General features: G+C 70.6%; 111 protein-coding genes, 3 tRNA genes, 1 other RNA gene and 1 pseudogene (1 of these 116 only partly in view). 59 read left to right on the top strand and 57 right to left on the bottom strand.

Translation table 11 applies throughout. The features are described 5' to 3' along the window. A protein-coding gene (locus HHX30_RS21050) for a hypothetical protein (protein ID WP_169983679.1) crosses the window boundary here: on the bottom strand, positions 1-187 show its start. Its footprint begins 752 nt before the window's first position; the window shows 187 of its 939 coding nt (coding positions 1-187); its start codon is at positions 185-187; the stop codon falls past the left edge of the window. Positions 188-411: 224 nt separating this feature from the next. Here HHX30_RS21050 and HHX30_RS21045 point away from each other — a divergent pair, with 224 nt between their 5' ends. The 8 genes from HHX30_RS21045 (at position 412) to HHX30_RS21010 (ending at position 7,432) form a co-directional block, all read left to right on the top strand. Continuing rightward, a complete protein-coding gene (locus tag HHX30_RS21045; RefSeq protein WP_211592294.1) occupies positions 412-1,431 on the top strand; it encodes a sulfate ABC transporter substrate-binding protein in 1,020 nt (339 codons plus the stop codon). 10 nt (positions 1,432-1,441) lie between these two features. Continuing rightward, the gene (gene cysT / locus HHX30_RS21040; protein WP_169983678.1) at positions 1,442-2,236 is read left to right on the top strand and encodes a sulfate ABC transporter permease subunit CysT; all 795 of its coding nucleotides are present in this window, start codon (positions 1,442-1,444) and stop codon (positions 2,234-2,236) included. Beyond that, complete coding sequence (locus HHX30_RS21035; RefSeq protein WP_169983677.1) at positions 2,229-3,026, top strand: sulfate ABC transporter permease; 798 nt, start codon at positions 2,229-2,231, stop codon at positions 3,024-3,026. The genes cysT and HHX30_RS21035 overlap by 8 nt, the downstream gene beginning before the upstream one ends. Then, positions 3,016-3,978 carry a sulfate/molybdate ABC transporter ATP-binding protein gene (locus tag HHX30_RS21030; RefSeq protein WP_169983676.1) on the top strand — a complete coding sequence of 321 codons (963 nt, stop codon included), beginning with the start codon at positions 3,016-3,018 and terminating at the stop codon, positions 3,976-3,978. The genes HHX30_RS21035 and HHX30_RS21030 overlap by 11 nt, the downstream gene beginning before the upstream one ends. A gap of 17 nt (positions 3,979-3,995) precedes the next feature. Continuing rightward, the gene (locus HHX30_RS21025) at positions 3,996-4,388 is read left to right on the top strand and encodes an Rrf2 family transcriptional regulator (protein ID WP_169983675.1); all 393 of its coding nucleotides are present in this window, start codon (positions 3,996-3,998) and stop codon (positions 4,386-4,388) included. A gap of 78 nt (positions 4,389-4,466) precedes the next feature. Then, positions 4,467-5,933 (top strand): serine/threonine-protein kinase, encoded by a 1,467-nt coding sequence (locus HHX30_RS21020; RefSeq protein WP_169983674.1) that lies wholly within the window; start codon positions 4,467-4,469, stop codon positions 5,931-5,933. Positions 5,934-6,017: 84 nt separating this feature from the next. After that, a complete protein-coding gene (locus tag HHX30_RS21015) occupies positions 6,018-6,950 on the top strand; it encodes an ATP-binding protein (RefSeq protein ID WP_169983673.1) in 933 nt (310 codons plus the stop codon). Between the two features lie 95 nt (positions 6,951-7,045). Next, positions 7,046-7,432 carry an SCO5389 family protein gene (locus tag HHX30_RS21010; RefSeq protein WP_169983672.1) on the top strand — a complete coding sequence of 129 codons (387 nt, stop codon included), beginning with the start codon at positions 7,046-7,048 and terminating at the stop codon, positions 7,430-7,432. A 49-nt stretch (positions 7,433-7,481) separates the two neighbouring features. Here the strand turns inward: HHX30_RS21010 and HHX30_RS21005 are convergent, their stop codons facing one another. The 3 genes from HHX30_RS21005 to HHX30_RS20995 form a co-directional block, all read right to left on the bottom strand. Further along, positions 7,482-8,510, bottom strand: a complete 1,029-nt coding sequence (locus HHX30_RS21005) for an LLM class flavin-dependent oxidoreductase (protein ID WP_169983671.1) — start codon at positions 8,508-8,510, stop codon at positions 7,482-7,484. A gap of 16 nt (positions 8,511-8,526) precedes the next feature. Further along, positions 8,527-9,285, bottom strand: coding sequence for a glucose 1-dehydrogenase (locus HHX30_RS21000; protein WP_169983670.1), 759 nt, complete (start codon positions 9,283-9,285; stop codon positions 8,527-8,529). Between the two features lie 281 nt (positions 9,286-9,566). Then, positions 9,567-11,705 (bottom strand): HNH endonuclease signature motif containing protein, encoded by a 2,139-nt coding sequence (locus HHX30_RS20995; RefSeq protein WP_249350284.1) that lies wholly within the window; start codon positions 11,703-11,705, stop codon positions 9,567-9,569. A gap of 530 nt (positions 11,706-12,235) precedes the next feature. Here HHX30_RS20995 and HHX30_RS20990 point away from each other — a divergent pair. Together HHX30_RS20990 and HHX30_RS20985 are read left to right on the top strand one after the other, a co-directional pair. Further along, a complete protein-coding gene (locus tag HHX30_RS20990) occupies positions 12,236-12,586 on the top strand; it encodes a hypothetical protein (protein ID WP_169983668.1) in 351 nt (116 codons plus the stop codon). 136 nt (positions 12,587-12,722) lie between these two features. Next, positions 12,723-13,379 (top strand): GNAT family N-acetyltransferase, encoded by a 657-nt coding sequence (locus HHX30_RS20985; RefSeq protein WP_169983667.1) that lies wholly within the window; start codon positions 12,723-12,725, stop codon positions 13,377-13,379. A gap of 62 nt (positions 13,380-13,441) precedes the next feature. Here the strand turns inward: HHX30_RS20985 and HHX30_RS20980 are convergent, their stop codons facing one another. Further along, a complete protein-coding gene (locus HHX30_RS20980) occupies positions 13,442-13,981 on the bottom strand; it encodes a hypothetical protein (protein WP_169983666.1) in 540 nt (179 codons plus the stop codon). A 225-nt stretch (positions 13,982-14,206) separates the two neighbouring features. Here HHX30_RS20980 and HHX30_RS20975 point away from each other — a divergent pair, with 225 nt between their 5' ends. Continuing rightward, the gene (locus tag HHX30_RS20975) at positions 14,207-17,215 is read left to right on the top strand and encodes an AfsR/SARP family transcriptional regulator (protein WP_169983665.1); all 3,009 of its coding nucleotides are present in this window, start codon (positions 14,207-14,209) and stop codon (positions 17,213-17,215) included. Positions 17,216-17,475: 260 nt separating this feature from the next. Here the strand turns inward: HHX30_RS20975 and HHX30_RS20970 are convergent, their stop codons facing one another. From HHX30_RS20970 to HHX30_RS20960, 3 genes are read right to left on the bottom strand one after another with little or no spacing between them, the layout of a single operon-like run. After that, positions 17,476-18,954: a methyltransferase gene (locus HHX30_RS20970; protein WP_396704779.1), complete on the bottom strand. Its 1,479-nt coding sequence runs from the start codon at positions 18,952-18,954 to the stop codon at positions 17,476-17,478. Then, a complete protein-coding gene (locus tag HHX30_RS20965) occupies positions 18,955-19,545 on the bottom strand; it encodes a TetR/AcrR family transcriptional regulator (protein WP_169983664.1) in 591 nt (196 codons plus the stop codon). Further along, positions 19,542-20,072, bottom strand: coding sequence for a GNAT family N-acetyltransferase (locus HHX30_RS20960; RefSeq protein WP_169983663.1), 531 nt, complete (start codon positions 20,070-20,072; stop codon positions 19,542-19,544). Before HHX30_RS20960 ends, HHX30_RS20965 begins: the two co-directional genes overlap by 4 nt. An 80-nt stretch (positions 20,073-20,152) precedes the next feature. On the opposite strand from HHX30_RS20960, the gene HHX30_RS20955 reads away from it, so the two are divergent. From HHX30_RS20955 to HHX30_RS20945, 3 genes are all read left to right on the top strand, one after another. After that, positions 20,153-20,620, top strand: a complete 468-nt coding sequence (locus tag HHX30_RS20955; RefSeq protein WP_211592293.1) for a helix-turn-helix domain-containing protein — start codon at positions 20,153-20,155, stop codon at positions 20,618-20,620. Between the two features lie 49 nt (positions 20,621-20,669). Further along, positions 20,670-21,455 carry an SURF1 family protein gene (locus tag HHX30_RS20950; protein WP_169983661.1) on the top strand — a complete coding sequence of 262 codons (786 nt, stop codon included), beginning with the start codon at positions 20,670-20,672 and terminating at the stop codon, positions 21,453-21,455. A 69-nt stretch (positions 21,456-21,524) separates the two neighbouring features. Next, positions 21,525-22,721 (top strand): amidohydrolase family protein, encoded by a 1,197-nt coding sequence (locus HHX30_RS20945; protein ID WP_169983660.1) that lies wholly within the window; start codon positions 21,525-21,527, stop codon positions 22,719-22,721. On the opposite strand, the gene HHX30_RS20940 is transcribed toward HHX30_RS20945, so the two are convergent. The 3 genes from HHX30_RS20940 to HHX30_RS20930 all read right to left on the bottom strand — a co-directional run bounded on the left by HHX30_RS20940 (position 22,718) and on the right by HHX30_RS20930 (position 24,805). Beyond that, positions 22,718-23,044, bottom strand: a complete 327-nt coding sequence (locus HHX30_RS20940; protein WP_169983659.1) for a YkvA family protein — start codon at positions 23,042-23,044, stop codon at positions 22,718-22,720. The genes HHX30_RS20945 and HHX30_RS20940 overlap by 4 nt on opposite strands. Before the next feature lie 104 nt (positions 23,045-23,148). Beyond that, positions 23,149-24,084, bottom strand: coding sequence for an LLM class F420-dependent oxidoreductase (locus tag HHX30_RS20935; RefSeq protein WP_211592291.1), 936 nt, complete (start codon positions 24,082-24,084; stop codon positions 23,149-23,151). Positions 24,085-24,157: 73 nt separating this feature from the next. Then, positions 24,158-24,805, bottom strand: a complete 648-nt coding sequence (locus tag HHX30_RS20930) for a TetR family transcriptional regulator (protein WP_311922658.1) — start codon at positions 24,803-24,805, stop codon at positions 24,158-24,160. A gap of 154 nt (positions 24,806-24,959) precedes the next feature. Here HHX30_RS20930 and HHX30_RS20925 point away from each other — a divergent pair, with 154 nt between their 5' ends. Beyond that, on the top strand, positions 24,960-25,565 hold the full coding sequence (locus HHX30_RS20925) for a hypothetical protein (RefSeq protein WP_169983656.1): 606 nt from the start codon (positions 24,960-24,962) through the stop codon (positions 25,563-25,565). A 5-nt stretch (positions 25,566-25,570) separates the two neighbouring features. Here the strand turns inward: HHX30_RS20925 and HHX30_RS20920 are convergent, their stop codons facing one another. From HHX30_RS20920 to ffs, 7 genes are all read right to left on the bottom strand, one after another. After that, positions 25,571-26,638, bottom strand: coding sequence for an aspartate-semialdehyde dehydrogenase (locus HHX30_RS20920; RefSeq protein WP_169983655.1), 1,068 nt, complete (start codon positions 26,636-26,638; stop codon positions 25,571-25,573). Continuing rightward, a complete protein-coding gene (locus HHX30_RS20915) occupies positions 26,635-27,909 on the bottom strand; it encodes an aspartate kinase (RefSeq protein WP_169983654.1) in 1,275 nt (424 codons plus the stop codon). The genes HHX30_RS20920 and HHX30_RS20915 overlap by 4 nt, the downstream gene beginning before the upstream one ends. A gap of 86 nt (positions 27,910-27,995) precedes the next feature. Further along, positions 27,996-28,526, bottom strand: a complete 531-nt coding sequence (locus HHX30_RS20910) for a DUF5063 domain-containing protein (protein ID WP_142573480.1) — start codon at positions 28,524-28,526, stop codon at positions 27,996-27,998. Beyond that, positions 28,519-29,118, bottom strand: coding sequence for a recombination mediator RecR (gene recR / locus HHX30_RS20905; protein WP_169983653.1), 600 nt, complete (start codon positions 29,116-29,118; stop codon positions 28,519-28,521). The genes HHX30_RS20910 and recR overlap by 8 nt, the downstream gene beginning before the upstream one ends. 3 nt (positions 29,119-29,121) lie before the next feature. After that, positions 29,122-29,472, bottom strand: coding sequence for a YbaB/EbfC family nucleoid-associated protein (locus HHX30_RS20900; protein ID WP_079320096.1), 351 nt, complete (start codon positions 29,470-29,472; stop codon positions 29,122-29,124). 187 nt (positions 29,473-29,659) lie between these two features. Next, the gene (locus HHX30_RS20895; RefSeq protein ID WP_169983652.1) at positions 29,660-31,840 is read right to left on the bottom strand and encodes a DNA polymerase III subunit gamma and tau; all 2,181 of its coding nucleotides are present in this window, start codon (positions 31,838-31,840) and stop codon (positions 29,660-29,662) included. Between the two features lie 43 nt (positions 31,841-31,883). Then, an RNA gene (ffs, locus tag HHX30_RS20890) (signal recognition particle sRNA small type) lies at positions 31,884-31,979 on the bottom strand. 84 nt (positions 31,980-32,063) lie between these two features. On the opposite strand from ffs, the gene HHX30_RS20885 reads away from it, so the two are divergent. Next, a tRNA-Ser gene (locus tag HHX30_RS20885) sits at positions 32,064-32,149 on the top strand. 98 nt (positions 32,150-32,247) lie between these two features. Here the strand turns inward: HHX30_RS20885 and HHX30_RS20880 are convergent. Continuing rightward, the gene (locus HHX30_RS20880) at positions 32,248-32,973 is read right to left on the bottom strand and encodes an SDR family oxidoreductase (RefSeq protein WP_169983651.1); all 726 of its coding nucleotides are present in this window, start codon (positions 32,971-32,973) and stop codon (positions 32,248-32,250) included. Positions 32,974-33,078: 105 nt separating this feature from the next. On the opposite strand from HHX30_RS20880, the gene HHX30_RS20875 reads away from it, so the two are divergent. Both HHX30_RS20875 and HHX30_RS20870 read left to right on the top strand, forming a co-directional pair. Further along, positions 33,079-33,927: a LysR family transcriptional regulator gene (locus tag HHX30_RS20875; protein WP_169983650.1), complete on the top strand. Its 849-nt coding sequence runs from the start codon at positions 33,079-33,081 to the stop codon at positions 33,925-33,927. A 200-nt stretch (positions 33,928-34,127) separates the two neighbouring features. Further along, positions 34,128-36,458, top strand: coding sequence for an NACHT domain-containing NTPase (locus HHX30_RS20870; protein WP_169983649.1), 2,331 nt, complete (start codon positions 34,128-34,130; stop codon positions 36,456-36,458). Positions 36,459-36,489: 31 nt separating this feature from the next. On the opposite strand, the gene HHX30_RS20865 is transcribed toward HHX30_RS20870, so the two are convergent. Continuing rightward, positions 36,490-38,028: a phospholipid carrier-dependent glycosyltransferase gene (locus HHX30_RS20865; RefSeq protein ID WP_169983648.1), complete on the bottom strand. Its 1,539-nt coding sequence runs from the start codon at positions 38,026-38,028 to the stop codon at positions 36,490-36,492. Between the two features lie 418 nt (positions 38,029-38,446). Here HHX30_RS20865 and HHX30_RS20860 point away from each other — a divergent pair, with 418 nt between their 5' ends. The 4 genes from HHX30_RS20860 (at position 38,447) to HHX30_RS20845 (ending at position 42,300) form a co-directional block, all read left to right on the top strand. Beyond that, positions 38,447-39,307 carry a neutral zinc metallopeptidase gene (locus HHX30_RS20860; RefSeq protein WP_169983647.1) on the top strand — a complete coding sequence of 287 codons (861 nt, stop codon included), beginning with the start codon at positions 38,447-38,449 and terminating at the stop codon, positions 39,305-39,307. Between the two features lie 57 nt (positions 39,308-39,364). After that, positions 39,365-39,661: a type II toxin-antitoxin system VapB family antitoxin gene (locus HHX30_RS20855; protein ID WP_169983646.1), complete on the top strand. Its 297-nt coding sequence runs from the start codon at positions 39,365-39,367 to the stop codon at positions 39,659-39,661. Positions 39,662-39,745: 84 nt separating this feature from the next. Beyond that, entirely contained in the window at positions 39,746-41,104 is a 1,359-nt protein-coding gene (locus HHX30_RS20850) for an ATP-binding protein (protein WP_169983645.1), read from the top strand. Further along, entirely contained in the window at positions 41,101-42,300 is a 1,200-nt protein-coding gene (locus tag HHX30_RS20845) for a tetratricopeptide repeat protein (protein WP_169983644.1), read from the top strand. Before HHX30_RS20850 ends, HHX30_RS20845 begins: the two co-directional genes overlap by 4 nt. Positions 42,301-42,387: 87 nt before the next feature. On the opposite strand, the gene HHX30_RS20840 is transcribed toward HHX30_RS20845, so the two are convergent. The 4 genes from HHX30_RS20840 to HHX30_RS20825 form a co-directional block, all read right to left on the bottom strand. Continuing rightward, positions 42,388-42,472 (bottom strand) — tRNA-Ser (locus HHX30_RS20840). A 61-nt stretch (positions 42,473-42,533) separates the two neighbouring features. Then, positions 42,534-43,028: a tRNA adenosine(34) deaminase TadA gene (gene tadA / locus HHX30_RS20835; protein ID WP_311922656.1), complete on the bottom strand. Its 495-nt coding sequence runs from the start codon at positions 43,026-43,028 to the stop codon at positions 42,534-42,536. Continuing rightward, positions 43,025-43,507 (bottom strand): tRNA adenosine deaminase-associated protein, encoded by a 483-nt coding sequence (locus HHX30_RS20830; protein WP_169983643.1) that lies wholly within the window; start codon positions 43,505-43,507, stop codon positions 43,025-43,027. The genes tadA and HHX30_RS20830 overlap by 4 nt, the downstream gene beginning before the upstream one ends. 15 nt (positions 43,508-43,522) lie before the next feature. Continuing rightward, entirely contained in the window at positions 43,523-44,011 is a 489-nt protein-coding gene (locus HHX30_RS20825; RefSeq protein WP_169983642.1) for a tRNA adenosine deaminase-associated protein, read from the bottom strand. A gap of 138 nt (positions 44,012-44,149) precedes the next feature. Here HHX30_RS20825 and upp point away from each other — a divergent pair, with 138 nt between their 5' ends. The 6 genes from upp to HHX30_RS20795 all read left to right on the top strand — a co-directional run bounded on the left by upp (position 44,150) and on the right by HHX30_RS20795 (position 48,221). After that, complete coding sequence (gene upp / locus HHX30_RS20820; RefSeq protein ID WP_169983641.1) at positions 44,150-44,788, top strand: uracil phosphoribosyltransferase; 639 nt, start codon at positions 44,150-44,152, stop codon at positions 44,786-44,788. Positions 44,789-44,978: 190 nt separating this feature from the next. Continuing rightward, positions 44,979-45,197 (top strand): hypothetical protein, encoded by a 219-nt coding sequence (locus tag HHX30_RS20815; protein WP_169983640.1) that lies wholly within the window; start codon positions 44,979-44,981, stop codon positions 45,195-45,197. Positions 45,198-45,268: 71 nt separating this feature from the next. Further along, a complete protein-coding gene (locus HHX30_RS20810) occupies positions 45,269-45,445 on the top strand; it encodes a hypothetical protein (protein ID WP_169983590.1) in 177 nt (58 codons plus the stop codon). Continuing rightward, positions 45,442-45,972, top strand: a complete 531-nt coding sequence (locus HHX30_RS20805) for a PH domain-containing protein (protein ID WP_079314254.1) — start codon at positions 45,442-45,444, stop codon at positions 45,970-45,972. Before HHX30_RS20810 ends, HHX30_RS20805 begins: the two co-directional genes overlap by 4 nt. A 183-nt stretch (positions 45,973-46,155) precedes the next feature. After that, positions 46,156-47,433, top strand: a complete 1,278-nt coding sequence (locus HHX30_RS20800) for a helix-turn-helix transcriptional regulator (RefSeq protein WP_249350266.1) — start codon at positions 46,156-46,158, stop codon at positions 47,431-47,433. A 98-nt stretch (positions 47,434-47,531) separates the two neighbouring features. Continuing rightward, complete coding sequence (locus HHX30_RS20795; protein ID WP_169983638.1) at positions 47,532-48,221, top strand: FadR/GntR family transcriptional regulator; 690 nt, start codon at positions 47,532-47,534, stop codon at positions 48,219-48,221. A 104-nt stretch (positions 48,222-48,325) separates the two neighbouring features. Here HHX30_RS20795 and dnaN (HHX30_RS20790) read toward each other — a convergent pair whose 3' ends face one another. The 3 genes from dnaN (HHX30_RS20790) to HHX30_RS20780 all read right to left on the bottom strand — a co-directional run bounded on the left by dnaN (HHX30_RS20790) (position 48,326) and on the right by HHX30_RS20780 (position 51,620). After that, positions 48,326-49,417 carry a DNA polymerase III subunit beta gene (gene dnaN / locus HHX30_RS20790; RefSeq protein WP_169983637.1) on the bottom strand — a complete coding sequence of 364 codons (1,092 nt, stop codon included), beginning with the start codon at positions 49,415-49,417 and terminating at the stop codon, positions 48,326-48,328. Between the two features lie 68 nt (positions 49,418-49,485). Next, on the bottom strand, positions 49,486-50,133 hold the full coding sequence (locus tag HHX30_RS20785) for a response regulator transcription factor (protein WP_169983636.1): 648 nt from the start codon (positions 50,131-50,133) through the stop codon (positions 49,486-49,488). After that, positions 50,124-51,620 carry a sensor histidine kinase gene (locus tag HHX30_RS20780; RefSeq protein WP_169983635.1) on the bottom strand — a complete coding sequence of 499 codons (1,497 nt, stop codon included), beginning with the start codon at positions 51,618-51,620 and terminating at the stop codon, positions 50,124-50,126. Before HHX30_RS20780 ends, HHX30_RS20785 begins: the two co-directional genes overlap by 10 nt. Positions 51,621-51,752: 132 nt before the next feature. Here HHX30_RS20780 and HHX30_RS20775 point away from each other — a divergent pair, with 132 nt between their 5' ends. The 5 genes from HHX30_RS20775 to HHX30_RS20755 all read left to right on the top strand — a co-directional run bounded on the left by HHX30_RS20775 (position 51,753) and on the right by HHX30_RS20755 (position 55,626). Continuing rightward, entirely contained in the window at positions 51,753-52,628 is an 876-nt protein-coding gene (locus HHX30_RS20775; protein ID WP_169983634.1) for an ABC transporter ATP-binding protein, read from the top strand. Continuing rightward, positions 52,625-53,374, top strand: coding sequence for an ABC transporter permease (locus HHX30_RS20770; RefSeq protein ID WP_169983633.1), 750 nt, complete (start codon positions 52,625-52,627; stop codon positions 53,372-53,374). The genes HHX30_RS20775 and HHX30_RS20770 overlap by 4 nt, the downstream gene beginning before the upstream one ends. Before the next feature lie 70 nt (positions 53,375-53,444). Beyond that, entirely contained in the window at positions 53,445-54,227 is a 783-nt protein-coding gene (locus tag HHX30_RS20765; RefSeq protein ID WP_169983632.1) for a helix-turn-helix domain-containing protein, read from the top strand. 95 nt (positions 54,228-54,322) lie between these two features. Continuing rightward, positions 54,323-54,787, top strand: coding sequence for an SRPBCC family protein (locus tag HHX30_RS20760; protein WP_169983631.1), 465 nt, complete (start codon positions 54,323-54,325; stop codon positions 54,785-54,787). A gap of 104 nt (positions 54,788-54,891) precedes the next feature. Continuing rightward, a complete protein-coding gene (locus HHX30_RS20755; protein WP_169983630.1) occupies positions 54,892-55,626 on the top strand; it encodes a metallophosphoesterase in 735 nt (244 codons plus the stop codon). A gap of 7 nt (positions 55,627-55,633) precedes the next feature. On the opposite strand, the gene HHX30_RS20750 is transcribed toward HHX30_RS20755, so the two are convergent. Together HHX30_RS20750 and HHX30_RS20745 are read right to left on the bottom strand one after the other, a co-directional pair. Further along, the gene (locus HHX30_RS20750; RefSeq protein WP_169983629.1) at positions 55,634-56,938 is read right to left on the bottom strand and encodes a carotenoid oxygenase family protein; all 1,305 of its coding nucleotides are present in this window, start codon (positions 56,936-56,938) and stop codon (positions 55,634-55,636) included. A gap of 15 nt (positions 56,939-56,953) precedes the next feature. Then, the gene (locus tag HHX30_RS20745; protein ID WP_169983628.1) at positions 56,954-57,511 is read right to left on the bottom strand and encodes a hypothetical protein; all 558 of its coding nucleotides are present in this window, start codon (positions 57,509-57,511) and stop codon (positions 56,954-56,956) included. A 92-nt stretch (positions 57,512-57,603) separates the two neighbouring features. Here HHX30_RS20745 and HHX30_RS20740 point away from each other — a divergent pair, with 92 nt between their 5' ends. Further along, positions 57,604-58,158, top strand: coding sequence for a PadR family transcriptional regulator (locus tag HHX30_RS20740; protein ID WP_169983627.1), 555 nt, complete (start codon positions 57,604-57,606; stop codon positions 58,156-58,158). Between the two features lie 200 nt (positions 58,159-58,358). On the opposite strand, the gene dnaB is transcribed toward HHX30_RS20740, so the two are convergent. Beyond that, positions 58,359-59,681: a replicative DNA helicase gene (gene dnaB, locus HHX30_RS20735; RefSeq protein ID WP_169983814.1), complete on the bottom strand. Its 1,323-nt coding sequence runs from the start codon at positions 59,679-59,681 to the stop codon at positions 58,359-58,361. A gap of 334 nt (positions 59,682-60,015) precedes the next feature. Here dnaB and HHX30_RS20730 point away from each other — a divergent pair, with 334 nt between their 5' ends. Continuing rightward, complete coding sequence (locus HHX30_RS20730) at positions 60,016-61,344, top strand: MATE family efflux transporter (protein ID WP_169983626.1); 1,329 nt, start codon at positions 60,016-60,018, stop codon at positions 61,342-61,344. Between the two features lie 2 nt (positions 61,345-61,346). Here the strand turns inward: HHX30_RS20730 and HHX30_RS20725 are convergent, their stop codons facing one another. The 7 genes from HHX30_RS20725 to rpsF all read right to left on the bottom strand — a co-directional run bounded on the left by HHX30_RS20725 (position 61,347) and on the right by rpsF (position 65,773). Further along, a complete protein-coding gene (locus HHX30_RS20725) occupies positions 61,347-62,090 on the bottom strand; it encodes an amino acid ABC transporter ATP-binding protein (RefSeq protein WP_211592288.1) in 744 nt (247 codons plus the stop codon). Continuing rightward, the gene (locus HHX30_RS20720) at positions 62,087-62,989 is read right to left on the bottom strand and encodes an amino acid ABC transporter permease (RefSeq protein ID WP_311922651.1); all 903 of its coding nucleotides are present in this window, start codon (positions 62,987-62,989) and stop codon (positions 62,087-62,089) included. The genes HHX30_RS20725 and HHX30_RS20720 overlap by 4 nt, the downstream gene beginning before the upstream one ends. Continuing rightward, positions 62,986-63,867: an ABC transporter substrate-binding protein gene (locus HHX30_RS20715; protein ID WP_169983625.1), complete on the bottom strand. Its 882-nt coding sequence runs from the start codon at positions 63,865-63,867 to the stop codon at positions 62,986-62,988. The genes HHX30_RS20720 and HHX30_RS20715 overlap by 4 nt, the downstream gene beginning before the upstream one ends. A gap of 183 nt (positions 63,868-64,050) precedes the next feature. Then, positions 64,051-64,497: a 50S ribosomal protein L9 gene (gene rplI / locus HHX30_RS20710; RefSeq protein WP_169983624.1), complete on the bottom strand. Its 447-nt coding sequence runs from the start codon at positions 64,495-64,497 to the stop codon at positions 64,051-64,053. 19 nt (positions 64,498-64,516) lie between these two features. Then, complete coding sequence (gene rpsR, locus HHX30_RS20705; protein WP_030508621.1) at positions 64,517-64,753, bottom strand: 30S ribosomal protein S18; 237 nt, start codon at positions 64,751-64,753, stop codon at positions 64,517-64,519. Between the two features lie 84 nt (positions 64,754-64,837). Then, positions 64,838-65,380 (bottom strand): single-stranded DNA-binding protein, encoded by a 543-nt coding sequence (locus HHX30_RS20700; RefSeq protein ID WP_169983623.1) that lies wholly within the window; start codon positions 65,378-65,380, stop codon positions 64,838-64,840. 102 nt (positions 65,381-65,482) lie between these two features. Further along, the gene (rpsF, locus tag HHX30_RS20695) at positions 65,483-65,773 is read right to left on the bottom strand and encodes a 30S ribosomal protein S6 (protein ID WP_030508619.1); all 291 of its coding nucleotides are present in this window, start codon (positions 65,771-65,773) and stop codon (positions 65,483-65,485) included. Positions 65,774-66,041: 268 nt separating this feature from the next. On the opposite strand from rpsF, the gene HHX30_RS20690 reads away from it, so the two are divergent. After that, positions 66,042-66,287 (top strand): hypothetical protein, encoded by a 246-nt coding sequence (locus HHX30_RS20690; protein ID WP_249350265.1) that lies wholly within the window; start codon positions 66,042-66,044, stop codon positions 66,285-66,287. Positions 66,288-66,298: 11 nt separating this feature from the next. On the opposite strand, the gene HHX30_RS20685 is transcribed toward HHX30_RS20690, so the two are convergent. Next, a complete protein-coding gene (locus HHX30_RS20685) occupies positions 66,299-66,475 on the bottom strand; it encodes a hypothetical protein (protein WP_169949047.1) in 177 nt (58 codons plus the stop codon). A gap of 182 nt (positions 66,476-66,657) precedes the next feature. Here HHX30_RS20685 and HHX30_RS20680 point away from each other — a divergent pair, with 182 nt between their 5' ends. Then, a complete protein-coding gene (locus tag HHX30_RS20680) occupies positions 66,658-67,449 on the top strand; it encodes a deoxyribonuclease IV (RefSeq protein WP_169983621.1) in 792 nt (263 codons plus the stop codon). A 43-nt stretch (positions 67,450-67,492) separates the two neighbouring features. Here the strand turns inward: HHX30_RS20680 and HHX30_RS20675 are convergent, their stop codons facing one another. The 4 genes from HHX30_RS20675 to HHX30_RS20660 form a co-directional block, all read right to left on the bottom strand. Further along, positions 67,493-68,743, bottom strand: a complete 1,251-nt coding sequence (locus HHX30_RS20675; RefSeq protein WP_169983620.1) for a glycosyltransferase 87 family protein — start codon at positions 68,741-68,743, stop codon at positions 67,493-67,495. 115 nt (positions 68,744-68,858) lie between these two features. After that, positions 68,859-70,223, bottom strand: a complete 1,365-nt coding sequence (locus HHX30_RS20670) for a glycosyltransferase family 87 protein (protein WP_169983619.1) — start codon at positions 70,221-70,223, stop codon at positions 68,859-68,861. Between the two features lie 103 nt (positions 70,224-70,326). After that, positions 70,327-72,888: a transglycosylase domain-containing protein gene (locus HHX30_RS20665; protein WP_169983618.1), complete on the bottom strand. Its 2,562-nt coding sequence runs from the start codon at positions 72,886-72,888 to the stop codon at positions 70,327-70,329. A 402-nt stretch (positions 72,889-73,290) separates the two neighbouring features. After that, positions 73,291-73,674 carry a DUF5318 family protein gene (locus tag HHX30_RS20660; protein WP_169983617.1) on the bottom strand — a complete coding sequence of 128 codons (384 nt, stop codon included), beginning with the start codon at positions 73,672-73,674 and terminating at the stop codon, positions 73,291-73,293. A gap of 125 nt (positions 73,675-73,799) precedes the next feature. Between HHX30_RS20660 and HHX30_RS20655 the strand changes: the two genes are divergently transcribed. Together HHX30_RS20655 and HHX30_RS20650 are read left to right on the top strand one after the other, a co-directional pair. Continuing rightward, complete coding sequence (locus tag HHX30_RS20655; RefSeq protein ID WP_030508612.1) at positions 73,800-74,438, top strand: PadR family transcriptional regulator; 639 nt, start codon at positions 73,800-73,802, stop codon at positions 74,436-74,438. A 13-nt stretch (positions 74,439-74,451) separates the two neighbouring features. Beyond that, positions 74,452-75,531 carry an inositol-3-phosphate synthase gene (locus HHX30_RS20650; RefSeq protein WP_169983616.1) on the top strand — a complete coding sequence of 360 codons (1,080 nt, stop codon included), beginning with the start codon at positions 74,452-74,454 and terminating at the stop codon, positions 75,529-75,531. Between the two features lie 72 nt (positions 75,532-75,603). Here the strand turns inward: HHX30_RS20650 and idi are convergent, their stop codons facing one another. Beyond that, entirely contained in the window at positions 75,604-76,203 is a 600-nt protein-coding gene (gene idi, locus HHX30_RS20645) for an isopentenyl-diphosphate Delta-isomerase (protein WP_169983615.1), read from the bottom strand. Between the two features lie 100 nt (positions 76,204-76,303). On the opposite strand from idi, the gene HHX30_RS20640 reads away from it, so the two are divergent. Further along, entirely contained in the window at positions 76,304-77,602 is a 1,299-nt protein-coding gene (locus tag HHX30_RS20640) for an MFS transporter (RefSeq protein ID WP_169983614.1), read from the top strand. A 4-nt stretch (positions 77,603-77,606) separates the two neighbouring features. Here the strand turns inward: HHX30_RS20640 and HHX30_RS20635 are convergent, their stop codons facing one another. Further along, positions 77,607-79,043 carry a CCA tRNA nucleotidyltransferase gene (locus HHX30_RS20635; RefSeq protein ID WP_169983613.1) on the bottom strand — a complete coding sequence of 479 codons (1,437 nt, stop codon included), beginning with the start codon at positions 79,041-79,043 and terminating at the stop codon, positions 77,607-77,609. A gap of 143 nt (positions 79,044-79,186) precedes the next feature. On the opposite strand from HHX30_RS20635, the gene HHX30_RS20630 reads away from it, so the two are divergent. The 8 genes from HHX30_RS20630 (at position 79,187) to trxA (ending at position 88,467) form a co-directional block, all read left to right on the top strand. Continuing rightward, on the top strand, positions 79,187-79,723 hold the full coding sequence (locus HHX30_RS20630) for an aminoacyl-tRNA deacylase (protein ID WP_169983612.1): 537 nt from the start codon (positions 79,187-79,189) through the stop codon (positions 79,721-79,723). Between the two features lie 46 nt (positions 79,724-79,769). Further along, a complete protein-coding gene (locus HHX30_RS20625) occupies positions 79,770-82,007 on the top strand; it encodes a hypothetical protein (protein ID WP_169983611.1) in 2,238 nt (745 codons plus the stop codon). Positions 82,008-82,042: 35 nt separating this feature from the next. Then, entirely contained in the window at positions 82,043-83,641 is a 1,599-nt protein-coding gene (gene murJ, locus HHX30_RS20620; protein WP_169983610.1) for a murein biosynthesis integral membrane protein MurJ, read from the top strand. A gap of 279 nt (positions 83,642-83,920) precedes the next feature. Further along, entirely contained in the window at positions 83,921-85,420 is a 1,500-nt protein-coding gene (locus HHX30_RS20615) for a serine/threonine protein kinase (RefSeq protein WP_311922649.1), read from the top strand. 60 nt (positions 85,421-85,480) lie between these two features. After that, positions 85,481-86,071, top strand: a complete 591-nt coding sequence (gene sigM / locus HHX30_RS20610) for an RNA polymerase sigma factor SigM (protein ID WP_169983608.1) — start codon at positions 85,481-85,483, stop codon at positions 86,069-86,071. Beyond that, positions 86,061-86,984, top strand: a complete 924-nt coding sequence (locus tag HHX30_RS20605; protein WP_169983607.1) for an anti-sigma factor — start codon at positions 86,061-86,063, stop codon at positions 86,982-86,984. Before sigM ends, HHX30_RS20605 begins: the two co-directional genes overlap by 11 nt. Before the next feature lie 151 nt (positions 86,985-87,135). Beyond that, positions 87,136-88,065, top strand: a complete 930-nt coding sequence (gene trxB / locus HHX30_RS20600; RefSeq protein WP_169983606.1) for a thioredoxin-disulfide reductase — start codon at positions 87,136-87,138, stop codon at positions 88,063-88,065. Between the two features lie 78 nt (positions 88,066-88,143). Next, on the top strand, positions 88,144-88,467 hold the full coding sequence (trxA, locus tag HHX30_RS20595) for a thioredoxin (RefSeq protein ID WP_310741774.1): 324 nt from the start codon (positions 88,144-88,146) through the stop codon (positions 88,465-88,467). Positions 88,468-88,606: 139 nt separating this feature from the next. Here trxA and HHX30_RS20590 read toward each other — a convergent pair whose 3' ends face one another. Continuing rightward, a complete protein-coding gene (locus HHX30_RS20590) occupies positions 88,607-89,227 on the bottom strand; it encodes a GNAT family N-acetyltransferase (protein WP_142573380.1) in 621 nt (206 codons plus the stop codon). A gap of 353 nt (positions 89,228-89,580) precedes the next feature. Here HHX30_RS20590 and HHX30_RS20585 point away from each other — a divergent pair, with 353 nt between their 5' ends. Together HHX30_RS20585 and HHX30_RS20580 are read left to right on the top strand one after the other, a co-directional pair. After that, positions 89,581-90,813, top strand: coding sequence for a PLP-dependent aminotransferase family protein (locus HHX30_RS20585; RefSeq protein ID WP_169983810.1), 1,233 nt, complete (start codon positions 89,581-89,583; stop codon positions 90,811-90,813). Between the two features lie 294 nt (positions 90,814-91,107). Next, a complete protein-coding gene (locus HHX30_RS20580) occupies positions 91,108-92,058 on the top strand; it encodes a D-alanine--D-alanine ligase (RefSeq protein ID WP_169983605.1) in 951 nt (316 codons plus the stop codon). A gap of 396 nt (positions 92,059-92,454) precedes the next feature. On the opposite strand, the gene HHX30_RS20575 is transcribed toward HHX30_RS20580, so the two are convergent. The 8 genes from HHX30_RS20575 to rpmH all read right to left on the bottom strand — a co-directional run bounded on the left by HHX30_RS20575 (position 92,455) and on the right by rpmH (position 98,147). Further along, a complete protein-coding gene (locus HHX30_RS20575; RefSeq protein WP_169983604.1) occupies positions 92,455-93,441 on the bottom strand; it encodes a ParB/RepB/Spo0J family partition protein in 987 nt (328 codons plus the stop codon). A 388-nt stretch (positions 93,442-93,829) separates the two neighbouring features. Then, positions 93,830-94,603, bottom strand: coding sequence for a ParA family protein (locus tag HHX30_RS20570; RefSeq protein WP_169983603.1), 774 nt, complete (start codon positions 94,601-94,603; stop codon positions 93,830-93,832). A 319-nt stretch (positions 94,604-94,922) separates the two neighbouring features. Beyond that, a complete protein-coding gene (gene rsmG, locus HHX30_RS20565) occupies positions 94,923-95,603 on the bottom strand; it encodes a 16S rRNA (guanine(527)-N(7))-methyltransferase RsmG (RefSeq protein WP_169983602.1) in 681 nt (226 codons plus the stop codon). A 184-nt stretch (positions 95,604-95,787) separates the two neighbouring features. Further along, positions 95,788-96,282 (bottom strand): R3H domain-containing nucleic acid-binding protein, encoded by a 495-nt coding sequence (locus HHX30_RS20560; RefSeq protein ID WP_169983601.1) that lies wholly within the window; start codon positions 96,280-96,282, stop codon positions 95,788-95,790. Positions 96,283-96,300: 18 nt separating this feature from the next. Next, positions 96,301-97,251, bottom strand: coding sequence for a membrane protein insertase YidC (yidC, locus tag HHX30_RS20555; RefSeq protein WP_169983600.1), 951 nt, complete (start codon positions 97,249-97,251; stop codon positions 96,301-96,303). A 4-nt stretch (positions 97,252-97,255) separates the two neighbouring features. Further along, positions 97,256-97,570: a membrane protein insertion efficiency factor YidD gene (gene yidD / locus HHX30_RS20550; RefSeq protein ID WP_169983599.1), complete on the bottom strand. Its 315-nt coding sequence runs from the start codon at positions 97,568-97,570 to the stop codon at positions 97,256-97,258. Then, positions 97,567-97,944 carry a ribonuclease P protein component gene (gene rnpA, locus HHX30_RS20545; RefSeq protein WP_169983598.1) on the bottom strand — a complete coding sequence of 126 codons (378 nt, stop codon included), beginning with the start codon at positions 97,942-97,944 and terminating at the stop codon, positions 97,567-97,569. The genes yidD and rnpA overlap by 4 nt, the downstream gene beginning before the upstream one ends. A gap of 65 nt (positions 97,945-98,009) precedes the next feature. Beyond that, positions 98,010-98,147 (bottom strand): 50S ribosomal protein L34, encoded by a 138-nt coding sequence (rpmH, locus tag HHX30_RS20540; protein ID WP_015772801.1) that lies wholly within the window; start codon positions 98,145-98,147, stop codon positions 98,010-98,012. Between the two features lie 433 nt (positions 98,148-98,580). On the opposite strand from rpmH, the gene dnaA reads away from it, so the two are divergent. The 9 genes from dnaA (at position 98,581) to HHX30_RS20495 (ending at position 110,749) form a co-directional block, all read left to right on the top strand. Further along, complete coding sequence (gene dnaA, locus HHX30_RS20535) at positions 98,581-100,236, top strand: chromosomal replication initiator protein DnaA (RefSeq protein WP_169983597.1); 1,656 nt, start codon at positions 98,581-98,583, stop codon at positions 100,234-100,236. 524 nt (positions 100,237-100,760) lie between these two features. Continuing rightward, positions 100,761-101,900 carry a DNA polymerase III subunit beta gene (gene dnaN, locus HHX30_RS20530; RefSeq protein ID WP_169983596.1) on the top strand — a complete coding sequence of 380 codons (1,140 nt, stop codon included), beginning with the start codon at positions 100,761-100,763 and terminating at the stop codon, positions 101,898-101,900. 50 nt (positions 101,901-101,950) lie between these two features. Next, positions 101,951-102,949, top strand: coding sequence for a phosphogluconate dehydrogenase (NAD(+)-dependent, decarboxylating) (gnd, locus tag HHX30_RS20525; RefSeq protein ID WP_169983595.1), 999 nt, complete (start codon positions 101,951-101,953; stop codon positions 102,947-102,949). A gap of 113 nt (positions 102,950-103,062) precedes the next feature. After that, positions 103,063-104,250 (top strand): DNA replication/repair protein RecF, encoded by a 1,188-nt coding sequence (gene recF, locus HHX30_RS20520; RefSeq protein ID WP_169983594.1) that lies wholly within the window; start codon positions 103,063-103,065, stop codon positions 104,248-104,250. After that, a complete protein-coding gene (locus HHX30_RS20515) occupies positions 104,240-104,773 on the top strand; it encodes a DciA family protein (protein ID WP_311922639.1) in 534 nt (177 codons plus the stop codon). Before recF ends, HHX30_RS20515 begins: the two co-directional genes overlap by 11 nt. A gap of 357 nt (positions 104,774-105,130) precedes the next feature. Continuing rightward, a complete protein-coding gene (gene gyrB, locus HHX30_RS20510; RefSeq protein WP_169983593.1) occupies positions 105,131-107,077 on the top strand; it encodes a DNA topoisomerase (ATP-hydrolyzing) subunit B in 1,947 nt (648 codons plus the stop codon). 28 nt (positions 107,078-107,105) lie between these two features. Next, on the top strand, positions 107,106-109,607 hold the full coding sequence (gene gyrA / locus HHX30_RS20505) for a DNA gyrase subunit A (RefSeq protein WP_169983592.1): 2,502 nt from the start codon (positions 107,106-107,108) through the stop codon (positions 109,605-109,607). Positions 109,608-109,803: 196 nt separating this feature from the next. After that, the gene (locus HHX30_RS41795) at positions 109,804-110,511 is read left to right on the top strand and encodes a DUF3566 domain-containing protein (protein WP_310741776.1); all 708 of its coding nucleotides are present in this window, start codon (positions 109,804-109,806) and stop codon (positions 110,509-110,511) included. Between the two features lie 164 nt (positions 110,512-110,675). After that, positions 110,676-110,749: transfer RNA gene (locus tag HHX30_RS20495), tRNA-Ile, on the top strand. Between the two features lie 84 nt (positions 110,750-110,833). Here HHX30_RS20495 and HHX30_RS20490 read toward each other — a convergent pair. From HHX30_RS20490 to HHX30_RS41790, 4 genes and pseudogenes are all read right to left on the bottom strand, one after another. Then, positions 110,834-111,292 carry a site-specific integrase gene (locus tag HHX30_RS20490; RefSeq protein ID WP_211592356.1) on the bottom strand — a complete coding sequence of 153 codons (459 nt, stop codon included), beginning with the start codon at positions 111,290-111,292 and terminating at the stop codon, positions 110,834-110,836. 112 nt (positions 111,293-111,404) lie between these two features. Further along, a complete protein-coding gene (locus tag HHX30_RS20485; RefSeq protein WP_169983591.1) occupies positions 111,405-112,049 on the bottom strand; it encodes a hypothetical protein in 645 nt (214 codons plus the stop codon). A 574-nt stretch (positions 112,050-112,623) separates the two neighbouring features. After that, positions 112,624-112,869, bottom strand: coding sequence for a tyrosine-type recombinase/integrase (locus tag HHX30_RS20480; protein ID WP_169983806.1), 246 nt, complete (start codon positions 112,867-112,869; stop codon positions 112,624-112,626). A gap of 39 nt (positions 112,870-112,908) precedes the next feature. Further along, positions 112,909-113,070, bottom strand: a pseudogene (locus HHX30_RS41790) (glyoxalase/bleomycin resistance/dioxygenase family protein); the annotation flags it as partial.

The following is a 113,070-nucleotide window of genomic DNA, read 5'->3' as shown; positions in this document are numbered from 1 at the left end:
GGTCCGGCCGCCAGTCCTCCGACAACACGTCGCCCTGGTCTTCCGGCGCGGTGCCGAGAGCCTGGTCGTCGTGCTCCTCGGACCAGAACCGGTCTCCCTCACCGCCATGACGGCCTTCGTCGGTGATGTACGGCCGGCTGAGCGAGCCGTCCTGCTCGTAGGCGTCCTCGGTGGCCGGGTCGCGCATGAAGGTCCTTCCTCGGTGGGCTTTTGGGCCATGTCTCAATAGCGTCCGTTCCTAGCACCGATCGACACGTCCTGTCTGGAAATTTCACAACAATCGCTGGAAGTCGGGTTGTCATCGACGCAACAACCCCGCAAACCCATCGGGCTTGACGGGATTCCTGGAACGGTCTTTAATATCGACTAAACCGACTGACTTGGTAGGAATCTCGGAATAGAGGACACGGCATGAGAGTGCGCAGGCTCGGGGCCATCGCAGCCGCCGTCATGGCGACGACCACCCTGGTCACCGCCTGCGGGGGAGACGGCAACGCCGGCGGGGGCGACGGCGGCGGCGACAAGGTCCAGTTGGCACTGGTCGCCTACTCCACCCCCCAGGCGGCGTTCGAGGACGCGATCAAGGCGTTCCAGAAGACGCCCGAGGGCAAGAACATCACCTTCACCCAGTCGTACGGCGCGTCCGGCGACCAGAGCCGCGCGGTGGCGAACGGCCTCAAGGCGGACATCGTCGAGTTCTCCCTGGAGACCGACATCACCCGGCTCGTCAAGGCCGGCATCGTCGCGGAGGACTGGAACTCCGGCCCCACCGCGGGGATGCTCACGAACTCCGTCGTCGTCATCGGCACCCGCAAGGGCAACCCCAAGGGCCTCAAGACCTGGGACGACCTCGTCAAGCCCGGGATCGAGGTCATCACGCCCAACCCGTTCACCTCCGGCGCCGCCCGCTGGAACCTCCTCGCGGGTTACGGCTACAAGTCGAACAAGGGCGCCGACCAGGCCGCCGGGCTCGCGTACCTCGACTCGCTGCTCAAGAACGTGCCGGTCCAGGACGACAGCGGCCGCAAGGCGCTGCAGACCTTCACCGGCGGCAAGGGCGACGCGCTCCTCACGTACGAGAACGAGGCCATCTTCGCCCAGCAGAACGACCAGGAGCTGGACTACGTCATTCCGGACTCCACGCTCCTGATCGAGAACCCGGTGGCCGTGACCAAGAACAGCGCCCACCCCGCGGAGGCCGCGGCCTTCCTCAAGTACCTCTACTCGGTCGAGGCCCAGACGATCTTCGCCAAGAACGGCTACCGCCCGGTCGTCGACGGCGTGACCGGATTCGACTGGCCCACCCCGCCGCAGCTGTTCACGATCAAGGACCTCGGCGGCTGGGACAAGATCACGACTGAGTTCTTCGACTCGAAGACCGGCAAGGTCGCGGAGATCGAACGCAAGCTCGGCGTGGCGACGGAGAAATGACGACGGAGAGATGACACGGTCACGCGTGGCCGGCGGCACCGCCGCCGGCCTCGGCATCGCGGTCCTGTACCTGAGCCTGATCGTGCTGATCCCGCTGGCCGCCGTGGTCTGGCGCTCGGCGGACGAGGGGCCCGGGTACTTCTGGCGCTCGGTCACCACCCCCGACGCCTGGGCCGCGCTCACCCTGACCATCGGCGCCTCGGCGCTCGTCGCCCTGGTCAACCTGGTCATTGGCACGGTCATCGCCTGGGTGCTGGTCCGCGACCGCTTCCCCGGCCGGGCCGTGCTCGACACGATCATCGACCTGCCGTTCGCGCTGCCGACCATCGTCGCCGGTCTCGTCCTGCTCGCGTTGTACGGCCCGCAGTCCCCGCTCGGGGTCAACCTGGCCTACAGCAGGGCCGGAGTCGTGCTGGCGCTGATGTTCGTGACGCTGCCGTTCGTCGTCCGTACGGTGCAGCCGGTCCTGCTGGAGCTCGACACGGAGATGGAGCAGGCGGCGGCCTCGCTCGGCGCGAAGCCGTTCCAGACCTTCCGCCGGATCATCCTGCCGAACCTGATCCCCGCGATGCTGTCGGGCACCGCCCTCGCCTTCACCCGGGCGATCGCCGAGTTCGGCTCGACCGTGCTCATCTCGGGCAACCTGCCGTTCAAGACGCAGGTCGCGGCGGTGAACCTCTTCAGTCAGATCGAGAGCGACAACATCACGGGCGCGGCCGCGATCTCGACGGTGCTGCTCGTGGTGGCCCTCGTGGCGCTGATCGCGCTCGACGTCCTGCAACGCTGGGGGAGCCGCCGTGGCTAAGCACGTCCTGCGCCTGGTCGCGGTCGTCTACGTCCTGTTCCTGCTGGTCCTGCCCGTAGGGCTGATCGTCTGGCGGACCTTCGGCGACGGGCTCGGGCCGTTCGCCGAGGCGCTGACCTCCCCGTCGGCCCTGCACGCGTTCAAGGTGACGCTCGCGGTCGCCGGCTGGTCTGTCGTGGCCAACACGGTCTTCGGGGTCGGCGCCGCGCTGCTGCTCGTCCGGCACGAGTTCCCCGGCAAGCGGCTGCTGGGGGCGTTCATCGACCTGCCGATGGCCGTCTCGCCGGTCGTCGTCGGCCTCGCGCTCATCCTCGTGTACGGCCGTTTCGCCCCCGTCGGCGGCCTGCTGGAGAGCTGGGGAATCCAGGTGATCTTCTCCACCCCCGGCATGGTGCTGGCCACGGTCTTCGTGGCGCTGCCGCTCGTCGTACGGGCCGTCGTACCGGTCCTGGAGGAGCTCGGCGACGAGCAGGAGCAGGCCGCGCACACGCTGGGCGCCGGCCGCCTCCAGGTGTTCACCCGCATCACGCTGCCCGGCATCCGCTGGGCCCTCGGCTACGGGGTGGTGCTCTGCCTGGCCCGTTCGCTCGGCGAGTACGGCGCGGTCGCGGTGGTCTCCGGCCGCCTCGTGGACCAGACCCAGACGCTGACCCTGTTCGTCGAGGAGCGGTTCCAGAACTTCGACCAGCCGGCCGCGTTCGCCGCCGCCACGGCCCTCGCCCTGATCGCCGTGGTCACCCTGCTGCTCACCAAGCTCCTGCGCCCGAAGGATCGGTCTCATGGCAATTGAGGTACGCGACGTGAACAAGTCGTTCGGGGCCACGCCGGTCCTGCACGACGTGTCGCTGGACGTCGCCGCGGGGTCGCTCACCGCGCTGCTCGGCCCGAGCGGCGGGGGCAAGTCGACGCTGCTGCGGGTGATCGCCGGCCTGGAGCGGCCCGACACCGGCACGGTCCGGATCTCCGGTGCCGACGCCACCCGGTTGTCCCCGCAGCGGCGCAACGTCGGCTTCGTGTTCCAGCACTACGCCGCCTTCAAGCACCTCACGGTCTTCCGCAACGTGGCCTTCGGGCTGGAGATCCGCAAGCGGCCCAAGGACGAGATCCGCAAGCGCGTCATGGAGCTGCTGGAGCTGGTCCACCTGGAGAAACTGGCCGACCGCTACCCGTCCCAGCTGTCGGGTGGCCAGCGCCAGCGCATGGCCCTGGCCCGGGCGCTCGCGGTGGAGCCCCAGGTGCTGCTGCTGGACGAGCCGTTCGGCGCTCTGGACGCGCAGGTGCGCAAGGAGTTGCGGGCGTGGCTGCGCCGGCTGCACGACGAGGTCCACGTCACCACCGTGTTCGTCACCCACGACCAGGAGGAGGCCATCGAGGTCGCCGACACGATCGTGGTGCTGGCCGGGGGCGAGGTCGTGCAGGCCGGCAGCCCCGGCGAGGTGTACGACAACCCGGCCAACCCGTTCGTCATGCGCTTCCTGGGCCCGGTCACCGAGCTCGGCGGCAACCTGGTCCGCCCGCACGACATCGAGATCAGGCAGGACCCCGTCGAGGGCGGCTCGCCCGCCGTGGTCTCCCGCGTCGTACGGCTCGGCTTCGAGGTGCGCGTGGAGGTGGAGATCGCCGGGCAGGACGCGTGGGTCCAGGTGACGCGGGAGCAGGCCGACCGGCTCGGTCTCGGGCCGGGCGACACCGTGCATCTGCGGCCCGCGCCCGGCGCCCGATCTCTGGCCCTCGCCCTGTGACGGACGCTGTGTGAGACATGCGGCTCTCCGTACGGACCCAGTACGCCCTGCGCGCCGCCGCCGAACTGGCCGCGGCGGCGCCGGGGCCGGTTCCGGCCGAGCGGATCGCGGCCGCGCAGCGCATTCCGCGGCGGTTCCTCGACAACATCCTGCTGCAGATGCGGCGGGCCGGTCTCATCAACAGCCAGCGCGGGCCTGACGGCGGCTACTGGCTCGCACGGCCCGCCGAGCAGATCACGCTCGCCGACGTCGTCCTCATCATGGAGGGGGCGCCGCAGGACAGCGAGGGCTTCCACGGCGTCGCCGAACCGCTGGGCGACGTCTGGACGGCGCTGCGCGACCACGAGCAGGCGACGCTCACCGAGGTAACACTCGCCCACATCGCGACGGGTTCACTTCCGCCCCTCTGATCCCGGCACCCCTCTGATCCCGGTTTGTGCAAGACTCCGCTTTCAAGCGGAACGTGCCGGGGCGTAGAGGCAGGCGTGATGGGTACTGCTGGGCAGCTCATCGTGGGGCGATACCGGCTGGTCCGCGCCCTCGGCCACGGCCGCGCCGGGCTGGTGTGGGAGGGCCGCGACACACTGCTCGACCGGCCCGTCGCGATCCGCGAGATCCTGCTGCCTCCCGACCTGGGCGAGACCGCCCGGCTGCGGCTCGTCCAGCGGATCTCCCGCGACGTCCGCCAGGCCGAACGGCTGCGCCACCCCCACATCGCCGCCGTCCACGACGTCGCAGAAGAGGACGACACGCCGTACGTCGTGACGGAACTGGTTCCCTCGCGCTCGCTCGACGGGGTTGTCTCCGGCGAGGGACCCCTGCCCCCCGCCGACGCCGCGCGCATCGCCCGCGCGGTGCTGTCCGCGCTCGCGCACGCCCACGCGGACGGCGTACGGCACGGCGACGTACGGCCGGCCAACGTGCTACTCGCGCACGACGGGCGGGTGCTGCTCGCCGACTTCGGCGTGTCGATCCCGGCCACCGACCCGGCGTTCGCCCGCGCTCCGGAGACCGGCGACCGCGGGCCCCGGACGTACCTCGCCCCGGAACGGGCCGCCGGCGGTCCGCGCACGGTCGCCGCCGACCTGTGGTCGCTGGGCGCCACCCTCCACCTGGCCGTCACCGGCCGGCCGCCGTCGGTCCCTCCGGGATCGCTCGAGGAGACGCCCGAGGAGCTCCGCGCGGTGCTGACCGGGCTGCTGGCCCGGGAGCCCAGGCGGCGGATCGACGCGGAGACCGCCGATCGCCTGCTCGCCGAGGCCGGGCCGCCCGCCCCGGCCCGGCCCGTACGCCGGGGCTCCGGCCGTAGGCGGCTCCTCACCGGGCTGGCGGCGGGCGTCCTGGTCGCGTGCGCCGTAGGGGGGTGGGCGGTGCTGCGGCCCGGCGGCGACGAAAGCCGGGCCGGGACCCGGGCTGTCGCCTCCCCCGCCTCCCCCGCCTCCCCGCCGGCAGCCGCCTCCGCGTCGGCGTCCGTCTCCCCGCCGGCGTCCGCCCGGCGGCTGAAGCTGAAGTGGCACACGTCCGATGCCGGATGGCGGGCCGGCGTGCCCCGCGGCTGGACCCGCGAGGAGGGGCCGTACTCGACCTCGTGGCGCTCGCGGGACGGCGCGACCGCCTTCACGGTCGAGGTGACCGCACAGCGCGGCACCGACCCTCTGGCGGCGCTCAGCGAGGCGGAGGAGATCCTCCGCCCGTCCGCGAAGACCTATCGCCGGCTCCGGCTCGAGGCCGTGACCGGCGAGCACGGTCCCGCCGCCGACTGGGAGTTCACCTGGACCCCGCGTAAGGCGTCCGCCCGGGACCATCTGGCCAAGGGAGTGGAGTATCACCAGTACCGCCGGGTGATCTCCACGGGCACGACGACGAGCGTGCTCACCTGGACCACCCCCGCCGCCGGCTGGGACGCCCTGGAGCCCACGCTCGTCAGGGTGCTCTCGCTTTTCCGACCGGCCTGAAATCCGCCCACGCCGCCTCCTGCTGTGTCATGATGACGCACGAGTGAAAGTGACAACGGTTTTCATTTCGTTTCGGGGGGCCGCATGCGAGTGGCGTTCGTCGGCAAGGGCGGAAGCGGCAAGACCACGCTGTCGTCGCTGTTCGCGAGGTACGCGACGCGGAGGGGCCCGGTCGTCGCCATCGACGCCGACATCAACCAGCACCTCGGGCTGGTCCTGGGGGCGGCCGAGCCACCGCCTCCGCTGGGCGGGATGCTGACCGAGATCAAGGACTACCTGCGCGGCGGCAATCCGCTGATCCGCGACGCGGCGTCCATGGTCAAGACGACCCCGCCGGGGCGCGGCTCCCGGCTGATCCGGCTGGACGACCCGTTCTTCCCGTCCCGCCGCGTCGAGGGCGTCTCGCTCATGGTCACCGGCCCGTTCGAGGAGGACGACCTCGGCGTCGCCTGCTACCACTCCAAGCTCGGCGCGGTCGAGCTCTACCTCAACCACCTGGTCGACGGCCCCGGCGAGTACGTCGTGGTGGACATGACCGCCGGGGCGGACTCCTTCGCCTCCGGGTTGTTCACCCGGTTCGACCTCACGATCCTGGTCGCCGAGCCGACCCGGCAGGGCGTGAGCGTCTACCGGCAGTATCGCGACCACGCCGCCGGGTTCGACGTCGAGATCGCGGTCGTGGGCAACAAGGTCCACTCGCCGGAGGACGTCGGCTTCCTCCGCGAGCACGTCGGCGACGATCTGCTGACCTGGTTCGGCCACTCCCCCGCCATCCGCGGCATGGAGCAGGGCCGGCCGTTCACGCTCGACGACCTGGAGCCCGCCGGCCACCAGGCCCTCGCCACCCTGCTCGACCGGCTCGACGCGCAGCCCAAGGACTGGCCGAAGTTCGGCAGGCAGGCGGCCGAGTTCCACATCAGGAACGCCCACGCGTGGGCGAACCGGGCCACCGGACAGGACCTGGTCGCACAGATCGACCCCGGCTTCGTGTACGGCCCGGCCGTCGCCACCCCATGAACGTGTCGCCTCCGCGCCACATGGAGACCCTCCGCGTTCGAACTACCGTCAACTGCGTCCCGCTCTCTGAGCAGACGCCGAGAGGAGAACAGCCCATGTCGCTGTCCGTGCCCAACGACCTGCTCGACCAGGCCCGCGCCGGTGAGGTGGACGACGCGGCCTTCGTCGCCTGCGTCCGCGACTCGCTGCCGTACGCCTGGGCGACGATCACCGCACTGGTCGACCGGCGGGACCGGTCCGGCGCCGACTTCGCCGACAACCAGGTGCCGCCGCCCGACGAGACCGCCCGCGGTCAGTTGCTGCGCTGCCTGGCCAGCGACGCGATGCGCGGCGCCCTCGAAAGGCACTTCGGCGTACGACTGGCCTTCCAGAACTGCCACCGCGTGGCGGTGTTCCGGCCGGAGGCCACCGAGGCCTACCGCGAGTTCGTCACGCCCCGCGCGCAGATCCTGAACCAGAGCCCGGAACTGGTCGACTGCTGACCTGATGTCCGGCCGGGGGCGGCGGCTCCGGTTCACGCCGCCCCCGGGTTCAAGGACTGTCGGGGTTCAAGGACTCTCGCACCGCCGGAAGCACCTCGGCGCCGAGGCGCGCGATGTTCTCCAGCGTCCGCACGCGGTCCCCGGCGCCCTCCACCATCAGGATGAGGTGCCGCAGCCCGGTCCGCGCCGCCGTCGTGATGATCTTCTCGACACAGTGCTCCGCGGATCCCACGGGATGAATGCGACACAGCAGGTCCACGTACTCCGGAATGTCGCGCCGTGGCGGCGGCCGGCCGTCCACGGGGACGTATCCGGCCAGGCCCGGCCCGAGCCAGCGCGGCAGCGACTCCCGCAGCTCCCGTACGGCCTGCTCGGTCGTGTCCGCCACATGACCGAGCGCGGCCCCGACGTGCGCCGCCGGGGCCGCGTCGCAGGTCGCGTACACGTCGTAGGCGGTGTACGCGTCGTAGGCGGCGACCATCTCCGCCCTCTCCTGGTCGCCGATGTGCATGCCGAGCAGCATGGGCAGCCGCCGTTCGGCGGCGAGCCGGACCGTGCCGTCCGACGTGCAGGCGACGACCGGCGACATCCGGGCCTGCGGAACCATCGAGACCTCCCTGAACCGGAAGAACTCGCCGTCCGCCGCCACCGGGCCGCCGTTCAGGGCCGCGCACAGCAGGTCGAGCGCTTCGGGGAAACCCCGCTCGAACCTCGCCGTGCCGGTGCCGAAGACCTCCAGCTCCAGCCACGGGCCCCCACGCCCGACACCGAGCCGGAACCTGCCGTCCGACACGTGGTGAAGGATCGCCGCCTGCTCCGCCAGCGCGACCGGATGCTGAGCCGACAGCACGCTGACCGCCGTCCCCACCGTGATCCGCGAAGTCCGGCCCAGCGCCACGGCCGCCAGCGTCACCGCCGAGGGGCACACGCCGTACGACATGAAGTGGTGCTCGGCGATCCAGGCGTCGTCGAACCCGGCCCTTTCGGCGGCCTCGATCGCCTCCACTGTGCCGCGCAGCACGTCCCCGGGCGCCCTGCCCGGAAAGCCGGCCGCGACGAGGAAGACCCCGATCCTCATGCCTACGGCCGCGCCCCTACCGCGGGCCGCCGTTGACGTACAGCGTCTGGCCCGTGACGTACGACGCGTCGTCCGAGGCGAAGAACGCCACCACCGACGCGATCTCGGTCGGCTGGGCGACCCGCCGCAACGGCACCGCCTGCGCCATCGTGGCCTGGTGCTCCTCGGGTGTCACGCCGAGCCGCACGGCCGTCGCCTCGGTCATCGGCGTCGCGACGTACCCGGGCGCGACCGCGTTCACCCGGACGCCGAACGGGCCGAGCTCGATCGCCATGGTCGCGGTCAGCCCCTGGATGCCCGCCTTGGCCGCCGAGTAGTTGGCCTGCCCCCGGTTCCCCAGCGCCGACCGGCTCGACAGGTTGACGATCGCTCCCGACCGCTGCTCCACCATGTGCTTCTGCACGGCCCGGCTCATGAGGAAGACGCCCTTCAGGTTCACGTCGACGACCTTGTCCCAGTCTTCCTCCGACATTCGGAACAGCAGGTTGTCGCGGGTCAGCCCGGCGTTGTTCACCAGCACGTCGATCCGCCCGAACTCGGCCATCACCCCCGGCACCAGCGCCTCGACCTGAGCACTGTCGGAGACGTCACAGCCGAACGCGACCGCCCTGCCCCCGGTCACAGTGATCTCGTCCACGATCGAAGCACACCGGTCCGCCGTGAGATCCACGCAGGCCACAGCCGCGCCCTCCGCCGCCAGCCGACGTGCGATCGCCGCACCGATCCCCCGCGCCGCACCGGTGACCACCGCGAACTTCCCGACGAACCGTGACATCGCAAGCCTCCTCACCAGGATCCGATCACAGCAACTTACTCCGAGTCATGCTCCCGGCCACGCCACCGACCGCCGCCATCCCGATCTCGCGACACCGCCACGGCCCTGGCCGGGTCGGTCGGGTCGGTCGGTTCGGTCACCGCCACGATGCTTGGCCCGGTCGGTCACTGCGCCGGAAGGAACCTCCGGTCCTCGCGAAGCCCGCTCCGCTGGGCCTTCGCTGCGGTCCTCGTTCCCTTCCGCTCCGCTCCCTCCAGCCCGGTGGACGTGTGTGCACAGCACTAGATCCGCACCCGCCTGGTCCGGGCCGGGTGGTAGGTGAAGGCCCAGCGGTCTGTGCCGGTCTTGTGGCGGGTGTAGCGGTCGGGGTGCTGGTAGCGGTCGCGGTTGTGGAACTGGCAGGCCGGGCCCAGCAGTTTGAGGTCGGTCAGGCCGCCGCTGCTCCAGTTGTCGGCGTGGTCGATCTGGCACCTGGTGGCCGGCAGCGGGCAGCCGTCGATCCAGCAGGTGGCGTAGCGGGCGTAGATCGCCCGCCGCTGGGCGGGGGTGGCCAATCTGACCTTGCGGCCCATGTCCAGGACCTGCCCGTCGGCGTCCATCACCAGGCGCACCAGGGTGGAGGTGCGGGCCAGCCGGTGCACGCCGGAGACGGGCAGCACCTGCCCGGTCGCCAGCAGCAACCCCGGCGCCGTCCCCAACGCCGTCCCTAGCAGCGCCCCCGGCAGCCCTCCGGCCGCTGCTCCCTGTGGCGACCCCGGCTCTGCTCCCGGTGGCCTCTCCGGCTCTGGTCCCAGCACGCCCTGCGGCGACCCCGGCTCTCCTCCCGATGACGCCTCCGGTTCTGGTCCCAGCACGCCCTGCGGCGACCCCGGCTCTGCTCCCCGCGCGCCGGACGCTCCCGGCGTCCTCGGTGTTTCCGGCGCTGCTGACGAGCACCGCGCCCTACTGCCGCACCCGCACCCGCACGCGCCCTCGCCATGCCGCTGGTGCTCGTGGCCGTCGTCCTCACGCGTGGCCTGCCCATGCCGATCCTCCCCCGCAGGCCGAGGCCCGGCGTGGGCGTGATGGACACAGGTGTCCCCAAGAGGATCAGGCGACTGCCACTCGCCCCACCGCGACTCCCACGAATGCGACTCCTGCCGCTGTGGCGTGCTCCGCTGTGACTCCCTCTGCTGCGACTCCCTGTGCTTCAGCGAGCTGCTCTGCTGTGGCGTGCTCTGCTGTGGCTCCTGCGGCGACTCGCTCCGCTGCCTGCCTTTCGCCTGAACGCGTCCGGTTGCGTGATCGCCGGGCTCCACATCATGGGGTCCGGTCGCCAGCTCGGCGCTCTGGCCGGCGTTTTCGACGGCAGCCTCTGTGGCTACATCGGCACCGGCGCCTACGGCAGAAGCGGCTTCCTCGGCCGCCTCGGCGTCCTGAGTGTTCTCGGGCTCTTCGGTGTCCTCAGGGCCTTCCGGGCCTTCGGAGGACTCGGGGGTCTCGGGGGTCTCGGGGTGGTCGGCGCTCTCTGGCCGGTCGGCGCTCTCGGGGCCGGTGGCGGGGTCGGTGGGGAGGGATTCGGCGTTGACCAGCACCAGAAGCTCGGCCACGATCTTCTCCTCCAGCAACGCCATGAACGCATCCGCCTGACGCACCCTCAATGGCCGGTCATCACCCTCCGCCTTCGGCCTGGCATACGCATCCAGCAACGCCTGCAACCGGGCGGCATGCTCACGCGGCAGATAGAACTCCCCCTCCAAACCGCCGCCCTTGCCCCGGCGCACCCGCAGGAACCTCCGCCCGTAGTCGGCCCGCTCATCGCGGTCCTCACCATCGGGGTCCAGCACCGCCCGCAGATAACGGCCCGCCCTGGCCACCTCCGCCGCCCCCGCCCTCCCCGCCAGCTCCAGCAGAATCGGCTCAGCCAAGGCGGCCTGCTCATCCGACAGGCCAGAGATCGCCATGCAGATGGCCTCCACCACCCCCGCCGCCAACCCACCGGCTGCGAACTTCTCCCGCACCCGGGGCAGGCGCGCCAACTCCACCGCCAGGGTGAGCAGGCGGCCCGCCCCCGCGACGCTCATTCCTCCGGCGGTGCGCAGCCAGCTGCGGGTGGAGGCATGCCCATGCCGCCGAGCCTGCCCCGCCCGATGCACCCGCCCCACCCGATCCGCCAGAGCACACGTGATCCGATCCCGCGCGAACACCAACTCCTCAGCCTCGGCCAGACAGATATCCACATCGTCCGGAACCGGCGCCAACGCCAACGCCTGCGCCGACTCACGAACAGAACCGATCAGCACCCACGACGACCGACCCCGGCGATCACCCGCGCCAGCGGCATCCGCCCCGGCAGAACCGGCCCCCGCATCATCGGCGGCACTATCGGCACCATCGGGCCTGGCGCTGGCGGCACAGCCATCGGCGGCCTCACTGCCCATGCTCCTGGTGTCAGCGGCCGCGTCGTTTTCCACACTGCCGTCCCGGGCGAGCGAACCCTCCGTCGACCACAAAGGAGAATCGGCAGTCAGGCGATCCCACCAGCCGCCGTCCGCATTGTTCGAACGATGAGGGGGGACGGAATCCGGGTCGAACAGATCCATCACACCCCCTCAGTGAATTCGAAAACCTGTATGAATTCTTCACTCCCGCTTCATCTCAAGCAACCACGAGAAACGAATAGTTGGAATTACAGTCAACCGAAAAAGGGGCAATAGCACCGACGACAACTCGGTGCACCGGCCGGCCGTGGTTTCGATACGAACGGCACCTCGCGCCGACTTCACCCGCGTGGCCTCAGAAACCGGCGATGGCGCGTTCGACGGCTTCCATCGCGCGGTCGAGCAGGGCGATGTGGTCGGCGAGCACATCCTGCGCGGGATCAGAGGCGCGAATCCTGCCGACGCTGGTCACGTACACGGTGCGGTAGGCGGCGACGAAGAAGATCTCGGGTGTCTGGCAACGCTACGACATGCCCGGCGCCGAAGGGCACCCGCTGGTGGGGCGCAGCGTGCCCGACTACGAGCTCGAGGACGGCTCACGCATCGCCGACCACCTCCACGAGGGCCGGGGCCTGCTCGTCCGTCGGAGCGAAATCGGAGTCGCCGGCTACGACGACTGGGTCACCGCCATCGCGACGGCCGTGCGCGACCCGCACGCTCCCGGCTCACTTCTCGTACGCCCGGACGGGTTCGTCGCGTGGGCGCGGGACCCGCGGGGAGCCGGCGGCGAGGAGCTCGAGAACGCCCTGAAGACCTGGTTCGGGCCGCCGCTGAACCCGCCCGCCGGGCCCCGTGGATCTTTGGCCAAATCTTTACCCTGAGCGCTCACCTCAGGGCTCCCGATTCACCCCTCTGACCTGCGGTTTCTCGGGTGGTCAACCCCCTTAACCGGACCCCCGCCAAGATGTCTCGTGTCATTTGGTATCGGCCGTGTTCAGCAGACCCCATCATGTGCTCATGCCCGCTTTTGTCACCCTGTCCGGGCGCTCCGTGCGCCTGGAACCGCTCAGCCTCGCGGTGCTCGACGACCTCGTCGCCGCGGCGAGTGAAGACCGTTCGACGTACGCCTTCACTCGGGTTCCCGCTGGCCGGGATGAGATGGTCTCCTACGTGGAGGCCGCCATGGCTGAGCAGGCGGAGGGCCGCACGATGCCCTTCGCCATCCGGTGGCTGCACACCGACCGCGTGGTCGGTGCCACCCGTCTGATGAACCTGGAGTACTGGCAGGGCCCGATGCCCTGGCCGCCGGGGACGAAGGGCGCGGTGGGCGAGGTCCCGTCCGTCGCGGACATCGGGTACACCTGGCTCGCCGCGTCGGCCCAGGGCACCGGTGTCAACCGGGAGAGCAAGTATCTGCTGCTCTCCCTGGCCTTCGAGACCTGGCAGGTTCACCGGATCACCCTCAAGGCAGACGTACGCAACTCCCGATCCCGGGCCGCCATCGAGGCCCTCGGCGCGCACCTGGACGGTGTGCGACGAGCGGACAGCCGAGGCGCCGACGACACGGTCCGAGATACCGCGTACTACTCGATCCTGAGTCCTGAGTGGCCCGCCGTACGCGAACGTCTCCGCATGCGGCTGGGCCTCCTGGAAACGGCGTCGGAAGCAGCGTAATCGTCCCCTAGAGAAGAAAGCGGCCCGTCCCGGAAGGGACGGGCCGCGTCGTTCGGGGACGGTCAGGCCTCGTAGCCGTACTCGTCCTCGTAGGCGTTGTAGATGTCGCGCCAGTAGCCGCACTTGACGGGCTGGTTGCTGTACTGGCCGATCTGACAGACCTTCGCCTGGACCTGGGCGACGTCGTAGCGCCAGAAGTTGATGCTCTTGTAGCCGCCGGCGCCGCAGTACTTGTACGACTTGTAGCTGGAGGACCAGTCGTCCTCGTCGTCGTCCCAGTACGACACCCGGAACTTGATGTACGCGCACTTGCCGCCCTGCCGGTAGGTGCGGTTGTCGTTGTCGTACAGCTTGCCGGTGATGTGGACCCGGTTCGACTCCTCGTCGTTGTAGTTCACGTCGACGTAGCCCTTGGCCTTGGCGAGGTGGTTGGACGACCAGTAGGTGCCCCACCAGCCGTTGTAGTCCCAGTCGTCGTGGTGCGGAGCGGAGGCGGAGGAGGCGGAGGAGGGGGCGGCGTTGGCGGCGGTCGCGAGGGCCGGCAGTCCGAGGGCGGCGACTGCGGTGGCGGCGGCGAGACCGAGGGTGATGGAGCGGCGCATTTCGGTTCTCCTGTTCGAGGACGATCCCCCGATGCGGGGTGCTGTCGGGGTTGCACCTCAGTGATAGGCCCGCCCGCCTGCAACTCGCTTTCAGCGCTCACACCGTGGTTGCAGCTCGCTTTCAAGCACCTGAACGCAGACTGAACCGGCGCGCCCGGTCCTACTGCCGTCGCGCTACACGATCTATCATTTGGTCGGAAAACTTGCCATTGGGAGACAGGTCACATGCCTGATCACGCCGCCGCGGACGGCCTGCGCTTCGCCGTACTGGGACCCGTCCTGGCCTGGCGCGACGGCGACGAACTCGACCTCGGCACGCCATTGCAACGCTCCATCCTCGCCATGCTCCTGCTGCGGGAGGGCCACCCGGTCACGCCCGACGAGATGATCGACGGCGTGTGGGGCGAGGACGCGCCCCCACGCGCCCTCGGCGCGCTGCGCACCTACGTCTCCCGCCTGCGCACCGTCCTGGAGCCGGACCGTTCCCCGAGGACGCCGCCGCGGCTGCTGACCTCCGTGGGCCGGGGGTACGCGCTGCGGCTCGACTCCGCTCACTCCGGCCCCGCCCGCTTCGACCTCGCCGTCTTCGAGCGTGAGTGCGCCGCCGCCGAGTCCGACCGCCGCACGGGCAGGTCCGGGGAGGCCGCAAGGCGGCTGCGCGGTGCCCTGCGCCTGTGGTCGGGCGAGCCGCTGACCGGCGCGGTCGGCCCGTACGCCGAGCACCAGCGCGACCGGCTGGCCGAGCGCCGGATGAGCGCGGTCGAGACGCTCATGGAGCTCGACCTGGAGCTGGGCCGCCACGCGGAGATCGTCTCCGAGCTGGTCGCGCTCGCCGCCGAACACCCGCTGCGCGAGCGGTTACGCGCCCAGCTCATGCTCGCCTACTACCGCTGTGGCAGGCAGGCCGAGGCGCTGTCGGTCTTCACCGAGACCCGGCAGGCGCTGGTGGAGGAGCTCGGCATCGAGCCCGGAGCCGAGCTGGCCGGCCTGCACCGGCGCATCCTCGCCGCCGATCCCGCCCTCGCCCACACACCCCCTCCCGTACGGCTCTCGCATCCGGACGGCCACGATGACGCCGCGACGGCCGGGACCGTCCCCGCGATCGAGATGCCGAGGCCGGCGCAGCTCCCGGCGGCCGTCTCCGACTTCACCGGACGCACCGGCCTGGTGCACCGGCTGCTCGCGCTGCTCCGCGGAGAAGGGGCGGGAGAGGGCGTGCCGATCGCGGCGATGTCGGGCATCGGCGGGGTGGGCAAGACGACCCTGGCCGTCCATGTGGCCCATCTCGCCGGGGACCTGTTCCCGGACGGCCAGCTCTACGCCGACCTGCGCGGATACGGCGCCGAGCCCACCGCGCCCGAGACGGCGCTGGTCGCGTTCCTGCGCGCCCTCGGCATCCCGATGGACGTGATCCCCGACGGCCTGGCCGAGCGCTCCGCGCTGTTCCGTTCGCTGCTCGCCGAGCGCAGGATGCTGGTGCTGCTCGACAACGCCCGCGACGCCGAGCAGGTCGAGCATCTGCTGCCCGGCTCGCCCGGCTGCGCCGCGATCATCACCAGCCGGGGCAAGCTGGCCGACCTGCCCGCGGCCCGGCTCGTCGACCTCGACGTGATGGAGCCCGAGGAGGCGCTGTCGCTGCTCGCGGCGGTCGCGGGACCCGAGAGGGTGGCGGCGGAACGGGCCGCCGCCATGGACGTGGTCGCAGCCTGCGGTTTCCTGCCGCTGGCCGTGCGCATCGTCGCCGCCAGACTCGCCTCCCGCCCGTCGTGGACGGTGGCCTCGCTCGTCCCCAGGCTCGCCGACGAGCGCCGCCGCCTGGACGAGATGAAGATCGGCAACCTGGCGGTCTCGGCCACGTTCGCCCTCGGATACGGCCAGCTGGACGCCCGGCAGGCGCGGGCGTTCCGGCTGCTGTCACTGCCGGCGGGCTCGGGCATCTCGGCCTTCGCGGCGGCGGCCGTGCTCGGCCTCACCCCGGCCGAGGCCGAGGACCTGATCGAGTCGCTGGTCGACGCCAGCCTGCTGGAGGCGCCCGCGCCGGGCCGCTACCGATTCCACGACCTGCTCAAGCTGTTCGCCCGGCGGCAGGCGGAGGACGCGGAGGAGCCCGCGGCCCGCGCGCTCGCCCTGCGGCGGCTACTCGGCTTCTACCTGGCGTCGGCGGGCGCGGCCCACCGGCTGGCGTACGAGGGCAGCGCGATCGCCGACAACCTCACCGACCTGGGCGTGCTCGGCCATTCCTTCTCCTCCGCCGACGAGGCCGTGGCCTGGTTGTCGGCCGAGGCGGAGGACATGTTCGGAGCCGTGGCCCAGGCAGCCCAGGCGGATGAGCCGGGCGGGGACCTGCTCGCGGCGGCCGACCTGCTGCTGGCGCTGGAGCCGCTGCTGGAGTCGGGCACCAGCCAGCGCGACTTCGAGCAGCGCACCTCGGCCCTGCTGGCGGCGACCCGCCGGACAGGCGAGCGGCGCGGCGAGATGCGCTGCCGCTACGTCCTCGGCCGGGTGCTGTTCGGCGCGAACCGGCTGGCCGAGGCCGAGGCCCACTTCCTCGCCGCGCGGACGCTCGGCGAGGAGACCGGCGACCACATCGTGCTGGGCGAGACGTGCAACGCGCTGGCGGTCGTCGCGGGCCGGCGGCGGCGCCACACCGAGGCGCTCGAATGGTTCGACCGGGCGACGGCGGTCTACCGGGAGGTGGGCAACCCGGCGGGCGAGGCGCTGGCGTCGTGCTACTCGGCCCGCGACCACCTGGGCCTCGGGCGGCCCGGCGACGCCATCGCCGCGGCCGAGCGCGGGCTCGCGGTCTTCACCGAGATCGGCAGCGGCGCGGGGGTGGCGCGGGCCCGCTACCACCTCGGCAACGTGCTGTCGCACGTCGGGCGGCTCAACGAGGCCGTCGTGCACCACGCCGAGTGCCTGGCCTTCTTCCGGGCGAGCAACCAGCGGGTCTGGGAGCAGCGGGTCTGCTACCGGCTGGCCGCCACCTTCATCGCCGCCGGGCGGTTCGCCGAGGCCGCCCGGCACGCCGAGCAGGCCCTGACAGTGAGCCGCGAGATCACCCACCCGTACGGCGAAGCGCAGTCACTGGCCGCCCTCGGCAAGGCCCTCGCGAGTCTCGGGGAGACCGGCCGGGGCAGGCAGGCCCTGGTCAAGGCCCTCGACATCTTCACCCGGCTCGGCTCGCCCGAGGCCGACGACATCCGCGCGCTCCTGCGCGAACAGGTCGAGACGTGAGTCGAGTCGCAGGTCGTCGTCGAGCCGGCTCATCCGGACATGGTTGATCAAATCGATCACCGATTCTCAATCGTGGGGGCGTGAACCGCCCGGCCGGTCGCCCGTCGTCACTGGGACGCGCAGGGGGCCCGGATCCTTACCGGTGCGCCCCGTGACGACTCGCCGCCTCACGTCGGCGACCGGCCGGGCTTTCTGCGCGGGCTCCGAACCCCCCCGAAGCCCGCTCAGGACCACTGTCGGCCCGGCCGTTCAAACTCCGATCAACGTGGGCTTGCAACGCGGAGGAAGCCCTCGGCGATCAGGGAGCGCAGCGCGGCGGGAGCCCGCCCGAGCACGGCGCCGAGGTCCTCGCCGGTCAGCTCGGCGATCGCGGCGAGCAGCGGCCGCGTGGGCAGGTCGCCGTCGCACACCCCGGCCAGGGCCGCCTCCACCGTCCCCACGGTGACCGTACGGCGCGCGCCCCGGGTCTGCCGCAGGACGATCCGGGAGGGGTCGTCGGCGCCGGGCGGGCCGACGCGCTCCTCCACCACTCCCTCGGCCGGCTTCAGGCGCGCGTCGAGCAGGTCCTCGTCGGACAGCTCGTGGGCGGTGCGCGCCGCGCGCAGGACCTCCTCGACCAGCGCGCCGGACGGAGGCTCGACCGGCTGCGTCATCTCCTCCACCCGCACGAGCGGGCTCAGCGACCCGGAGTCGTGCAGGGCGATCCAGCCGAAGCCGACGCCGGTCACGTCCATCGACTCGAACCAGCCGAGCCACTCGTCGTAGCGCTCCCGGTAGGCCGACGTGCCGTGCTCCGCGGAGTCCCGCAGCCACAGCTCCACGTACTCGGCCGGGTCCTGCACGTCGCGCTGCACGGCCCAGCCGTCGCAGCCGGTCTCCGCGAGCCAGCCGCCCACCCTGTCCTGCCAGTCCTCGCCCTTGACGTGCAGCCAGTTGGCGAGGAAGCGCGCCCGGCCGCCCTGGGCGAGGTGCCGGGGCGTGCGCCGTACGAGGTCGCGGCAGAACTCGTCGCCCCGCCGCCCGGCCTCGCGGTAGGTGTACCTGGCCTCGGGCGCGATGACGAACGGAGGGTTGGACACCACGAGGTCGAACCGCTCGCCGTCCACGGGGTCGTACATCGAGCCCTCGCGCGCCTCGACGCCGGCCACGCCGGACAGGCCCCAGCTGAGGCGGGCCAGCCGCAGCGCCCTGCGGTTCACGTCGGTCGCGACGACGTCCTCCGCCCTGGGCGCCAGGTGCAGCACCTGCACGCCACAGCCGGTGCCGAGGTCGAGCGCCCGCCCGACCGGCGCGGTCCAGCCGAGCTGGGCGAGGTTGGCCGAGGCGCCGCCCGCTCCCACCACGTGGTCGGGCCGCAGCGAGGGGTCGCCGGGCCGCACCTTGCGGTCGGACACCACGTACGCCGGGTCGCCCGTGCCCGTGTCCCAGGGCCGGAGGTGCACGGTGGCCTGCACGGAGTCGCCCAGGCGCACCAGCAGCCCGGCCTCGATGAGGTCCTGCAGCGGGAGGTCGGCGGCGGCCATGCTGACCGGGACGCCCAGCCACCACAGGCGGATCAGCGCGGCGAGGGGGTCGGCGTCCCTGGTGGCCCGCAGTGCGGGCACGACCTCCTCGCGGGCCAGGGCGGAGGCGGCCATGTCGCCCAGCCGCTCACGCACGCCGTCGATCGTGTATCCGGTTTCCACGAACCTGTCGCGAAGCCGCCGGACCAGGTCAGAAGGGGCGTCCACAGATCGAATCTACGGCATCTTCAGGCTGTTCCAGGCGGCCTCGCCCAGCTCGCGGATCTCCTCCTGCGTGGGCTGGTGGGCGCCGCTGAACCACAGGCGGCACATTTCCTGCGCGGGGCCGAGCCACAGCACGTAGCACATCGTGGCGGGGACGGGACGGAGCACGCCGTCCTTCATGTGCGGCCGCCACCAGTCGGCGACCTGCCGGAAGAACTCGCGCCGCGACTCCGCGACCTCCGGGCCGCCGGGCTCGTTGCGCCGGGGCGGACGCTCGCTGATCAGCAGGCGGGCGCGCTCGGGGTGCTCGCCGCACCACGCCATGTGCATCGCGACGATCGCCTCGATGCCGGCGCGGGCGTCCTCGTGGCGGACGAGCTCGCCGACGAAGGCGTCCTGGTACATGTCGAGGATCTCGGCGTAGAGCACGCCGAAGACGTGTTCCTTGCTCGTGAAGTGGTGATAGAAGCTGCCGACGCTGACGCCGCTCTCCTGCCGGAGGCTGGCCAGGGTGGTGGCCGACACCCCGCTCTGGCTGAACCTGCGCAGGGCGCCCTCGATGATCCTGGCCCTACCGTCCCGCGCGCTCTTCGCGTTCTTCACATAGTCAATGGTGAACCAACAGAACCTTGTTCTGCAAATGCGAGGCGAGCTTTGATCTCGACGGATGTGCCCTGTGTGTCGATTGTGGCAGAGGGCCACGCCCTCCGCACCATGGCCAGCACCCGCCGGTTCTCGGTCATGACGTCCATGCCGACGACGACCGCGCCGCGTACGGACGCCCGGCGCAGGAGGGTGCGCACGAGCCGCGAGCCCACGCCGAGGTTCTGCCACCGGTCGTCCACCACGACCCCGATCTCCGCCTCCACCCCGCAGGCGCCGTCGGCGAGGTGGCTCATGGCGTGCCCGATGACGCTGTCGCCGTGCAGCGCGAGCAGCGCGTCCCGCCTGTCGTCGCGCGCGACCATGGCGCGGACCAGGCTCGCGCTCGGCCGGCCCAGGCCGACGAAGAAGCGGTTCGTCAGCGTCGCCCGCGACAGGCTCCCCAGGAAGAGCCGCACCCGCTCCTCGTCGTCGTCCGGACGCGCCGCACGGATGTCCACGGCGGACGCCACCTGAGTTCCCAACATGGACTCAGCCTCCCTCGAAGCACCTGAGTCTGTCAACTAGACTTAGATGTCGGACGGAGGTTGTGGTTACGATGCGCGACATGCGGCGTTATCGGGTGGACAACTGCTCCATCGAGCGAACCCTCGCCGTGCTGGGCGAGAAATGGACCCTCCTCGTCCTCCGGGAGGCGTTCAACGGCATCCGGCGGTTCGCCGACCTGCAGACGCGCACCGGTGCGCCCCGGCAGGTGCTGAGCGCGCGGCTGTCGCGGCTCGTCGACGAGGGCCTGCTGCGCAAGGTGCCCTACCAGGAGCCCGGCCAGCGCCAGCGCGACGAGTACCGGCTCACCCAGAAGGGCCTCGACCTCTACCCGATCATGATCGCGCTCATGCACTGGGGTGACCGCTATCTGGCCGACCCCGAGGGACCACCGGTCGTGGTGACCCACCGCGACTGCGGCGCGCCCGTCGCACTGCACCTGGCGTGCGAGGACGGCCACGAGGTCGGCGGTCCGCGCGAGGTGACCCCCCACCCCGGCCCCGGCGCCCGGCTGAGCGCCCCGGCTTGAGACACGTCCTGACAACAGGACCGGTCGTGGCGCTGCCTAGGCTGGTGGCGTGTACCGGTTCCTCCTCACGCGCCGCTGGGTCGGGCTGCACCTGCTCGTGCTCGCGCTGATCCCCGCCTTCTTCTTCCTGGGGAAGTGGCAGTGGGGACGGTTCGAGGAGCGGTCGGCCGCCAGCGCCAGAATCACCGCCAACCTCGCCGCCGCTCCCGTGCCGCTCGACCGGTTGGACCGGCCCGGCGCGACCGTGCCGGAGAGGGACAGGTACCGCCTCGTCACCGTCACCGGCCGGTACGACCCCGCCCATGAGCTCGTGGTGCGCCGGCGCTCCCTCAACACCCGGGTCGGGTTCTACGTGGTCACCCCGCTCGTCACACCGCAGGGCGCGGTGCTGGTGAACCGAGGCTGGGTCCCGGCCGGGGTGACCGCCGACACCCCGCCGCGGGTGCCCGCGCCGCCCACCGGGGAGGTGACGGTCACCGGACGGCTCCGCCCGGCCGAGACCCGGGAGAACACCGGCATCAGGAACCGGTCCGGGCTGCCCTCCGGCCAGATCCTGCTGATCGACACGCCCGCCCTCGCCAAAGGCCTGCCGTACGGGCTCTTCGGGGGGTTCGTCGAGCTGACCGCGCAGACTCCCACGACGGCCGAGGCGCCGGAGCTCCTGCCCCCGCCGGACGTCGGCGCGGGAGGCGGGCTCAACCTGGCGTACGCCGTGCAGTGGTGGCTGTTCATCGGCATCGCGGTGGGCGGCTGGGTGCTGCTGGTGCGCCGCGAGGCCCGCGACCTCCGGACGGAGCAGGAGTCACAGGGCGTGACCGTACGCGCCGCAAGGTGAGCGAACGGATACCAACCGGAGACCTCGCAGCTTGTACCGTGTTATCCCTTGGCCCTACCGTTTACTATCGTGACGACGCCGCTGCATACCGACCCAGAGCCGAGGCGGCGGGACTTCGTGATCATCTCGGTCGATGATCACCTGATCGAGCCGGCCGATCTCTTCGAGGACCGCCTTCCGGAGAAGTACAAGGACCTCGCGCCCAAGGTCGTGGAGACCGACTCGGGCCATCAGGTGTGGCGGTACGGTGGCGCCACCTATCCCTGCGCGGGACTGGACGTGGGCGCGGGCCTGCCCAAGGAGCAGTGGACGCTCGATCCCGTCCGTTTCGAGGACATGCGGCCGGGCTGCTACGACATCGAGGCCCGGGTCGGCGACATGGACCGGGCCGGGATCTGGGCGGCCCTGTGCTTCCCGGGCATGCTCGCGAGCCAGGCGGGAGTGGCGTTCGGCCGCACCCGCGACCAGGACCTCGGGCTCGCGCTCGTACAGGCCTGGAACGACTGGCACGTCGACGTGTGGGCGGGCACCTACCCCGAGCGCATGATCGCGCTCCAGCTTCCCTGGCTGCCCGATCCCGAGATCGCGGCGAAGGAGATCAGGGCCAACGCCGCACGCGGGTTCAAGGCCGTCGTGTTCCCCGAGTTCCCCACCCGGCTGCGGCTGCCGTCGATCCACAGCCGCCACTGGGACCCGTTCTTCGCCGCCTGCGAGGAGACGGGGACGGTCGTGTGCCTGCACACCGGCGCGTCCTCCTGGGCGCCGGTGCCGTCGCCCGACACCCCGGTCGAGGCGATCACCACGCTGATCCCGGCCAGCGCGATGTTCGCCTGCGCCGACTGGCTGTGGTCGGGGGTGGCGTTGCGCTTCCCCAAGCTGCGCGTCCTCATCGTGGAGGGCGGCGTCGGGTGGCTGCCGATGCTGGCCGAGCGGGCCGACTACGCGCTCGATCACCCGGTCGCGGGTGAGCCGAGCTGGGAGGGCGGCCTGAAGCCCAGCGAGGTGCTGCGGCGCAACTTCTTCTTCGGCACGCTCGACGACAGCGCACTGAGCTCGGTGCGGCTCGCCGTCGGCATGGAGCGGGTGATGCTGGAGACCGGCTACCCGCGCGCGGAGTCCACCTGGCCGGACACCCAGCGGGCGGTGGCCCGCAACCTCGGCAGCCTGCCCCCCGCCGACATCGCCAGGGTCTCGTACGGCAATGCCGCCCGCCTGTTCGGCCATCCCCTGCCCTCGCGGGCCTGGCTGCGGCAGGAGCAGCTCTAACGGCGGCGGTCGTGCTCCCAATCGACGAACTGGCCGCTCTCGCCGAGCAGCGCGGTCGCCAGCCACAGGAACACGCCGAAGTCGTCGACGACGCCGATGCCCAGGAGGAAGTCGGGGACGACGTCGATCGGCGACACGATGTACGCCACGGCCATGCCGAGCATGGCGAGCTTGCCCTTGGTCATGCCGGGGTAGTCGCCCTTGATCGCGGCGCGGAGCATCCGGGGCACGGCCCGGATGCGGGCCCCGAGTCCCGGCGAGCCGGGCTTGGAGACCTCGCGGTAGGCGCGCCAGGTGGCCGCCGCACGTCCTGCCTTCACCATGAGGACACCTCCAGGTGGACTCCTCTGCCCGCTTTGCCTCCCCGTTAACGTCCGGCGACGCTCCCCCGGTTCCTTCAGGCCCGGTTCCTTCAGGCCCGGTTCCTTCAGGCGCCCGGCGCGAGGTCCCGTACGGCCTGGGCCAGGTCTCCGAAAGGCAGGGGGGCGAGCACGGGCGTGTCGAGCCCGGCGGCGACGTACTCCCGGACGCGGGCACGGCAGGTCGCCGCGTCGCCGTGCACGATCAGGTCGTCCACGACCTCGTCGGGGATCGCCTGCAGCGCGGCCTTGCGGTCTCCTGCCGCCCAGGCCTCCTGCATGGGCCGCAGCGCCTCACCTCGGCCGAGCCACTCGTGGAAGGCCGCGTACACCGGGACGGTGAGGTAGGAGGCCAGCAGCCGGCGGCCGATCTCCCGCGCCTTGGCGGCGTCCTCCGTCACCACGACGAACAGCCGCGCGGTCAGCTCGGTCTCCGGCCCCAGCTCGGCCCGGACCTTCCGTACGTCCTGAGGCGACAGCCAGTTGGTGATCGCGCCGTCGGCCTCGCGGGCGGCCAGGCGGAGCATGCCGGGGCGCAGCGCGGCCAGCACGATCTTCGGCGGCGTCGCGGGGGCCTTCTCCAGCCGGAAGCCCTTCACGGCGAAGGTCTCGTAGCTCTCGGTGACCTTCTCCCCCGCCAGCGCGGCGCGCAGGAAGCGCAGGGTGTCGCGGACCCGCGCGTACGGCTTGTCGAACTCGCCGGCGTTCCAGTTGCCCACGATGACCGGGGACGACGCGCCGATGCCCAGCACGAACCTGCCCGGGGCGAGGTCGGCCAGTGTGGCCGCCGACATGGCCAGCAGGGCCGGGCCGCGGGTGTAGACGGGGACGATCGCGGTGCCCAGCCGCAGGGACGGCGCCCATTCGGCCGCCAGGGCCAGCGGGACGAACCCGTCCGTGCCGCCCACCTCGGCCGACCACGCGTCGGTGTAGCCCAGTGCGGGCAGCTCGGCGACGAGCTCCTTCGACTCGACCGGCGTCTGCCCGAAGAACGGAATCGTCATGCCCCAGCGATCCACGGCCACCCCTTCCAAGGTCTCAACCCGACCATACCAACCGGACGGTATGGAGTCGCGGTCACGCCCGGAGTTCGTGGACCACCTCGATGACCTCTCTGGCCACGCCCTTGATGCCGGGCAGATGCGACAGCCCGACCAGACGGTCGACGAGCGGGACGACCCGGTCGATCAGCCGGTAGGTGCGCGCGCACCCCGGCGAGTTGTCGTGGACCCAGAACAGCACGACTCCCATCCACAGCAGCCACAGCAGCTCGGGAAGCTCCTCGCGCAGTTCGTCGTCCATGCGCCCGGCCGACCCCTCGACCACCTCCCGATAGAGCGCGACGGCCGACTCGCGCGCGGGAGCGGACTCGGCGCTGAACGGGCTCAGGGGGTTGCTGGGCTCCGCCGCGTGCTTGAAGAACTTCACCGCGAACTCGTGGTACGGCTCGGAGATCCGCACCCACTCCCGCAGCACGCCCCCGAGCCTCCCGGCGAACGACTGCTCGGCGGCGAACACCTCGCGGCACGCCGCCTCGTGCGTCGCCTGCGCCCGGTCGTAGTACGCCTGGATCAGCTGCTCCTTGGACCTGAAGTAGTAGTAGGCGTTGCCCACCGACACGCCCGCCTCCGCGGCGATGGCGCGCATCGTGGTCGCCTCGTACCCCCGCTCCCTGAACAACCGGAGGGCCGTCTCGACGATCAGCTCCCGTGTCTTCTCGGCCACGCTCGTCACTGTACGGGTCGGGCCCGCGTCCGGTCATGAACCGACAAGATGATCCACGCGTGGCGGCAAATCGCCTCGTGGCGACGGGCGGACAGGTCGCCGGGTGTGGCATTAGAGACCACAGCCCCCGTCGTCGACCGAGGAAACGAGGCTCTTGGACGTCCGCCCGTCATGGCGGGGGCTGGCCGGCATCGGCACCGCCGTCCTGATCTCCCTGCCCATGCAGAACGACAGGGACCCCGTCCCGCCGCCGTCCCCGGCGCCCGCCGCGACCGCCGAGGTCGCGCGGCAGGAGGTGACCCTCCCGCCGCTGCTGGCCGGCACGTTCGTCGCCACCGTGAGAGCCCGGGACGCTTTGGAGGCGGACACGCGGCTCCCGCACGAGGAGGCGGTGGGCCTGCTGCTGGACGCCGGGGTGCGCCGCGTGTCGAGCGGCGACTGCGCCGACCACCGCCGGCCGTACTGCACGTCACTCCGGGCGATCAGATACGGCACGCTGATGCGCGTCGTCGACCTGCGGCGGGCCAGCGGGTGCCCGGTGACGGTCACCGGCGGCACCGAGACCGGCCACGCCGGCGGCCGCTACAGCCACGGCAACGGCTACAAGGTGGACCTCGCCCACAACCCGTGCCTCGACGCGTACGTCACCCGGCTGTGCCGCTACTGGCGCACGCGCGCGGACGGCGCGGCGCTGTACCGCGCCGCGCCGTCCGACGTGTGGGCGGACGAACCCACCCACTGGGATGTGCTGTTCCGCTGAGCGGCCTACGCGAACTCGGTGGCGACCAGCGCGGCGATCTCGGCGGTGTTGAGCGCGGCGCCCTTGCGGAGGTTGTCTCCGCACAGGAACAGGTCGAGCGTGTTCGGGAAGTCGAGCGCCTGGCGAATCCGGCCCACGTAGGTCGGGTCGGTGCCCACGACGTCCGCCGGGGTCGGGAACACGCCGTTCGCGGGGTCGTCGAGCACCACCACGGTCGGCGCGGCGTCCAGGAGCGCCCGGGCGCCCTCGACCGTGACCTCCCGCTCGAACGTCGCGTGGACGGCCAGCGAGTGGGTGGTCACCACCGGGACGCGGACGCAGGTCGCCGAGACCTTCAGGTCCGGGATGCCGAGGATCTTGCGCGACTCGTTGCGGACCTTGAGCTCCTCGGAGGTCCAGCCGCCGTCCTTGAGCGAGCCCGCCAGCGGCACCACGTTGAGCACCAGCGGGGCGGGGAACGGCGAGTCCGCCAGGTCGGGCACGGCCTTGCGCACGTCGCCCGCCACGGTGCCCATCGTCCGGTCGCCGGCGACGGCCTCGATCTCGGTGTAGAGCCGCTCGGGCCCGGCCACACCGGCGCCGGACACCGCCTGGTAGGAGGCCACGACCAGCTCGCGCAGGCCGTACTCGCGGTGCAGGGCGCCCATGGCGGCCATCATCGACAGCGTGGTGCAGTTGGGGTTCGAGATGATCCCCTTGGGCCGGTTGCGGGCCTGCTCGGGGTTGCACTCGGGCACCACGAGCGGCACGTCCGGGTCCATCCGGAAGGCGCCGGAGTTGTCCACGGCCACCGCGCCGCGCGAGGCGGCGATCGGCGCCCACTCGGCGGAGACCTCGTCCGGCACGTCGAACATCGCGATGTCGACGCCGTCGAACGCCTCCGGCGACAGCGCCCGGACGACGACGTCCTCGCCGCGCACGCTCAGCACCTTGCCCGCCGAGCGCGGCGAGGCGATCAGCCGGATCTCGCCGTACGCGTCGGACAGGTCGCGGCGGTTGGTCAGGATGTCGAGCATGACGGTGCCGACGGCACCGGTCGCGCCGACGATGGCGAGGGTGGGCTTGCGGCTCATCGTCCGGTACCTCCGTAGACAACGGCCTCGACCTGGTCGGCGTCGAGGTCGAACGCGCGGTGGGCGGCGGCGACCGCGGTGTCCACCTCGTTCTGTCCCACGACGACGGAGATGCGGATCTCCGAGGTCGAGATCATCTCGATGTTCACCCCGGCGTCGGCCAGCGCGCCGAAGAACTTGGCGGTGACACCCGGGTGCGAGCGCATGCCCGCGCCGATCAGGGAGACCTTGCCGATCTGGTCGTCGTACAGCAGCGACTCGAACGCGACCTGGTTCTGGATCTTCTTCAGTGCCGTCAGGGCCGTCTGGCTGTCGTTGGCCGGCAGCGTGAAGGAGATGTCCGTGCGCCCGGTCGCCGCGGCCGACACGTTCTGCACGATCATGTCGATGTTGATCTCCGCGTCGGCCAGCGTGCGGAAGATGGCGGCGGCCTCTCCGACCTTGTCGGGCACCCCGACCACAGTGATCTTGGCCTCGCTCCGGTCGTGCGCGACCCCGGAGATGATGGGCTGCTCCACTTCGGTTCCTTCGCTGTAGGGGTCGGAGACGACCCAGGTGCCTTCCCTCGTGCTGAACGAGCTTCTGACGTGAATCGGCAGGGTGAACCTGCGGGCGTACTCCACGCAGCGCAGGTGCAGGATCTTCGCCCCGCACGCCGCCATCTCCATGGCCTCGTCGTAGGAGATCCGCGGAATCTGCCGCGCCGAGCGGACGATGCGGGGATCGGCGGTGTAGATGCCGTCCACGTCGGTGTAGATCTCGCAGACGTCCGCGCCGAGCGCCGCCGCGAGAGCGACGGCCGTGGTGTCGGAACCACCCCGGCCGAGCGTCGTGATGTCCTTGCTGTCCTGGGAGACGCCCTGGAACCCGGCCACGATCGCGATCTGACCGGCGTCGACGGCCTCCCGGATGCGGCTCGGCGTCACGTCGATGATGCGCGCCTTGCCGTGCGTCGAGTCGGTGATGACCCCGGCCTGCGAGCCGGTGAAGCTGCGCGCCTCGCTACCCAGGTTGGCGATCGCCATCGCGAGCAGCGCCATGGAGATCCGCTCACCCGAGGTGAGCAGCATGTCGAGCTCGCGGCCGGGCGGCAGCGGCGACACCTGCTGGGCCAGGTCGAGCAGCTCGTCGGTGGTGTCGCCCATCGCGGACACCACGACGACGACGTCGTTGCCCGCTTTTTTCGTCGCGACGATCCGCTGGGCGACCCGCTTGATGCAGGACGCGTCGGCTACGGAGGAACCACCGTACTTTTGCACAACGAGCGCCACTGGAATCTCCAACGAATCAGGACGTGGAGCTCACAGTGTACTTGGACGTCCCAAACCGAGACCGGCAGCGACCAGCATGTGGACGGTCAGACCGCGGTGCCCTCTTCGACCACGTCGAGCCGCGTGTGCGCGACCAGCGCCTGCAGGGCCCGCAGCGCCGCGCCGGCGTGGTTGCCCCAGGTGTTGAAGTAGGAGTACTGCCACCACCACAGCGCCTCGAGCGGACGGCCCGCCTGGTAGTGCCGCAGCCCGTGGATGAGGTCGGCCGCCACCGCCGTGAGGTCGTCCGACAGCCGGTACGGCGTGACCACGGTGTCCTTGTAGGGGTCGAACACCTCGGCGTAGTCGTCCACCGGGCCGAGCCGGGCGGCGAGAGCCGTACGGAGGGGGTCGATGTCGGGATCCTCGCTCAGCGCGGGTTCGACGTTGCCCTGCAGGATCACGTCCTGGGCGGCCCCGAGCTGGGTGCCCGCGAGACTGACCTGGGCCACCTCCACCAGGAGCAGCGGCAGCGTCGCGTCGCCGCCCTCACCGCCGGCCAGGCGGGTGAGGCCGTCGATGAAGTTCTGCGCGTGTCCGGCGACGCGTGCGGCCAGGTCGTTCCACTCGTCAGACATCCAGCAGCCTCCGTCCTTCGAAAGCGCGGCCCAAAGTGACCTCGTCGGCGTACTCGAGATCACCGCCCACAGGCAGACCGCTGGCCAGTCGGGTCACTTTCAATCCCAGGGGCTTGACGAGCCTGGCCAGATAGGTGGCCGTCGCCTCGCCCTCGAGGTTCGGGTCGGTCGCGAGGATCAGCTCGGTCACCTGGCCGTCGGCCAGCCGGGTCATCAGCTCGCGAATCTTCAGGTCGTCCGGGCCGATGCCGTCGATCGGGCTGATCGCCCCGCCGAGCACGTGGTAGCGACCGCGGAACTCGCGGGTCCGCTCGATCGCCACCACGTCCTTCGACTCCTCGACCACGCAGATCACGTGCGGATCGCGCCGCTGGTCCCGGCAGATCCGGCACTCCTGCTCCTCGGCCACGTTTCCGCACACCCGGCAGAAGCGCACCTTCTCCTTCACTTCGAGCAGGGCGTGCGCGAGCCGCTTGACGTCGGCCGGATCGGCCGCGAGGAGGTGGAACGCGATCCGCTGCGCGCTCTTGGGACCGACGCCGGGCAGCAGCCCGAGCTCGTCGATCAGGTTCTGGACGACCCCTTCGTACATGCTCTAGAACCCCGGCAGCTGGCCGCCGAGGCCGCCCCCCAGTCCCTGCGCGAGCGGGCCCAGCTTCTCCTGCTGCAGCTCCCCCGCGGCGCGTACGGCGTCCCGCACGGCGGCCAGCACGAGGTCCGCGATCGTCTGCGCGGTCTCCTCCGGGTCGCTCGCGTCGATGGCCAGCGGGCTGATCTCGAGCTCGAGAAGCTCGCCGCTGCCGTTCACGGTGGCGACGACCAGGCCGCCCCCGGCGCTGCCCTCCACTTCGGCGTCGCTGAGCTCCTGCTGCGCGGTGACGAGCTGCTGCTGCATCAGCTGAGCCTGCTCCAGCAACTGCTGGAGGTTGACATCCCCTGGATTCACGATGGTTGCGCTCCTCAGCGTCCAGCGACATGTTCGTCGCGACCGAGCCTACGGTGTCGCCCCGGTTTCCGCACCGGCGCGGCGTGCGTGTTCCGCGCGGGTCTCCGGCCTGTCGCGGGCGGACGGACACCGGTTACCCAACCAGTGTCCGTCCATGCGGCGGCCGTCCCTCCGGCGGGGAAGGCGCTCAGGAGTGATCGATCTCCTCGATGACGCGGCCGCCCAGCTCACGCTGGATCAGGGCCATGCCGGACAGCTCGCTGACGTCCGCGTCGTCGTCGTTGAGCGGGTCCACGTCGTCGTCCGGGCGGGCGGCCCCGCCCGTACGGCCCGGCACCGTCTCCGGCCAGGCCTGCCGGGGTCCCGTCTGGGCGGCGGCCCTGGCCGCCGAACGCGCCGCGGCCAGGCCGGGGCCCGGCGCCGACCGCGAGGACGGGGGCGGCGAGGACGGGGACGGTGCGTCGTAGTCGTCGGACGGCGCGTCCGGCCACGACTCGTCGGTCGCCGCGGGCGCGGCGGCCTTCCGCTCCGGAGCGGGGGCGGGCGTGGCGCCTGTGGGCGGCATGGTCGTCGGAGCGGGCGTGGGCTGTGTGGCCTGCGGGGACTTCGCGGGCTGCGCGGCCGGTGCGGAGGGCGGAGCCGGGGGAGGCGGCGTCTGGGGGGCGGGAGGACCGGACGGCCCGCGGGTGGCGGGACCGGCCGGGCCGGGACCCGAGCCGCCGACCACCACATCGACGCGCCAGGTGCCGCCGAGCACGTCGCCGAGCGCGGCGGCCACCACCTCGTCTCGCTTGCCCTTGAGGAAGCCCTGCACGTCGCCCGGCTTCTCGAAGCCGACGGTCACGACGTTGCCCTCGACGCCGAGCAACCTGCCCTGGGCGTTGAGGATCATCCAGGCCACCCGCTGGCGGTTCTTGATCGCTTCGAGCACCTGCGGCCAGGCCTGCTGCACCGGCCCTCCGCCCGCCGCGGGTGCCTGGGCCTGCGGCGCCTGCGAAGGCGGTGCCGCAGCCGACCCGGAGCCGGGCCGTACGGGGGTGGGCCAGTCGTCGGCGCTCCGGGCGGCCGCCTGAACCTGCGATGCGGGAGCCGGGGCGGGGGCCGGGGTCGGAACAGGGGCCGGGGCGGGGGCAGAAGCCGGGGCCGGAGGAGCGGCCACGGCCGGCGCCGGAGATGCCGCCGGTGCGGGCGCGGCGGTGTGGATGCCGGCCGCGACGCCGCGCTCCAGCCGTTCGAGCCGCGTCAGCAGCGCCGCCTCGCCCTGGTCGGCCCCGGGCAGCAGCACGCGGGCGCACATCAGTTCCAGCAGCAGGCGGGGTGAGGTCGCGCCGCGCATCTCGGTCAGCCCGGCGTTGAACACCTCGGCCGCCCGGGTCAGCTCGGCGGGGCCCATGGACGCCGCCTGCGCCTGGAGGCGCTCCAGTTCGTCGGCCGGCCGGTCGAGCAGGCCGCTGCCGGCCGCCTCGGGGACGTTGGACAGGATCACCAGGTCGCGGAAGCGTTCGAGCAGGTCCGTGGCGAAGCGGCGGGGGTCGTGACCGCCCTCGATCACCCGGTGCACGGCGTGGAAAACGGCCGCGCCGTCCCGCTTGGCGAACGCGTCGACCACCTCGTCCAGCAGGTCGCCGTCGGTGTAGCCGAGCAGGGACACCGCCCGCTGGTAGGTGATGCCGGAGTCGTCGGCGCCCGCGAGCAGCTGGTCGAGGATCGACAGCGTGTCCCGGGCCGATCCCGCGCCCGCCCGTACGACCAGCGGTAACGCGGCCGGCTCGTACGGCACGGACTCGGATTCGAGGATCTCCTCCATCAGCCGCTTCAATGTGGCGGGCGGCATGAGCCGGAAGGGGTAGTGGTGGGTGCGGGACTTGATCGTCCCGATGACCTTCTCGGGCTCGGTGGTGGCGAAGACGAACTTGAGGTGCGGCGGCGGCTCCTCCACCAGCTTCAGCAGCGCGTTGAAGCCCTCACGGGTGACCATGTGGGCCTCGTCGATGATGTAGATCTTGTAGCGCGCCGAGACGGGGGCGAAGAAGGCCCGCTCGCGCAGATCGCGGGCGTCGTCCACGCCGCCGTGGGACGCCGCGTCGATCTCGATCACGTCGAGGTGGCCCGGCCCGGTGGGGGCCAGCGCCACGCAGGACTCGCACTCGCCGCAGGGGTCGGGCGTCGGGCCCTTCTCGCAGTTCAGGGAGCGGGCGAGGATGCGGGCGCTGGAGGTCTTGCCGCAACCGCGCGGGCCGCTGAAGAGATAGGCGTGGTGGATCCGGCCGCTGCGCAACGCCTGGCGCAGCGGGTCGGTGACGTGCTCCTGCCCCTTGACCTCGGCGAACGTCCCGGGCCTGTACTTGCGGTACAGCGCAAGACTCATGCCGCCTCCTCGGGGGGTCGACCCGGCCGGCGTACCCGCTAACTGAAGAGACCCCTCGCACACCCGCCAGAGCCCGCTTATCCTTGCTGCCTTCCGGCCCTGGGGAGGTTCACAGGATGACGCCGCGCGAGGGGTCCTAGGACAGTCTAGCCACTCGACGGGTGTGCGCGGGCCGTGTCGCAACACGTCGAAACCACACGGGAAGTGAGCTAAGCTGTCCGACGGAGGATTCGCCTAGTTGGCCTAGGGCGCACGCTTGGAAAGCGTGTTGGGGGCAACCCCTCAGGAGTTCGAATCTCCTATCCTCCGCGCTTGGTTGAGCAGCAAGAACACGCAGGGCCCGGTCCATCCAGCCGGGCCTTTCGTGTGTCCGGACCTCGACCTGAGCCGGTCACCAGGGCACAGGCTCACCAGGGCACCGGGCCGTCGTCCTCGAAGAACTCGCCTGTCGGGCCGTCGTCGGGCAGGGTCGCGAGCCTGATCGCGATCGCCGCCCCCTGCTCGGGGGTACGGACGCCGCGGAAGCCGTTGAGGTCGGTCGCGCAGAAACCGGGGCAGGCGGCGTTGATCAGGATGTTCGTGTCGCGCAGCTCCTTGGCGTACTGGACCGTGACGGCGTTGAGGAACGTCTTCGACGGCGCGTAGGCGACGGCGATCGGGCCCGTCTCGACGCCGGCGGTGGTCTGCCGGGTGAGTGAGCCGACGGTGCTGGACATGTTCACGATCCGCGGCGACGCCGAGCGGCGCAGCAACGGCAGCATCGCGTTGGTGACGCGGATGACGCCGATCACGTTGGTCTCCACGGCCTCCCGCACCGCCGCGAGGTCGGCCGTCGTGGGCATCTGTGCCGGGCCGCCGGTTATCCCGGCGTTGTTGACGAGCACGTCCAGGCGCCCCGCGCGCTTGTCGACCAGCGCGGCGGCCGCGGCCACGCTCGCGTCGTCGGTCACGTCGAGCGGCACGCCGAACGCGTCGACGCCCGCCGCGCGCAGCTTCTCCACCGCGGCCTCCCGGCGCTCCTCGTCCCGGGCGCCGACGCCGACACTCCAGCCGAGAGCGCCGAGGCCAGTCGCGATCTCGTACCCGATCCCCTTGTTCGCGCCAGTGACCAGCGCGATGGTGTTTTCGCTCATGCGTCTCATCCTGTCCGCGACAACGGCGGAACCTCCAACACCGATCGGGTGGGCGGCGATACCTCCCGGGTATCGATCCGGGGGCCCGGGAGATAGCGTGGCGGTATGGAGACGCGAGAGCTGCGCTACTTCGTCGCCGTCGCCGAGGAGCTGCACTTCGGACGGGCCGCGCAGCGGCTCGGGATGGCGCAGCCGCCGCTGTCGCGGGCGATCAGTCAGCTCGAACGGCGGCTCGGGGTGACGCTGCTGGAGCGCACCAGCCGCTCCGTCACGCTGACCGAGGCCGGGTCGGTGCTGCTGACCGAGGGCCGGGCGGCTCTCGACGCGGTCGAGGCCGCCGAGCGACGTGCCCGCCGCGCCGCGCTCGCCGCGACCGGCCGCCCCGGCCTGGTCCTCGTCACGAAGGCCGGAGCGGCCGGCGAGCTGCTGCCGAAGCTGCTCGACGCGTACGCCGCGGAACCCGGCGCGGTCGCCGTCGACGTGCTCCTGTGCGGCATCGGCGAGCAGGAGCGGCTGCTGCGCGACGGGCGGGCCGACGTGGCGCTGCTGCACCGGCCGTTCGACTCGACGGCCGGGTTCGACGCCGAGGAGCTGTGCACGGAGGGGCAGGTCGTGGTCCTGCCGGCCGGGCATCCGCTCACCGCCCGGGCACATCTGCGGATGGCCGACGTCACCGCGCTGCCCGGACTGCCCCTGCCACGCTGGCCCAACCTCGACGGCACGTACCCGGACGGTCCCGGTCCGCAGGTACGGGACCATGCGCAGCTTCTCCAGCTGATCGCGCTCGGCCGGGCTTCGGCGGTGCTCCCGGAGTCGTGCCGGGCCTATCTGCGCCCCGACCTCGCCGCGGTGCCGGTGCTGGACGCGCCGGCGGTGACGACGGTGATCGCATGGCCGCCGCACAGCCGCTCCCGGGCCCTCGCCGGGCTGGTCCGGGTCGCGACTCGCCTCTAGTTGGGGGCAGCCCCTCAGGAGTTCGAATCTCATATGCTCCGCCACCTCAGAAGGGGCGGGTCGATCATCGGCTCACCCCTTTCTGGTGCCGCAACCGCGTGCACAGAGCGTCGGGAACGGTGAGAACGCCCGCAACCCGGCGCATAACAAACTGATCACCTGGCGTCCGCCGCCCAACGCCCTCGCCGAGCATGGAGCCTATGCGTCGAGCGCTTCGCTGGTGGCGATGGTTCGTCGCGGCGGCCTTCACCGCAGGCGTTCTCGGCGCCATCGCCGTATCGGTGCACGAACACGGGATGGAGTTCGCGAGCTGGGTCGCCGCAGTGCTGTCGCTGCTGGCGTTACTGGTCAGCTCGGTGAGCTGGGCGTATAACCAGTCGCGTCCACCGTCAGCCGGCACCCGCGAACAGCTCGGCCAGGCGGAGGGGGCGCTGCGCCGCCTCATCGAGGCGCAGTGGCGGGAGGAAGCCGCCCTGCAGGAGCTGCGTGACCCGCAGCCGCTACGGGTGCGCTGGTCCCGTGTCCACGCGGAGACGGCCGACCACACCGAAGTGGTGACCACGGCGATCTCCACCCGTACGAACGACCTCGACCGGCTGATCGACGCCGTGCGACGCTCGGGTGAACCACGACTCGTCGTGACGGGCCCACCAGGATCGGGCAAGACCAGCATGGCGATCCTGCTGGCTCTCTCCCTACTGGAGGAAGGCGATCGCGGGGCGAGCAAGGTACCGGTGGTGCTGTCGCTGTCGTCGGGTTGGGACCCGGTGCAGGAACCCCTAGTCAAGTGGGCGGCCCGCCGTATAGGCGAGGATTATCCGGCGATGCGCGATGCGCGAACGTACGGCGCCGACGCCGCGCTGAGGCTGCTCACCTCCAGGCGCATCCTGCTCGTGCTGGACGGGCTGGACGAGTTGCCGCTGAGACGGCGAAGTGCCGCGCTGCCCGCGATCAACCAGGCGATGGGGACCATGGGCGGGCTCGTGGTGACCTCGCGGGAGGAGGAGTTCGCCGAAGCGGTTCGAAACAGTGACGTACTGACCGGCGCCGCGGTGGTGCGCCCCCTGCCGGTCCGGACCCACGACGCGATCGCCTACATCCGGCAGCGCACGCCACCGGGAGTCCGGCTGCAGCGATGGGAGCCGGTCTTCCGGGAGTTACGGCGTGAGCGTCAGCCCATCATGGGCGTCTTCTCCAGCCCGCTGATGATCGCCCTCGCGGTCCTGGTGTACCGCTCCGGACCCGCGGACCCCGCCGAACTCCTCGCCGTCGACCGATTTCCGGATCAGGCGTCGATCCAGCGGCATCTTCTCAGCGCCCTGGTGCCCGTCACGGCGCAGGCCGAGAGCGCGACCCGCGTCCGGTGGACGGGTGAGCAGACACGCCGCTGGCTGCGCACCCTCGCCGTACACCTGGACGGCACCAACAGCCACGATTTCGCCTGGTGGCTGCTTTACCGCAGCTCGCCCTGGCTGCGGAGCCCGGCGCGACGGGCAGCGACCGTGGCGACGATCGTGTTCGCCTGCGGATGGATCGTCTACGGCGTGAAGACGGGACTCCGCCATGACCTGCCGTACGGCCTCAGCCACGGTTTAGGTCACGGAGCAGCCTACGGTATGGCGTCGCTGGTCGCGAGCCTGCTGTCTCAGCATCTGGGTGTGCCTCCGCGTGGCCCGCTCAGGGCGGTGGGCCTGGTGGGCCTGGCCGCCGGAAGCATGTACGGCCTGATCCAGGGCCTCATGTCCGCCATCGGCTACGGCTTGACCGTCGGACTGGTGGCCGGACTCGGATACGGGCTGGTCGTCGGCCTGGCGTTCGGGCTCGGCGTGACCTTCGCGGGTGTGCTCGCCCCGCCCGCCGAACCGGTGCGAACGGACCTGAGGGTGACGGGCCGCCGCGTGACCTTCCTCCGTATCGTGGGCCTGGACACGATGAACGGTGCCGTGTTCGGGCTGCTCGTCGGATCGCTCACCGAAGCCGTTCGCCGTATCGGCGGCGACGGCGCCCCTCCCCTCGCCATCGGCTTCTGGCCGGGGGTCGTCTTCGGACTGGGATTCGGTCTTGTCACCGGCCTGGTGCAGTGGGCGGGTCTGCCCCTGGATTCCGACGCGGCGGCCACCCCTCTTTCCGCCCTGCGCTCCGACAGAGCTCTCGTGCTGTTCCGCTCGGCACTGCTTGCCATCAGCGTGGCTGCCACCTTCGCGCTGGCGACCTCCCTGGCGGTGAACCGTGAGATCACGTACGGGCTGTTCATGACCGGCGGTATCGAGGGCGGCATCATGACGTGGCTCATCTCCTTCTTCTCCGGAGCCTGGCCCTTCTACCTGCTGGCTCGCATTCGCCTCGCCCTCCTCGGCCGGCTGCCCTGGCGGTTCGGAACCTTCCTGGAGCAGGTGCACCAATCAGGACTGCTCCGTCAGGCCGGCAGCACCTACCAGTTCAGGCACGCCCTCCTGCGCGATCACCTGGTGGAATCGCCGCCGCCGTCCGCCGGCGCATCCCCACACCCGGGGTTGGGGCACGTCCCGTGATCTCGGCCGTGCTGCCCACGTTCGCCCCCGTTCAGATCCAGCTGCGCAGCAGCATGCGGCTCAGCCAGACGTCGTACGGCACGGGCACGGCGGTGAGCACGGGCGACAGCCACCAGAAGTTCACCAGCGCGAGCAGCGTGAACGCGCCCACCAGCGCCGCGCCCGTGGAGCGCCGGGCATTCGGGGCGCCCGGCGGCCCGAGGACGAGCCCGCACGCCAGCACGATCGCGAGGATCATGAACGGCACCGCCGGGAGCAAGTAGAACAGGTACATCGTGCGGTTGTCGGCCAGCGCGAAGTAGAACCACGGCAGCCAGCCCGCGGCGTAGGCGAGTAGGACGGCCCCCGCCCGCCAGTCGCGGGTCGCCGCGTACCGGACCACCATCGCGAGCAGCGCGAGCAGCGCGGCGTACCAGATCACCGGGGTGCCGGTCCCGAGGATCGCCTGCGAGCAGGACGCCGCGCCGCACGTGCCGCGGGGCGACTGGTAGAAGAACAGGGTCGGCCGCAGCAGCAGCGGCCATCCCCAGGGGTCCGACTGGTAGTCGTGGTGCGCGCTCAGCCCCTGGTGGAAGCCGAACACCTGGCTCTGGTAGTCCACCAGCGAGCGCATCGAGTCGAAGACGAAGTAGGCCCAGCCGTTCGAGGTGGCGCGGTCCCAGTTCCGGCCCCACCCACCGGCCGAGGCGAACCATCCGGCGAACGACGCGACGTACACGGCGAGCGGCACGGCCCCGAGCCAGGCGAGGCCCGGCGGCCAGTCGTGGCGGACCGCCTGCCGGTACGGCCGGCGCAGGCCGACGGCGCGCCTGGCCCCGCAGTCCCAGACGAGGGCCATGATCGCGAATGCCACGACGAACAGCAGACCGGTCCACTTGGTCGCCGCCGCCGCGCCCAGGCACAGACCGGCCGCCAGCCGCCAGGGCCGCGGGCCGAGCCGGGGGGCCGGCCCGGTCAGGGCGGAGGTGCGGTACCACTCCGTCAGGCGGGTGCGGGCCGCGTCCCGGTCGGCGACCAGGCAGGCGAAGCCCGCCAGCACCCAGAACGTGAGGAAGACGTCGAGCAGCGCCGAGCGCGACAGCACGAGGTGCAGGCCGTCCAGCGCCAGCAGCAGGCCGGCGAGGCAGCCGAGGAGGGTCGAGCGGGTCATCCGGCGGGCGGTCCGCGCCAGGACCAGCACGCTGAGCGTGCCCGCGAGCGCGGCCGCGCAGCGCCACCCGAAGGGCGTCAGGCCGAACAGCCACTCTCCCGCGCCGATCAGCCACTTGCCGAGCGGGGGGTGGGCGACGTAGGCGGCGCACTCCTCGAACGTCCCGCACGTCTTGAAGACGTCCGTGCCGCCGCGCAGGATCGTCCGGTCGGCGTCGTCGGCGAAGTGCCGCTCGACGCCGAACCGGACCAGCGAGTAGGCGTCCTTGGCGTAGTAGGTCTCGTCGAAGACGAACGCGTGCGGGGTGCCGAGTCGGTCGAACCGGAGGAAACCCCCGAAAGCGGCCACAACCAACGGGCCGAGCCACCCCCGCCCGCCCGGGATCGGCGGCACCAGCCGGGGTAAGGCGCTCCGAGCCACGCGGTGATCCTAACCCGGCAAATTATGATGATCGGGGCAAGACGGATCCGGCATGGCGTGATCGCCTGGCATGATCACCCTTATCCGGGGCAGTAGCCCTCGGCGAGCGAAGCGGGAAACACCGAGCGAGCCGGAGGGGCGCGCCGCCGGTCTGGACTGAGGAACGCGCGGGAGCGAAGCGACCAAGCGTGACGAGGGAAGGCGGCGGAAGTGAGCGCCCCGACGAGCGAAGCGGGAAACACCGAGCGAGCCGGAGGGGCGCGCCGCCGGTCTGGACTGAGGAACGCGCGGGAGCGAAGCGACCAAGCGTGACGAGGGAGGCGTTCAATTGCGCGCCTCCGGCACGACCAGGCGGGTGCGAGCGCCCCGACGAGCGAAGCGGGAAACACAGACGGGAACCCTACCGGGAGCGTCGCAGATGGATTTCGATGACCGAGCGCAGCTCGACACCTCACAGGTCGAGGACGTCGGCGGTGGAGGCGGCTTCCGCGGCGGAGGCCTGGCCATCGGCGGCGGAGCCGCCGGCATCATCGCCCTCATCGTGGCACTGATCTTCGGCATCAACCCCGGCGACATCACGGGCGGCGGCGGCGAGCCCGCCGGCCTGCAGCCGACCAGCGATCTGAGTGCGCAGTGCAAGACCGGCGCCGACGCCGACCAGTCGGAGAAGTGCCGGGTCGTGGGCGTCGTCAACAGCATCCAGAAATACTGGAGCGAGCAGATCCAGGGGTACACCGGCGCGAAGACCACCCTGTTCTCCGGCGGGGTGCAGACCGGCTGCGGCGCCGCGGACTCCTCCGTCGGCCCCTTCTACTGCCCTCGTGACCAGCACGTCTACCTGGACCTGTCGTTCTTCGACGAGCTGCAGTCGCGGTTCGGGGCCAAGGGCGGCCCCTTCGCGCAGGCGTACGTGATCGCCCACGAGTACGGCCACCACGCGCAGGACCTGCTCGGCACGATGAACCGGGTCGGCCAGGACCAGGGCGCGGAGAGCGGCTCGGTGCGGCTCGAACTGCAGGCCGACTGCTACGCGGGCGTGTGGGCCAAGAACGCGGTGGACACCGGCTTCTACGCCGAGCCGTTCTCCGACGCCGACATCAAAGAGGCGCTCAGCGCCGCCGCGGCGGTAGGCGACGACCACATCCAGGAGCAGGCCCAGGGCAGGGTCAACCCGGACGCGTTCACGCACGGCACCTCGGCCCAGCGGACCAAGTGGTTCACGAACGGCTACTCGTCGGGTGACCCGGCGCGCTGCGACACCTTCTCGGGAAGCATCTGAGAAACCCCGGAGGAGCCTCGGACGCGAGTCTTTGCGTCGTCTTCTAAACTACGTACCGTGATCTTTAAGTTGGTCGGCGACGGACGGCCCTATCCCGAGCACGGGCTGTCGTCCCGGGAGTGGGCGCAGATCCCGCCCAGGCAGGTCCGGCTCGACACGCTGATCACCACGAAGGCTGTGCTGGACCTGCACTCGTTGCTCGCCAAGGACTCGACCTTCTACGGCGACCTTTTCCCGCACGTGGTGCAGTGGCAGGGCGAGCTGTACCTGGAGGACGGCCTGCACCGGGCCCTGCGCGCCGCGCTGCACCAGCGTTCGGTGCTGCACGCCCGCGTGCTGGAGCTGCAGGGCTGACGGCGCAAGATCGGACTGTCTGACCGCTTCGGTAACCTTACGGTCATTTGACGTGACCTGATCCCGACAGAAGGGAGCCGGGCGGTGCTCGACGACGCCGGACTCCACGCCCTCCGCGAGGCGGCTCGGCTGTCCCCGGACAACCTTCCCCTGCGGCGCCATCTCGCCGAGCAGCTTCTGGCCAAGGGCTACCTCGCCGAGGCGGAGGCCGAGTTCCGCGCCGCCCTCGTGCTGTCGCCCCAGGATCCGGACGTCGTCGCCGGCCTCGCGGAGGCGTTCGTACGGCAGAGCGCCCACGGCCCGGCGCTGTCGGTGCTGGAACCGCTCCTGGCGGAGCCCGGCCACGCGCCACGCCTCGGGGTGATCGCCGCCAGGGCGCTGCTGGGCGAGGGCGACGTGGCCGGCGCGGCGCGCCGGTACCACGACGCGGTCTCCCGCGACCCCTCGCTGTCCGACCCCGATCTGGCCGCCCGGCTCGCGCCGCAACCCGTCCCGTCCCCTCCGCCGCAGGCCGCCCCGTCCGGCGCGCCGTACTCGGCCGGGGGCGCCGACGCGGAGGTCGAGCGCTCCCGCGTCAGCTTCGCCGACGTCGCCGGCATGGAGGCGGTCAAGGACGCGCTGCGGATGAAGCTCCTGCTCCCCGTCCAGCAGCCCGAACTGTTCGCCGCGTTCGGCAAGCGGGCGGGCGGCGGCGTGCTGCTGTACGGCCCTCCGGGCGCGGGCAAGACCCACCTGGCCAGGGCGGCGGCGGGCGAGCTCGGCGCGGCGTTCGTCAACGTCGGGCTGGCCGACATCCTGGACATGTACATCGGCTCCAGCGAGCGCAACCTGCGGGCCACGTTCGAGATGGCCCGCCGCAACCGGCCGTGCGTGCTCTTCTTCGACGAGGTCGACGCGCTCGCCGCGCGCCGGTCGGACATGCGGCAGGCGCACCATCGGCAGCTGGTCAACCAGTTCCTCGCCGAGCTCGACGGCGTGGACGAGAACGCCAACGAGGGCGTCCTGGTGCTGGCGGCCACCAACGCGCCCTGGTACATCGACGTGGCGTTCCGGCGTCCAGGGCGGTTCGACCAGCTGGTGTTCGTGCCTCCGCCCGACCCCGCGGCCCGCGCCGCCATCCTGCGCATCCTGTGCCGCGACAAACCGCTGGCCGAGATGGACTTCGACGCGGTGGCGAAGGTGACGGACGGGTTCGTGGGCGCGGACCTCAAGGGTGTGGTCGACCGGGCGGTGGAGAGCAAGCTCCATCAGTCGATCAGCGCCGGCCGTCCCCTCCCGCTGACGACGCACGACCTGCTCGCGGTGGCCCGGGCGACGAGGCCGACGGCCGTGAAGGAGTGGCTCGGGACGGCGCGCAACTACGTCCTGCACGCCAACGACTCCGGCGCCTGGGACGAGCTGATGCCCTGGATCGACGGCAAGCGCGGCAACGCCAGGTGGTGACCACCGCGGCCTCGCTCGATCGGGCGCGGACGCTGCTGGGGCTGAGCCGCCCGGCGGAGGCCGAGCGGGAACTGCGCGGCCTGCTGGCCCAGGAGCCGGAGAACGTCGACGGGCACGCTTTCCTCTCTGTGGCGTTGACCCGGCAGGGCAGAGCGGCAGAGGCGATCGGCGAGGCCGCCGAGGCCGTACGGCTCGCCCCGGACCACTGGTTCCCGCACTACGTGAGCGGGCACGCGTACCACCGGGCGGGTTATCCGCACGAGGCCGTCGCCGCCGCGCGGACGTGTCTGGCGCTCAACCCCGAGCACGCGCCGACGTGGGAACTGCTGGCCCGGGCGCACGTCTACGTCGCGCAGTGGCCGCAGGCGGCCGGCGCGGCGCGCCGCGGGCTCGCCGTCGAGCCCGAGAACGCCGATCTGGCCGCCCTGCTCGCGCTGGCCCTGACCGGGCACGGCGACGCCGCCGGGGCGAAGGAGGCCGCCGGGCGGGCCCTGGGACTTGACCCCGAGAGCGCCATGGCCCACCTCGCGTACGGGCGCGCGCAGCTCGCCTTCGGCTCGCCCGGCGAGGCCGCCCGCGCGTTCCGCGAGGTGCTCCGCCTGTCTCCGGGCTTCGACCAGGCGAGGGACCTCCTGGTGGCGGCGCTCAAGCGGCGCGACCCGGTCTACCGCCTGCTCGCGCGGCTGCGCGGCACGTTCTCCGGCGGATGGCGGATGCTGTTCCTGCTGCCCGCCGTGCCTCCGGTCATCGCCCTGTTCGTCCTCATCGCGCTCCTGCACTGGGCGGCCTGGGTCGCCGAAGCGGTCACCACCCTGCGCCTGGCCCGCGCCAGGGCGACCCGGTTGCTCTTCGACGGCGCGCAGGCGCGGGTGGCCCTCGTGTGCTGCTGCCTGCCCGCCGCCGGAGCGGCACTGCTCGTGACGGGCGTGGCGACCGCCCAGGAGGCGGTGGGAGTGGCGGGCGCGGCGGTCATGGCGCTGGTCACCCCCGTTCAGGAGGCGGCACACACGGGCGCGCCCCGCGCCCGCGCCGTCCTGTACGGCTACGCGATCCTCCTGGGACTGGCCGCCGCCCTGGCGGCGCTCCTGTCCTCCGCCACCGCCGCGCTGCTCGCCGCCTATGCCGGGCTGGCCGGGATCTGGGTGGCCGCGGGCGTACGGCGGCTGGCCGGGACCCGGGCGACGAACGCCCTCTGAATCGATCGGCCCCTGAACATCGATCGGCCCCTGGAACGCAGAGAGCCGCCGGCCCCTGTGATCGGGATCGGCGGCTCTTCCGTCGAGCGGTGGAGGTGGGATTTGAACCCACGGTAGGTTGCCCTACACACGCTTTCGAGGCGTGCGCCCTCGGCCACTAGGCGACTCCACCGCGCAGCAGCTTACCGGACGAACACCACTGCGCGTGCATCCGTTTCCGTCCGCCCGCCCGGTCAGGCGCGGCGGCCGGAGAAGAACTCGGTCAGCACGGCCGCGCACTCGCCGGCCAGCACGCCCATGACCACCTCGGGCCGGTGGTTGAGCCTGCGGTCCCGCAGGACGTCCCACAGCGATCCCGCGGCCCCGGCCTTCTCGTCCACCGCGCCGTACACCACGCGGTCCACCCGGGCGAGGACCGCGGCGCCGGCGCACATCGTGCAGGGTTCGAGCGTCACGACGAGGGTGCAGCCCGTCAGACGCCAGTCGCCGGTCGCGGCCGCCGCCGCGCGCAGGGCGAGCACCTCGGCGTGAGCCGTGGGGTCGGCGCTAGCCTCGCGGTCGTTGCCCGCCGCGGCCAGCACCTCTGCCGGTACCACCGAGCCGGGCCGCGACGGGCCGAGCACCACGGCGCCGACCGGCACCTCGCCGCGCTCGCCCGCCCGTACGGCCTCCGCCAGCGCCAGCCGCATGGCGGCCTCGTACGCCTCCGCCTGCGGCGAGCCGGTCACCGCAGGCGGTCGAGCTCGTCGGCGAAGCCGAGCCGTTCGGCGATGAGGGAGAGGATGTCGGCGGGCAGCACACCCTCCTCCATGCTGAGCTCCACGAGCTCCTCCGCGCTCAGCGAGAAGTCGCCGAGCAGCTCGAGGTCGCCCACCGGGCGGATGCCGAGGTCGGGCGCGTCCTTGTCCACCACGGCGCCGGCGAGCTCGGCGAAGATCTCCCCGAGTGAGTCGTTCTGCACGGCGTGCGCGTCGGAGATGAAAACGCGAGGGTCGAGGTCGTCCTCATAACGAACGATCGCGAACCACTCGTCCTCGACCTCGACGCAGAGCAGGGCGAGCTCGTCACCGCTCAGCCCGAGCGCCTCCTGCAGGGCGTCGCTCAGGTCGTCGGCGATCTCGGCCTCGCCGAGGTCGACCTCGGCGCCGGTCCAGCGGCCGTCGATGCGGGCGAAGCCGGCGGAGAAGAGGTTGGATCTGGAGGGCATTGCCGTCTCCCCAGGTCAGCCGATGGCGGCGTCGACGGCGCGTTCGAACGGCTGGGAGAAGCCCAGCCGTGCGGCGATGCTGGACAGGACCTCGTCGGGCAGCAGGTCGAGGTCGCCGGACAGCGCGCCCAGCTCCATCTCGTCGAGCCCGAGGTCGGCGAAGATGGACAGGTCCCCGGCGGGCAGCACGCTGTCGAGCTCCTCCTCCTCGGGCACAGGCACGTCGAGGTACTCGAGGACCTGCTGCGCCAGCGGCCACTCCCAGGCGGCCGTGAGGTCCGAGAGGAAGACGTCCACCTGCTCGCCGAAGACCCGTAACGCCACGAAGAAGTCATCCCCTACGGCGACCATGCCAATCGTGGTGCCCATGCTGGGGGTCTGGCGGAGGGCGTGAATGAGGCCGTCCAGGTCGGAGGTCAGCGCCACCGGGAGCATCTCCGCCTCCCAGCGGTCCTCCTCGCGATAGACGACGATGGCGAAGTCAAGAGTGTCCACGTCTGTCATCGTCTTCCCCACCGCGCGCTCTTCACGCAGGCAATCGTCGCAGAATCGGAGTCCCACCGTACGGCGCTCACTCCAAATCGTGATCAAAGACTCAGCCGGCGTCGAGGGTTCGCCCAGGAGAGGGTAACTTTTGTCCCCATGGAGACCCTCGTCGTCGACCACCCGCTCGTCGCCCACAAGCTCACCACTCTCCGCGACGTGCGGACCGACTCGCCGACGTTCCGCCGCCTGGCCGACGAGCTGGTCACCCTGCTCGCCTACGAGGCCACCAGGGACGTGCGGGTCACCGACGTCACGGTCGACACGCCGCTCACCCCCGCCAGCGGCGTACGGCTGGCGCGGCCCGCGCCGCTCGTGGTCCCGATCCTGCGCGCCGGGCTGGGGATGCTCGACGGGATGACCCGGCTCCTGCCGACCGCCGAGGTGGGTTTCCTCGGGATGATCCGCGACGAGTCCACGCTGCAGGCCCAGACGTACGCCACCCGGCTGCCGGAGGACCTGTCCGGCCGGCAGTGCTACGTGCTCGACCCGATGCTCGCGACGGGCGGCACCCTCGCCGCGGCGATCCACTTCCTGTTCGACCGCGGGGCCCGGGACGTCACCGCGATCTGCCTGCTGGCCGCCCCCGAGGGCGTCGCGTACCTGGACGAGGCGTTCCGCGGCGGCGACCGGCCGATCCGGGTGGTCACGGCCGCTCTCGACGAGCGGCTGAACGAGAACGGCTACATCGTGCCCGGGCTCGGCGACGCCGGCGACCGCCTGTACGGCGTCGTCTGAATTCCCCGCGCCCTGGATTCCCCGCGCCCTGGATTCCCCCGCTCTGATCCCCCGCGGTTTGATTTCCCTTTCCTTTCCGCGCGGTCCGTCCACATCTCACCCATGGTTACACAGCGCGCCCGGTAGGGTACTTACTGTGATGACGACGTCACCTCGCGCTCTCGCGAGCGGCGCGCCACCAGGGAGAGCGATGATCCAGCATCCGGCCGGCGAGCACTACGAACAGCTCGAGGCCCTGCTCAGGGACGAGTTCGCGGAGGTTCATCCTCCCGCGACGGTGACCCGGTGCGTTCAGGCCGCCCACCACGGCGCCATCGAGGTCACCGGACACGCGCACCCCGCACTGGTCGAGCGCATCGCCCGCAAGCACCTGCGGGTGCTGGCGACCGCCGCCGCGGAGCGGGGATGACGCCGTCGATCGCTCAACCCGTTCGCGGTTAGCCGCTTTACCAAACGGGGCGTCTGGGTAATGTATTGGTCATGGGAGTGGTGACGGCGGTGCAAGCGAAGAAAGTCATCAAGTGGACGCTCATCGTGTCGGCAGGTTTCTACCTGCTCACAAGACCGACTGACGCGGCCCAAACGGTCCACGGAGCCTTCAACGGAATCGTCAGCGCGGCCGACTCGATGGCGCAGTTCTTCGCCACCCTGACATGAGACTTGTGACCCACGGGGACTCCGCCCCGTCGTCGGTCAACCGTTACCTCCTCCCCCACGAACACCAAGTCATCATGGTGCGGCGCCACCCCGCCGTGCTCCTGCGCCCGGTCGCCGAGATCTTCGGTGGGCTCATCCTCGCCGGAGTCCTCAGCAAGTTCCTCAGCGACAACGGTGCGAGCCAGGCCCTCGCCCTCGTCTGGTGGGCCTGGCTCCTCCTGCTGGTCCGTTTCGTATGGAAGGTCGCGGAGTGGTCGGTCGACTACTTCGTCGTCACCTCCCAGCGCATGCTTCTCACCACCGGCCTCATCACGCGCAAGGTCGCGATGATGCCCCTGAGCAAGGTCACCGACATGAGCTTCCAGCGCTCGCTCCTCGGCCGCATGCTCGGCTACGGCGAGTTCGTGATGGAGTCGGCCGGCCAGGATCAGGCTTTGCGTACCGTCCCCCACATCCCCTATCCCGAGACCTTGTATCTCGAGGTCTGTCAGATGATCTTCCCCAGCAAGGATGGGGACGACGACTGACGGCGGTCCGACCGTCCGGTATCTCGTCACCGTGATCGAACCTTCACCGTCGTGATTCTTGACGGAGGGTTACACGATTCGGTCGCTTCGTGCCATTATGGCGACACTATTGACCCTTCCCCCGCCCTGTGAGATCAGATGCCGAGTCAGGGAACCATCGGTGACCGCGTCCGCGGATTGCGGTTGAGCAGGCGCATGTCGCAGGCCCAGTTGGCCGGACCCGACCTATCCGACAGTTACGTCTCACTCATCGAGTCCGGAAAGCGGACGCCAACGCCGGTCGTCGCCCGGCTGCTTGCCGAGCGGCTCGGTTGCACCACCGAGTTCCTGCTCCACGGGATAGAACCCCGGCAGCGCATCGACACCGAGCTCGGCCTCCGACATGCCGAGCTCGAGTTGTATCACGGTGATCCCGCCGTGGCGGTCGACCGCTTCGGCGAGATCGTCAAGGCGGCGGGCGAGGACAACGCGATGCTCGCCGCCCACGCGCGGCTCGGTGTGGCGCGGGCGCTGGAGGCCCAGGGCCGCGTCGGCCGGGCCGTCGAGGCGTACGAGCGGCTGCGCCGCGAGGCCACCGCGCACCCCGAGCGCCTCGCCGACCTGCCCTTGACCATCGCGCTGTGCCGTTGCTACCAGCGGGCCGGCGACCGGCTTCGGGCGCGGGACCTCGGCGCACACGCGCTCGGCCAGGTCGACCGGCTCGGCGTGATCGAGGGCGAGCTGGCCGTGGCGCTGGCGCTGGCGCTCGTCGAGGCCGAGACCGGTCTGCCGTACGTCGAGCGGGTGCTGTCGACGGCGGGCCCGGAGCTCGCCGGCGACCGCAGCACGGAGATCCTCGCGCTGTGGCAGGCCAGCGTGACGGCGGCCGAAGGCGAGGACTCGGCGCTGGCCGTGCAGCTCGCCGAGGACGCCCTCGCCGCCGGCCGCCCGGCCCGGATCGCCGTCCGCCGCGCCCGCATCGCGATGCACTGGGCTCGCCTCACCGCGGCGAATCCCGAAGGCGCCGATTTGGACCGAGCCAACGCGCTCGCGAGGTCCGCGGCCGAGGTCTTCGCGGAGTTCCCGGCCGAACGGCAGGAGCACGCGCGGAGCCTTGTGGTGCTGAGTTCCGTACGGTTCCGGATCGGAGACACGGAATCCGCAGCCGAACTCGCCGATCGGGCACTGCATCTGTTGGACGGCGTCACGGGGACCACCGCGGCCACCGCGAACATGGTTCTGGCCGAGATCGCGTTGGCACGGTCCGAAGATCCGGCTCCCTTGCTGAACCGGGCACACGACGTGCTGGACAGTGTGACGCCCGACCGGGAGACCGCCCGGGCCTGGCGCATGCTCGGCGACCTCTGGGGCCAGGCCGGCGCCCTCGACCGGCAGTCAGGGGCATATCGTAGAGCCCTGGAAGCGGTCGGGATCCGGGTGAGCATTCCGGGCTCCATGACCACGACGGTGCTCGCTCGATAGCCTCCCGGGGCCTCCGGACTTGTTCTGGAGGCTCTGGAATAATAAGGGTCTACCACTCATTCCATCATCGGATGATTGGCAACCCAAAGGAGGCTGACGTGAGCCTGCGGACGGCGCAGCGGGCGTCTCTCGTGGACCAGGTGATCGACCAGCTCAAGGAGCAGATCACCTCCGGCTCCTGGCAGATGCATGCCAAGATTCCCACCGAGACGGTGCTCGCCGAGCACCTCGGAGTCGGCAGGAACACGGTTCGTGAGGCGGTCCGCGCACTGACCCACGCCGGGCTGCTCGAATGCCGCCAGGGCGACGGGACCTACGTGCGGGCCACCAGCGAGCTGTCCGGCGCGATGGCCAGGCGGCTGCGGGCGGCCGAGCAGTTGGAGATCCTCGAGGTCCGTCGCGCCCTGGAGGTCGAGGCGGCCCGGCTCGCGGCTACGCGGCGGACCGACGGCGACGTCGCGTCGATCGAGGCCGCGCTGGCCGCGCGGGAGAAGGCGTGGTCGGATGGCGACCCCGAGGCGTTCGTCGAATCCGATCTCGCCTTCCACGTGGCGGTCGTGGAGGCCACGCACAACAGGGTGCTGATCGACCTCTACGTCGACTTCTCGGCGGCGCTGCGCGCGAGCATCGCGGCGGCCGGCGGCTCCTTGGAGCAGAACTACATCCCCCACGACGCGATCGTGCGCGCGATCGTCGCCGGCGACGCCACCGCGGCCGAGCGGGCCGGCCACGCGTGCATGGAGCACATCCTCATCGCCCTCACCGACTCCGCCACCCTCACGTCCTGAGCCTCGCCTCCTGAACCCTCCGCCCGGCGGGTCCGTTCCCCACGGCGCCCGCGGGGCCCTAATCAGGAGAGCACAGTCAGGTAAGCACGGTCAGATAAGCACGGTCAGCCGAGCCGCAGCGACATGACGAGGTAGCGGAACCCGGGGTCCTCGCCCTCGTCGGTGATCAGCGCGGGACGGGTCGGGGATTCCATGTGGATCCGTGCCCGCTCGGTCCCGACGCCTTCGAGCCCGTCGAGCAGGAAGTGGGGCTGGAAGGCGATCTCGATGTCCGGCCCCTCGAGCTCGGCGTCCACGATCTCCGAGCCCCTGCCGATGTCGCCGCCTCCGGCCCTGATCTGCACCTGCCCCTGCGAGAACGCCAGCCGGACCGCGGTGTTGCGCTCGGCGACCAGCACGACCCGCTTGACGGCCTCCACGAACGGCGCCACCGCCACGTCGGCGTGGATGCCCCACTCGCCGGTCAGCCGGGAGCGGTAGTCGATGAACTGGTCGTCCAGCAGCCGCACGGTGGTCGTGCGGCCCTGGCTCTCGAAGCCGGCCACGTTGTCGCCGAGCCCGATCGCCACCTCGCCGCCGCGCAGCGACCGGGCCACCTCGACCAGGACCCGCGCCGGCACGACCACGCCGTGCCGCACGTCCTCGCGCTCGGGGTGCCACAGGAACTCGCTCGCGGCGATGCGGTAGCGGTCGGTGGCGGCCATCGCGACCCGCACGCCCTCGATGTCCACCCGGACGCCCGTCAGCATGGGCAGCGTGTCGTCGCGGCTGGCGGCGGCCGCGACCTGCCGGATCGCGTCGGCGAACACGCCGCCGCCCACGGCGCCGACCTTCGGCGGCATCGGCGGCATCGCGGGGAAGTCCTCGTCGGGCATGGTGAGCAGATTGAACTCCACGCTGCCGCAGGCGAGCACCGCCTCGGACCCGCTCGTCGCGATCTCGACGGGCCGGGCGGGCAGGCTCCGGGTGATCTCGGCCAGGACCTTGCCGGGGATCAGCACCCGCCCCGGCTCGGCGACGTCGGCCTCGACGTCGGCCCGGGCCGACACGTCGTAGTCGAAGGCGGACACCCGCAGGTCGTCTCCCGCCTCCAGGAGCAGGCCCGCGAGAACGGGCACCGCGGGCCGGGCGGGCAGCACCCGGGCCGCCCACGCCACCGCGTCGGCCAGGACGTCGCGGTTCACCTGGAATTTCATGCCGACCTCCTGCCTGCGCCACGACTCGCTGTCCAAAGTAGCGGGCCGCACTGACAATCCCAGTGGCGCTACTTGCTGTTGAGGAAGGCGAGCACCGCGAGGACCCTGCGGTTGTCGTCGTCGGAGGGCGCCAGTCCGAGCTTGCCGAAGATGCTCGCCGTGTGCTTGCCCACCGCGCTGTCGCTGAGGAACAGCCGCTGCCCGATCGCGGCGTTGGACCTGCCCTCCGCCATCAGTTCCAGCACCTCGCGCTCCCTCGGGGTGAGCCGGCCGAGCGGTTCGTTGCGCGCGTTGCTCGCCAGGAGCCGGGCGATCACCTCGGGGTCCATCGCCGTCCCCCCGCCCGCGACCCGGCGTACGGCGTCGACGAACTGCTCGCCGTTGAACACCCGGTCCTTCAGCAGGTAGCCGACGCCGCCGGACCCGTCGGCCAGCAGCTCCCTGGCGTACAGCTGCTCGACGTGCTGTGACAGCACGAGGACCGGCAGCCCCGGCACCTGCCGCCGCGCGGCCAGGGCGGCCTGCAGCCCCTCGTCGGTGAAGGTCGGCGGGAGCCGTACGTCCACGACGGCCACGTCCGGACGCTCGCCGACCAGCGCCGCGAGCAACTCCGGGCCGGACTCGACCGCCGCCACCACCTCGAAGCCGTGGGCGCGCAGCAGGGCGACCAGGCCCTCCCTCAGCAGGTGCAGGTCCTCCGCAAGAACTACCCGCACCCGCCGCCCTCCGCTTCCCTGCTCCGCACCGTCGTCGCCAGCGCGACGGCCAGCAGGCCGCCACCGAGCGCAATCATGCCGACGATGACCGGCCACTGGAAGGGCTCGGCCACGTACAGGCCGAGGAACCAGGACTTCACCGGCGATCCCACCAGCTTGAACACCATCGCGACCAGCCCCTGCGGGAACAGCGCGATCGGCCACAGCGCCCAGCAGATCCGGCCGAAGTAACGCCACGCCGACACCGGCGCCGACCGCACCCGGAACGCCCGCGGCAGCTCGATGACGGCCGTGGTCGGACCGCCCACAGGGCTGTTCACCGCGAGGACGCCGTCGAAGGCCCCGAGCCTGCGCTCGATGCCGTGCAGACCGGTGCCGCGCTCGGGGTCCGCGCCGCCGTGGCCGTCGTCGGTCACCGTCACGCGCAGCGCCGGGCCCTGCGCGCTCACGTCCACCCACGCCTCGGTCGCGTCGCCATGGCGAGCGGCGTTCGCCAGCAGCTCGCTGACCGCGAAGTACGCCGCGGACTCCAGCGGGGCGGAGGCGCGCTCCGGCAGGTCGACCGTGACGTGGACGCGCAGCGGACTGTCCAGGGCGAGGGCGCGTACGGCGTCACCGAGACCACGCTCGGCCAGCACCGGGGGATGGATGCCGCGCACCAGCCGCCGGATCTCCTGCAGCGCGGTCGCCGAGGCCTCACTCGCCTTGCCGAGCAGCGCCCGGGCGGCCTTCGGGTCGCTTTCCAGCAGTTGCTCGGCCGCGCCGATCGTCATGCCGATCGCGACGAGGCGGGCCTGGGCGCCGTCGTGCAGGTCGCGCTCGATCCGGCGCAGTTCGGCGGCCTGCGAGTCGACGACCTCGGTGCGCGCCGCGTCCAGGCGGCTGACCTGCTGGGCCAGCCTGGCCTTCTCGGTGGGCCCGAGCAGCGCGGCGGCGATCCCGCTGTGCGCGCGCACGGCCCACGGGGCGTACCAGTACGCGGTGCTCACCGGCAGCAGGATCCAGGCCGCGCCCGCAGGGTCGCCCGCGACCAGGCGGACGGCGCCGTACGCGGTCGCGAGCAGCGGTGCGGCGACGAGCAGGCCGCCCATCCACAGATCCCCCATCAGGAAGGCGAAGTCGCGCCAGGTGGCCGGATCCTTGGTCATCCAGTTCCACCGCTTGTTGAAGGCCGGGATCGTGGGCTTCTTGTAGAGGGTGCGGCCGTCCCGGTACCAGCCGTCACCCTGCGGGACCGGTGGGGGCGGCGCGGGCAGATAGGGCTCGTCGATCGATATGCCCGACCATCGCGCGGCCAGCCCACGCTGCATATGGGTCACGGCCCGTGCGAGCCGTACGGCCGGCGGGAAGACGACCACCAGGCCGACCAGGAAGGTGAGCAGCACGGCGGCCAGCATCACCAGGCCCGCGACCTGTCCCAGCAGAGCGAGACCGGCGAGGGCGACGCCCCGGCCGAGGGCGACGAGAGTCGGGCGAGCTGAGGTCATGCACCCAGTTTGCGGGCTTCCGCCGGGCCGGCACAGTGGCCCGGGCCACCCGATGGGGGTGGGGGAAAGTGCACCCCCGCCGGGTCCGCAGACGCATTCCGGGCCGCCCGCCCGCTTTCTAGCGTCGTCGGCATGGCAATCATCACCGTGGACCACCTCCGCAAGACGTACGGAACGCGGGTGGCGGTCGAGGACGTGTCGTTCTCCGTGGAGGAGGGCGAGGTCTTCGGCATCGTGGGCCGCAACGGGGCGGGGAAGACGACGACGGTCGAGTGCGTCGCCGGGCTCCGGACCCCCACCGCGGGCACGGTCACCGTGGACGCGGACCTGAAGGAACAGGTCGGCGTGCAGCTCCAGGAGTGCTCGCTGCCCGACAAGATCCGGGTCGGGGAGGCGCTGGCGCTCTACGCCTCGTTCTACTCCCGCCCGGCCGATTGGCGGGCCCTGGCCGAGGAGGCCGGGCTCGACCTCCGCGCGCCCTTCGCGAAGCTGTCGGGCGGGCAGCGCCAGCGGCTGTCGGTCGCGCTCGCGCTGGTCGGCAGCCCGCGCGTCGCGATACTCGACGAGCTCACGACCGGCCTCGACCCGCGGGCCCGCCGCGAGACCTGGGACCTGGTCGCCCGGATCAGGGACCGCGGCGTGACGGTCCTGCTCGTGACCCACTTCATGGAAGAGGTGGAGCGCCTGTGCGACCGGGTCGCGGTCATCTCCCGGGGACGCGTGCGGGCGGTGGACACCCCCGCGGGGCTGGTCGCCCGCGCGGGCGGCGAGCAGCGCCTGGTCTTCCACACCGGCGAGCCCGTCGACGGCCTTCGGGCGCTGCCCGAGGTGACGTCCGTCGCGGTGACCGCCGACGGGGACGACGCGGAGGTCACGGTCACCGGCACCACCGACCTGCTGAGCGCCGTCACCGCCGTGCTGCCCCCCGCCCGGATGCGGGACCTGCGCATGGAGCGCACCACTCTCGACGACGCGTTTCTCGTTCTCACCGGCCAGGAGGAGTCATGACCAAGGCATTCGGAAAGCTCGCGGCGGTGGAGGCCCGGCTGTTCCTCCGCGAGCCCGCGGCCGTGTTCTTCGTGATCGTGCTGCCGGTGGGGCTGCTGCTCGCGCTCGGCGGCACGATTCCCGGCTTCCGGGACGCGGACCCGTCGCTGGACGGGCAGCGCTTCGTGGACGCGCCGTTCACGGGCATGATGATCCTGCTGTCGATCGTGACGCTCGCGCTCAGCGCGCTGCCGTCGGCCCTGGTGCTCTACCGGGAGCGCGGCGTGCTGCGGCGGATGTCCACCACGCCGGTACGGCCCGGATCGCTGCTGTCCGCCCAGTTGCTCGTCAACGTGGCGGTGTCGGTGGTGGCGACCGCGCTGACGCTGATCGTGGGCCATTTGGCCTTCGGAGTGCCGCTGCCCAAGGCGCCCTGGGCGTTCGCGATGGTCTTCGTCCTCGGCTCGGTCGCCATGCTCGCCCTCGGGCTGCTGCTCGCCGCCGTGGCGCCGAACTCCCGGGTCGTCCAGGGCGCGGGGGCGGCCCTGATGTTCCCCCTGCTCTTCCTCGCGGGGATGTGGCTGCCCCGGCCGCTCATGCCCGAGGTCCTGCTCCGGATCAGCGACTTCACCCCCACCGGCGCCTTTGGCCAGGGCCTCGTGGACGCCCTGGGCGGGCACGCCCCCCAGCCCCTCCACCTCGCCGTACTGGCGGGCTGGGCACTGGCCGCCGGCCTCGCCGCGGCCCGGCTGTTCCGCTGGCAGTAGCCGCCGTCGGCTCCGCGGCTACCTCAGGGGTAATCGCCGGGCCGATCGGCGAGCGGATAGCGTCGGGGTCGTGACCGTCGCCACGCTTCATCAGCGGCCGTTCGGCGAGCTCCTGCGTCAGTGGCGCGAGCACCGGCGGCTGAGCCAGCTCGAACTGTCCAACCAGGCCGAGATCTCCACGCGGCACATCAGCTTCCTGGAGACCGGCCGGGCCACTCCCAGCCGCGACATGGTGCTCCACCTCGCCGAGCATCTCGATCTTCCGCTCCGCGAGCGCAACCACCTGCTGCTGGCCGCCGGATACGCCCCCGTCTACACCGAGTCGCCGCTCGACTCGCCGGGCATGGCCGCGGTGTACGACGCGGTCCGGCGGCTGCTGTCGGCCCACGACCCCTATCCGGCCGTGGTGGTGGACCGCGCCTGGGACCTCGTCGACGCCAACGAGGGCATCTCCCTGCTCGCGGAGGGGATCGACCCCGACCTGCTGAGCAACGTGCTGCGGGCGAGCCTGCACCCGGAAGGGCTCGCCCCGCACATCCTCAACCTCGGAGAGTGGCGGGCGCACCTGCTCGGGCGGCTGCGCCGGCAGATCACGCTCACCGCCGATCCCCGGCTCTCCGAGCTGTACGCCGAGCTGCGCGACTACCCCTGCGACCAGCCCGAGCCCGAGGTGGAGCTGCCCGGCCCCGGGGACATCCTCGTGCCGCTGCGGGTGCGGCGGGGCGGGCGGGAGCTGTCGTTCTTCAGCATCGTGGCGACCTTCGGCACCCCGCTCGACATCACGGTCTCCGAGCTGGCCATCGAGTCGTTCTATCCGGCCGACGCCGCGACGGCCGCCGTCCTCCTTTCGTGATCAACCGGCGTCCGCTCGGCGACGCGGCCCTGCCACAATTCCCCCATCGAGCCAGGCCCGAATCAGGGGGAGGCCGGGGTGGGGGGGAGAGCAGGGTGCCCACACGGGTGCTGACCAACACGTTCCACGTGGACGCCGCGCCGGAGGAGGTCTTCCAGCACCTCACGACGCCCGAGAGCTACATAGGCCTGTCACCGCTCGTGGTCGCCGTGCGGGACGTCGACCGGTCCGAGCCGGGGGTCGTGCGGTACACCTCCGTCGAACGGTTCCGCTTCCTCGGCCTGTCGTACGACAACCCGATCGCCGTCACGCTGCTGACCGAGCGCACGGCCGGGGGACTGTCCGTACGCGGGCAGGTGCGCAGCCCCGGCGGCGTACAGCTGGGCTACCGGTTCGACCTGTTCCCACAGGACGGTGGCACCCGGATGGACGACCGGCTGGACGTGAGCGCGTCCCGGTTCCTGCTGGGCTTCGCGGCGGGCCAGGCGCGTAAGGTCCAGCTCGCCCGGGCCCGGATCCTCGCCGAACGGCTCTCCGGGCGGCCCGCGAACGGATCCTGAACGATTTCACCGGATCCGGGTGCCCGTCACACCGTTTCACCACCCTGACCGCTGCCCTCTCGCGTGAGAAGCTGGAGTCCCCCACCATCGCCCGGAGGTAGCACATGCTCGTGCTGGCGCACGTCAGCGACATCCACATCGACGGAAGCGAGCGGAACACCTCGCGCGCCGCACGCGCGCTCACCTACGCCCGTTCGCTGCGGCCCGACGCCATCGTGCTCACCGGCGACCTGGCGGACCACGGTGCGATGGAGGAGTACGAGATCGTCCGCGAGCTGATCTCCGGCGACGACGTGCCGCTCGTGCTGTGCCCCGGCAACCACGACGCGCGCGGCCACCTCCGCAAGGTCCTGCTGGAGCAGGACGGCGACCACCCGGTCAACCAGGCGCTCAACCTCGACCACGCGACGATCGCGCTGTGCGACTCCAGCATCCCCGGCCGGCCCGAGGGCGCACTGGACGACGACACCCTGGCCTGGCTCGACTCCGTGCTCGCCGCCACGCCCGGCGTGCCGGCCTTCGTCGGCATGCACCACCCCGCCGTCCCCCTCGGCATCCCGTACGTGGACGGGATCCGGCTCGGGCGGCCGGACGGACTGGCCGAGGTCCTGGGCCGCCACCCGCACGCCATCGCGGTGCTGGCCGGGCACGCCCACACGGCGGCGGCCACGACGTTCGCCGGGCTGCCGCTGCTGGTCGCGCCGGGAGTGGTCAGCACCGCGCTGCTGCCGTCCGAGACCCCGGCACACCCGCCGGTCGACCACGACCTGCCGCCGGCCATCGCCCTGCACGTGCTCGACGACGGCCGGATCACCACCCACTACCGGCCCGTGCCCTGACCGTCCGTCAGGCGTCCGGAATCCACGAGCCGTGGAACCCCGCGGGCACCCGGCGCGGCAGCCGTACCGACGCCACCTGCGCCAGGTCCGCCGCGTCGAGCACCAGCAGCTCCGCACCGTGCCCGGTGCCCGCGATCGACAGCAGCCAGCCCTCGTCCTCGGCCTTCGCCCCCGATGCGGGGACGAACACTGCCTCGCCGGGCGAGCGCTCGCCGGTCTCGTACGCCCGGCTCGCACCGGTCGCGGTGTCGTACTTCAGGATCGCGCCCTTGCTGACGGCATAGATGTAGCGGCTGGTCAGACCGGTGCGCGCCTCGTTGATCGTGGGGAACTCGACGGCCAGGTCGTCGAGCGGCTCGTCCTTGGCGACGCCGGTGGCGGGGTCGAGGATCCAGCGGTGCAGGGCCGCGCCCCCCGTGTGGGCGGCCGGGTTGGCCGTGCCGCCGATGGTCGGCCAGAAGCCGCAGAACGCCCCCGGCGAGTAGCGCACGGCGTCGACGAGGACGCGCCCGTGCTCGTCCTCGCTCGCGTTGCCCACGTGGAAGACGTAGCAGGGGTCGATCTCGAACCACCGCACCTCGCCGGTCCTGCGGCTCATCACGCCCAGCCGCGCGCCGTAGGAGTCGTCCCACCGGTACGGCATGCCCCGGCCCACCAGGTCGAAGTCGAAGACGACCGGTAGGTCGAGCCACACCACGCGGTTCTCGGTGATCGCGAAGTCGTGGGCCATGGTGGGCCCGGGCACGTCCACCGGCCGGCTCTCCACCAGTTCGCCGCCCGCGGACAGGCGGTGGTAGGTGAGGTACGGCTCGGCCCAGCCGTACCCGAAGAAGTGCAGTTCCCCGGTGACCGGGTCCTCCTTCGGATGCGCGGTCATCGCCGTGGCCAGCCGCCCGCCGAAGTCGCACGGGCCGACCGTGTCGAGCTCCGGCGTCATCACGTACGGCAGGCCGTTCTCCACGAGCGCGAGGATCTTGTCGGCGTGCCGGATGACGTGCGTGTTGGCGGGGACGGCGGCGAGGTCCACGCCGTGCTCGTGCACGTAGGGCGCGCCGTCGAAGCGGGTGGTGCGCACCCAGCGGTTGCGGTACCACTCGGCCCGCCCGTCGCGCAGCCGGATGCCGTGGATCATGCCGTGGCCGACGAACCAGTGTCCCGGGTCCTCTCCGGGGCGGGGGTTGGGGCCGTTGCGGAAGTAACGGCCGGTGAGCTCGGGCGGCAGGGTCCCCTCGACGGGCAGGTCGAGGGCGTCGATCTCGTCGGGGACCGGGGCGAGGTGGCCGGTCAGGTAGGAGGCGGTCAGCTCTGTCATGTCGGGGGACTCCCTTCAGGCGGCGTAGCGGGCGCGGACGATCTGGGGGTAGCGGATGGTGAACAGGGCCGGCAGGGCGAAGCCGCAGACCTTCACCGCGATGATCGCGGCGGTGGCGTGCGGGGCCAGGGCGAACAGCAGGGCGAGACCGGCCGCGTTCAGCGTGAACCCGACGGCCCACACGGCGGTGATGACGGCGTTGACCCGGTAGAACAGCGGGGTCGCGTGCACCTCGGCGGGGGTGGTCCGGCGGGCGATGCCCATGGTGAACGGCTTGCCGATGGCCAGCGACCCCCAGGCGGTGAGGGCCAGCCAGGCCACCGACACGGCCGGGCCGTACTCGCCGAAGGGCGCCGGCGAGACCGTGAACGCGGTGAGCGTGAGACCGGCGAAGAAGACCCCCGAGCTGAGCTCGATGACCATCTCGTCCCAGCCGCGCCCCGCCCGGCGGTCGGCCGCGAGCAGCACGACCGAGACGAGGAGCGCGGCCGCGGCTCCGACTCTGGCCTCGCCGTTCGTGCTGAGGACGGCGAAGGCGATCCAGGGGAGGAAGGTGAGGACGTAACGGAGCACGGGAGGTTCCTTCAACGACGTTCCATGAGTGACATGTCGAAAGTAGAACCTCCACTCGCGACATGTCAACACAGGAATGTACGATCGGACCCATGAGCCTTCGTCATGCCATGCTCGGCCTGCTGTCGGCCGGGCCCGCCAGCGGGTACGACCTGCTGAAGACCTTCGAGATCTCCCTGGCCAGCGTCTGGCCCGCCACCCAGAGCCAGCTCTACGCCGAGCTCGGCCGGCTGTCCAGGGAGGGCCTGGTGCGGGTCGTCGCGGAGGGCCCGCGCGGGCGCAAGGAGTACGAGATCACCGAGGAGGGCCACACCGAGCTGCACCACTGGCTGGTCGAGGTGCCGCCCAACCAGACCCGGCGCAGCGACATGCTGCTGCGCGTCTTCTTCCTCGACCAGGTCGGCTCCGACGCCGCCCGCGGCTACCTGGAGCGACTGGCCGAGCGGGCCGTACACGAGCACGACCAACTCCGCGGCATCCGCGAGTTCGTCATCAGCGAGGGCGACGACGCACTGCGCCTGTACGGCGACATCGCCCTGGAGTGGGGTCTTCGCCTCACCGCCGCGCAGCGCGACTGGGCCGAGTGGGCGGCCGCCCGGGTGGCGGCGCTGGAGCAGCAGAAAGCCGGGCACACCGCGGCCGAGTGACGATTTTCCACGGAGCCCGCGGCCTCCCTCGGCCTCGACCAGACGCTTCGGCTCTGGAGGACACGACGCCTCCGCGAGCTCAGGCAGTCGCGGGCGGCGAGGCCGGGGGCCTGGCCTCCGGCCGCACGCTCACCGGGGCCGAGTGGCGTGCCTACCGGGCCGTGTGCGCCGCGTCCGGACGCCGGCAGGTCGGCCTGTCGTCAGTGGGTGGCCATGTCCACGAAGCGGCTGTAGTGGCCCTGGAAGGCCACCGTGACCGTGGCCGTCGGACCGTTACGGTGCTTGGCCACGATCAGGTCCGCCTCGCCCGCACGGGGCGACTCCCGCTCGTACGCGTCCTCCCGGTGCAGCAGGATGACCATGTCGGCGTCCTGCTCGATGGAGCCCGATTCACGCAGGTCCGACACCTGTGGACGCTTGTCCGTACGCTGCTCGGGACCACGGTTGAGCTGGGAGATCGCGATGACCGGCACCTCCAGCTCCTTGGCCAGCAGCTTCAGGGCCCGGGACAGCTCGGAGACCTCCTGCTGGCGGCTCTCGGTCTTCTTGGGCGAGCTCATGAGCTGGAGATAGTCGACGATCACGAAGCGCAGGTCATGACGCTGCTTCAGGCGGCGGCACTTCGCCCGGATCTCCATCATCGACATGTTCGGGGAGTCGTCGATGAACAGCGGCGCCTCGGCGACCTCGCCCATGCGGCGGGCCATCCGCGTCCAGTCGTCGTCGCTCATCATGCCCGAACGCATGGTGTGCAGCGCCACCCGCGCCTCGGCCGACAGCAGACGCATGGTGATCTCGTTGCGCGACATTTCCAGCGAGAAGACAACCGTGGTCATCCCATGCTTGATCGCCGCAGATCGGGCGAAATCCAGACCTAGTGTGCTTTTTCCGATCGCAGGTCGGGCGGCCACGACGATCATCTGGCCGGGGTGGAGGCCGTTGGTCAGGGCGTCGAGGTCCTGGAAGCCGGTCGGGACGCCGACCATCTGGCCGCCGCGGCTGCCGATGGCCTCGATCTCGTCCAGCGCCGACGGCATGATCTCCGCCAGCGGAAGATAGTCCTCGGAGGTGCGGCGCTCGGTGACCTTGTAGATCTCGGCCTGTGCGCGGTCGACCAGGTCGTCGACCTCCTCGCCCTGGCCGCCGTACCCGTAGGAGACGATGCGGGTGCCGGCCTCGATGAGGCGGCGCAGGACGGCCTGCTCCCGGACGATCTTCGCGTAGTAGCCGGCGTTCGCGGCGGTGGGCACGATCGCGGTCAGCGTGTGCAGGTAGGCGCCGCCGCCGACGCGGGCGACCTCGCCGCGCTTCTGCAACTCGTCGAAGACGGTCACCGAGTCGGCGGGCTCGCCCCGGCCGTACAGGTCGGTGATCACTTCGAAGACGATCTGGTGGGCGGGCCGGTAGAAGTCGTCGGCGCGCAGCACCTCGATCACGTCGGCGATGGCGTCCTTGGACAGCAGCATGCCGCCCAGGACCGACTGCTCGGCCTCGATGTTGTGCGGCGGCGTCCGCTCGAACATCGAATCGGAGCCTCCCGGTCCCCCCGGGAAGTCGAGCACGCTCACCTCACACCCCCTGCCCGGTGGTCACAGCATCACCAGCCCGGTGCGCAAGTCTCCCCAAGCGCAGGGGTGCGCGGCAACTTGACCAGTGGACAACCCTGTGGACAACGTGTGCAGTCCGTGCGTGGGACATGTGAAAACCCTGGGGACGATCCTGTGGACAGAGATGTGGCCGCATCGCGAAAGTCCGCTCCCACCAGGGATTTCGGTATCCACGGCCTGTGGAAGGAAGAAACTCACCGAAGTTTTTGATACCGATCGAGCATCGCTCCGTAAGCCGCAAAATAGGCTTATGCCACTTACCTCCGGAACGGGACACGGCCGTGCCCGCGACAGGGAGATCCTCAGGCTCGCGATCCCGGCATTCGGGGCACTGGTAGCCGAGCCGCTCTTCCTGCTCACCGACTCCGCCATCGTCGGCCACCTCCCCGATCCTGCGCTCGGCGCTCTCGGCGTGGCCAGCGCGGCCCTGTCCGCTCTCGTCGGGCTGTGCGTGTTCCTCGCGTACGCCACCACGGCCGCGGTCGCACGGCGGCTGGGGGCGGGGGACGTCAGGCAGGCGATGCGCCAGGGGATGGACGGCCTGTGGCTGGCCGCGATCATCGGTCTGGCCGTCAGCGTGGCGTGCTGGCCTCTTGCTCCGTTTATCGTACACCTGTTCGGAGCGACGGGCGAGCTCGCCGCACAGGCCGTCACCTATCTGCGCATCAGCCTCCTAGGCACCCCCGGCATGCTGCTGATCCTCGCCGGCACCGGCGTCCTGCGCGGGCTGCAGGACACCCGTACGCCGCTGGCCGTGTCCGTCGCGTCGTTCGCGCTCAACGGCCTGCTCAACATCTGGTTCGTGCTCGGCCTGGGCTGGGGGATCGCCGGGTCGGCCTGGGGCACGGTCGTCGCGCAGTCCCTCGCCGCCGCGACGTACCTCGCGATCGTCGTGCGGACCGCCCGCGCGCACGGCGCCTCGCTGCTGCCCGACCTCGCCGGGGTGCGGGCCGCCGGCACTGCCGGCTTCGCCCTGGTCGTCCGTACGGCATGCCTGCAGGCCGTGCTGCTCGTCGCCACCGGGCTCGCGACCCGCATGGGCGACGACCAGATCGGCGCGCACACGATCGCCGCCCGGATCTGGACGTTCCTCGCCTTCGCCCTGGACGCCATCGCCATCGCGGGGCAGGCCATCACGGGCCGCGCGCTGGGCGCGGGCGACACCGAGGGCACCCGTGCGGCCACCCGGCGCATGGTCATGTGGGGCGTCGCGTGCGGCGTCGCCTTCTGCGGGGCGGTCCTGCTGGCGCGCCCGCTGGTCCCGGCCCTGTTCGACGCGCAGGGCGAGGCGGCCGCCGAGCTGCTCGCCGTGCTGTGGCCGGTCGCGCTCCTGCAGCCGGTCGCGGGCGTCGTGTTCGTCTTGGACGGGGTCCTCATCGGGGCGGGCGACCAGCGCTACCTGGCCTGGGCGGGGCTGTGGACGACGCTGGCCTACCTGCCGTTCGCCGCCGTCGCCGGCAGCCTGGTCGGCCTGTGGCTCGCGCTGGGCGCCTGGATGGCCGCCCGGCTCGTCACGCTCGCCCGCCGCGCGTACGGCACCGCCTGGATGGTCACCGGCGCCTCGCGGACCGCCGCCTGACATCACATGCGGCGGGCCTCCAAGACGCGCTGGAGGAACGCCCGGGTGCGGGGGTGCTCCGGTGCGCTGAAGATCTGCTCGGGCGGACCGCTCTCCAGCAGCACGCCACCTTCGAGGAAACACACGGTGTCGGCGATGTCGCGGGCGAAGCCCATTTCGTGGGTGGCCAGGATCATCGTCATCCCGGTCTCCTTCAGCTCGCGGATCACCCCGAGCACCTCGGTGACCAGCGTGGGGTCGAGCGCGGAGGTGACCTCGTCGAGCAGGAGCAGGCGGGGGTCGGTCGCGACCGCGCGGATGACGGCCACCCGCTGCTGCTGACCGCCGGACAGACGGTCGGGATACTCCCCCGCCTTGTCGGCCAGCCCGAACCGGTCGAGCAGCTCCCGTGCCCTGGCCTCGGCCTTCTCGGGGCGCACGCCGTGCACCTTTCGGGGTGCGAGCGTGATGTTGTCGAGCACGGTCATGTGCGGGAACAGGTTGTAGGCCTGGAACACCATCCCGATGCGGCGGCGGACGTCGTCCGCATCGGCCCGGACGTCGGTGATCTCGGTGTCGTCGAGGTAGATGGCGCCGTCGTCGATCGTCTCCAGCAGGTTGACGCAGCGCAGCAGCGTCGACTTGCCCGAGCCGGAGGCCCCGATCAGGCAGACGACCTCGTGCGGCGCGACCTCCAGGTCGATCCCGCGCAGCACGCTCAGCCCGTGATAGTGCTTCCAGACGCCTTCGACCTTGAGCAGGCTCATGCCGTGCCGCCTCCCGTCCGGCGCCGGGCGGCCCGCGCGGCGAGATGGTCGGTGAACCGCGCCATCGGCACCGTCAGCAGGATGAACAGCAGCGCGGCGACCAGGTAGGGGGTGTAGTTGAAGGAGGAGGCAGCGTGGATCTGCGCCTGCCGCAGCGCCTCCAGCGGGCCGAGCACGGCGACCAGCGCGGTGTCCTTCTGCAGCGAGGTGAAATCGTTGAGCAGCGGCGGGATCACCCGGCGGACGGCCTGCGGCAGCACCACGTGACGCATGGTCTGCCCGTGGCTCAGGGCCAGCGACCGCGCCGCCGCCCGCTGGCTGGGATGCACCGACTCGATCCCCGACCGGAACACCTCCGCGACGTACGCGCCGTAGGACAGCACGAGCGCGATGATGCCGAGCGTGACCGGGTCGCTCGGCGCGCCCTGCAACTGGAGCGCGGGGATGCCGAATCCGACCAGGTAGACGAGCAGGATGGTCGGGATGCCGCGGAAGACGTCGGTGTAGAGCACGGCCAGCGCGCGCAGCGGGAAGAACACCGGCGCGCGCAGGCCGCGCACCAGCGCGACGAGGAGGCCCACCACCAGGATCAGCGGCTCGGCGATGAGGAAGATCTTGATGTTGAGCAGGAAGCCGCGCAGCACGTCGGGCAGCGCGGCGACGAACGCCTCGGGGCTGAAGAACAACTCCTGGACCCGCGGCCATCCCGGCGACGAGGTGACCACGACGATCAGCGTGACGACCACGACGATCGTGGACGCGGTGGCGACCGACATCGACCGCCGCCCGCGGGCGCGCAGGTCCGCCTCCCGGCGACGCTGCCGCTCGCTCTTCACCCACACGGGCGACTCGGCGTGCTCCGGCATCCCCGGCGACGCGGCGGATTGCCCGTCGGTCACTTGAGCTCCGGAGCGCCCGCGGCGGCGGTCAGCCACTGGCTCTCGATCTGCGCCAGCTCGCCGGACGACTTCAGGTCGCCGAGCGCCTTGTCGACGCAGCTCACCAGCGGGCTGCCCTTCTGGAACAGCAGGCCGAACTCCTCGGGCTGTCCACTGTTCGCGGCGAACTGGCCGACGATCTTCGAGCCCTCCACCTGGGCGGCGGTGACGTAGAAGGCGGTCGGCAGGTCGACGACGATGGCGTCGATCTGCTTGTTCTTCAGCGCGTTGACGGCGTCGACCTGCTGGTTGAACACGCTCGGGTCCTTGGCGGGCTGGATGACCGACCGCACCGCCTCCAGCGCGGTGGTGCCGGCCTGGACGCCGATCTTGGCGTCCTTGAGCTCGGCGAGGCTCGTGGCGGAGGCGAACTTCGTACCGTCGAGGGCCACCACGCCCTGCTTGACCGTGTAGTAGCCCTGGCTGAAGTCGACGGCCTTGGCCCGGCTGGGGGTGATGGAGATCTGGTTGACGTCGAAGTCGAACTGCTTGGGCCCGGGGGCGAACGACGAGTCGAACGGCACGACCGCCCAGGCGACCTCGTCCTTGGTGAAGCCCATCTTCTCGGCCACCGCGTAGGCGACCGCGCTCTCGAAGCCCTGGCCGTTGGAGGGGTCGTCATCCTTGAACCACGGCTCGTACGCCGGCTTGTCGGTGCCGATCGTGAGCTTGCCGGCAGTGGTGAGCTTCAGGTTCTCCTTCGCGCACGCGTTCGCGGCCGCGGAACCGGCCGGGCTCGCGGCGCCGCTCGCGGTGGTGGAGGTGTCGTTCGCCGGTGCGCAGGCGGCGGCCGCCAGCACAAGGGCGCCGGACGCCAGCAGGAGAGTAGGACGGCGCATCACAGCCTCCATCGGGGGGACTTACCACGAAATCCGCTGAATCGGACGGCAAGATACTAGCGTTCCGTATAACCCTTGTTTACCTGAGGGGAATCGCCTCGCCGCCCGCGTCCTGCGGGGAAGAACCGCGAAGGGCCCCTCTCCGGCGTACGGAGAAGGGCCCTCGACGGGCTGCGACGGGTGTCAGCCCGCGACCACCTCGATGTCGACGGTGGCGGCGACCTCCGGGTGCAGCCGGACGCTCACCTTGTGGGTGCCGACGCTCTTGATCGCGTTGCCGATCTCGATGCGGCGGCGGTCGAGCTGCGGACCGCCGGCGGCCTTGACGGCCTCGGCGATGTCGCCGGTCGTGACCGAGCCGAACAGCCGGCCCGACTCGCCCGCGCGGGTCTTGAGCCGCACCTTGAGGGCGCCGAGCTGGCCGGCGACCTCCTTGGCGGAGCCCAGGTCACGGATCTCGCGGGCCGCACGCGCCTTCTTCAGCGAGGCGATCTGCGACTCGGCGCCGCGGGTCCACCGAATGGCGAAGCCACGGGGAATGAGGTAGTTGCGGCCGTAGCCGTCCTTGACCTCGACGATGTCGCCGGGGGCGCCGAGGCCGGAGACCTCAGTGGTGAGGATGAGCTTCATTTGTCCTGAGTCTCCTTTCTCAGCGCGCGGTGCTCGTGTACGGCAGCAGGGCCATCTCACGGGCGTTCTTGATAGCGGTCGCCACGTCGCGCTGGTGCTGGGTGCAGTTGCCCGTCACCCGGCGGGCACGGATCTTGCCGCGGTCGGAGATGAACTTCCGCAGCAGCCCCGTGTCCTTGTAGTCGACGTAGGAGATCTTGTCGTGGCAGAAAAGGCAAACCTTCTTCTTGGGTTTGCGAATCGCCGGCTTCGCCATCGTGGTGCTCCTCTCAGAGCCCCGCATGAAGCGGGAATGGTCGCTCGGTTGTGTTTACAGTGGGTGGGACCGGAAGGGCCCGACCTAGAAGGGCGGCTCGTCGCTGAAGTCGCCGCCGAAGCCGCCACCGCCCTGCGGGCCGCCGAAGCCACCGCCGCCACCGCCGCCGCCGCCGAAGCCCCCCTGGGGAGCGGGCGCCGCGGTCGCCCACGGGTCGTTCGCCGGGCCGCCGAAGCCGCCGCCACCACCACCGCCCTGGCGCGTGGTCTTGTTGACCTTCGCCGTGGCGTTGCGCAGCGAGGGGCCGACCTCGTCGACCTCGACCTCGTAGACCGTGCGCTTCTCGCCTTCCTTGGTCTCGTACGACCGTTGGCGCAGCCGTCCCTGCACGATCACCCGCATGCCGCGCTGGAGGCTCTCGGCGACGTTCTCCGCCGCCTGCCGCCAGACGTTGCAGGTGAGGAACAGGCCCTCGCCGTCCTTCCACTCGTTGGTCTGCTTGTCGAGAAACCGCGGAGTGGACGCGATGCGGAACCGGGCCACGGCCTGCCCCGTCGGGGTGAAGCGCAGCTCCGGGTCGTCGACAAGGTTGCCGACGATGGTGATCTGTGTGTCGCCTGCTGCCATCGGTCGCTTTCGCCTTCCTATCCCGTCAGCTGAGCCGTCAAGGGCTCAGAGTACGGCCCGGGCCCGACAAACCGCCGGGCTTCGGGGTTCTGCCAGTTGAGCTCAGTGAAGCTCGGGGCGGATGACCTTGGTGCGGAGGATGCCCTCGTTCAGGTTGAGCTGGCGGTCCAGCTCCTTCACGGTGGCGGGCTCGGCGGTCAGGTCGACCACGGCGTAGATGCCCTCGGACTTCTTGGCGATGTCGTAGGACAGGCGGCGACGGCCCCAGACGTCGACCTTCTCCACGGTGCCGCCGTCGTTGCGGACGACAGTGAGGAACTGGTCGAGCGACGGCTGCACGGTGCGCTCGTCGAGGGACGGGTCGAGAATGACCATCATCTCGTAGCGACGCATGAGTGATCCAACCTCCTCTGGACTCTTGCGGTCACGACGCCTTGCCGTGACAGGAGGACCCTGCGCTTCGGCCGGACGGCGATGCCCCCGGCCCTTATCAGACGCAGTCGAATAAGGCTACCAGCCACTTGGCCTCGCCCGTTCCGAAGAGCGAAACTGGAGGTCGGAGAGGGGGTAGGCGATGCCAGACGCCGTCGGCCGAAAAAGAGGGCACCCCGTCCACCTCACGTTGAACACGGACGGCAGGCCGCACCCGGCGGAGAACGCGATGACGATCGCGACGCTCGTGTGCGGCCTGGTGGCGTTCGTCACGGGCTTCATCGTGATGGCCCACATGATCGCGTCGTGGGTGGGCGCGATCGGGTTCTGGGGCGGACTGTACGCCCAGTTCGTCTCGTCGACCACGAGACAGCGCGCGCTGATCATCGTGGGGGTCGTGGGGTCGTTCGTCGGCGCCGCGCTGGGGATTGCGCACGGCGGCTTCTTCCCCCGCGGATTCTCACTGCGCGGCTGAGGAGCGGTGGCTCAGCCGCCGATGTGCAGGTCGACGCCGAGCAGCACGAGGAACCACAGGAAGACCGCGATCAGGGCCTGTGCGACCTGCCTGAGGAGAGTGGGGGTGATGTAGTCGTGGACCCAGGCCACGTAGAGCCCGACGAGGATGTAGATGAGAAGGAGGAAGCTGCCTAAGCGATATCTCATGCTCGTCTCCTTGAGGACGAAGTAGTATCGCGCGCGGGTTCTGGGGGCGCGTGAGACGCGACTGCCCTGATTCGCGCCTCTGAAACAGCGCGCCCTCTTGAAACGCTCTTGGAGAGCGCCTAGAGTTCGCCCTTCGCGTCGGCGGCCCCCCTCTCATCCAGGCAAGCAGTTGGAGGAACGGCATGGACAGCCACATCGGCGCCCGCTCGCGGATCGGGGCCCACGTCGACCAGGACGACCCGCTCGCGCACGCGGCCGCCCGTGACGCCGACGTGGTGCAGTTCTTCCTCGGCGACCCCCAGGGGTGGAAGAGCCCGGCGACACCCGCCACCGCCGACGCCCTGCGCGCGTCGGACGTGGACGTCTACGTGCACGCGCCGTACGTCATCAACGTGGCCACGGCGAACAACCGCATCCGCATTCCGAGCCGCAAGCTGCTCGACGCGCATCTGACGGCGGCGGCGGCCATCGGTGCCAAGGGCCTGATCGTCCACGGCGGGCACGTCAACGCCGGCGACGACCCGCAGACCGGCTTCGACAACTGGCGCAAGGTCTTCGAGCGCACCGAGTGCCCGATCCCGGTGCTGATCGAGAACACGGCCGGCGGCGGCAACGCGATGGCGCGCAAGCTGGAGCGCATCGCCCGGCTGTGGGACGCCGTGACGGCCGGCGCCCCCGATCCTTCGGTCGTCGGCTTCTGCCTGGACACCTGCCACTTCCACGCGGGCGGCGAGGAGCTCGCCGGGCTCGTGGAGCGGGTGAAGGCGATCACCGGCCGCATCGACCTCATCCACTGCAACGACTCGCGGGACGCCTTCGACTCCGGCGCCGACCGGCACGCCAACCTCGGCAGCGGGCAGATCGACCCCGAGTTGATCCTGGAGGTCTGCCGGACGGCCGGGGCGCCGATCGTGGTCGAGACGCCCTTTGAGGGCCAGGCCGACGACATCGCGTACCTGCGCAAGCACCTGTAGACGTTCGTCCACACCCTGTGGACAACTCTGCGGATTGAGAACCTCAGGCAGTGGGTACGGCTGTCTGAAGGTCCCACACGCCCCGCACCCGTCCGGGCTTGCGCGTGGCGCGCCACAACTGCACGTACGACGTGACCGCCGCGGCCAGGACGACGAGGTTGCGCACGACCAGCACGAGCGTCCCCGGCAGGGCGCCCGTCCAGCTGTAGTCCAACTCCATCCAGGGGTACATGATCCCCGTCAGCAGGGCGGCGACCAGGACGAGCAGGGCGGCCGGCCGCTGCGTCGGGCCGGGCCGGTCGCGCCGCACCGACAGGATGACGGCGGCGATGCCGACCACCCACACGAGATACTGCGGCGACAGCACCCGGCTGGTGGCGACCAGGAAGAGCACGGTGGTGAGCGCGGCGTCGTGGTACGACCGCGGGCTCGGGGCCGCGCGCAGCCACCACACGCCGACCAGGGCCAGCGCCACCGGGGTGGCGGCCAGGCTCAGCAGTGCCGTGGCGTTCGCGCCGGGGCCCACGACCTCCATCGCGCCGTGCTTGTAGGTGGTGTAGCCGTCCCACCAGCCGAGGGCCCGGGCGAGCGCGAACGGCGTGGCGGCCAGCGACTCGATCTGCAGGCCCCGCTCCTCCTGCGCGGTCAGGAAATCCAGTGCGTGCGGCACGACCAGGGCGGTCACGCCGCACCCCGCCACGGCGACGACGAGCGTGAGTCCGGACGCGGTCAGCAGTTCGCGCCAGCGCCGCAGGCCGGCGAGCAGCGCGACCGGCCACGCCTTCACCAGGAGCCCGACGCCGATCAGCGTCCCGCGCACCGCCGGACCGGCCGACGTCGTCAGCGCCAGCACCGCCACGAGCGTGACCATGAGGTCGTACCGGGCGAGGAGCACCGGGCCGAGCAGGGCCGCGCCGACGGTCCACGCCCACGGGCCCGTACGGCCGCCGCCGTGCCGCGGGCCCGAGGACCGCGAGGCTGAGAACCGCCACAGCAGGAGCAGGATCGCGAGGTCGCACAGCAGCGCCAGCAGCGAGAAGGCGACGTGGTAATCCAGCGGCAGCAGGCGGGGGGCGAGCAGCGGCAGCGCCGCGAACGGCGGGTACTGCCACTTCTCGTCACCCGCCGGGAACTCCCCCTCGGCCAGGACGTCGGACCAGTCGCGGTAGAGCGTGACGTCGTTGCTGAAGGCCTCGCCGTGCCCTGTCGGGATGGTCTGTGTCGCGACGAGGAGGAGCGCTCCCCGGGTCGCCGTCCAGACCAGCAGCAGGAGCCATGGCGGCCTCCGGCGCATCGCCGTCTCCCCCGTTCGTCGCACACACTCTCACGCGACGGTACGCGATGCCTCGGCTCGGACGGCTCCCGGCCGCGCCGCGAGGGGTGCCAAATCCGATGTAAGTTTCAGGGCTTCACACCGTCTCCGGCTGCTGCCGCGCGCCCCGCGCGAGGAGCGAACGGCGCAGGACGAGGCGGTCCTCGGCGCCGTCGAAGACCCCGCCCGACGGGTCGTCGGCGTCCGCCTGGCGTACGACGTCGTGCTCGGGCCGCAGGATGTCGCGGACGACGAGCGCCATGAGGATGACGATGGTCAGCGCCCGGGCCCAGACCGACAGGAAGTACGGGTCGTCGCCGATGCCGAGGGCGGGTTCGCCGGTCTGGGTGACCAGGTAGAGCCAGATCGAGAAGAAGTACCAGCACTCGGCGACCTGCCAGGCGGCCAGCGCGCCCCACCTGGGCCTGGCCAGCACCGCGAACGGCACCAGCCACAGGACGTACTGCGGCGACCACACCTTGTTGGTGATCATGAAGGCGGCCAGGGCGAGGAAGCACAGCTGCATCAGGCGCGGCCGTCGCGGCGCGGCGAGCGCCAGCACGGCGACGCCCAGCAGCAGCACCGCCAGCGCGGCCATGGCCATGGTGTTCAGCTTCTCCGGATCACCGAGAAAGGCCAGGAAGCCGGGCCTTTCCACGCCGAACCACTGGGTCTTCTGGAAGAAGAACCACAGCCCGCCCCAGTCGGCGCCGCGCTCGCTGCTGAACGCGTAGAACCGCTTCCAGCCCTCGAAGTTGACCAGCATGATCGGCACGTTCACCAGCAGCCACGTGAACGCCGCCGCGGCTGCCATCTTCAGGAACGGCACCCACTTGGCCGTGCGCACCGTGAGCAGGAACAACGCGCCGAAGAACATGAGCGGGTAGAACTTCGTGGCCACGGCGAGGGCCAGCAGCACGCCCGCGAGCCACGGCCGGTCCTTGGCCCAGGCCAGCAGGCCGCCGAGCGCCAGCGCCCCCGCGGCCAGGTCCCAGTTGATGTACGCGGTGAGGATGACGGCCGGGCCGACGGCGTACCAGAGGGCGTCCCAGCGGCGGGCCGGGCCCGCGAGCGCGGCCGTCAGCAGCACGCCCGCGACCAGCGAGATTCCCATGAGGACCACGGTGACGTCGTAGAACACGATCCCGTCGCCGCCCGCGAGCCGGCGGGCGAACTCCATGATCCCGCCGATGCCGACCGGGTATTCGACGGGGTAGTCGACGTAGGGAACCTTGCCCTCGTTGAGCTTCTCCGCCCAGAACAGCGGATAGATGTCGGTGTAGCAGAAGTTGGTGAACTGCCCGACACCGCCGTTCCAGGCTCCGCCGAACCGGCAGGGATACTTCCACAGGTACGCGAGAACGGCGCCGAGCCCCGCGAGAAGCCCGAGAGGCAGGTACGGCACCGCCCGCGCGGCGACCCCGGGCAGCGGGGCGGAGTCGTTCGTGGTCCGGGTCGTCATGCTCGGTATTGCACCATCCAACGCCTCGGATTGGCGACTCCGCCAACCGAAAGGGCCCGCGGCGGAGGTCGCCACGGGCCCTTCGGGAGTGCCTGATCGAGGCTCAGGCGCCGCTGCCGTCCTTGCCGGCGCCGGGCCCGGAGGGCATCGCCGCGGGGATGTTCAGCGGGACGTCGTTGCCGGCTCCTGGGCCGCCGTCCTGGCCGCCCTGGCCCGGGTCGTCGCCGAAGCCCCGGCCGCCACCGTGGCCGTTGTCACATCCCGGGCCGCCGTCATAGCAGCCGTTGTCGTCGAGGAAGTCGTTCGGGATGTCGTTGGGGAACCCGCCGTCGTCCGGTTCCGGGCTCGGCGTCGGCGTCGGGCTCGGCACGATGTTCTCCGGGCTGCCCAGCCCGGCCTTCTGCGGGAACTGCTCGACCGGCTTGCCGGCGAGCGCCTCCATCATGAACGTCCGCCAGATCGTGGTCGGCGGGCCGGCGCCCTCGAAGCCCAGCGACACCTCCTTGACATGGGTGTACGGGTTGTTGGGGCCGTACTTCTTGCTCGGTTTCCCCCCGGGGGTGGTCGGGCAGTTGGAGTACAGCGGCTGCACGGTCTTGCCGCTCTTCGTCACGCACTGCTCGCGGTACATGCCGACCGCGACCGACAACTGCGGGGTGAAGCCGACGAACCAGGCTTCCTTCTCGTCGTTGTTGGTGCCGGTCTTGCCGGCGGCCGGGCGGCCGATACCCTTGCCCGCCGCCGTGCCCGACTTGAGGACCTCCTCCATCGCCGCCACGGAGTCGGCCGCCGCCTCGGGCGTGATCACCTGCTTGACCTCACGCCGCTCGGCGATCACGACGTCCTTGTCCTTCCGGACCTCCTTGACGACGTGGTAGTCGACGTGTTTGCCCTCGTTGGCGAAGATCGAGTAACCGGCGGCCTGCTCAACGGGGGTGACCAGGGCGCTGCCGATGGAGAACTGGTACTTGTGCTCCTTGATGTCGTTCTCCAGCCGGCTCTTGTCGAGGCCGGCCTCCTCCGCGATCTGCTTCACCGCGCTGAGCTGCCCGATCGTGCCGTTCGCCTCGTCGAGCTTGTACGCCATCGAGGCGAAGGCCGTGTTGATCGAGTGCGAGGTCGCGTAGATGGCGTTGATGGCGGCGGGCACCGAGTGACCGTTGGTGATACCGCCCTTCGCCTGGCCCGGCAGTTCCTTGGGCACGGTCTGGTTGCCGGGCAGCCAGCTGTTCAGGCTGTAGCCGGCGTCCAGCCAGGCGGCCAGCACGTATGGCTTGAACGCCGAGGCGGCCTGCTTCTTGGAGTCGAACGGCTCGTTCCAGGGGTCCTTGACGTAGTCGTTGCCGCCATAGAACGCGAGCACACGCCCAGTCTGGGGATCCACGGCGGCCAGACCGGCGTGGAACTCCTTCGACATGGTGGAGGTGGTGGCGGTCACCGCCTTTTTGGCGGCCTGCATGAGCCTCTTGTCGAAAGTCGAAATGATCTTGTAGCCGCCGCTCCTGACCTGGTCGGGCGACAGGTTCATCCGGGTCTTCAGCTCCTGCAGCACCTGGATGACCATGTAGCCCTTGAGGCCGCCGAGGTAGTTGGCGTTGCTCTCCTTGACGGGCTTGGGGAACTTGGCCGTGCCCGGCAGCTCGCCGTACTTGGCCGGGTCGAGGGCCGCCATGGCGTTGATGACATCCTTGAACCGGCCCTGCAGCTGCGGGGAGTCGGCGTCCAGCGCCGGCGTCTGGATGCGCGCGGCGAGATAGGCGCCCTGCTCCGGGGTGAGCTGGTCGACGTGCTTCTTGAAGTACGCCATCGCGGCGGCCTCGATGCCGTACGCGCGCCCGAAGTTCACCGTGTTGAGGTACTGCAGCAGGATCTGATCCTTGGTCATCTCCTGGTCGAGTTTGACCGCGACGAAGATCTCCTTGAACTTCCGCTTGATCGAGACTTCCTGGCTGAGGCCGTCGTAGTAGTTGCGGGCCATCTGCTGGGTGATCGTCGAGGCGCCCTGGAGCTGCTGGCCGGTCGCGGTCATCCAGACCGACCGGACCATGCCGGGGATGGAGATGCCGGAGTCGTCGCGGAAGGTCTTGTTCTCGATCGCGATGACGGCGTCCTGGACGTGCCGCGGCACCTTCTTGATGTCGTTCACGATGACGCGCGGGGTGCCGACCTTGGCGATCAGCGTCTTGCCGTCGTTGTAGTAGATGGCGCTGCCCTCGGCGATCGCGTCCGCCTGGGTCGCGGTCGGCGTCGGGGTGTTGGCGTACGCCACCGCGATCATGCCGAAGGTGCCGACGGCCAGCACGGTGAAGGCCGCCACGAGGATCTTCCAGCTCGGCAGGAAGCGCTTCCAGCCCGTACGGCGCGGCTTCTCGTCGTCCTCGTCGAAGTCGTCGAAGTCGCGCGGGTCCCGCGGGCCGCGCCCGCCGGGCCCCTCGGGGCCGCCCGGTCCACCCGGGCCGCCGGGGCCGCGGCCGCCCCGGGCCGGGGGCCTGCGGCGACGGCCGCCGGTCTGGATCGCCTCGGTGCTCTGCCCGTCGGCATCCCCGCGGCGGCCACCCGCCGGCATGCCCATCGCCTGGGTGCGCTCGTCGGCGCCGGGGACGCCGGGGCGGCCGGGACCACCGAGACCGGCGGGACCGCCGGCGTAACGCGGGTCACGGCCCATCGGTCCGCGAGGTCCCTGCTGGGGTCCCCGCTGGGGTCCCTGTGCCGGTCTCTGCGGCGGGCCCGGGGGCACCGCGTTCATCGCCGCGGTGTCCTCGAAGGCCGCGGCCTCCCGCCGGCGCTGCTCCGGTCCTGCGGGCCGGGCATCGCGCGGCGACTGCGGAGCCGGGCCCCTGCCGGGCTGTCGCGGCGGAGCGGGCTCGCCGTACTCGTCGGATTCCCGGGCCGAGCGACGACGGCGCCCAGGGCGGGATGATCCACCGGAGCCCGAGGCGTCCTCGGGACGGCCGGTCGGCTCCGGTCCGTAGCTGCTGTTAGTCACGCGTCCTCGTCAGGTGTTTCGGGGAATGAATCGACGTCGGCCGGCAGGCCGGCGGGCAGTCCTCCTGGAGGTGGAGGTCGCCTACGAAGAAGGGCCCGGGGGATCGGCTGTTCCGAGGACGAACGACACCGCCAGGTGGTTCCAGGAACAACCTTGGCAGACCTCCACCACGTAGACCCGGAATTCGCGGTATTCCCGAGCCATCGCGCTGAGCTCGGCCAGCCCTTTCGCCTGGCCGGCCGCCCGTCCTAGTTCGTCCCCATATACGTATGTGACGTTGGTCACGTTCATTCGTTCACATATGGGGCAGATGCGGCTCGTGGGCTCTCCGTGGAACCGAGCCGCGCGCAGCAGATAAGGGTGGGCGTCGCACACCTCCCGTGCCCGCATGCGGCCGGTGCGGACGGACTGCACGGCCGCCCGCTTCGCGAGGCCGTAGTCCACGACCGACCGCTGTGACCACATACGGCCAGATTACGGCCCTTTGCCAAATCTTGCCCAACCGTTGACCCGTTGCCATATATGACGCCCCGACGTATCCTGCGGATGTATCGAGTCGATACATCGGTCGGACACAGGAGGTGGTTCCAGTGACGGGCTCTCGTGGAGGTGTGCTGGAGCTCGCCGTCCTGGGATCGCTGCACGAAACGCCGCTACACGGCTACGAGCTGCGCAAACGGCTCAACACGCTGCTCGGCATGTTCCGTGCGTTCTCCTATGGCTCGCTGTATCCCTGCCTCAGGGGCCTGCTGAACGAGGGCCTCATCGCCGAGGAGGAGCCTCCTGAGGACACGGTTCTCGGCCGCAGGTCGAAGATCGTGTACAAGATCACAGCGGAGGGGAAGGAGCGGTTGCAGGAGCTGCTCAGCCAGTCGGGCCCGTCCTCCTGGGAGGACGAGAGCTTCGGCATCCACTTCGCCTTCTTCCGCCATACGGAGGCGGAGGTGCGCCTGCGCATCCTGGAGGGCCGCCGCAGCCGCCTGGAGGAACGACTCGACCGTGTCCGCGAGGCTCTCGCCCGTACGAGAGAGCGCCTGGACAGCTACACGCTTGAGCTCCAGCGCCACGGGCTGGAGTCGGTCGAGCGCGAGGTCCGCTGGCTCAACGAGCTCATCGACTCGGAACGACGGAGCCGATCGGCTCCCGGCGAGGGGGATCACCCCCCGGATCCCGCGCAAGCCGTACAGGAAGAGACCCAGAGGGCGGACACGCCCGAGGCAGATAGGTAAAGGAGCGAGTGCTATGGGTTCGGTGCGCGTAGCCATCGTCGGTGTGGGCAACTGCGCCTCATCGCTGGTGCAGGGCGTCCACTACTACAAGGACGCGGATCCGGGCAGCCGTGTGCCGGGCCTCATGCACGTGCGGTTCGGCGACTACCACGTCGGCGACGTGGAGTTCGTCGCGGCCTTCGACGTGGACGCCAAGAAGGTCGGCCGTGACCTTTCGGAGGCCATCGTCGCCTCCGAGAACAACACGATCAAGATCTGCGACGTGCCGCCGCTCGGTGTCACCGTCCAGCGTGGCCCGACGTTCGACGGGCTGGGCACGTACTACCGCGAGATCATCGAGGAGTCGGACGAGCAGCCGGTCGACGTCGTCCAGGCGCTCAAGGACGCCCGGGTCGACGTCCTGGTGTCCTATCTCCCGGTGGGCTCGGAGGAGGCCGACCGCTTCTACGCGCAGTGCGCGATCGACGCCAAGGTGGCCTTCGTCAACGCGCTGCCGGTCTTCATCGCCTCCGACCCCGAGTGGGCCGCCAAGTTCACCGAGGCCGGCGTCCCGATCGTGGGCGACGACATCAAGTCGCAGGTCGGCGCCACGATCACGCACCGCGTGCTGGCCAAGCTGTTCGAGGACCGCGGAGTCGAGCTGCTGCGCACCTACCAGCTCAACTTCGGCGGCAACATGGACTTCATGAACATGCTGGAGCGCACCCGCCTCCAGTCCAAGAAGATCTCCAAGACCCAGTCGGTCACGTCGCAGATCCCGCACGAGATGGCCAAGGCCGACGTCCACATCGGCCCGTCCGACCACGTGCCGTGGCTGGACGACCGCAAGTGGGCCTACGTCCGCCTCGAGGGCAGGTCGTTCGGCGACACCCCGCTCAACCTGGAGTACAAGCTCGAGGTCTGGGACTCGCCCAACTCGGCCGGCATCATCATCGACGCGGTCCGCGCGGCCAAGATCGCCCTCGACCGGGGCGTCGGCGGCCCGCTGCTGTCGCCCTCGTCCTACTTCATGAAGTCGCCGCCGGAGCAGTACTCCGACGACGCCGCCCGCGAGGCCGTGGAGGAGTTCATCCGCGGCACGATCGAGCGCTGACGTCCGTCGTCCACCGCGTGTCCCGCCCCGGCTCCGTCGATCGGACCGGGGCGGTCCCACGTCCGGCGGGTCTCAGGGGTTCGCGCTGAGCGGGCGCGCGGCCGGCGGCAGGGCCGCGGGGTCGGCGACCGGCCAGGCCAGCGGGTCCGGCCCGAGCGCGACGAGCTGGGGCACCTGCTTCCGGGCCCAGGGCGAGATGTCCAGCTCTCCGCTCATCACCTCGGCGGCGAAGCGCGTCCAGGGCTCCCACCGGACCGCGCCCACCTCCTCGGCGTTGGGCGCGGCCTCCTCCGAGACCACGGCACGGTAGACCGGGCACAGCTCGTTCTCCACCATGCCGTTGTCCATCACCGCCCGGTAGGAGAAGCCCGGCAGGATCAGGTCGACGGACTCGACGGCCAGGCCCAGCTCGAACCGGAGGCGGCGGATCACCGCCGACGACAGGGGCTCGCCCGGCAGCGGGTGCCCGCAGCAGCTGTTGGTCCACGCGTCGGGCCAGGTCAGCTTCGTGCCCGCCCGCCGGGACAACAGCACGCGGCCGCGCCGGTCGAAGACGTAGCTGGAGAACGCCAGGTGCAGTGGAGTGTCGGCAGTGTGGACGGAGGACTTGGGAGCGGTGCCGATCGGGTTGCCCTCGCCGTCGAGCAGCACGACATGTTCCTGTGAGGTCACTCTGCGAGAGTACGTGATCACCTCGATGCTGGTGTGACGGAGGGGCTTTATCAGGGTTCATCCTGATGCCCGGCACTGATCGCCCGCGTAGGCTGTCGCCGTGTCCTACGTCTCCGATCTGCGGGTGGTCCTGCGGGGGTCGAACTTCCGGCGGCTTTTCGCCACGCGGCTCGTCTCGCAGTTCTCAGACGGGATCTTCCAGCTGGCCGTAGGCGGCTACGCGTTCTTCAGCCCGGACCGGCAGGCCAGCGCGACCGCGATCGCGGCGGGCCTCGCCGTGCTGCTCCTGCCGTACAGCGTCCTCGGGCCGTTCGTCGGGGTGTTCATCGACCGCTGGTCGAGGCGGCAGATCCTCGTCATCGCGCCGTTCGTACGCGGGACGCTGCTGGTGCTGGCCGCGGGTCTCGTCGCGGCGGGGGCCTCCGACGGCGTCTTCTACGCGGCGGCGCTCGGCGTCCTCGCGGTCAACCGATTCTTCCTGGCGGCCCTCGGCGCGTCGCTGCCGCACGTCGTGCCGAACGAGCACCTGATGATGGGCAACGCGGTGACGCCCACGTCGGGCACGGTGGCCACGTTCATCGGGATGGGCGCCGGCGTCCTGCTGCGCATGGTCGCCGGATCCGGCGACGGGGGCGTGGCGGTGCTGCTGGTCTGCTCCGGCCTCGTCTACGGGCTGAGCGCGCTGATCGCGCGGACGATGGAGCGCTCCCTGCTCGGCCCCGCGTACGACCCGGACCTCCCGCAGGCCCGCGAGGCCGTACGGAACGTGCTGACCGGCCTGGTGGACGGCGCGCGGCACCTCGCACACCGGCGTTCGGCGGCGGCGGCCCTCGGCGGCATGGCGGTCCACCGCCTCATGTTCGGCATCTCGACGGCGACGGTGGTGATGCTCTACCGCTACAGCTTCACCACGAACCCCGACGACGCGCTGAAGGGCATCACGCTCGTGCTGGGCGCCGTCGGGGTGGGCAGCTTCGCCGCGGTGCTGGTCACGCCGTGGGCCACCGACCGGTTCCGGATCGAGACCTGGGTCCCGATGATGCTCGTGACCTGCGGCGTCCTGGAGTTCGCGCTGTGCGCGACGTTCCACGAGTGGGCGTTCGTGGCCGCCGGGCTCGTGATCGGCGTCGCCGGGCAGAGCGTGAAGATCTGCGCGGACACCGTCGTGCAGCGCGACGTCGAGGACGCCTATCTCGGCCGCGCGTTCTCCGTGTACGACATGCTGTTCAACGGCATGACGGTCCTCGGCGCGGTGCTCGCGGCGGCGCTGCTGCCGCCCGACGGCAGGTCCTATCTCGCGCTCGGCGTGATCGGCGTCGGGTACCTGCTCGGCGCGGTGCTGTACCGGGTGGTGCTGCCCACCACCACACGAAGGCCGCCGGTCCCCGCCGCCGACTGACCGCCTACGACAGGATTCCGGTGTCGCGGGCCCAGGCGAGCAGGGCGTCCCTCGCGGCCTCCTTGCCGATCAGGCCCTGGTCCATGCGGATCTCCAGCATGTGCTTGTAGGCCCTGCCGACGACCGGGCCCGGCGGCACGCCGAGGATCTCCTGGATCTCGTTGCCGTCCAGCTCGGGCCGGATCTTGGCCAGCTCCTCCTCCTCGGCCAGCCGGGAGATGCGCTCCTCCAGCTGGTCGTAGGTCCGCGACAGGGCCTGCGCCTTGCGCTTGTTGCGGGTGGTGCAGTCGGCCCTGGTCAGCTTGTGCAGGCGTTCGAGGAGGTGTCCCGCGTCGCGGACGTAGCGGCGCACGGCGCTGTCGGTCCACTCCCCCGTCCCGTAGCCGTGGAAGCGCAGGTGCAGCTCCACGAGCTTGGACACGTCGGACACCACGTCCTTGGGGAACTTCAGCTCGGTGAGCCGCTTCTTGGCCATCTGCGCGCCGACCACCTCGTGGTGGTGGAACGACACCCGGCCGCCGGGCTCGTTGCGCCGGGTCTTCGGCTTGCCGATGTCGTGCAGCAGGGCGGCCCATCGCAGCACCCGGTCGGGGCCGGCCGTCTCCAGCCCGATCGCCTGCTCCAGCACGATCAGCGTGTGATCGTAGACGTCCTTGTGCCGGTGGTGCTCGTCGATCTCCAGCCGCAGCTTGGGCAGCTCCGGCAGGACGTGGGCGGCGAGCCCGGTATCCACCAGCAGCGCCAGCCCGGCCCTCGGGTACGCGCCGAGGATCAGCTTGTCGAGCTCCTCGCGGATGCGCTCGGCCGAGACGATCTCGATGCGGCCGGACATCGCGGTCATGGCCTCGACGACCTCGGGCGCGACCGTGAACCCGAGCTGACCGGCGAACCTCGCCGCGCGCAGCATCCGCAGCGGGTCGTCGTCGAACGACTGCTCGGGCCTGCCCGGTGTCCGCAGCGTCTTCGCGGCGAGGTCCGGCAGCCCGCCGTACGGGTCGGCGAACTCGTGCTGCGGCAGGCGTACGGCCATCGCGTTGACCGCGAAGTCGCGCCGGGCGAGGTCGCCGTCGAGCGAGTCGCCGTACATCACCTCGGGCTTGCGCGAGGCGGGGTCGTACGACTCGCTGCGGTAGGTCGTGATCTCCAGCAGCCACCCGCCCTTGCGCACGCCGACGGTGCCGAAATCGATCCCGATCGTCCAGACGGCGTCCGCCCAGTCCTTGACGATCTCCAGCACCCGCTCGGGACGGGCGTCCGTGGTCAGGTCGAGGTCCTTGCTCGCACGGCCGAGGAGGACGTCGCGGACGGAGCCGCCGACCAGGGCCAGCTCGTGCCCCCGGGCCGAGAACAGCTCACCGAGCTCGTCGGCGACCGGGGCGATCCGGCGGAACAGTTCGTTCACGGCGCGCTGCTGGCTGTCGCTCAGATTTGAAACGGACAAGGCTGGGTAGGTCCTTCGGTCACGGAACAGAAACTCTCCCCCGATGGCCCAGGTGGTCGGGTGTCGCCCAGGGGGAGACACACCTAGCGATCACCAGGCCACGGACGGTTCGGGGGCGCTGGACGACGCAAGGAGCACCCGAGATGAAAGACGCTCTCGCGATTCACCGCTGGCTCCTCGCCCACCAGATCCACCATGAGATCGTACGTCTTCCGCGCCCGTTGACATGCTCGGACGAGCTTCCCGAGGTGCTGGGGGTCACTCCCGAGACGTGCCTGTACGTGTCGCTGTTCGAGGTGTCGACGCGCGGACGGACACACGAGGTGGCCGTGGTGAGCGCGGTGAACTCCTGTCCCGGGCCGGCGGAGGTGGGCGCCGTCCTGCGCGCCCACAGGGTAACCCCCGCGTCCGCCTACACCGTGAACTCCGCGACCGATTACGCGCACGGCCTGGTCTGCCCGCTGTTGCTGCCCGACGATCTGACCGTTCTCGTGGACCAGCGGCTGATGGAGCGCATCGATCCCGACGAGGTCGTCCACACCGCGACCGGCGAGCGCCGGACCGCGTTGCGGTTGCGCGCCATCCACCTGTTCGACCTGGTGGCGGCCAAGACCGTCGACCTGAGCACCGCCCAGAGGAGAGGTCTCGCGAGCCTGGTGAGTCCTATGCGGACGGCATAGGCCATAGCATTCTGGGCGTGCGCCGTACCTCACCGCCGGCCGGCACATGATCCGTAAGGCCGCGCTGCTGACATTGCTGACCGCCCTGCTCGCATCCCCCGCGGGCATGGCCGGTACGGCTGTCGCGGCGCCTCCGGGTCGTGTCGCGGCGGCGGCTCCGGCCGATCCGCTCCTCGTGAGCGAGATCACGCCGGAGGTCGTGCGCACCCCCGCCGCGCCCGTGACGGTCGCGGGAACCGTGTCCGGCACGCCGGGGTCCTCCGTACGGGTCGCCGTCCGCTACTCCCGGGGCCGGCCGTTCGCCTCCCGGACGGAGATGGCGGCCTACCTGGCCGAGCAGGGGTACGGGACCACCAACTGGAGCACCAGGATCCAGGCCACGCCGCTCGACCAGTCGGGGAAGCTCCCCTTCCGGTTCACCGTGACCCCTCAGGAGCTGGGCCTGCCCCGGCCGGGGGTCTACCCCTTCGAGGTCGAGGTGACCGACGCCGCGACCGGCCAGCGGCTCGGGATCAAGCGGACCTTCCTGACGTACGCCCCCAAGGGCCAGCAGATCCCCACGGTCAAGCTGGCCGTCGCCCTGCCGCTCGTGGACCGGCCCCACCGGGCCGACGACGCGACGTTCATGGACGACGACCTGTCCGGCTCGCTCGCGTCCGGCCGCCTGGCGTCGCTGCTCCAGACCGCGCAGGACACCGGCGACGGCGTGACCTGGTTCGTGGACCCCGCCCTGCTCGACGACGTCCGCGTCCTGTCCTCCGGCCCCCGGAGCGTGAAGGGCACGCGCAAGGCCGCCGACCCCGCCGCCGGCCAGTGGCTGAACGGACTGCGCAGCGCGCTGACGGACAAGACCGTCGTCGCCACGCCGTACGGCGACCCGGACGTGGCCGCGCTGGTCCACCACGGCCTCGACAAGCAGGCCGCGGCGTCCGTACAGCGCGGGGCCGCGCTCGCGACCGAACTGCTCGGCCGGGAGATCCGCGGCACCACCGCGTGGCCGGCCGGCGGCAAGATCGACCGCGACGCGGTGGACGAACTGGCGATGTCGGGCGTCACATCCGTGCTGCTGTCGGGGGACGCGCTGCCGCCCCGGGCCGCCACGCAGGACGGGCAGCCCGTCCTCCCCCCGGCGCCGACCACTCCCGACGCCGCGGCCAGGCTCGACACCGTCGCGGAGAACCCGGTCACCGCGCTGCTCGCCGACCCCACGCTCAGCACACTCCTCGGCGGGGACGTGTCCGCTCCCGGGACCGCGATGCTCGCGCGGCAGCGGTTCCTCGCCGAGACCGCGATGATCGCCTTCGAGCAGCAGAGCCAGCGGACCGGCCAGTTCGGCCAGTTCGGGCAGGTCGGCCAGACCGGCCAGACCGGGCAGGACACGACGGCGAAGACGGCCTCCCGCACGGTGATCGCGGCGCCCGAGTCGCACCTGTGGACCCCCGACCCGGCGTTCGTCTCCGGCCTGCTGCAGGCCGCCTCCGGCGCTCCCTGGCTGCGCATGACCTCGCTCGACTCGGTCAAAGCCGGCCGGGCGGGAACGCCGCGCGGCGACCTGACCTACACCGACCGCGACCGCCAGGCCGAGCTGAGCCGCTCCTACCTGGCCACCGTACGGAAGCTGGAGCGCAAGGCCGACGCTGTGGCCACCGTCACGGAGGAGCACACGGACGTCTTCCACACGGCCATACTCCGGCTGGCCTCCGCCTCCTGGCGAGGCGACGGCAAGCGGGCGGTCTCCTTCGCCGGCCAGGTGCAGAAGGCGATCGACGACCGCATCGGCCATGTGTCCGTGCTCGACACCCCGCGCGCCGTCGCGGGCAGCAACGGCCAGGTCCCGGTGAGCGTGGCCAACAACCTGGACAAGGACATCCAGATCAAGGTCCGGGTCACCTCGGCCAGCAAGTCACGGCTCGCGATCGACCGTCCCGGAGGGGTCTACGTGACCCCCACCACCAGGATCCTCGCGGGGCGCAGCCAGCTCGTGAACGTGCCGGTGATCGTCCGCAACGAGGGCGGCGACGCGAGCATCTCCGTGCAGCTTCTGACCGACGCGGACGAGAAGTACGGCAGCGCGGTGCGCGTCGTCGTGCGCGCGACCGGCTACACCGGCATCGCCCTCGTCATCGTGGGTGCGGCCGTGGTCATCATGCTGGCCGCCGTGGTGATGCGTGTCCTGCGCCGCAGGTCGCGCAAGGCGTTCCCGTTCGACGGGCCGAGGGACGAGGAGGGCCCGCCCGGGGACCGGCCGGGAGCCGTCCCGGCCGAGCGCACCCAGTCACCGTAGTTGGGACCATCCGGAGGAAGGCGGCCAGGAACACCATGAGCAGGATGCTGCGGGCCAGCGCGATCATGGCGGCCGGGACGATGGTCTCGCGGCTCACCGGCTTCGTCCGTACGGCGATGCTCGCCGCCGCCATCGGGACGTTCGCCCTGGGCGACGCCTACAACGCGGCCTACATGATCCCGTACATCCTGCTGGACCTGCTGCTCCAGGGCGTGCTGAGCAGCGTGATCGTGCCGGTGATCGTCCGGGCGCAGCGGCGCGACCCGGACGGGGGCCAGGCGTTCGAACAGCGGCTGATGACGCTGGCGGTGATCGTGCTGACGGCCGTCGCGCTCGTCGGCGTGCTGCTGGCCCGGCCGATCATGGACCTCTACACGGCCTCGAACTGGTCCGAGCACAAGGTCGAGGTGGCCGCCACGCTGGCCAGGTACATGCTCCCCCAGATCGCGTTCTTCGGGATCGGCTCGCTGGCCGGGGCGATCCTCAACACGCGGGACAGGTTCGCCGCCCCGATGTGGGCGCCGGTGCTCAACAACCTCGTGGTCATGGGAGTCCTGGCCGCCTACTACGCCGTCGCGTCGTCCGACATCGACAAGGTGAGCGATCGCGACCTCTCGCTGCTCGGTCTCGGCACGACCGGCGGCATCGTGGCGCAGGCGGCAGTCCTGATCATCGCGCTGCACCGGGCGGGCTTCCGGTTCCGTCCCCGTCTCGGGCTGCGCGGCTCGGGGCTGGGAGAGGCGGCCAGGGCCGCCGTGTGGACGTTCGCCTACACCGGCATCACGCAGATCGGTTTCTGGGTCACCACCAAGCTCGCGACCGGTGCGGGCGCACGGGCCCCCGGCGCCGGCAACAGCGCGTGGGCGTACGCGTTCCAGCTCTTCCAGCTCCCGTACGGGATCATCGCGGTCTCGGTGATCACGGCGATGCTGCCGAGGATGAGCAGGCACGTCGCCGACGGCGAGCTGGACTCGGTGCGCACGGAGTTCGCCTCGGCGGTGCGGCTGGTCTCGTCCGTCATCGTCCCCGCGGGACTGCTGCTGATGGTCCTCGGCCCGTCGGTCACCACGCTGATCTTCTCGTGGGGCCGCATGACCACGACCGACGCGATCTACATCGGCCACGTGCTGCAGGTGTTCGGCGTCGCGCTCGTGCCGTTCTCGATCTTCCAGCTCCTGCTGCGGGTCTTCTACAGCTTCGGCGACACCCGCACCCCTGCGATCATGGCGGGGGTGAACGTGGCGATCAACGCGACGCTCAGCCTGGTCGCCTACTTCACGCTTCCCGACCGGTACGTCATCATCGGGCTGGCGTTCGCCTACCTGATCACGTACGTCGTGCTCTGCGTCGTCGCGTGGGTGCTGGCGAGCCGGAAGGTCGGCGGGCTCGACGGCCGTGAGGTCACCGCCGGACTCGGCCGGATGTACGCGGCGGCGATCCCGGCCGCCGCGCTGGCGCTGGCGGTCCTGTGGCTGGCCAGGGAGCTCACCTCGATCACCGCGGTGAGCTCGGCCGTGGTGCTCGCGGTGGGCGGCGGCGCGGGGCTGCTGCTGTACATGGTGGCCGCGCACCGGCTGCGGGTGCCCGAGGTCCGCTCCATCATTGGACTTGTCGCAAGCCGGGTAGGACGGTAAGAGTCCTCAAGAACGACCGGCGACTGGAAGGTAACCCAGAAGTCCGATTCGGACGTTTTCCATCGGGAAGGCGGGCACAAGCGGCACGGCACTAGCATGGTGCGCCAGGGAGTGCGTCCCGCAGATCTTGCCCAACCGGTGGAGGCGGCAGGCAGGAGGGTCTCAGGGACGCGATCTGGAGTATCGGACCGGCGAGCGGAAGCGGGAAGGCGTGGGCGGAACCACCCGGCATCGGCTGATGCATGCCGACGGGCCGCGGAGCGGGGCGGCCGTATGAGCATGTCCACAGTCGAACCGGGGACCCGGCTGGCGGATCGGTTCCGCCTCGAGGACCGGGTGCACGAGTCCGGCGGCGCGACCCTGTGGAAGGCCCTGGACGAGATCCTCGCCCGGCCGGTCGCGGTCCACACGTTCACGCCCGACTTCCCCCGGGTCCAGGAGGTGGTCACCGCCGCCCGCCTGGCGAGCCGCCTGACCGACCCCCGCCTCACCCAGGTCTTCGACGCGGCCGACGAGGACGGCACGGCGTACGTCGTGAGCGAGTGGGTGAGCGGAGACTCGCTCCTCGACCTGCTGGAGAGCGGGCCGATCGAGCCCGAGCGCGGCGCGGCCCTGGTCGCCGAGGCCGCCGAGGCCCTGGCACACGCGCACGCGGCCGGCCTCACCCACCTGCACCTCACCCCCGGCCGCCTGGTCTGGACGAGCGGCAGCACGGTCAAGCTCCTCGGACTCGCCGTCGACGCCGCGATCCTCGACCTGAGCAGCGACGAGCCCGCCCGGGAGGACGCCGAGGGGCTGGGCCGGCTGCTCTACGCGGCGCTGACCGGCCATTGGCCCGGCGACTCCGACTGCGGGCTGCCCGCGGCGCCGCTGGACGACGGCAAGGTCTGCACACCACGGCAGGTCACCGCGGGAGTTCCCGGCTATCTGGACGCCATCACCTGCCGCGCGCTGCTGCAGGAGCCGCGACGAGGTCATCCGCCGCTGGCCACCCCGGCCGACGTGGCCGAGGCCCTCGCCGAGGTGCCCCGCCCCGCGCCGGCCCCCGTCACCACCGCGCCGCCCGCGCTGAACCTGCGCAGCGAGGCGCCGGACGGGCCGGCGATGTCGACCATGCCGCCGCGCATGCCGTCCCACCAGATGACGATGGTCCCTCCGCCGCGCCCGCAGACGGGCACCGCGAGCAAGATCCTGCTGACCGTCATCGTCCTGCTCGTGATGGCCGCCGTCGGCGTGGGCGCCTGGACCGTGGGCAAGAACCTCGGCAACACCCCGAGGGGAGTGGCCCAGTCGGACGCCGCGCGGCCCCCGTCCCCCTCGCTCAAGCCGGTCACGGTCAAGGCGGTGAGCGCGGCGGGGTTCGACCCCCTCGGTTCCGACCGCGCCGAGAAGCCGGAGATCGCCCCGCTCGCCATCGACGGCAAGCCGTCCACCGACTGGCACACCGACAGCTACAGCAGCGCCGACCTGGGACGGCTCAAGGACGGCGTCGGGCTCATCCTCGACATGGGGAAGCCGGTCCCCGTCGCCGACGTGGTCGTCTCCCTGGGCAACGGAGGCGGCGCGACGGTGCAGCTCAAGGTGGGCGACGCGGCGGAGCTGTCCTCGTTGAAGACCGTGGCGGAGAAGAAGGGCGCGTCGGGTTCGGTGACGCTCACTCCGGAAAAGGCCACCACAGGCCAGTACGTTTTGATCTGGTTCACCCGACTTCCCCCCTACAACGGGCAGTATCGTGGCACTATCTACGACGTAACGGTGCACTCCCCCGGATCGGCATAGCAGGGACTTGTGAACTCCCCACCAGACAATCCCCCGACGGCTGAGCATGCGCGCCGCGCGATGTCCGATGCCGATCTGCTGACCCGCCATCTCGGCGGTGACCCTCACGCGTTCAGCGAGATCGTCAGGCGGCACCGCGACCGGATGTGGGCGGTCGCCCTGCGTACGCTCGGCGATCCCGACGAGGCGGCCGACGCGGTCCAGGACGCTTTCGTCTCGGCGTACCGCAAGGCGGACAGCTTCCGCGGCGAGGCGGCGGTCACGACGTGGCTCCACCGCATCGTGGTCAACGCCTGTCTCGACCGCATGCGCCGCAAGTCGGTGCGCCCGATCGCCGACGACGAGCTCATCGAGGCCGCGGAGCGCGAGACCCCGGCCACCGACCACGCGGGCGAGCGCGAGGTCTCCCTGGAGGTCACGGCGGCGCTGAAGCTGCTGCCGCCCGACCAGAGGGCGGCTCTCGTGCTGGTCGACATGATGGGGTACGCGGTGGACGACGCGGCGGCGGTGCTCGGGGTCCCCCCGGGCACGGTGAAGAGCCGCTGTGCGCGGGGCCGCGCGAAACTCGCCCCGATTCTTTCGCATCTACGGAACCGATCTGACCTCACTCGCGTCTCATCCGGGAAGGGAGCAGAACTTCGTGACGGGTGACACGCACTACGACCTGGAGGTTCTCGCCGAGCTGGCGGAGGGTCTCCTCGACGACACGACGGCCCGGCGGGTCCGCGAGCATCTCGCGGTCTGCGACCCCTGCGGGGAGAGTCTTGCCGACCTGGCCGCGGTCCGCGAGGTCCTGGCGGCGATGCCGGTGCCTGCGATGCCTCTGGGCGTCGCCAGGCGCATAGACCGGGCGCTGGCCGCCGAGGCTCCGGACTGGGACCGCATCATGCGGGACGCCCCCTGGGACAGCGCTCCGCTGGAGAGCGTTCCGTGGGAGACGGTCGAGCCTCTGGTCGAAACCACGGTGGCCGATTCCGTGGAGCCGGAGCGCGAGCCCGCGCCGGTCGCTCCACTGGGAGTCGTCGCCGACGACGGCACGATCCGGCCGGCCAGGCGCCGCTCCGGGACGCGTACGACGGGCGGGAAGGCGTCCAGACGGCGCGCTTGGGCCATGCCTGCCGTGGCCGCCGCGGCCGCGGCCGTGGTGATCGGCAGCGGTGGTCTCGCCACCGGCCTGCTCTCGTTCGGCGACTCGCCGTCGCAGCAGGTGGTGAGCCAGGGCGAGCCCGGCCAGAGCCCGGCCAAGGTCCAGGCGCTGACCTACTCGACCTACGCCAGCGGCCACAACTACACCAGCCGGGAGCTGCGCGGGCCGCTGCTGGGGTATTTCGGCGTGGCGCCCGGCTCGGGCACCAACGAAGACGAGGACCTCGACACCTGCGTCAAGCGGTTCTCGAACGAGCTCGACCGCACGCCGATCGGCGTCGACAAGGCCCTCTACAACGGCAACGAGGCCACCATCATGGCGTTCTGGGAGGACAAGAGCATGAACGCCGTCCGGGTGGTCGTCGTGGACTCCGGGTGCCGCAAGCTGCGCCCCGAGGGTCTGGCCAGCTGGAAGTGACCACACGGCGAGAGCCGTACCATCAGCAGTGACGAAGCCCCCCGCGACCTCCGGGGGGCTTCGTCATGGCAGGGGTCGGCCCGGGAATGACCGGGGCCTAGGATCTGTTGACGGCACTGCATATCCACCGGGATCGAAGAAGGCGGGTCCGTTGAGCGACGTTCGGAACGTGATCATCATCGGGTCGGGGCCGGCCGGCTACACGGCGGCCGTCTACACCGCGCGCGCGGACCTCAAGCCGCTCGTCTTCGAGGGCTCGGTCACCGCGGGTGGCGCCCTGATGAACACCACTGACGTGGAGAACTTCCCCGGGTTCCCGGACGGCATCATGGGCCCGGACCTGATGGACAACTTCCGCAAGCAGGCCGAGCGGTTCGGCGCCGAGCTGGTCGCCGACGACGTGGTCGAGGTGGATCTGCAGGCCGACCCGAAGGTCGTCAAGACCTACACCGACACCTACTACGCCAAGGCGGTCATCCTGGCCACCGGTTCGAGCTACCGCGAGCTGGGGCTGGAGAACGAGAAGCGGCTGTCCGGCCGGGGCGTCTCCTGGTGTGCCACGTGTGACGGGTTCTTCTTCCGTGACCAGGACATCGTGGTGGTCGGCGGCGGTGACACGGCGATGGAGGAGGCGATCTTCCTGACCCGGTTCGCGAAGTCGGTGACGGTGATCCACCGCCGCGACTCGCTGCGCGCCAGCAAGATCATGCAGGATCGGGCGTTCGCGAACGAGAAGATCCGCTTCGTCTGGGACAGCGAGGTCGCCGACGTGCTCGGCGAGGAGCGGGTGTCCGGGGTGCGGGTACGCAACGTCAAGACCGGCGAGGAGACCGACCTCCCGGTGGGGGGCGTGTTCATCGCGATCGGGCACGAGCCCCGCACCGACATCGTCAAGGGTCAGGTCGATCTCGACGAGGAGGGGTACATCGTGGTCGATTCCCCGTCGACGCGCACGAACATCGACGGAGTGTTCGCGGCCGGGGACGTCGTCGACCACACCTACCGTCAGGCGATCACGGCGGCCGGGACCGGGTGTGCGGCGGCACTCGACGCCGAGCGCTGGCTGACGCTGAACGCCTGAGTCCCGGCATCGGGAATGCGGGGACGGTCCCCGCGGTTGTCTGCACCGCCACACCACTCACGCAAGGGGAGAGATACCGTGGGCGCGATCAAGAGCGTGACGGACGCGAGCTTCGAGGCCGAGGTCCTCAAGAGCGACAAGCCGGTTCTGGTCGACTTCTGGGCCGAGTGGTGCGGTCCGTGCCGTCAGGTCGGGCCGATCCTCGAGGAGATCGCCACCGAGCACGCCGACAAGCTGACGATCGTCAAGCTGAACATCGACGAGAACCCGGTCACGCCGCGGGACTACGGCGTGCTCCAGATCCCGACGATGAACGTCTACAAGGGTGGCGAGGTCGTCAAGCAGATCATCGGCGCCAAGCCGAAGGCCATGCTGCTGCGCGAGCTCGACGGCGTCATCTGACGCCGCTGCCGGCGGCACCACCGGAAGCAGAGCCCTCCGCGCCCGCGCGGGGGGCTCTTGTGTCGTCGGCGGGGGGCTCTTGTGTCGTCGGCGGGGGGCTCTTGTGTCGTCGGCGGTCACACGGGCCCCTGAGATCCCCTCAGACGGGCCGCAGGGCCCTCTCCGGGGACATCGATCCCAGCAGACGCTCCAGCGCCACCTCGACGTCCTCGCGCCACGACACGGCCGTCTTGAGCTCCAGCCGGAGCCGGGGGAAGCGCAGATGCGGACGGACGGTCTTGAACCCGACCGACAGCAGGTAGTCCGCGGGCAGCACGCAGCCGCCCGGCTGCTCCCACTTCAGGTCGCCGAACGCCTCGATCGCGCGTACGCCGCGGCGGGTCAGGTCCTTGGCGACGCCCTGTACGAGCATCCGGCCCAGGCCTCCGCCGGTGAACTCCGGCACGATGTGCGCGGTCATGAGCAGCACCGCGTCGGAGCTGACCGGAGACGTGGGGAACGCCACCGAGCGTGGCACGTACAGCGGCGGAGCGTAGAGCACGAACCCGGCCGCCACCCCGTCGACATAGGCGATCTTGCCGCAGCTCCCCCATTCGAGCAGGGTCGCCGAGATCCACGCCTCTTTCTCCAGCCCCGGGTCGCCCGCCTCCACCGCCCGCTCGCCGCTGACGGGGTCGAGCTCCCAGAACACACACCGCCGGCACCGGCGCGGCAGGTCATCGAGATTGTCGAGGGTGACGTTGACCAGCCGACGCGACACGTGATGCCCCAATCCCCGTCAGGAGTCCTGCCAGAAAAGCGCGCGAAAACGGCGTCTCCAGGTCGCATCGTAACTCAGCGGAAGGGCAGGAGCGGGTGCGCCACGAACAGCCGCCCACGACCATTAAAGGGGTTGGCCGGGCCGAAACCAGTGGGGCAGGAATGCAAGAAAAGGGGCCATTGATGGTCAATACCCAGTTGTGATGGGCGTGGCGCGTTACCGTACTCTGGATTTCCTGGCTACGTGATCGGAGGTGGACCGTGGCACAAGAGCTTGATCACGGTCGGACTAACGCGGCCCACGGGTCGCGCATTGACGCCTACGTCGACCGGTACGCCGCCCGCGCCGCCGGGATGGTCGCCTCCGAGATCCGAGCTCTCTTCGCCGTCGCGTCGAGGCCCGAGGTGGTCTCGCTCGCCGGCGGCATGCCGTACGTCAACGCGCTCCCCCTCGACCTGGTCAGCGAGCTCGTCGCCGACCTGGTCAGCACGCGCGGCTCCGTGGCCCTGCAGTACGGCTCCGGGCAGGGCGACCCCGCCCTGCGCGAGCAGATCTGCGAGGTCATGCGCATGGAGGGCATCGAGGCGAACGCCGACGATGTGGTCGTCACGGTGGGCTCGCAGCAGGCGCTCGACCTGATCACCCGGATCTTCATCGACCCCGGCGACGTCGTGCTCGCCGAAGGGCCCTCGTACGTCGGAGCGCTCGGGACGTTCAGCGCCTACCAGGCCAAGGTCGTGCACATCGCGATGGACGACCAGGGCCTCATCCCCGAGTCCCTCGCCCAGACCATCTACGCGCTCCAGGCGGCCGGCAACCGGATCAAGTTCCTCTACACGATCCCGAACTTCCAGAACCCCGCCGGTGTGACGCTGAACGAGGTGCGCCGCCGCCAGGTGCTGGAGATCTGCCACAGGGCCGGTGTCCTCGTGGTGGAGGACAACCCGTACGGCCTGCTCGGGTTCGACGGGGAACCGATGCGGGCGCTGCGCGCCGACGACCCCGAGGGCGTGGTGTACCTCGGCTCGTTCTCCAAGACCCTCGCCCCCGGCTTCCGCGTCGGCTGGGCCCTCGCTCCGCACGCCGTACGCGACAAGCTGGTCCTGGCCATGGAGTCGGCGGTGCTGTCGCACTCGTCCTTCACCCAGCTCGCCGTCGGCCAGTACCTCGCCACCCAGCCGTGGCGTGAGCAGATCAAGTCGTTCCGTGAGCTGTACCGCGAGCGGCGTGACGCGCTCCTGGGCGCGCTCGACGTGCTCATGCCGCCCGGTTGCACGTGGACCCGCCCCGCCGGCGGGTTTTTCGTCTGGATGACGCTGCCGGAGGGACTCAACTCCAAGGCGATCCTCCCCCGTGCGGTCGCCGAGCGGGTCGCGTTCGTGCCCGGCACCGGCTTCTACTCCGACGGCGGCGGCGCGCGGAACATGCGCCTGTCGTTCTGCTACCCGGAGCCGGACCGCATCAAGGAAGGCGTGCGCCGCCTGGCGGGCGTTATCGAGCAGGAGCTCAGGCTGCGGGACACGTTCGGCACCGGCTCCGCGCCGGGACACGCCGGCGTCGACACTCCCAGCCCGGATCTCGCCTAGCGCGTACGGCCGCTGCCCCCCGCGATGTCGGAGCCGCCCATGGGACCTCATGGGCGGCTCCTACGCTATGGATGGAAGTGCGCGACGCCTGCCTGGGACGACTTGGCGTACCGGGGGACACACCGGCGCGGGCGGGGCACTAGCCTGTTCAGGCTGGCCGTACTGACTTCTCGAGGCGAGAAAGGCCCTCTTCGTGAGCGAGCGAACGATGACCCAAGGATCGCCCCCCGTGCGTCCGTGGAGGGGGGCGCGGACCGGAACCGGCGCCGCCGTCCGCATGGGCGGTGAGGCGCCATGAGCGATCTGGGCCACGTGCTCGTCCTCGCAGGAGGGCTCTCCTACGAGCGTGAGGTCTCCATCCGTTCCGGACGCCGCGTCGCGGAGGTGCTGCGGGCGGTCGGCGTGGACGTGGAGACGCGCGACGCCGACGCCACCTTCGTGCCCGCGGTGCTGGCGGACCCGCCGGACGCGGTGTTCGTCACCCTGCACGGCGGCGCCGGGGAGGACGGCGCCATCCGGTCGGTGCTGGAACTACTCGACGTGCCGTACGTGGGCGCGACGCCGGACGCCTGCCGGGTCTCCTTCGACAAGCCCACGGCGAAGGCCGTCGTCCGTTCCTGGGGGCTGAACACGCCCGACTCCGTGGCGCTGCCCAAGGAGACGTTCCACGATCTCGGCGCCACGGCCGTGCTCGCCCGCATCATCGATCGGCTCGGCCTGCCGCTCTTCGTCAAGCCCTCCCGTGGCGGTTCCGCGCTGGGCGCGTCCATCGTACGCACGGCGGAGGAACTGCCCGCCGCGATGGTCGGCTGCTTCGCCTATGGCGACACCGCGCTCATCGAGCGGTACGTCCAAGGCGTGGAGGTCGCGGTCTCCGTGGTGGATCTCGGCGACGGGCCGGTCGCTCTGACGCCGGTGGAAATCGTGCCCGACCGGGGCGTGTACGATTACGCGGCCCGTTACACAGCCGGCCAGACGGAGTTCTTCGCACCGGCCCGGCTCTCCCCCGAGGTCGCCGAGGCATGCGCCGGGATGGCGGTCGCCGCACACACCGCCCTCGGCCTGCGTGACCTCTCTCGCACCGACCTCATCGTCGACGGCTCCGGCAAGCCGTACTTCCTTGAGGTCAACGTGGCACCCGGTATGACGGAGACGTCCCTGCTGCCGATGGCCGCGGAGGCCGCGGGCCGAGACCTCGGCACCCTGTGCAAGGGACTTCTTGAGCTCGCCGCCACCCGAGCCTGATCCCACCGCCGTTTCACGTGAAACACCCCTCCAGGCTTCAAGGAGATCCCTCTCCGCCTGGAGGGGTGTAAAGGCAGACGGTGCCTTCGCCCGGGACGCCCATCACTCTGACGGCATCGCTTTGGACGTCCACGACCTTGAGCGGGATCGATCACTGCAAGCGACCCTGGCCGGGGGTGCCGAGAACCAGGTCTGACCTTGCGCCTTGAGCGCCTTAGGACGCGTGTTTCACGTGAAACCGTAAGGCTGGCGGGGTGTCGACGAGCGCTGGGCGGGGTTGGTCACTGCGCCGGAAGGAACCTCCGGTCCTCGCGAAGTCCGCTCCGCTGGACCTTCGCTGCGGTCCTCGCTCCCTTCCGCTCCGCTCCCCCAACCGGCATGAGTGTGGACAGCGCCCTAGTCGGTCGTGATGCCCCTACTGCGCATCGCGTTGGCGGCCTCCGGTGCCATCGTGTCGATGATCCGCTCCAGGTCGTCGATCGTGGAGAACTCGACGACGATGCGGCCCTTCCGGCTGCCGAGGTCGACCTTCACCTTGGTCTCGAAGTGGTCAGAGAGCCGGTCCGCCAGGTCGCGGAGCGCCGGAGCGGTCGGCTTCTTCGCCCGAGGCTTACGCGGAGCCGGTCCCGCCGTCGCCTCGCCCAGGGCCACGATCTCCTCGACGGTCCGTACGGACAGCCCTTCCGCCACGATCCGGCTCGCCAGCCGCTCCTGAGCGGCGGGATCGTTGAGCGCGAGCAGCGCCCGCGCGTGCCCGGCGCTGATGACTCCGGCCGCCAGCCGGCGCTGCACCTCGGGCGGGAGGTTCAGCAGGCGCAGGGTATTGCTGATGTGCGAGCGTGACCGTCCCACCTTTTTGGCGAGCACCTCGTGGGTGGCACCGAAGTCGTCCAGGAGCTGCTGGTAGGCCGCAGCCTCCTCCAGCGCGTTCAGCTGCTCCCGCTGGAGGTTCTCGATGAGCGCCTCACGGAGCATCTCGTCGTCCTGCGTGCTCCGGACGATCGCGGGAATGCGGTCCAGCCCCGCGAGCTGCGAGGCGCGCCACCTCCGCTCCCCCATAATCAGCTCGAAGCGACCGCCGTCCACCGCACGAACGACGACCGGCTGCAGCAGGCCGACCTCCTTGATGGACGCCGCGAGTTCGTCGAGACGGTCCTCGTCGAACACCTCACGCGGCTGCCGCGGGTTCGGGGAGATGGAGTCGACCTCGATCTCCTGGAAGTAGGCGCCCTCCACGGGACGCAGTCCCGCCACGTCCATCCCCGGCACAGCCGTCGGTGGGCCGGCAGGCGAAACGCTCGCCATGGACGCCGGATCGACGATCGGTCCTGTGGGGATCAGAGCCCCAAGACCCTTGCCCAGTCCCCGACGCTGCTGGCTCACCGCTGCTCCCTCATACCCGCACAGAAGGCGGTGCCCAGCGACTCGGGGTCACTGGGCACCGGCACGCACACACCAGGAGAGAGTACCGCTGTGACGGCGTCCCCATGAGTCTCCGTGCATCGAGCTGTGTACAAACCCGCCCGACGCCCCGCATCGCCGGGGAGGAGCGGAGCGGGCGGGAGGGAGGACCGCAGCGAAGGCCCAGCGGAGCGGGCTTCGCGAGGACCGGACCTTCCGGCCGGCGCAGTGACGTCTCAGCACAGCGCATCCCATGGCCCTAAGCACTGCATGCTCCGGGACACCTGGATCGTGCCGCCTCGTCCGCGCGCCGTCGCCTTCCAGGCCTGTGCGCGCCGTCCGCGGCTCTGTGCGGCTCTGGGCGGCGTTGTCAGGCGCCGGCGAGGGCCGCCGCACGGTAGGCGATCTCGCGCGCGGCGCCCATGTACGCGAGCGCTCCGCTCGAGCCCGGGTCGTATGTCATGACCGACTGGCCGTAGCTGGGTGCCTCGGAGACACGGACGCTCCTGGGGATGACGGCGTCGAGCACGGTGTCGCCGAAGTGGGACCGCACCTCCTCGGCCACCTGAGAAGCGAGGCGGGTCCGGCCGTCGTACATCGTGAGGAGGATGGTCGTGACCGACAACGTCTGGTTGAGGTGCGCGCGCACCAGCTCGACGTTCTGCAGAAGCTGGGTGAGCCCCTCCAGGGCGTAATACTCGCACTGAATGGGGATCAGCACTTCCTGTGCCGCCGCCATGGCGTTCACGGTCAGCAGCCCCAGCGACGGCGGACAGTCGATGAGGATGTAGTCGAACTCCATCGCGTCGAACGAGGCCAGCGCCCGACGCAGGCGGGTCTCCCGGCCGACCATCGGAACCAGTTCGATCTCCGCGCCCGCGAGGTCGAGGGTGGCGGGAGCGCAGTACAGGTTCGGCATGTCGGGGACCGGCTTCACGATCTGCGACAGCGGCATGTCGTCCACGAGGACCTGATACACCGACGGCATCCCCGACCGGTGTTCCGTCGCCAGCGCGGTGGACGCATTGCCCTGTGGGTCGAGATCGAAAACGAGGACGCGCTGATCGTGCATGGACAGCGCGGCCGCCAGGTTGACGGCTGTGGTGGTCTTACCCACGCCGCCCTTCTGGTTGGCCACCGTCATCACGCGGCACCGGGAAGGCCGGGGCCAGGCCCCCTCATCGCGCGTCGAGTAACCGACGGAAGGCGCAGCCGCCTGCGGGGGTGCGGCTGTTTCACGTGAAACCACAGAACTCAGTGCCTCTCGTACCAGCGGCGAATCGCCAGGGCTAAGGGGGGTCTGGGACACGGTCGTCGTCCTTTCGACCGGCGCAGCAGAGGGACGAGGCCAGCCCACCCCGGAGGACCGGCCTGCTGTCGCGATCTCCCAGCGTAGGGGGAGCCGGGTCTCCGGCCAACCCAGGCCCGCTGTCACACCGACTGATCCGGCGTCCGCCACCGGCTCACCTCTTTCGTCGCCTCCGCGTGTCCGTTCGCGGTGACCGTCCGGCGACGACGCGAACGAGGGTCGCGGGCGGCTCGACCTTACCGTGCCCCACGGTGACCAACTCGACGTGCCTCACCCCGAACGCCTCCAACTGGGGACGGGCGGCGTCCAGTTCCTCCTGCGCCCGTTCGCCCTTCATCGCGAGCAGCTCCCCGCCCTCGTGCAGCAGCGGCATCGACCACGCCAGCAGCCGGTCGAGCGGCGCGACCGCGCGGGCCGTCGCCACATCGAAGACGCGCTTGCGCGCGAGTTCCTCCGCCCGCCCCCGCAGCACCTCCACGTTGTCGAGTTTGAGCGCCTCCACGCACTCGGACAGGAACACGGTCCGGCGCAGCAGCGGCTCCAACAGGGTCACCGTCACATCGGGGCGGACGATCGCGAGCACGAGCCCGGGCAGCCCCGCGCCCGAGCCGATGTCGACGAGGGTCGAGTCCGGCGGGACCGCCTCCTCCACGACCGCGCAGTTCAGCAGGTGCCGGTCCCAGATGCGGGACACCTCACGCGGCCCGAGGAGTCCCCGTACCACGCCCGGCCCGGCGAGCAACTCGGCGAACAGCCGGGCCCGCTCCAACGCCTCGCCGGTGAAGATCTCTCGCGCCACCGGGGGCGCCTCGGGCAGCTCGTTGCTCTCCGTCATCACTCACTCATTCATGAACGCTCTGGGCCAAGGGTAACCGTCCTTACCCCCTCGGCGACGGCCAGCCGTACATCCGGCGTCCGCCGGCCGGGAGGGGCAGGGACAAAGGCACGTACAGGACGGAAAAGCCGCCGGTCCCGGATGTGGGACCGGCGGCTTCCCCGCGTCGGAACTGTGAAAGGCGTCAGGCGGGCAGGACCACCACGAAGCGGCGGGGCTCTTCGCCCTCGGACTCGCTGCGCAGGCCCGCCGCCGCTACGGCGTCGTGCACGATTTTGCGCTCGAAGGGCGTCATCGGCTTGAGCGCCTTCGGCTCGCCGGTGCGCTTGACGTCGTCGGCCGCCGCGGCGCCTACCTTGGCGAGTTCGGCCCGGCGCCGCTCCCGATAGCCGCCCACGTCGAGCATGAGCCGCGAACGTTCCCCCGTCTGGCGGTGCACGGCCAGGCGCGTCAGCTCCTGCAGCGCCTCCAGCACCTCTCCGCCGGGACCCACGAGCTCATCGCCCTTGATGCCCACAATCGAGACGACGGCACGGTCTCCCTCGACATCCATGTCGATATCGCCGTCCAGGTCGGCGATGTCGAGCAGGCCCTCAAGGTAGTCCGCCGCGATCTCGCCCTCCTGTTCGAGGGCTTCGAGGTCGGGAGCAGGCTTGAGGGTCTCCTCAGCTTCGGTCACGTCCGGACTCTCCTTCTCCTACGACTTCTTGCTGCCGGTGCGCTTGCTGCGAGGCTGGCGCGTCGGCTGCTGACGGACGATCTTGGGGGCGGGTGCCGGCTCAGGCTGCTCCGCCGCCTTGGGCTTCCCCACCAGCCTGGTGAAGATCCCGTTCGTCGGCTCGGGAGTGGTGACGTTGCCCTTCTCGTCCACCACCGGCATGGGGTGGCGGCTGTAGAACCAGTGCTGCTGGCCGAGGGTCCACAGGTTGGTGGTCACCCAGTAGAGGATCAGACCGAGCTGGAAGTTCAGGCTGAAGACGGCGAACAGCGGCGAGATGTACATGAGGATCTTCTGCTGCTGCGCCATGGGGTTGTCCGGCATCTGCGCCATCGAGCGCTTCACGCTCTGCCGGACGGTGAGGAACGTGGTGAGCGAGCTGACGGCCACGAAGAGCGCCAGCACGATCTTCGTGATCAGCGGGTCGGCCCCGAACTGCTCGATGTCCGCCGCGCTCGTGAAGAAGGTCGCCGGCAGCGGAGCTCCGAAGACGTGCGCCTGCCGGGCGCTCTCCACGAGTTCCTTGGACATCCCGAAAACGGCCCGATCCTCGGCGATGGCCCGCAGCACGGTGAACATCGAGATGAAGATCGGGAACTGCGCGACGATCGGAAGGCAGCCCCCCAGCGGGTTGGCGCCGCCCTCCTGGTACAGCCGCATGACCTCCTGGTTCATGCGCTGCTTGTCGTTCTTGTACTTCTTGCGCAGCTCTTGGACCTTGGGCGCGAGCTCCTGCATCTTGCGCGACGAGCGCATCTGCTTCATGAAGAGCGGGAAAATCAACAGACGCATCAGCACGGTCAGCGTGATGATGGTCAGCGCCCAGTTGAGACCGCTGCTGGAGGGAATGAATGTGCTGTAGCCGGCGTGGATGTGGGTGATCACCCAGGCCACGGCCGTATACAGCCAGTTCAGGAATGGCAGCTCCACCGAGCTAGCTCCCTTGCGTTTCGTCGTGAGACCGGACTCGGCGTGGGGGCACCGGGTCGAAACCTCCAGGATGGAACGGGTGACACCGTCCGATGCGCCTGACGGTCAGCCATACCCCGCGCGCCGCTCCATGAACGGCGACGGCTTCCAACCCGTAGGCGCTGCAGGACGGTTCGAACCGGCACCTCGGCCCCAGCATCGGGCTGATGAAGGCGCGGTAGAACTTGATGAGCGCGAGCAGCACACGAGCGACCGGCCCGGTCGCGGGCCGGTCGGCCTCCCCGGGCACCACTGCCGGGGTCGGTTGCTGCGCTGTCATGACCGTCCATCCGTCGGGGCCCGGGAATCGGACCCGCGCCGCCGGAGTAAACGACTCAGCGCGACGTCGAGTTCGGCGGCCAGGTGCTCGCTGCGCGCGGACGCAGCCGGTGGATTGGCGCGTACCACCAGAAGGCTACCTCTCGGCAGCATCGGCAGGCGGTTCCGCACGAGGTGTCTCAACCTGCGCCTGACCTGGTTCCGCACCACGGCGCCACCGACCGCCTTGCTCACGACGAAGCCGACCAGCGGTGGCTCGTCGGCGTCGCGCAGGTTCAGGTGTGCGACCAGGGTGGGACACCCGGCGCGCCGCCCACGGCGAATCGCGTCGGCGAACTCGTCACCCCGCCGCATGCGGGACGCGGACGGCAGCACCGGGCCTTCCTCTATCGACGTACGGCCGCCCGCTCCGCTCGGCACGGGCGGGCGGCGTCTGGTTGTCAGACCGTCAGCTCGGCGCGGCCCTTGCGGCGGCGCGCGGCCAGGATGGCGCGGCCGGCCCGGGTGCGCATGCGCAGCCGGAAGCCGTGGGTCTTCGCGCGGCGACGGTTGTTCGGCTGGTAAGTACGCTTGCTCACGGGTGGGCTCCAGGCGTCAAGTACGTCCGCGGCGTTCCGCGGGCGCGGTGCATTCCATGGTCACGGCTCGTCAGATGCGCGGGCATGCGAAATAGCCGTCGCGTGATTAGCCGACCGGGACACGTTACGGGTCCACCGTACGTCAGGTCAAACCGGCACCCGTGCCGCCAAGCGAGTACGGCGAGCGACCATGGCCCATTAGGCTGTGGACAACGCCTTGAACGCAGGTTGCGCACACCGCTACTGTCGGCCGTCCGGCCCTTCCCCCCATCAGCGTGAATGTGCCCGGGGAGGACGCGCGGGCTGTGCACATCATGTGGATCATATGTGGATGGCATCCGGACGAGGGCCGGTGCCGCGAGGCGTACGGGACTGACACGACACGGATCGCGGCGGGCGAGCGGGGCCGCGCAACGGGAGGAGGGGCCGAGCCATGGAAGGCGTCGATCTCAACGCTGTATGGGCTCGGGCGCTCAGGACCCTGCTCGATGAGGGCGTCTCGGGGCAGCAGCGGGCGTTCCTGCAGATGACGCAGCCCTCCGGCCTCATCAACGACACGATTCTCCTGGCGGCCCCCAACGACTTCGCCAAGGAGGTCATCGAGGTACGCCTGCGCCCGCTGATCGTGCACGCGTTGTCGCAGGAGCTCGGCCGGCCCGTGCGGATCGCCGTGATGGTGGATCCCGGCGCCGGCATGTCCGCGCCGTCCGACCCCACCACCGCGCCGGCGGCCGACCACCGTCCACAGTTGCCGTCCACAGGTTATCCACAGGCCGGATCCCAGGCCACCCGCTTCCCCTTAGGCGAGGACGGCCCGATCCGGCGCGACGCCGAGCCGCACGGGCAGCACTATCCACAGGGCCAGCAGTATCCACAGCCTCCGCAGCACATGTCCCCGCCGGACCGCCCGCAGCGGCCCGGCGGCTACTCCCCCGAGCCGCCCGCGGCGCCCAAACCCGAGCCGGTTCCCGGGCCGGGCCCCGTCTCCGGGCCGGTGCCCGGCGCCGGGCAGAACCGCTGGGACGCCCGGGGCGGCCGCACCTCCGGCGAGCCGGCCCGGCTGAACGCCAAGTACACCTTCGAGACCTTCGTCATCGGCGCCAGCAACCGCTTCGCGCACGCCGCCGCCGTCGCGGTCGCCGAGGCCCCCGCCAAGGCGTACAACCCGCTGTTCATCTATGGCGACTCCGGGCTGGGCAAGACCCACCTGCTGCACGCGATCGGCCACTACGCGCAGAGCCTGTACGACGGCGCCCGGGTGCGGTACGTGAGCTCCGAGGAGTTCACCAACGACTTCATCAACTCCATCCGCGACCACAAGGCCGACGGGTTCCGCTCCCGGTTCCGCGCTGTGGACATCCTCCTCGTCGACGACATCCAGTTCCTCGAGGGCAAGGAGCAGACGCAGGAGGAGTTCTTCCACACCTTCAACACCCTCCACAACGCCAGCAAGCAGATCGTCATCTCCAGCGACCGGGCGCCCAAGCAGCTCGTGACGCTGGAGGACCGGCTGCGCAACCGGTTCGAGTGGGGTCTGATCACCGACGTCCAGCCGCCCGAGCTGGAGACCCGCATCGCGATCCTGCGCAAGAAGGCGATCCAGGAGGGCTTGGCCGCGCCGCCCGACGTGCTGGAGTACATCGCCAGCCGCATCGCGACGAACATCCGCGAGCTGGAGGGCGCGCTGATCCGGGTCACCGCGTTCGCCAGCCTCAACCGGCAGTCTGTGGACATCCAGCTCGCCGAGATCGTCCTCAAGGACCTCATCAGCGAGGACGCGAGCCCGGAGATCACCATCTCCCTCATCATGTCCACAACCGCCGAATACTTCGGCGTCTCGCTCGACGACCTGTGTGGAAGCTCACGCTCGCGGGCCCTCGTCACCGCCCGGCAGATCGCCATGTACCTGGCCCGTGAGCTGACCGACCTGTCCCTGCCGAAGATCGGCCAGCAGTTCGGCGGGCGCGACCACACCACCGTGATGCACGCGGAGCGTAAGATCCGGTCGCTCATGGCCGAGCGGCGCTCGATGTACAACCAGGTCAACGAGTTGACGACACGGATCAAGCAGCGCGCACGCAACGCTTAGTGCACAGCTGTGGATAACTCTGTGGATCAAAAATTCCGGCCCTCGGCGGCCGCGCTGTCGTTACCCAAACCATCTCCGGCTCTCCAACACGCCGTCCCCACTTGGGGACAACTTTGGGGAAAAGCTGGGGACTACTTGGGGAACACCCGTGGACGAGCTGGGGACGCCCTGTGCGTACTCGTCACAGCCGACTCGGCTGTCCCTTTTACCCCGTGGACAACCGGTGGAAACATGGTGGATTACTCGTGGACAGAGGGCCCTCCGCCTGGGGAACGGGTGTGGGGACAGCGGGACCACCCACAATCCACAGGGGGTCCGTCCACGTCTCCCCCACACCCGCAGTGGATGAATCAGCTCGCGTGAGCTGCGAAAATGCTCGACATCCACATATCCACACTGCCTAATGAGACGACTTGTATCTCTCCCTCTAAAGAACTCAAGAACCATAGAAGGGGTTCTGGAGGCACACAGGTGCGGGAGAGTGAAGACTTGACGAAGCAGCGACACCCAGGAGGCTGATCCACGTGATGTTCCGGATCGATCGCGACGTGCTCGCCGAGGCCGTGGCGTGGACGGCACGGAGCCTTCCGGCCCGTCCCTCGGTGCCGGTGCTCGCCGGCATGCGGCTTGAGGTGACCGACGACCAGCGGCTGAAGCTGTCGGGCTTCGACTACGAGGTCTCCGCCGAGGTGACCCTCGAGGTGCAGACCGGGGAGCCGGGCGTGGTCCTCGTCTCCGGCAAGCTCCTCGCCGAGATCACCCGCGCGCTTCCCGCACAGCCGGTCGAACTGGTTGTGGACGGAGCCAAGGCCGTCGTCACCTGTGGCAGCGCACGGTTCACACTCCTCACCATGCCTGTGGAGGACTACCCCTCCCTGCCGGCCATGCCCCCGGCCGCCGGACGGGTCGGCAGCGACGTGTTCGCCTCCGCGGTCGGACAGGTCGCCGTCGCCGCGGGCAAGGACGACACGCTCCCGATGCTCACCGGCGTACGGATGGAGATCGAGGGTGACACCGTGACCCTCGCCGCCACCGACCGCTACCGCCTCGCCGTACGCGAGCTGAAGTGGCAGCCCGAGCAGCCCGGCTTCCAGGCCGTGGCGATGATTCCCGGCCGTACGCTGGCGGACACCGCCAAGGCGCTGGGCGGCAGCGGCGCCGAGGTCGAGATCGCGCTCAGCTCGGCCGGCGGCACCGGCGAGGGCATGATCGGGTTCTCCAGCTCCGGACGGCGGACGACGACCCGCCTGCTCGACCCCGAATTCCCCAAGTACCGCTCGCTGCTGCCCACCGAGTTCTCCGCGCGCGCGGATCTGTCCACAGCCTCGTTCGTCGAGGCCGTCAAGCGCGTCGCTCTGGTCGCCGAGCGCAACACCCCCGTACGGCTGGCCTTCCGCGGCGGAGAGGTCGTCCTGGAGGCCGGGAGCGGCGACGAGGCGCAGGCCGTGGAGGCGCTGCCGGTCGAGTTCGACGGCGACGAGATCAACATCGCCTTCAACCACCAGTTCCTGCTGGAGGGCCTGGGGGCGATCGACTCCGACGTCGCGCGGCTCCAGTTCACCACGCCGACCAAGCCCGCCATCCTCACCGGGGGCAAGCCTGTGGACGACGGCGGGAGCGAGGACTACCGCTACCTCATCATGCCCATCCGGTTGTCCAGCTGACCCTGCCCTGACACCCCGGGCGTACGATCTCCTCCGGGCATGGACCCCCGATGCATGGGTACGCGTGCCTCCGTGGACGACGCAGAGGTGGAGGGGTGGCTCAGATGCAGATCGGCATGATCGGGCTCGGAAAAATGGGCGGGAACATGGCCGAGCGGCTGCGGCGCGGCGGCCACGAGGTCGTGGGCTACGACCGCGATCCCTCGGTCAGCGACGTCGGCAGCCTCAAGGACCTCGTGGAGAGGCTGCAGGCGCCGCGCGCGGTCTGGGTCATGGTCCCCGCCGGGGCGCCGACGCGGAGCACGATCGAGCAGCTGCGCGACCTGCTGTCGGAGGGTGACGTCGTCATCGACGGCGGCAACTCGCACTATCTGGACGACCAGCGGCACGCGGCCGACCTCGGCACCCACGGCATCGGCTTCGTCGACGTGGGCGTCAGCGGCGGCGTCTGGGGCCTGGACTACGGCTACGCGCTGATGACCGGCGGCGACGAGGAGCACGTCCGCCGGCTCACGCCGATCTTCGACACGCTCAAGCCCGAGGGCGAGGACGGCTACGTCCACGCCGGCGGCGTGGGCGCCGGTCACTTCGCGAAGATGGTCCACAACGGCATCGAGTACGGCATGATGCAGGCCTTCGCCGAGGGCTGGGAGCTGCTCGAGGCGAGCGACGCCGTGACCAACGTCCCCGAGACGTTCAAGAGCTGGCGGCACGGCACCGTCATCCGGTCGTGGCTGCTCGACCTGCTGGTGCGGGCGCTGGAGGAGGACCCCGACCTCACCGAGCTCAAGGGCTACGCGGAGGACTCCGGGGAGGGGCGCTGGACGGTCCAGGCGGCCGTGGACCATGCCGTGCCCCTGCCGGCCATCACGGCCGCGCTGTACGCCCGCTTCGCCTCGCGTCAGGCCGACTCCCCCGCGATGAAGATGGTCGCGGCACTGCGCAACCAGTTCGGCGGGCACGCGGTCGCCTCCATGGAGGGCCAGAGCGGCAAGGGCGCCGACGCCCCCGGCGCCGACGTCACCCCGCCGGTGGAGGCAGAGCGCTGACACGCGGCGCCGGTTCTCCACAGGCTGTGGATCACCGGCCCGCACTCGCCCGCTTCTCCACAGCGCGCCATGGTCGGGACACGAAGGCCGGGCACCGGCACTAGCCTGGCGGGGTGCACGTGGCGAGCCTGTCCCTCACCGACTTCCGGTCGTACCCGGAGGTCGAACTCGTGCTGGAACCTGGGGCGACGGCGTTCGTCGGGCCGAACGGGCAGGGCAAGACCAACCTGGTCGAGGCACTGGGCTACCTCGCGACCCATTCGAGCCACCGCGTGGCCACCGACGCGCCGCTCGTACGGCACGGCGCGCAGCGGGCGATCGTGCGCGGGGCGGTGGTCAGGGACGACCGGCGCGCGCTGATCGAGGTGGAGATCAACCCCGGCCGGGCCAACCGGGCCAGGGTGAACCGCTCGCCCGTCCCCAGGCCTCGCGACGCCCTCGGACTGCTGCGGACCGTGCTGTTCGCCCCGGAGGACCTCGCGCTGGTGAAGGGCGACCCGTCGGAGCGCCGCCGTTTCATGGACGACCTGCTCGTGGCCCGCGTCCCCAGGTTCGCCGGCGTGCGGGCCGACTACGAGCGCGTGCTCAAGCAGCGCAACGCCCTCCTCCGTACGGCCGCGGCGACGAGGGCGGGACGGCGGCGCGGCGGCCGCCGGCAGGAGGACGACGTGGCCTTCGCCGCGGCAGGCGCGGGAGACGTCATGAGCACGCTCGAGGTCTGGGACTCCCACCTTGTGCGTCACGGCGCGGAACTGCTCGCGGCGCGGCTGCGCCTGGTGGACGCGCTGCGCCCACTCGCGGCGAAGGCGTACGCCACTCTCGCCCCGTCGTCGGGACTCGCCGATCTCGAATACCGACCATCGGGGTTATCCACAGATATCCCCACCTTGGGGACAAACCGGGAACTGCTGGCCGAGCACCTGCGGGCGGGCCTCGCGGAGGCTCGCCAGGCCGAGCTCGAACGCGGGGTGACCCTCGTCGGCCCGCATCGCGACGACCTGCTGCTGCGGCTGGGCGAGCTGCCGGCCCGTGGCTACGCGAGCCACGGCGAGTCGTGGTCGTTCGCGCTCGCGCTGCGGCTGGCCGCCTACGACCTGCTGAGAGCGGATGGCGGCGACCCCGTGCTGATCCTGGACGACGTCTTCGCCGAGCTGGACGGCCAGCGGCGCAGGCGGCTCACCGAGATCGTCGCCCCGGCCGAGCAGGTGCTCATCACGGCGGCGGTGCCGGACGACGTGCCCCCCGAGCTGACCGGCGCCCGGTTCGACGTGATGGAAGGGAGCGTGTCCCGTGTCCGATGAGATATCCACAGCCGGTGGACAGTCGCCGCAGGGCTCGGTCGCGCGGGGCGCCGCGCTCGCGCGGGAGAAGCTGGCCCAGGCGAAGGCCGACGCGCTGAAGCGGGGACAGCTCCCGCGGAGCGAGCCGCGCCGCCGCTCCGGGTCGGGCGCCCCGCGGCGGGACTCCGGCGACCCGCTGCCGTTCGGGCGGGCGATCCGCGACCTGCTCGCCGCCCGGGGATGGGAACAGCCGGTCGCCGTGGGCGGCGTGTTCGGCCGCTGGGCGGAGATCGTCGGACCGGAACTGGCCGTCCACACGAGGCCGGAGAGTTTCGAGGACGGCGAGGTGCTGGTCGCCGCCGACTCCACCGCCTGGGCGACGCAGGTGCGGTTGCTCGCATCCACCCTGGTCAGGCGGCTGAACGAGGAGCTCGGCGACGGCACCGTGACCCGGGTCAAGGTGCACGGCCCCGGTGCCGGGCACCGCCCGGAGGGCGGCCTGCGCGTACGCGGAAGCCGCGGGCCCGGCGACACGTACGGCTGATCGCGGGGCGGTGAGCGTCTCCCGAGGCCCGTGACGAGCGTCGAACCGACCCGTGGAGAGCCCGAACCGGCCCAAAATCGCGTGTGAGGCCCCGACCCCCATTCCGTGTGGGGGGTGCTCGGAAACATGATCATCAAGCGACAGGGCATCACAGCCCCCGTGAATGCCACCTGTTGTCGGTCGGACCGGTAGAATGTAAACGGACTCAAGGACACGTCCGGTTTGCGTCACCCCGGCCTCACGGGCCGATTTTCCCTGGGTGCCGCATCGGGGCACTCACGACGGTGACGGGCAACGGCAGGGGCAGCCAATCCACGGTGCCGCCCGCCGCGTGTCCGCGGCAGGAGGATTTCGCACTTGTCCTACGACGCTAGCTCTATCACCGTTCTCGAAGGGCTGGAAGCGGTCCGCAAGCGCCCTGGCATGTACATCGGCTCCACCGGTGAGCGCGGGCTGCACCACCTGGTCCAGGAGATCGTGGACAACGCGGTCGACGAGGCGCTGGCCGGCTACAACGACCTGATCGAGGTCACCCTGCTCGCCGACGGCGGCGTGCGCGTGATGGACCACGGACGCGGCATCCCCGTGGGCATCGTCGCCGCCGAGGGCAGGCCCGCCGTCGAGGTCGTCTTCACCGTGCTGCACGCCGGCGGCAAGTTCGACAGCAAGTCGTACGCCGTCTCGGGCGGCCTGCACGGCGTCGGCGCGTCGGTCGTCAACGCGCTGTCGACGCGCCTGGAGGTCGAGGTCCGCACCGACGGCCACGTGTGGCGGCAGAAGTACCTGACGGCCAAGCCGACGGGGCCGCTGCAGAAGGGCGAGCCCACTGAGGACCACGGCACGACGATCAGCTTCTGGCCCGACCCGGCCATCTTCGAGACCGTGACCTGGAACTTCGAGACGCTCGCGCGCCGATTCCAGGAGATGGCCTTCCTCAACAAGGGCCTTACGATCAAGCTCATCGACGAGCGGCCCGACCACATCATCGACGGCGAGCCCAAGGTCGTCACGTACCACTACGAGGGCGGCCTGTCCGACTTCGTCAGCCATCTGAACTCCAAGAAGGACGCGATCCACAACTCGGTCATCGACTTCGAGGAGCACGGCGACGGCATCTCGGTCGAGATCGCGATGCAGTGGAACGCGTCCTACAGCGAGTCGGTCTACACGTTCGCCAACACGATCAACACGGCCGAGGGCGGCACCCACGAGGAGGGCTTCCGCGCGGCGCTGACGACCATCGTCAACCGGTACGCGCGCGAGCAGAAGTTCCTCAAGGAAGGCAAGGACGACAACCTCAGCGGCGACGACGTCCGCGAGGGCCTGGCCGCGATCATCTCGGTGAAGCTGGCCGACCCGCAGTTCGAGGGCCAGACCAAGACCAAGCTGGGCAACACCGAGGCGAAGTCGTTCGTCCAGAAGGCCTGCAACGACCACCTGCGCGACTGGTTCGAGCGCAACCCGGGCGAGGCCAAGGAGATCATCAACAAGTCGCTCCAGGCGTCCCGCGCCCGCATCGCGGCACGGCAGGCCCGCGACCTCACCCGGCGCAAGTCCCTGCTGGAGAGCGGCAGCGGCCTTCCGGGCAAGCTGGCCGACTGCCAGTGGTCGGAGCCGGAGAAGTGCGAGCTGTTCATCGTCGAGGGCGACTCGGCCGGCGGCTCGGCCAAGGGCGGGCGCGACCCGAAGTTCCAGGCGATCCTCCCGCTCCGCGGCAAGATCCTGAACGTCGAGAAGGCCCGGATCGACAAGGTCCTCAAGAACAACGAGGTCCAGGCGCTCATCACGGCCCTCGGCACCGGCGTGCACGACGAGTTCGACATCTCGAAGCTGCGTTACCACAAGCTGATCCTGATGGCGGACGCCGACGTGGACGGCCAGCACATCACCACGCTGCTGCTGACGCTGCTGTTCCGGTTCATGCGCCCGCTGATCGAGGCCGGGCACGTCTACCTGTCCCAGCCGCCGCTGTACAAGATCAAGTGGGACCGCAAGGGCGAGGACGCCTCGTACGCGTACTCCGACCGGGAGCGGGACGCGATCATCGAGGACGGCGTCGCCCGCGGCCGGCGCGACCCCCGCCTCCACGACGGTGTGCAGCGGTTCAAGGGTCTGGGCGAGATGAACGCCTCCCAGCTGTGGGACACCACGATGAACCCCGACACCCGGGTGCTGCGCCAGGTCACCCTCGACGACGCCGCCCAGGCCGACGACCTGTTCAGTGTGCTGATGGGCGAGGACGTCGAGGCCCGCAGGAACTTCATCATCACCAACGCACGCGACGTCCGCTTCCTCGACGTCTGAGCAGCGTGGCCGACCAGAAGGACTTTTCGTGACGGAAGTGAACACGCCGCCTGGGCCTCCCGCCGATCGCATCGAGCCGGTCGACATCCAGGCCGAGATGCAGCGCAGCTACATGGACTACGCGATGTCCGTCATCGTGTCCCGCGCGCTGCCCGACGTCCGCGACGGCCTCAAGCCCGTGCACCGCCGCGTGCTGTACGCGATGTTCGACGGCGGCTACCGGCCCGACCGCGGCTACTTCAAGTGCTCCCGCGTCGTCGGTGACGTCATGGGCTCCTACCACCCCCACGGCGACACGTCGATCTACGACACCGTCGTACGGCTCGCGCAGCCGTGGTCGCTGCGCTACCCGCTGGTCGACGGCCAGGGCAACTTCGGCTCGCCGGGCAACGACCCGGCCGCCGCGATGCGGTACACCGAGTGCCGCCTCGCGCCGATCGCCATGGAGATGCTCCGGGACATCGACAAGGAGACCGTCGACTTCCAGCCCAACTACGACGGGCGGTCGCAGGAGCCGGTCGTCCTCCCGTCGCGGTTCCCGAACCTGCTGGTCAACGGATCCGCTGGCATCGCGGTCGGCATGGCGACGAACATCCCGCCGCACAACCTCCGCGAGGTCGGCGAGGCCGTCAAGTGGGCGCTCGACAACCCAGAGGCCAGTGACGAGGAACTGCTCAACGGGCTGCTCGCGCGGGTCAAGGGCCCCGACTTCCCGACCGGCGCGCTGATCGTCGGCCGCCGCGGCATCGAGGACGCCTACCGCACCGGCCGCGGCTCGATCATCATGCGGGCCGTCGTCGAGGTCGAGGAGGACCCCAAGGGGCGGCAGTGCCTGGTCGTCACGGCCCTGCCGTACCAGGTGAACCCGGACAACCTCGCGCTCACGATCGCCGAGCTGGTCAGGGACGGAAAGGTCACCGGGATCGCGGACGTCCGCGACGAGACGTCGTCGCGCACCGGCCAGCGGCTGGTGATCGTGCTCAAGCGCGACGCGGTCGCCAAGGTCGTGCTGAACAACCTCTACAAGCACACCCAGCTTCAGACCACGTTCGGCGCGAACATGATCGCGCTGGTGGACGGCGTGCCGCGGACGCTGCGGCTCGACCAGTTCGTCCGCCACTACATCACGCACCAGATCGAGGTCGTGGTCCGGCGGACCCGGTTCCTGCTGCGCAAGGCGGAGGAGCGGGCGCACATCCTGCGCGGTCTGCTCAAGGCGCTCGACCGGCTCGACGACGTCATCGCCCTGATCAGGCGGTCGCCCTCGGCGGCCGAGGCGCAGGGCGGCCTGATGACGCTGCTGGACATCGACCAGGTCCAGGCGCAGGCCATCCTCGACATGCAGCTGCGCAAGCTGGCCGCGCTGGAGCGGCAGCAGATCCAGGACGAGTACGACGGCCTGATGACGCAGATCGCGGACTACCAGGACATCCTGGCCTCCGAGCCCCGGCAGCGCCGGCTCGTGTCGGAGGAGCTCGGGGAGATCGTCGCCAGGTACGGCGACGAACGGAAGACCGAGATCATCGCGTACGAGGGCGACATGTCCATCGAGGACCTGATCGCCGAGGAGGACGTGGTCGTCACGATCACGCGCGGTGGCTACGCCAAGCGGACGAGCACCGACCTCTACCGCGCCCAGCGGCGCGGTGGCAAGGGGGTCAGGGGAGCGCAGCTCCGCCAGGACGACATCGTGGAGCACTTCTTCGTCACCACGACGCACCATTGGCTGCTGGCCTTCACCAACAAGGGCCGGGTCTACCGCTTCAAGGCGTACGAGCTGCCGGACTCGGGCCGGGACGCCCGCGGCCAGCACCTGGCCAACCTGCTCGCCATGCAGCCCGACGAGCACGTGATGGAGATCCTCGACCTGCGGGACTACAACGTGGCGCCCTACCTGGTGCTGGCGACCCGTAGTGGCCTGGTGAAGAAGACGCGGCTGTCCGAATACGATTCGCCGCGATCCGGTGGCCTGATCGCGATCAACCTGCGCGAGGATGACGAGGTGATCGCCGCCCGTCTCGTCTCCGAGGGTGATGACCTGCTGCTCGTGTCGAAGAACGCGCAGTCGATCAGGTTCACCGCCTCGGACGACGCGCTGCGCCCGATGGGCCGGGCCACCAGCGGTGTGATCGGCATGCGCTTCGTCGACGGTGACGAACTTCTCGCGATGAACGTCATGAGCGACGGCGACGACGTGTTGATCGCGACCGAGGGTGGGTATGCGAAGCGGACACCCGCCGACCAGTACCCGGTCCAGGGCCGGGGCGGCAAGGGCGTACTGACAGCGAAGATCGTCAGCGCTCGTGGCAAGCTGGTCGGAGCCGTCATGGTGCGTCCCGAGGACGAGGTCTTCGCGATCACCTCTGCCGGCGGGGTGATCCGTACCAGCGCCGGCGAGATCAAGCAGTCGGGCCGCCAGACCATGGGCGTCCGCCTGATGAACCTGGCCGAGGGTGACAGCGTTGTGGCCCTCGCTCGCAACGCCGAGTCGTTGGAGACCGAGGACAACGGGGCAGGAGACGAGGCATGAGCGAGCGTAACGAGCGACTCGACAAGCACAGTGCGGCGTCCGGCGAGGGTGTGGCATGAGTGACACGGGCGGGCCGCGGACACCCGGCGGCAAGCAGAGACCGACGGGCGCCCGCCCGGCGTCGTCCCCGAATGGGGTTACCGCGCGGGCACACGATGGCGGTAGCGTCGCCAAGGTGGCTTCCGAAGGAGATGACGTGACCGCCGCCGACAAGGCGAAGGCCGACGACACCATGCGCATCAGGACCTCGGCCGCCGACCAGCCATGGAAGCGGCAGGCGGCCACGGACGGCGCGTCCGAGAACGGCAGGTCCGACACCGGCGGGGCGACCGCGCAGTATCCCCGCCCCACGGGCCTCGGTACGTCCACACCCCCTGTGGACAACGGACGCCCGCCTGTGGACAACGCCCGGCCCTCGGTGGACGGCGGTTCCGTACGCGGGCTGAGCTTCGGCCCCGCCGGGGATCGCGCCGAGCCCTCGAAGGAGAAGGACAAGAACAAGAAGTCCGGCTTGCGCCCGCCGCGCAAGGCCCACCTCGTCCTGCGCAGGATCGAGCCGTGGTCGGCGATGAAGTTCAGCTTCGTCGTGTCGCTGGTGTGCTTCGTCGTGCTGTTCGTGGCCGTCGCCGTGCTGTACGGCGTGCTGTCGGCACTCGGCGTCTTCTCCTCGATCACCGAGACCGTCACGCAGCTCACCACGAGCGGCGGCGCCGCCGGCAACGGGGTCGGCACCATCGACATCGGCAGCTGGTTCGAGCCGGTCCGCATCCTTGGGTACGCGGCGCTGCTGGGCGCGCTGAACGTCGTGCTCATCACCGCGCTCTCCACCCTCGGCGCGGTGATCTACAACATCTCCGCGGACCTCGTGGGCGGTGTCGAGGTCACCTTCAGCGAAGCCGAGTGACCCCGGGCCGCATGGTACGGCTGGCCGCCCCCACCCGAGCGGCCCGCCGTACGGAGGCGCGCTCGATGGCACGACCAGAGGCCCGGACACGGTAAGCTTTTCCTCGTTCGGAACGACGGATTCGCCACCGGAAACGGGATGCGGTAACGTTCGTTGCGCGGTGCGGGGCTATAGCTCAGTCGGTTAGAGCGCTTCCCTGATAAGGAAGAGGTCCCAGGTTCAAGTCCTGGTAGCCCCACCCAGCTCAAAGGTCGCTTTCCAATAACAGGAGAGCGGCCTTTTTGATCTTTGCGTGTCTATCTGCGTGACTAAGCTCCGTGGATCACGTGTTGAAGATCTGATCCATGACCACCGCGCCGCCCTGGAGAACGGGCCGGATCTGCTTCCGGTACACGAGTTCCGTCACGGCGGTGCTGCTGTGCCCGACGAGTCGAGAGATCTCTTCCAGAGGAACCCCGGAGTCAGACAGGAGAGATACGAAGCTGCGGCGCAGCTCGTGCTCGTCCCGGTGCTGCCGGAGCACGTCCACGCAGCGTTGAGGCAGCGCGAGTGTACGGCGAGACTTCCTGGTCTTGGTGTCTCCACCGGCCCGCACCGAACGCCAGACCGCTACATACGGCGGAACAGGAGGAGTCGCGTCCGGCAAGCCCTCCAAGTCCACGTGATCCCACGTCAACGCCCGAAGCTCCTCGGTTCGAGCACCGGTCAGCAGCGACACCACGACGTAGGCGTACAAGCTCCTGCCCTCAGCAGCCTCTAGAACCTCCTCGGCTTGCGCCACGGTCAGAGCCTTGGACGGACGGCCCTGCTGGCCCTGAGGCACACCCAACGGGCAGGGGCTGACTCCCGTAGCGGCACACCGCACCGTGGGCGTACCGGCTGCCGAAGGCCATCTAGTCGGCCTCGCTCACTTGCCTGGGGGAAGCCTGTGCCACTGGAGCCCGTGTCGGACTATCTGGCGGAGCCTTTGAGCGCGTCCGCCAAAGGGCGACAAGCACGATCGCGATTCCGACGGCGGACTCGCCGATGTAGGGGGTCCAATCATCGACGGCCCAGAGGAAGAAGAGCGGAGGCGGGAGGAGTTGGCGACCTTGTACAAGCGCGACAACCAAGATCTCACCAGCTACCAGTGCCCCCACGACAGGCCACAACGACCGGGGCCGACTGCGACCGATCCAGGCACCGGCCGCACCGAGAAGCGGTCCCGTAACGAAGCCACCAAGGAAGTAGAGGCGGTTGGCCTGTGCCTCCACGAGAAACTCGGTGAAATACCCTCCCCCGCCGAGATGACCGGCCAATACGGCCGTGAGAGCAGCATAGAAGCCGGTGAGTGCCACGAGGGTGCTGGTGAAACCCATGAGTGCCCCGCGCGGCACCGTCCGACAGTTCACTGCAGGGAGCAAAGCGACCAGAAGCCAGGGAGCACTCAGGTTGCCGATCCCGGCTCTCAGCCCAGTTTCGTCCCCCTTGAACAGCCCGGCCGCCACGCCGAAAGCCGCCGCAAGGAGGAGGCCGAACAACACCCGTCTCCCATTCATGACGCGAGCCTAGTCACCCTACGTCCACGGTTCACACGGCTGAGGTCTCGTTTCGGCTGGGCTGGAAGGTGCAAGGCTCCCCCGCCCCCGCTGCCCAGTCTTCGCGGCGACCGGAACCCGTCAAGTCCGGCAGGTGTCGGCAGGACGACCAGCGCGCACGGAAGGTCACCGGGAACATGGACACACGAAGCCGGACTTGACAGAACCCGGCCGACAGTCGCGATTCCTGGCAGCTATCGGGGGCGGGGGGCTGTGGTGCGTGACGAGCGTACGGCGGGACAGGGCAAACTCGCAGGTCAGTGGCTCAATCCTGCGTGACTAACTGCGTGACAACGTCAACGGACGACGCTGGACACTCGCGGACGACGACGGACGATCGCAGCAGGTAGCAGCCTCACGCGACCAGCCCGAACGAGCCCCCGGATTCCCTGATAAGGAAGAGGTCCCAGGTTCAAGTCCTGGTAGCCCCACCTCGATAGACGCCTCGAAGCGGTCAAGCTTCGGGGCGTTCTGCTGCAACGGGTACTGCAACAGACTCCGGGTACTGCAACAGACTCCGGGTACTGCAACAGACTCACTCGAATAGTCCCGTGACCCTCTTGAGGACATTCTCGCGGCTCTCGCGTCTCCCGTGCGTGTAGATCTCCATCGTCACCGAGATCCGGCTGTGCCCGAGGATCTCCATCGCGTCACGCGGCGCGACGCCGAGCTTCTTGAGCAAGGACGCGGCGGTGTGCCGGAGGTCGTCAACGCGGATCGGCCGGAGCTTGTGCGTCTCCACGATCCGGGCGAAGGACCGGGCGAGGTTGCGCGGTTCGATCGGCCTGCCCGATCTGGTGCCGGGCGTCTTCCGTCCTGCCTAGCAGCAGGACTTGCTCGCGCTCGCCGCCTCCTTTTCGGCGTCGTCGGTGGCGCGGCGGACGGAGTCGGTCTGCTTGGTGAGGGTGTCGGCGTCCGCCTTGACCACGTACACCTCCCAGGGCTCGCCGCCGGGGCCGTGGACCCACACCTTGTCCTGAAG

The sequence above is a fragment of the Microbispora sp. H10836 genome (genome assembly GCF_012999525.1).
Taxonomy (GTDB): Bacteria; Actinomycetota; Actinomycetes; order Streptosporangiales; family Streptosporangiaceae; genus Microbispora.
Note: the sequence above shows the minus strand (reverse complement) of the source record. Positions and strands in the feature narration are given on the sequence as shown.

Bases quoted from the DNA above. Each gene is read 5' to 3' on its own strand.
- HHX30_RS20895 (WP_169983652.1), bottom strand. From the start codon at position 31,840: ATGAGTCTTGCGCTGTACCGCAAGTACAGGCCCGGGACGTTCGCCGAG.
- HHX30_RS20880 (WP_169983651.1), bottom strand. From the start codon at position 32,973: ATGAGCGAAAACACCATCGCGCTGGTCACTGGCGCGAACAAGGGGATC.
- HHX30_RS20570 (WP_169983603.1), bottom strand. From the start codon at position 94,603: ATGACGGTGGCCAACCAGAAGGGCGGCGTGGGTAAGACCACCACAGCC.
- HHX30_RS20875 (WP_169983650.1), top strand. From the start codon at position 33,079: ATGGAGACGCGAGAGCTGCGCTACTTCGTCGCCGTCGCCGAGGAGCTG.
- dnaB (WP_169983814.1), bottom strand. From the start codon at position 59,681: ATGTTCGAGCGGACGCCGCCGCACAACATCGAGGCCGAGCAGTCGGTC.
- HHX30_RS20770 (WP_169983633.1), top strand. From the start codon at position 52,625: ATGACCAAGGCATTCGGAAAGCTCGCGGCGGTGGAGGCCCGGCTGTTC.
- gnd (WP_169983595.1), top strand. From the start codon at position 101,951: ATGCATGGGTACGCGTGCCTCCGTGGACGACGCAGAGGTGGAGGGGTG.
- HHX30_RS20995 (WP_249350284.1), bottom strand. From the start codon at position 11,705: ATGGGCAGTGAGGCCGCCGATGGCTGTGCCGCCAGCGCCAGGCCCGAT.
- HHX30_RS21020 (WP_169983674.1), top strand. From the start codon at position 4,467: ATGGGTACTGCTGGGCAGCTCATCGTGGGGCGATACCGGCTGGTCCGC.
- HHX30_RS20730 (WP_169983626.1), top strand. From the start codon at position 60,016: ATGCCACTTACCTCCGGAACGGGACACGGCCGTGCCCGCGACAGGGAG.
- HHX30_RS21000 (WP_169983670.1), bottom strand. From the start codon at position 9,285: ATGTCACGGTTCGTCGGGAAGTTCGCGGTGGTCACCGGTGCGGCGCGG.
- HHX30_RS20940 (WP_169983659.1), bottom strand. From the start codon at position 23,044: ATGGTGAAGGCAGGACGTGCGGCGGCCACCTGGCGCGCCTACCGCGAG.
- HHX30_RS20830 (WP_169983643.1), bottom strand. From the start codon at position 43,507: ATGCCCTCCAGATCCAACCTCTTCTCCGCCGGCTTCGCCCGCATCGAC.
- HHX30_RS20675 (WP_169983620.1), bottom strand. From the start codon at position 68,743: ATGCGCCGGAGGCCGCCATGGCTCCTGCTGCTGGTCTGGACGGCGACC.
- HHX30_RS20975 (WP_169983665.1), top strand. From the start codon at position 14,207: ATGCCTGATCACGCCGCCGCGGACGGCCTGCGCTTCGCCGTACTGGGA.
- HHX30_RS20690 (WP_249350265.1), top strand. From the start codon at position 66,042: ATGACGATCGCGACGCTCGTGTGCGGCCTGGTGGCGTTCGTCACGGGC.
- HHX30_RS21015 (WP_169983673.1), top strand. From the start codon at position 6,018: ATGCGAGTGGCGTTCGTCGGCAAGGGCGGAAGCGGCAAGACCACGCTG.
- HHX30_RS20985 (WP_169983667.1), top strand. From the start codon at position 12,723: ATGCCCGCTTTTGTCACCCTGTCCGGGCGCTCCGTGCGCCTGGAACCG.
- rsmG (WP_169983602.1), bottom strand. From the start codon at position 95,603: ATGACGGAGAGCAACGAGCTGCCCGAGGCGCCCCCGGTGGCGCGAGAG.
- HHX30_RS20580 (WP_169983605.1), top strand. From the start codon at position 91,108: ATGAGCGATCTGGGCCACGTGCTCGTCCTCGCAGGAGGGCTCTCCTAC.
- HHX30_RS20485 (WP_169983591.1), bottom strand. From the start codon at position 112,049: ATGAATGGGAGACGGGTGTTGTTCGGCCTCCTCCTTGCGGCGGCTTTC.
- HHX30_RS20680 (WP_169983621.1), top strand. From the start codon at position 66,658: ATGGACAGCCACATCGGCGCCCGCTCGCGGATCGGGGCCCACGTCGAC.
- HHX30_RS20825 (WP_169983642.1), bottom strand. From the start codon at position 44,011: ATGACAGACGTGGACACTCTTGACTTCGCCATCGTCGTCTATCGCGAG.
- rpsR (WP_030508621.1), bottom strand. From the start codon at position 64,753: ATGGCGAAGCCGGCGATTCGCAAACCCAAGAAGAAGGTTTGCCTTTTC.
- HHX30_RS20665 (WP_169983618.1), bottom strand. From the start codon at position 72,888: ATGGGCCGTGACCCGCGTTACGCCGGCGGTCCCGCCGGTCTCGGTGGT.
- rpsF (WP_030508619.1), bottom strand. From the start codon at position 65,773: ATGCGTCGCTACGAGATGATGGTCATTCTCGACCCGTCCCTCGACGAG.
- HHX30_RS20935 (WP_211592291.1), bottom strand. From the start codon at position 24,084: ATGACGATTCCGTTCTTCGGGCAGACGCCGGTCGAGTCGAAGGAGCTC.
- HHX30_RS20775 (WP_169983634.1), top strand. From the start codon at position 51,753: ATGGCAATCATCACCGTGGACCACCTCCGCAAGACGTACGGAACGCGG.
- HHX30_RS20685 (WP_169949047.1), bottom strand. From the start codon at position 66,475: ATGAGATATCGCTTAGGCAGCTTCCTCCTTCTCATCTACATCCTCGTC.
- HHX30_RS20650 (WP_169983616.1), top strand. From the start codon at position 74,452: ATGGGTTCGGTGCGCGTAGCCATCGTCGGTGTGGGCAACTGCGCCTCA.
- dnaA (WP_169983597.1), top strand. From the start codon at position 98,581: ATGGAAGGCGTCGATCTCAACGCTGTATGGGCTCGGGCGCTCAGGACC.
- HHX30_RS20660 (WP_169983617.1), bottom strand. From the start codon at position 73,674: ATGTGGTCACAGCGGTCGGTCGTGGACTACGGCCTCGCGAAGCGGGCG.
- cysT (WP_169983678.1), top strand. From the start codon at position 1,442: ATGACACGGTCACGCGTGGCCGGCGGCACCGCCGCCGGCCTCGGCATC.
- HHX30_RS20585 (WP_169983810.1), top strand. From the start codon at position 89,581: ATGGTCGCCTCCGAGATCCGAGCTCTCTTCGCCGTCGCGTCGAGGCCC.
- dnaN (WP_169983637.1), bottom strand. From the start codon at position 49,417: ATGAAATTCCAGGTGAACCGCGACGTCCTGGCCGACGCGGTGGCGTGG.
- HHX30_RS20870 (WP_169983649.1), top strand. From the start codon at position 34,128: ATGCGTCGAGCGCTTCGCTGGTGGCGATGGTTCGTCGCGGCGGCCTTC.
- recR (WP_169983653.1), bottom strand. From the start codon at position 29,118: ATGTACGAAGGGGTCGTCCAGAACCTGATCGACGAGCTCGGGCTGCTG.
- HHX30_RS21005 (WP_169983671.1), bottom strand. From the start codon at position 8,510: ATGAGGATCGGGGTCTTCCTCGTCGCGGCCGGCTTTCCGGGCAGGGCG.
- HHX30_RS20725 (WP_211592288.1), bottom strand. From the start codon at position 62,090: ATGAGCCTGCTCAAGGTCGAAGGCGTCTGGAAGCACTATCACGGGCTG.
- HHX30_RS21030 (WP_169983676.1), top strand. From the start codon at position 3,016: ATGGCAATTGAGGTACGCGACGTGAACAAGTCGTTCGGGGCCACGCCG.
- HHX30_RS20805 (WP_079314254.1), top strand. From the start codon at position 45,442: ATGAGACTTGTGACCCACGGGGACTCCGCCCCGTCGTCGGTCAACCGT.
- HHX30_RS20955 (WP_211592293.1), top strand. From the start codon at position 20,153: ATGCGGCGTTATCGGGTGGACAACTGCTCCATCGAGCGAACCCTCGCC.
- yidD (WP_169983599.1), bottom strand. From the start codon at position 97,570: ATGACAGCGCAGCAACCGACCCCGGCAGTGGTGCCCGGGGAGGCCGAC.
- HHX30_RS20980 (WP_169983666.1), bottom strand. From the start codon at position 13,981: ATGCGCCGCTCCATCACCCTCGGTCTCGCCGCCGCCACCGCAGTCGCC.
- HHX30_RS20740 (WP_169983627.1), top strand. From the start codon at position 57,604: ATGAGCCTTCGTCATGCCATGCTCGGCCTGCTGTCGGCCGGGCCCGCC.
- HHX30_RS20625 (WP_169983611.1), top strand. From the start codon at position 79,770: ATGATCCGTAAGGCCGCGCTGCTGACATTGCTGACCGCCCTGCTCGCA.
- HHX30_RS20815 (WP_169983640.1), top strand. From the start codon at position 44,979: ATGATCCAGCATCCGGCCGGCGAGCACTACGAACAGCTCGAGGCCCTG.
- HHX30_RS20700 (WP_169983623.1), bottom strand. From the start codon at position 65,380: ATGGCAGCAGGCGACACACAGATCACCATCGTCGGCAACCTTGTCGAC.
- HHX30_RS20960 (WP_169983663.1), bottom strand. From the start codon at position 20,072: ATGTTGGGAACTCAGGTGGCGTCCGCCGTGGACATCCGTGCGGCGCGT.
- HHX30_RS20990 (WP_169983668.1), top strand. From the start codon at position 12,236: ATGCCCGGCGCCGAAGGGCACCCGCTGGTGGGGCGCAGCGTGCCCGAC.
- HHX30_RS20810 (WP_169983590.1), top strand. From the start codon at position 45,269: ATGGGAGTGGTGACGGCGGTGCAAGCGAAGAAAGTCATCAAGTGGACG.
- HHX30_RS20920 (WP_169983655.1), bottom strand. From the start codon at position 26,638: ATGAGCCGCAAGCCCACCCTCGCCATCGTCGGCGCGACCGGTGCCGTC.
- HHX30_RS20630 (WP_169983612.1), top strand. From the start codon at position 79,187: ATGAAAGACGCTCTCGCGATTCACCGCTGGCTCCTCGCCCACCAGATC.
- HHX30_RS20780 (WP_169983635.1), bottom strand. From the start codon at position 51,620: ATGACCTCAGCTCGCCCGACTCTCGTCGCCCTCGGCCGGGGCGTCGCC.
- HHX30_RS21025 (WP_169983675.1), top strand. From the start codon at position 3,996: ATGCGGCTCTCCGTACGGACCCAGTACGCCCTGCGCGCCGCCGCCGAA.
- HHX30_RS20910 (WP_142573480.1), bottom strand. From the start codon at position 28,526: ATGTCTGACGAGTGGAACGACCTGGCCGCACGCGTCGCCGGACACGCG.
- HHX30_RS20615 (WP_311922649.1), top strand. From the start codon at position 83,921: ATGTCCACAGTCGAACCGGGGACCCGGCTGGCGGATCGGTTCCGCCTC.
- HHX30_RS20715 (WP_169983625.1), bottom strand. From the start codon at position 63,867: ATGCGCCGTCCTACTCTCCTGCTGGCGTCCGGCGCCCTTGTGCTGGCG.
- rplI (WP_169983624.1), bottom strand. From the start codon at position 64,497: ATGAAGCTCATCCTCACCACTGAGGTCTCCGGCCTCGGCGCCCCCGGC.
- HHX30_RS20860 (WP_169983647.1), top strand. From the start codon at position 38,447: ATGGATTTCGATGACCGAGCGCAGCTCGACACCTCACAGGTCGAGGAC.
- HHX30_RS20670 (WP_169983619.1), bottom strand. From the start codon at position 70,223: ATGACGACCCGGACCACGAACGACTCCGCCCCGCTGCCCGGGGTCGCC.
- HHX30_RS21010 (WP_169983672.1), top strand. From the start codon at position 7,046: ATGTCGCTGTCCGTGCCCAACGACCTGCTCGACCAGGCCCGCGCCGGT.
- sigM (WP_169983608.1), top strand. From the start codon at position 85,481: ATGTCCGATGCCGATCTGCTGACCCGCCATCTCGGCGGTGACCCTCAC.
- upp (WP_169983641.1), top strand. From the start codon at position 44,150: ATGGAGACCCTCGTCGTCGACCACCCGCTCGTCGCCCACAAGCTCACC.
- HHX30_RS20750 (WP_169983629.1), bottom strand. From the start codon at position 56,938: ATGACAGAGCTGACCGCCTCCTACCTGACCGGCCACCTCGCCCCGGTC.
- HHX30_RS21045 (WP_211592294.1), top strand. From the start codon at position 412: ATGAGAGTGCGCAGGCTCGGGGCCATCGCAGCCGCCGTCATGGCGACG.
- HHX30_RS20755 (WP_169983630.1), top strand. From the start codon at position 54,892: ATGCTCGTGCTGGCGCACGTCAGCGACATCCACATCGACGGAAGCGAG.
- murJ (WP_169983610.1), top strand. From the start codon at position 82,043: ATGAGCAGGATGCTGCGGGCCAGCGCGATCATGGCGGCCGGGACGATG.